Source organism: Actinomadura sp. NPDC049382 (genome assembly GCF_040677125.1).
Lineage (GTDB): Bacteria > Actinomycetota > Actinomycetes > Streptosporangiales > Streptosporangiaceae > Spirillospora > Spirillospora geliboluensis.
On sequence record NZ_JBFARO010000015.1, the window covers coordinates 1 to 115,343 of the forward strand.

The window sequence follows — 115,343 nt, forward strand, 5'->3', positions numbered from 1 at the left end:
GGAACCAACTGCGAGAACCTCCCCGAAACCCACGCCTACCTCAAACGCGTCCGCGCCGAAGTCGACCGCCTCTACCCCGACCGCGTCCTGCTCGCCGAGGCCAACCAATGGCCCGCCGACGTCGTGGAGTACTTCGGCGACCCCGCCGCCGGCGGCGACGAATGCCACATGGCCTTCCACTTCCCCGTCATGCCCCGCATCTTCATGGCCGTCCGCCGCGAGCAGCGCTACCCCATCTCCGAGATCATGGCCCAGACCCCCAAAATCCCCGAATCCTGCCAATGGGGAATCTTCCTGCGCAACCACGACGAACTCACCCTGGAGATGGTCACCGACGAAGAACGCGACTACATGTACACCGAATACGCCAAAGACCCCCGCATGAAAGCCAACATCGGCATCCGCCGCCGCCTGGCCCCCCTCCTGGACAACGACCGCAACCAACTCGAACTCTTCACCGCCCTGCTGCTCTCCCTCCCCGGCTCCCCCGTCCTGTACTACGGCGACGAGATCGGCATGGGCGACAACATCTGGCTCGGCGACCGCGACGCCGTCCGCACCCCCATGCAATGGACCCCCGACCGCAATGCCGGCTTCTCCCACTGCGACCCCGCCCGCCTCTACCTGCCCGTCATCATGGACCCCATCTACGGCTACCAGGCCGTCAACGTCGAAGCACAGGCCAACAACCCCGGCTCACTGCTGCACTGGACCCGCAAAATGATCGAGATCCGGCAGCGCCACCCCGTCTTCGGCGTCGGCTCCTACGTCGAACTCTCCGCCTCCAACCCCTCCGTCCTCGCCTTCACCCGCGAGATCACCGAGGACGAGAGCCCGTGGGGCGAGATGGACACGGTCCTGTGCGTCAGCAACCTGTCCCGCTTCCCGCAGCCGGTCGAACTGGACATGCGGCGCTTCGAGGGCTACTCCCCCGTCGAGTGCATGGGCGGCGTCCAGTTCCCCGCCATCGGGGAGCTCCCGTACCTGCTGACACTCCCCGGGCACGGCTTCTACTGGTTCCAGCTGCTCCCGCCGGACGACGCCGGCCAGGACCGGATCGTGGGCGCGGGAAGGACCGTCTGACATGCTGCCACCCCGAGCGGAGCTGACCCGGGACCTCGCGGAGTGGCTGCCCAGGCAGCGCTGGTTCGGCGGCAAGGACGGCCCCATCGACGAGCTGTCCATCGGCACCGCCACCGAACTGCGCACCGGCGACCCCGCCCTGCACCACCTCGTCCTCGACGTCCGCCAGAACGGCACCACCGACCACTACCAGCTCCTCCTCGGCGTCCGCCGCGAACTCCCCGACCGGCTCCGCCACGTGGAGATCGGACGGGACGCCGGCGGCACGGGCGGCACGCGGGCGCGCACGTACGACGCCGCCCACGACCCGGACCTGACCCGGACGCTGCTGGCCGCGCTGGCGGACGGGGCGTCGATCGGGCCGCTGCGCTTCCACCACGCCGGCGGCGCCCGCATCCGGACGGACCTGGCGAGCCTGCCCATCACCGCCGAGCAGAGCAACACCTCGCTGCTGTTCGGGGACGCCTACATCTGCAAGCTGTTCCGCCGGCTCAGCCAGGGCGTGAACCTCGACCTGGAGGTCAACCTCGCGCTCACCCGCCAGGGCTGCGCGCACGTCCCGGCCGTGCACGGCTGGATCGAGCTGGACGCCGGCGAGCCCGGCGAGGAACCGGTCACGCTCGCGCTGCTGTCGGACTACCTGCACACCGGCGCGGACGGCTGGAGCCTGGCGATCGCGAGCGTCCGCGACTGGTTCGCCTACCCGCTGCCGTCCGGCGACGAGTGGGCGGAGCTGGACGCCGCCGTCGCGGGCGGCGACTTCGCGGCCGAGGCCGAGCGGCTCGGCGCGGCCACGGCGCAGGTGCACCGGGCGCTCGCCGACGCGTTCGGCGTGACGACCGTCCCCGCCGCCGAGGTGCGCGCGCTGGCCGCCCGGATGAACGCCGAGCTGACCGCCACGTGCCGGGCGGTGCCCAACCTCGCGCCGCACGCCAAGGCGCTCACCGGGGCGTTCCTGGACCTGGCCGCGCGGACGGCGCCGCTGACCGTCCAGCGGGTGCACGGCGACTACCACCTCGGCCAGGTGCTGCGCACCGAGTCGGGCTGGGCGCTGCTGGACTTCGAGGGCGAGCCGGCCCGCACGCAGAGCGAGCGGCGGGCCCTCGCGCACCCGCTGCGCGACGTCGCCGGGATGCTGCGCTCCTTCGAGTACGCGGCGCGGTTCCTCATCACCAAGGCCGGCACGGTGCCGACCGAGTCGGGGCCGCACCTGGAGACCCGGGCGCACGCGTGGGCGGCGCGCAACCGCGCCGCGTTCTGCCGCGGCTACGCGGCGGCCGGCGGCGCCGACCCGGCCGCGCATTCGGTGCTGATGCACGCGTTCGAATTCGAGAAGGCCGTCTACGAGGTGCGCTATGAGGCGCGGAACCGGCCGGCCTGGCTGCCCGTTCCGCTGACCTCGCTCGCCCATCTGACCGCTTGATCAAAGACACTGAAGAACGCAGCTAATTCCGCACCATGATCATGTAAAATCGGCCGCTTCGCTCAATTCCCCGGCGATCAACGGGTACCCGAACTCTCGGCAGGATGGTGATCACCTGCCGACGCGATACCCGGCAATGGGGAACGGAGAGAACAGCGATGTCCATCGCACGCCATTCACATGATGACGCGGCCGGAAGCGGAGCATTCGGCGGCCATACCGGCGGCACCCGGCCGGCGGCCGGCCGAAAACGGGGGACGCTCCGGGCGGCCGTCGTCGCGACGGTGACCGGAGCCGCGCTGGCGGTACCGCTGAGCGCGCCCGCGCCGGCGGCGATCAACCCGGCGGTGCTGCGGAGCCTGCACCTGGACTCCGCCACGCTGGCGAAGGTGAAGGCGTACGACCGGTACCGGACGCGCGTGGCGTCCCAGCGGTCCAAGGCCGGGAAGGCGCTCCGGTTCGCCCGCAAGCAGATCGGCAAGCCCTACCGGTGGGGCGCCGACGGGCCCGGCGGCTATGACTGCTCCGGTCTCGCGATGGCGGCGTGGCGCAAGGCGGGCGTGAAGATCCCGCGCGTCACCTACGCCCAGTACCGCCAGGTCGACCGCAAGGTGAAGTACGGCGACCTCGAGCCGGGCGACCTCATCTTCTTCCACGGCCGCAGCCATGTCGGCCTCTTCGTCGGACGCGGCAGGTTCCTGCACGCGCCGCACTCCGGCGCGCGGGTCCGCATCGACAAGATCGGCAAGCGGCGCAAGGGGCAGTTCGCCGGCGCGGTCCGGCCGGGCGCCCCGGCCTACAAGGAGTTCCCGGCCTCGGTGCGGGAGCTGGTCGAGAAGATCGACCGGATGAGCGCGGAGAAGCGCGCGGATCAGCCGCCAGATAAGGGGCGGACCCCCCAAATTCCGCCACCATCCGACACAGTTCCTAATTCACCCAAGAATCCCCCGCTCACCGCCCCCGGACACACCCCGGCGGACAAGGCCGCTCCACCCGGCCGCCCCGCACAGAAGCCGGACGATCCCGCGGCACAGGCTCCGCGAAGCGACACACCGTCGGACAAGACAAAGCCTGAACCGAGGCCGCGCATACAACCGGCCTCCACCGCGCCCGCAAAGCGGCACCCCTTCTACCAGCACCGCGTCTGGGCGAAGTACACGGGTCCCTACGACTATCTGCCGGCCGTGTCCGGCAGACCGCTCTGACCGAACGCACGACCGGCACCGCCGCAGCGGACGCCGCGGCGGCGGTGCCGGACCTGAAGCGGCCCCTCCGAGAGGCGACGGGGCCGCCCTCCTCGCCCAGCGCGAGACGCGGCCCGATGTAGCGCCGCAAGTGCAGGTCGAACGCGACCGCCGCGCCGTACTCGGCGGCGAGATCCGCGAGCCCTGCCCCACTCCCGCCAGAAGGGCGATGTCACCCGCGCTCACGCCGGGGTCTCCGCTCATGCCGTCACCTGCTCGACGCAGGTGACGTTGCCATTCCCCCGTCCCGTTCACAGGCTCGGCCGGACCATCGTGCGGTCCGGCGAACGCGGCAGGTCATGCTAAGTTGCACTGAAAACCGTTTTCATTCTCGGGAGCCTCTCATGACCTCTCTCCTGCGTGCCCGCGTCACCGGGGCGGGCGCCCTCCTCACCGTCTCGGCGCTGCTGGCGGCCGGCTGCGGATCGTCGCCGGACGCCGGGGCGACCGAGGAGAAGGACGCCGCGGTGCCCGTCGTGGCCTCGACGAACGTCTACGGCGACATCGCCCGGCAGATCGGCGGCGACAAGGTGTCGGTGACGTCGTTCATCACCGACCCCGCGCAGGACCCGCACTCCTTCGAGGCCGGGACGCGCACCCGGCTCGCCCTGTCCAAGGCCGGGGTCGTCATCGAGAACGGCGGCGGCTACGACGACTTCATGGACACGCTGCTCAAGGGCGCGGCGTCCAAGGCGACCGTGCTCAACGCCGTGGAGGTCTCCGGGCGGACCGCGCCGGCGGGCGAGGAGCTGAACGAGCACGTCTGGTACGACCTGCCGTCCGTCGGCCGGCTCGCCGACCGGCTCTCCGCCGCGCTCGCCAAGGCCGACCCGGACGGCGCGAAGACGTACACGGCGAACGCCGACGCCTTCAAGGCCAAGCTGAAGACGCTCGAAGAGAAGGTGGCCGCGCTCAAGGCCGCGCACGCGGGCGACGGCGTCGCCATCACCGAGCCCGTCCCCGTCTACCTGCTGGAGGCGGCCGGGCTGGAGAACCGGACGCCCGAGGAGTTCAGCGAGGCGGTCGAGGAGGAGGGCGACGTCCCGCCCCGCGCCATGCGCGACATCCTCGCGCTGCTCACCGGCAAGAAGGTGAAGGCGCTCGTCTACAACTCCCAGACCAGCGGGCCGCAGACCGAGCAGGTCGAGAAGACCGCCGAGGAGAGCGGCGTGCCCGTCGTGCCGGTCACCGAGACGCTGCCCGAGGGCACCGACTACATCACCTGGATGGACGGCAACATCGCCGCGCTGGGGAAGGCGCTGTCGTGATCGCCATGCGCGGCGCCGCCCTCTCCTACGGGGAGCGGACGGTGTGGAAGGGACTGGACCTCGACGTGGCGGAGGGCGAGTTCCTCGTCGTCCTCGGGCACAACGGGTCGGGCAAGACCAGCCTGCTGCGGGTGCTGCTCGGGCTGCAGCGGCTGACGGCGGGGACGGTCACCGTGCGGGGCCGCCCGCCGCGCCGGGGCAGCGACCTCGTCGGCTACGTCCCGCAGCACCGGGCCGTCCCGCCGCACACCCCGCTGCGGGCCCGCGACCTGGTGCGGTTCGGCATCGACGGGCACACGTGGGGGCCACGGCGCCGCCCCCGGGAGACGCGCCGCCGGGTCGAGGACGCCCTGCGCGACGTGGGCGCCGCGGCCTACGCGGACGTCCCGCTCGACCTGCTGTCGGGCGGCGAGCTGCAGCGGGTCCGGATCGCGCAGGCGCTGGCGACCGGCCCGCGCATCCTGCTGTGCGACGAGCCCCTCGCGTCGCTGGACGCCGAGCACCAGCGGATCGTCGCCGAGCTGGTCGAGCGGCGGCGGCGCGAGCACGGCACGGCGGTCGTGTTCGTCACGCACGAGGTCGAGCCCGTCGCGCCGTTCGCCGACCGGGTGCTGGAGCTGGGTGAGGCGGCGTGAGCTGGCACGAGATCTGGCACGAGATCTTCAACTTCGAGGACTACGGGGCGCTGCTCGGGCTCGTCCGCAACTCGCTCATCGCGGGCGCCGTGCTCGGGCTCGTCGGCGGGCTCGCCGGGACGTTCGTCATCATGCGCGACCTCCCGTTCGCCGTGCACGGCATCAGCGAGCTGTCGTTCGCGGGGGCGGCGGGCGCGCTGCTGCTCGGCCTCAGCGTCGCGGGCGGCTCGGTCGTCGGCGCGCTGGCCGCGGCCGCGCTGATCGGGCTGCTCGGCGCGAAGGCGCGCGACCGCGGCTCGGTGATCGGCGTGCTGATGCCGTTCGGGCTGGGGCTCGGCGTGCTCTTCCTCTCCTTGTACAAGGGCCGGTCGGCCAACAAGTTCGGCCTGCTCACCGGGCAGATCGTCGCGATCGACACGCCGCACCTGTCGTGGCTGCTCGGCACGTCGGCGGTGGTGCTGGTGTGCCTCGCCCTCATGTGGCGGCCGCTGGCGTTCGCCAGCCTCGACCCGGACGTGGCGGCGGCGCGGGGCGTCCCGGTGCGGGCGCTCGCGCTGGCGTTCACGCTCGTGCTCGGGCTCGCGGTCGCGGTGTCCGTGCAGGTGGTCGGGGCGCTGCTGGTGCTCGCGCTGCTCTGCACCCCGGCCGCCGCGGCGGTGCGGGTCACCGCGTCGCCGGTGCTCGTGCCGGTGCTGAGCACGGTGTTCGCGACCGTGTCGGTGGTGGGCGGGATCCTGCTGTCGATCGGCTCCAGCATCCCCGTCAGCCCGTACGTGACGACGATCTCGTTCGCGCTGTACGCGGTCTGCCGCGCGGCCGGGGCGGTCCGCGCGCGGCGCGGCTGGACGGCGCGGCGCGCCGCGCCCCGCCCGGACGCGGTGCCCGCCTGATCGTTCCCACCTGATCGTTCCCACAGGAACTCTTGGTGCCCGCCCGGCGCCGCGCGCCGGACGGGCACCGCGCCGCGTCCGACGTTCCGGACATGCCGGATCGGTGATCACCGGGTCGTTGCGATTCGCTTACCCGCCCGTGGGCATCGCCGCAGGTCGCAAGGGCATCAACAAGACTCTTGCGACTTTCGGGGCGATTGGGAGGGACGCGATGTGGGACTTCGCGGGCCGTGACACCGCTATCGACCTGGGCAGCGACACCGTGCGCATGCACGTGCGGGACCGCGGCGTGGTGTGCCGCGAGCCGTCCGTGCTCGCCCGGTCCCGGGACACCGGGCACATCCTCGCGCTGGGACGGCCCGCGCGGGAGATGGCCGGGCGCAACCCCGACGTCACGCTCGTCCGGCCCATCCGGGCGGGCGCGCCGACCGAGACCGACGAGGCCGAGTACCTGATGCGGCACCTCGTCCGCCGGCACCACCGCCGCCACTACACCGCCCGCCCCCGGCTCGTCGTCACGGTGCCGAGCGGGATGACCTCCGTGCACTACCGGGCCCTGCAGTTCTCCGCCTACCAGGCCGGCGCGCGGCGCCTCACGCTCGTGCCGACGCCCATCGCCGCCGCGATCGGGATGGGCATGACCTCGTCCACGCGGCCCGAGATCGCCGTCATCGCCTGCGTCGGCGCGGACGTCACCGACACCGGCGTCATCGCCTTCGGCGGCCTCGTCACCTCGCACACCGCCCGCGTCGGCGGCTCCTCGCTGGACCGCGCGATCGTCGCGATGGTCCGGCGCGAGCACGGCGTGGCGCTGTCGGAGTCCGCCGCCGAGCGGGCGAAGCTGGAGGTCGGGGCGGTGCCGCCGCTCGGCCGCCGGCCGGTCCGGCAGACGGTCGTGACCGGCCGCGACATCACCACCGGGATGCCGCGCGAGGTCGTCCTCACCACGCTGGACATCGGCCGCGCGATCAGCGGGCCGGTGACGGAGATCGTGGACGCGATCCGGGCCGGCCTCATCGGCTGCTCCCCCGAGATCTCCGGCGACCTGGTGAGCGTCGGCATCACGCTCACCGGCGGCTGCGCGCGGCTGCCCGGCCTGGAGCGGATGATCCGGGAGCGGACCGGGCTGGAGGCGCGGCTCGGCGACGACACCGGCGACGCGGCGGTGCTCGGCGCCGGGGAGGTGCTGCGCTCGGCCGGCAGCGGCGAGCCGTCGGCGCGCAAGTCCTCGCCGCGCCCGCACGTGCTCACCACGCTGCCCGAGTACTGACGGGGGCCGCCCGAGTACCGACCGGCGGGCGCGTCGCCCAGGCCGGCGCCCGGTTAGACTGCGCCGACATGAGCGACGCGCCCGGCCTCGACGGCCCCGGAAGCCCCCGCCTGCAGGAGGTCTCGGACGGGATCTTCGCCTACGTCCAGCCCGACGGCACCTGGTGGATCAACAACACCGGCTTCCTCGCCGGGGCGCGCGGGGTCGTCAGCGTCGACTCGTGCTCGACCGAGCGCCGCACCCGCGCCTACCTGGAGGCGATCCGGTCGGTGTCGGACCGGCCCGTCCGGACGCTGGTCAACACCCACCACCACGGCGACCACACGTTCGGCAACTACCTGTTCCCCGGAGCCACCGTCGTCGGCCACGAGCGGACGCGGGAGGGCGCGCTCGCCTGGGGCAAGCCGTTCGACGAGCCGTTCTGGACGAAGGTCGACTGGGGCGACGTCGAGATCGAGCCGCCGTTCCTCACCTACACCGACGGCGTGACGCTGTGGGTGGACGACCTGCGCTGCGAGGTCCGGCACGTGGGGACGCCCGCGCACACCACCAACGACTCCATCGTCTGGATCCCGGACCGCCGCGTCCTGTTCTGCGGCGACCTGCTGTTCAACGGCGGCACCCCGTTCCTGATGCAGGGGTCGGTCGCGGGCGCGATCCGGGTGCTGGAGGAGGTCGTCGCCCCGCTCGGCGCGGAGACGATCGTCCCCGGGCACGGCCCGGTCGGCGGCCCCGAGCTGATCGACCGCGTCGTCGCCTACGCGCGGTTCGTGCAGGCGACGGCCGCCGCGGCGAAGCCGGCCGGGCTGTCGCCGTTGGAGGCCGCGCGGGAGGCCGACCTCGGCCCGTTCGCGGAGCTGACCGACGCCGAGCGGCTCGTCGGCAACCTGCACCGCGCCTACGCCGAGCTGGACGGCCTCGAACCGGGCGGCGAGATCGACCTGGCCGCCGCCCTCGGCGACATGATCACCTACAACGGCGGCCGCCCCCTCACCTGCCGCGCCTGATCCGGCCGGCCCGCCGCGGCACGAGCCGCCGCAGGAGGCGCGGCGGCCGGACCGCGCCCGGCGGCGCGGGCACGTCGTACCGGACGGCGCCGCCCCGCACCGCCGCCCGCGCCTCGGCCGCGTCCACGCCGGCGAACACCAGCACGTCCACGGCCGCCATGCGCAGCGCGGCGGCCGCGTCCCGGCCCGAGGCGACGCTCTCCAGGTCCGGGTCGCCGGCCCGCGCCGCCAGCGCGACCGCCCCGTCGGCGGCGCGGCGGCGGACGGCGTGGCCGCCGGGGTCGGCGGCCAGGTCGCGCAGGATCGCGGCGAGGTCCGCGACGGCCGGGACGAGCGCGCGGCGCTGCTCCGGGCCGGCCGTGAGCGCGGTGCGCGCCACCAGGACGGCGCTCCCGCCGAGGAGGTCGAGCCGGGCGGCGGCCGCGCTCTCCCGCACCGTCACCGCGCGCCGCGTCCGCCACACCAGCGAGTACCGCGGCACGGACGTGCTGGCCTCGGCCATGCGGGCGAGGTCGGCGAGCCGGTCGCGCTGCTCCCGCAGCCGGGACAGCGCCTCCTCGCGCAGCGGGTCGTCGTCCTCGCGCAGCGCCCGGACGGCCCGGTCGAGCCCGTCGGCCATGCCGTCCAGGGCGGCGCTCTCGGCGCGCCGCAGCAGCGCGAGGGGCTCGGGGGTGAACAGCAGCTGGCTGAACACGAGCGCGACACCCGCGCCGATCAGCGCGTCCACGATCCGGAACGGGCCCGCCTGCCCGCCCGCGGCGGTGACGGTGAGGATCGCGGACGCGGCGGACTGCGCGACCACCAGCCCGGACTCGGTGACCGCGCGGGCCAGCACCATCGAACCGAACACGGCGAGGGCCAGGGTGCCGTAGCCGCCGCCGAGCGCGAGCACGGTCAGCTCGCCGAAGCCGATGCCCATCACGACGCCGGCCAGCAGCTGCACGGCGTTCACCCCGCGCCGGCCGCGCGCGGTGTTCAGCGCGACGACCGCGGCGATCGGCGCGAAGAACGGGTCGCCGTGCGGGCCGAACAGTTTCGCGATGACCCAGGCGAGGGTCGCGGCGGCGGTCTGCTGCGCGATCGGCCACGCCCCGGACCGCACCCGCCGCCAGGCGCCCGCGCAGCCCGCCCGCAGCCGCGCCCGGCCCGGCCTCATCCAGGGACGGCGCCGTCCCGCCGGCGGCCGAAGCGGCGCAGCAGGTCGGCGTCCACCTCGGCGAACTCGCGCCCCCGCGTCTCCGGGACGAACCGCGCCGTGAACAGCAGCCCCGCCAGCGAGATCGCCGCGAAGATCCAGAACGTCTCGCCCTCGCCGAGCGCCTTGGCGACCGGCAGGAACACCAGGCTCACCACGAAGTTCGAGGCCCAGTTCACCGCGGTGGACGCGCCGGAGCCGGTCGCGCGGGCGGGCCCGGGGAAGATCTCACCGATGATCGCCCAGAAGACGGGGCCCATCCCGACGGCGAACCCGGCGATGTAGAGGACCATGAACACCAGCGACGGCCCGGACGGCCAGCCGGCCACGAACGCCAGCCCGAGCAGCACCATCGTGACCGTCATCGCCCCGAGCGAGAACAGCAGCAGGGCCCGGCGCCCGGCCCGCTCGATGAGCCGGATCGCCACCACCGTCATCAGCAGGTTGATGACGCCGATGGCGATGGAGTAGTAGATCGAGTTGGCGGCGCTGAGCCCGGTCCGCTCGATGATCGTCGGCGCGTAGTAGATGATCGTGTTGATCCCGCCGAACTGCTGGACGGCGGCGAGCACGACGCCGACGGTCAGCGCGGGACGGACCCGGGCCGACAGCAGGGTGCGCCACCCCGGGCGCCCGCCGCCGTCGCGGGCCTGCTTCCGCGCCGCCGCGAGGCGCCGTTCGATGAGCCGGTCGGCGGTGTCCTCGTCGGTGACCGAGGCGATCAGCCGGCGGGCCCGCGCCCGGCCGCGGCGGCCGCCGGCGGCGAGCAGCCACGCCGGGGACTCCGGAAGCCACCAGAGCGCCGCGGCGACCATCACCAGGGCGGGCACGGCGCCGCAGGCGATCATCGCGCGCCAGTCGCCGGGGCCGGCGAACGCGACGTTGACCATGTAGGCGACGAGGATGCCGACCGTGATGAGCAGCTGGTTCAGGGTCAGCAGGCTGCCCCGGATGGCGGGCGGCGCGATCTCGGAGAGGTAGACCGGGACGGTCGCGGAGGCCGCGCCGACGGCCAGCCCGAGGATCAGCCGGCCGCCGAGCAGCATCGGCAGCCCGGTCGACAGGGCGGCGACCGCCGTCCCGGCGAGGAAGACGAGCCCTTCGGCGCCGAGCGCCCGGCGCCGGCCGATCCGGTCGGCGAGGCGGCCGGAGAGCAGCGCGCCGATCATGGCGCCGAGCACGAGGATGCTGACGACGCTGCCCTGCTCGAAGGAGTTCAGGGAGAAGTCGGTCCGGATGAACAGCAGCGCTCCGGAGATCACGCCGGTGTCGAAGCCGAACAGGAAGCCCCCGACGGCGATCAGGACCGCCCATCTCCAGATCCTGCGCAGCCCTTCGGGCGTGACCTCGTCGAGCGGTCCCTCGTGTACCCGCGCCCGCGAAAAACCCTGCATGATCGCCCCCTACCGCGCATTACCCAGCGTCCTCGCATCGATACACGCGGTGGCGGGGCGATCAGCGGAGTTCGGCGGTCGTCAGCAGGCGGACGTGGGCGGCGGCCCACGCGCGGACGGTGCGGTGCGGGTCGTCGGCGGTGAGCGCCGCGGCGAGGTCCGCGACGGACGCGGCGGCGGCGCGGAGCCCGGCGCGGTCCAGTTCCCGCCCGGTGCGGGCGATCCGCTCCCGCAGGCCGGGCGTGGTGTGCAGGAGCCCGCGGTGCGCGGCCTCGGCGGAGGCGTCGAGGGCCTCCGCCAAGGCGTGCGTCAGCGGGTCGCGGGCGGCGGCGGCCGGGGCGTCGAGCGCCGCGGTGCCGTCGCCGGGCATCAGGTCGGGGACGACGGCGCCGTCCGCGGTCATGACGGCGAACGGGTCGATGACGATGCCGCCGCGGTCCCTGCGGACGGCGCCGGTCACCAGCCGGGGGCCGCCCTCCAGCGCGGCGGCGAGCGCGTCGAGCGCGGCGGGGCGGTGCGGGCTGTAGTCGGCGGACACGACGGCGGCGGTCCCGGCCGCGTCCGCGACCACGGCCTCCAGACGCTGCGCGCCGGGGTGGTAGCCGATGTCGCGGACCTCGGCGACCGCGACGGCGCGGACCAGTTCCGCCGCGACGCGGGGGCGGACGAGGCGGGGCGGCAGCGCGTCCAGCGCGCGGGCCTCGGCCGCGAGGTCGCGGACGAGCAGCGCGGCCGGCAGGCTCTCCCAGGCGTCGCCGAGCGGCGTGACCGTGGTCTTCGCGACCCGGCCGGCGGTGACGCGGACGATCCGGCCGGCGCTGCGGGACGCGCTCTCCGACACGACGTTCGAGGCGGCGAGCGACCGCAGCGGCACCCCGAGGATGCGGCGCCCGGCGAGGTCGGCGCCGGTGAGGCGCTCGCCGTCCGGGACGTCCCAGCGGCGTTTCAGGACGAGCGCCACGCCGGTGCCGGCGTGCGCGAGGTAGATGTCGGCGGTGCGGTGCGCGCCGGTCCCCGCGACGCGGCAGCCGAGCCCGACCAGCCGGACGCGGCGCAGCGGCGTCTCGGCGCGCTCGTCGGTGCCGAGCGCCTGGGTGCGGTCCGGTCCGGCGGCGGCGCGGTGCCGGGCGTGGACCTCGGCGAGCAGTTCCGCGACCCGCGCGGGGTCGTGGTCGGCGCGGCGCTCGTGGTGGGCGGTGAGCTGGGCGGCCAGGTCCTCCAGCGCGGCGGCGGGCCAATGCATGCCGCGTGCCGCCAGGTCGGCGGCGGTGCGGCCGAGCGCGGCGGCCGGCACCGGGCCCGCGTTCGCGGCGCCCTCCAGCAGGAGCTGGCCGGCGAGGTCGAGGGCGGCGTCGAGCGCGGCGCCGCCGTCGCCGCGCGCCGCGCCCGGCGCGCCGCCCACGTCGAGGCGGACCTCGGCGCCGGTGAGGCCGCGCTCGTCGGCGGCGCGGAACGCCCAGGCGGCGAGCACGGTGACCTCGCCGCGCACCGCCGCGACGGCGTCGGTGTCGACGTAGCCGAGCTCGCCCGGCACGAGGAACCGGACGGTGCAGGACGGCAGCTCGGCATGGGCCACCGGGTCCTGCGCGGTGGGGCGGCGGAGCCTCGCCGAGTACCCGGCGCGGAAGGCGCGGCGGGCCGCGGTGAGGGCGCGCTGCCCGAGGACGCGGGCGAGCGCGTCGTCGTCGAACGTCCCGGGCGACCAGGACGCGTCCGCCCGCTCGGGCTCGGCGGCGGGTTCGCCGGCGGGTTCGGCGGCGGGTTCGGCGGCCGGTCCGGCGTCCGCGGTCCGCTGGTAGGCGAGGACGAGGCAGATCCGGTGGCGGCACGTCCCGGTGGCGGCGCACGAGCAGGTCGCGGCCTCCAGCCCGGCGCCGGCGGGCAGGGACGTCTTGGTCCCGTCCGGGAAGGCGCCGTCGACGCCGCCGTCCGGGGACACGGCGATCTCGGGGCCGTTCCCGGCGTCCAGGTCCTTCGCGGCGCGCTTGACGAGCCCCCGGTTGGCGAGGGCGGCGAGCGCGTCGGGGGTGAGCGCGAGCAGGTCGGCGCGGAGCACGGGGCGGGTCACCGGCCGATCCGCTCGGCGACGAACTCGGCGAGCCGGCCGGGCGTCATGGCGCCGACGTGCGCGCCCTCGGCGGCGAGCCGGCCCGCCATCGCGCGGTCGTAGTCGGGGTTCGCGTCCTCGTCGAGCGCGGCGAGCCCGAGCACGTGCGTCCCCTGCTGGACGAGCCTGCGGACCTCCCGGACGAGCCGGTGCGGGTCGCCGCCCTCGTAGAAGTCGGTGACGAGCGCGACGATCGCGCGGCGCGGGTTCTCCACCAGTCCGGCGCCGTAGCCGACGGCCCGCGCGATGTCGGTGCCGCCGCCGAGCTGCACCTTCATCAGCAGCTCGACCGGGTCGGTGACGTCGGCGGTGAGGTCGACCACGGAGGTGTCGAACGCGACGAGGTGCGTCTTCAGGCCGGGCAGCCCCCACAGGCACGCCGCGGTGACGGCGGAGTGCACGACGGACCCGGCCATCGACCCGGACTGGTCGACGAGCAGGATCAGCTGCCACTGCTCGACGTGCCGCCGCGTCCGGGACACGAACCGCGGGTTCTCGATGTAGAGGCGGCGCTCGTCCGGCCGGTAGTGCGCCAGGTTCGCGCGGATCGTCCCGTGGAAGTCGAAGTTGCGGGAGTTCTTGATGCGGCTCGGGCGCCGCGACCGGGTGCCGTGGAACGCCTGCCGGACCTCGGTGGCGAGCCGCTCCATCAGCTGCCGGACGACGGCCTCCACGATCCGCCGGGCCAGCGCCAGCACCTCGGCGTTCATCAGGTGCTTGGTGCGCAGGACGGCGCGCAGCAGCGTCGCGTCCGGCTCGATGCGCTCCAGCACCTCGGGGTTCGTGACGATCTCGTGGATCTCGTACCGCTCGACGGCGTCGCGTTCGAGCCGCTCGATCGTCTCCTTGGGGAACAGCCGGTGCACGGCGTCCAGCCAGTCGACGGTGGTGAGCTGGGACGGCCCGTCGCCGCCGGTGCGGTCGCCGCCGGGCGCGGCCGTCCCGCCGCCGGGCCCGCGCCGCACGCCGCGCCGGCCGAGGTCGGGGTCGCGGCCGTAGAGCCAGTCGAGGGCGGCGTCCCGTTCGGCGGCCGCGCCGGACAGCGCCCCCGTGCACCCCTCGGCGGGGGCGCCGAGGACGAGCCGCCAGCGTTCCAGATCGGGCGGGATCACGATTCTCCTTCAAGAAGTCCGGCGGCCGCCAAGGCCCGGTCGACGCGCTCTTCCAGGGCGCGGGCCTCCGCGAGGAGGAGGGGGTCGTCCGGTGCGCGCAGCAGGGTGCGGGCCGGAGCGTTGAGGCCGCGCCGCTCCAGCAGGCCCTCGGCGATCGCCTCGCGCTCGCGCGGCGGGAAGAACCCGAACGCCTGCCGCAGGGCGGGCAGCGCCACCTGGAAGTCGCCGTCGGTGAGGTCGCCGAGCAGCTCGTCGAGGACGCCGAGGACGGTCCCGTCCGGGTCGAGCACCTCCTGCCGGGCCAGGGCGAACAGCCCGGCGAGCCAGTCGCCGAGCACGTCGGGGCCGGCGGCGCCGCGCACCGCGCGGGCCGGGTCGGCGGTGTCGCCGAGCGCCCGGCCGAGCCCGAACGCGGCGCCGCGCAGGTCGGGCGGGACGTCGGGCCCGGCGGCGACGCGGCGGGCGACGCCGAGCGCGGCGTCGCGGTCCAGGGCGAGCGTCCCGGACGCGTGCAGCAGCGCGTCGCGGACCGCGGCGACGGCGCGCAGCCGGTCGAGGTCGGCGGGCGCGGGCCCGCCGCGGATCCCCTCGGCGAGCCACAGGATCCGGGCGGCGCACTCCTCGACGACCGTCCCGAACAGCGGGCTCCGGGCCGTACCGAGGACCCGGTCGTGCCGCCACAGCCCGAGGACCGTGCCGAGCGCGGCGCCGAGCCCGGCGAGATCGGACGAGCCGGCGATCCCGGCCGCGATCGCCTCGGCGATCCGGTCGGAGCGGTCGGCGCAGCCGCACAGCGCCGCGTCGAACAGCGCGGCGGCGAGCCGCTCCATGTCGGCACCGGCGGCGTGCACGCGCTCGTCCAGGGCGGCGCCCGCCGCGTCGGCGAGCGTCGGCCCGTAGGCGCCGGCCTCGATCAGCGCGGAGCGGCGGTGCCCGGCGGGGTCGGCGGCGGTCAGCTCCCACCGCTCCTCCAGCACCGGGTCGGCGCCCGTCTCGGGGCCCGACTCGCGCCGCGCGCCGGGGACGCCCAGCACCCGCAGGCGGTGCAGGGCCCGGCTGCGCTCCAGCCCGCGCGGCGACGCCAGCTTCAGGACGACCTGCCCGTCCCGGTCGAGGCCGAGGCGCTCCAGTTCGGCCTCGGCGTCGTGGACGAGCGGCGGCGCGGGCGTCCTGGGGTGCAGCCGCCCGGTCCGGTCCCCGCTCAGCGCGGCGACCATCTCCACCACGGCCGGGTGGGCGCCGGGCGCGAGCGGACCCCGCGACGTCCACGGCAGCCGCTGGTCGAGGTCGTCGTTCACCAGGGCGGACACCAGGCCGTCCAGCAGGTCGGTGCGGGCGGGGGCGCGGTGGCCGCGCAGCCGGGTGAGGCCGTCGGTGAGGGTGCGGGCGGCGATCAGGTCGGCGGTCGACACGACCTGCCCGCGCCCGCGCAGCCGCGTCGCGACGCGCTCGATGAGCGCGCCCGCCGCCGCGCCGGGGCCGTCCTCCCAGAGCCGCTGGTAGTACTCGGGCGACGGCATGCCCGACTGGTAGCCGGTGAAGGCGTCCAGGCGCTTGAACGAGTACGGGACGAGGAAGCCGCCGCCGATCGCGCCCTCGGGCGGCTCCGGCACGTCCGGCCACCCGGTGGAGCCGGTCGCGGTGAGCGCTTCGAGGGCGGGCTTGTGGAACCCGCCGGTGACCACGACGACGGGACGGTCGCCGGCGTCGGCCACGGCCGCCCGCACCCATGCCGCCATGTACGCCTCGCGGGCCGTGTCGTCGGCCCTGGCCTCCGCCTCGCCGCGCAGCAGCGCGAAGTACGCGTCGAGCCGCTCCCCGACGCCCTCGGGATCGATCTCGAAGAGGTGGTCCCAGAGGATGTCGGTGTTGTCGACGGCGAACTCGCGGCAGAGCCGCTCGGTGACCTCGGCGTAGCGGCGCTCGGCGTCGGCGTACCGGTTGCTGCGCTCGGCGAACGCGGGATGCCAGGCGGGCAGGTCGATGAACCGCAACTCGGCGCCCACGGCGCGGCCCTCGCGGAGCGCGACCCATTCCGGCGAGTACCCGCAGAACGGCGACCAGGAGGCGTGCACCCGCTCCGCGTCCCGGTAGTAGCTGAAGACCGCGACGGGCGGGGTGTGGCCGAGCAGCAGCTCGTCCATCCTCGGGCCGAAGTCGGCGGGCCCCTCGACCAGCACGTACGCGGGCCGCAGCCGCCGGATCGCGTCCCGGACGAGCCGCGCGCACGCCGGGCTGTGGTGCCGGACCCCGAGGAACGTGGCGGCCATCAGCCGGGCAGCAGGTGCCGGGCGGCGTGCAGCGCCTTCCACTGCGCGCCGTCGCGGCGGGCCGCCTGCTGCTCCAGGTAGCGGCGCAGCCGGGTGAGGTCGTCGGGGCTGTCCTTGGCGGCGGTGCCGGCGAGGCACTCGACGATGTCGGCGGCGGTGCCGGGCTCGCCGCGCAGGAACCAGCCCCGCACGCCGATCTGGTGCGCGACCGACACGGCCTCGGCGGTGCTCATCACCGCCGACAGCCGGTCCATGGCCCGGCCGTCCTCGGTGGCGGCGCCGCGCAGCTCCCGGAACGCGGTGACGAGGACCTCCAGGACGTCGCGGCGCGGCGGCGCCTCGACGCCGCTGTGCTCCAGCAGCCGCCGCGCCTCCTGCTCGACCAGGTCCAGCTCGGTGCCGAAGTCGGCGATCGGGAACACGGTCTCGAAGTTGAACCGCCGCTTGAGCGCCGCGCTCATCTCGTTGACGCCCCGGTCGCGGGTGTTGGCGGTCGCGATGACGTTGAAGCCGTCCCGCGCGAACACCATCGCGTCCGCGCCGGTCAGTTCGGGGATGGCGAGGACGCGGTCCGACAGCGGGGACAGCAGCGCGTCCTGCACCTCCAGCGGGCACCGGGTGATCTCCTCGAACCGGACGACCTTGCCCTCCGCCATGCCGGTGAGCAGCGGCGCCGGCACCAGCGACCGCGTGGACGGCCCCTCCGCGACGAGCAGCGCGTAGTTCCACGAGTACTTGATCTGGTCCTCGGTGGTGGCCGCGCCGCCCTGGATCGTCAGCGTGGACGTCCCGCTGACGGCCGCCGCGATCAGCTCCGACAGCAGCGACTTCGCCGTGCCGGGCTCCCCGACCAGCATCAGCCCGCGGCTCGTCGCGAGGGTGACGAGCGCGCGGTCGATGAGCGCGGTGTCGCCGACGAACTTGCGGCCGATGCCGAGCGCCTCGTCCCCGGTGATGAACCGCCGCGCCGCCGTCAGGCTCAGCGCCCAGCCGGGCGGGCGGGGGCCGGTGTCGTCCTCCCGGAGCCGGTCGAGTTCCCCGGCGAACCGGACCTCGGCCGGGGGCCGCTGGTAGTCGGTCTTGTCGTCGCTCATGCTTGCGCGGCCTCCGCGAGAGTGGTCAGGTCGGCGAGGATCTCGGACGCGGTGACGGCGTCCAGCTCGCCGAAGGTGAGAGGGGTCCCCTTGCTGGGCCAGAAGTCGCCCGGCTCCGTCGCGAACCACACGTAGTCGAGGACCTGGTGGTCGCCGGTGGCGTCCACGGCGCCGACCGAGATGCCGGGATCGAGGTCGATCACCACGTACCGGTCGCCGGCGACGCGGCGGGAGATCCACCGCTCGCCGCCCGCGTCCTGCGGCTCGCCGCGCTCCCAGCCGAGCTTGACGAGGCCGAGGACCTTCCCGAACGGGACCTTCAGGCCCTCGAACCGCTCCAGCCGGCCGCTCTCCCGCTCGGCCTCGGTCAGGACGTGGACGGGACGGCCGAGCTGCGGGAACGGCTGGAGGATCTCGTAGTCGGCGAACACCTCGGCCCACGCCTCGACGTCCGTGCCGGGGCGCGCCGGATGCATGAGCCCCACCTGGGCGGACGCGGGGAGGTCGAACGCGTCGTCTTCGGCGTCGGCGAACGTGCCGTCCTCGGCGACGCGGAACGCGGTCGCCGCGGCGGCGTCCCCTTCCCCGCCGGATTCAGGGTCGTAGGCGACCCAGAGCAGGCGGCGCGCGATGTGCCGGACGAGCGGGTGCCGGACGATGAACGCACTGAAGTCGTCGGGGGCCCAGCGGCGCTGCGTCACCATCGCCCGCTCCAGGCGGCGGATCTGGTCGGCGGCGGCGGTCCGCACGTCCTTCTTGAGGTCGGTGAACGCCTTGTAGGCGGCGGGCGCGAGCTCGGGGTCGTCCTTGGCGCCGGGTTTCGGGAGGGCCTTGCGGCGCTTGCCGTCCTCGTCGGTGACGAACGGCTTGAGCTGCTCGTCGAACCCGACGGTGAAGCGGCGCGGCCCGTAGTCGAGGACCATGCCGCCGTTCGCGTCGAGCCCGAAGCCGGGGACGAGCCGGTCGCCGAGCTCCTCGGTGGTGAGGCCGAGCCGGTCGGCGACCTGCCGGATCCGCGCCTGCGCCTCCACCTGCAGGCCCTTGAACTTCACCTTCTGCGCGATGCCGTGCAGGTGCATCAGCGCGACGTCCGTCCCGATCTCGCCGAGGACGCCGAGGCCGGTGACGGCGTTCTTGTGCCCGCCCTCGCCCGGCCACGCGCGGATGACCGGGGTCAGCCGCCGGACGGTCCCGTCGTCGCCGGTGCGGCCGAGCTGCCGCAGCGCCCACCCGTCCTTGGACGGCTTGCCCGCGTCGAGCCACTGCTGGAACAGCGCCCACCCGAACTCGGCCACCGAGCCCGGCTCGCACGCCGCCGCCAGCTCGTCCATCCCGTGCGGGGCGTCCAGGGTGAGCAGTTCGATGAGGGCGCGGACGGCGTCCGGGGGCAGGGCGCGGTCGCGTCCGCGCAGCAGGACCTGCGGGAGCGGCGCCGGGTCCACCCAGATGCCGGTCTTCACCGGCTGGGCGAGGCCGGTCTCGGTCGGCGCCAGGGACAGCAGCTCCTCGACCGCGTCCGCCGCCTCGTCGCCGTGGGCCGCGCGGGCGGCGTCCACGACGGCGGGAAGGCCGTGCGCGGCGAGGACGTGGCGCAGGGCGGTCTCGGCGCCGCGCCAGTCCTTGGCCTTCGCGGCGAGCGCCGCCGGGACGAGCAGCGGGACGGCGGCGAGCCCGTGCCGGTCGAACCAGCGGCGGGCGGGCCGCAGCCGGTTGCCGCGCTTGACCAGGCCCTCCGCCATCAGCAGCGCGACGTCCGCGTCCAGGTACGGCATCAGCGGGTCGGCGCAGGTCTCCGGGTTCGGCCGGGCCGTGCGGAGCGCGGCGGGCAGCGCGTCCAGTTCGTAGCGGGCCGCGAGCGGCCGCATCCACACGTGGGCGAACCGGCGGATCAGCCCTTCGTAGCCGGGGAGCAGCGGCCGGACCACGTCCTCGGGGCCGTAGCACATCAGCTGCAGCGGCGCGATCTTGTGGTCGCCCGCCTCGTAGCCCTCGGCGATCGCCTCCCAGTCGGGGTCGGCGGGCCTCCCGACGTGCCGCTCCAGGTCCGTCTCCAGCCATTCCCGCCGTTCGCCGTCGCGCCAGGCGAGCCGCGGCGCGGGCGGCGTCAGGCCGGTCAGGACGGGCCGCCGGGGGTCGCGCCACGGCGGGGCGGCGAGCACGGTGGGCAGCTCGTCCGGCGCGGCGTCGGGGACGCGCGCCGACGCGGCGGTGACGCGCTCGACGGCCGCGGCGACGTCGTCCGGCAGGCCGGGCAGCACGGCGGCGACCAGCTCGGCGTGGGCCGCGGCATGGCCCGCGAGCAGGTCGTCGGCGCCCGCCCTGGCCAGCAGGCGCAGCGCCCGCACCGGGAACCGTCGGGCGGCCTCGATGACCGCCACGCGCGCGTGCTTGCGGTCGAGCCGGTCGAGCAGCGCCTGGAACGCCTCGTCGGTCGGCAGGACGGCGATCGTCTCCAGGACGGTCTTGCGGTCGTCGGAGGGCAGCCGGCCGCCGTCGACCGCGTCGAGCAGCAGCGGGAGGACGCCGGGGCCGACCCCGTCGACCAGCGTGGCGAGCAGCGCCCGGTTCGCCCGCCCGTAGGGCAGGCCGCGCGCCAGCGGCGGGGCCGCGAGCTGGTCGGCCGAGCCGAGAGAGGACAGCGCGAGCACGGTCAGGTCGACGCCACGGCGCGGCGGCAGGGGTGCGGCGCAGCATTCGTCCACCCAGTCCTGCCGGGTCGGGACCAGGTACGACACGAGCCACCGCGCGCCCCACCCCGTCCGGTGCGCGGCCAGCCGTTCGACCGCGCCGGCGTAGTCGGCCTCAGGGGCCGCGGCCAGCAGCCCGCGGACGCGCCGCGCGTCGTCCAGGGAGACCGCTACGGTGGCCTCGTCCGCGATGCGGGCGGCACCGACCGAGGTGCCCCGCCACGAGCCGCCGCCCTTGCGGGTCGCCTCCGTGCGGCTCAGCTCGACCAGCGCGCAGGCCGCGAACGCGAGGCCGTGCTCGGCGGTCCAGGCGTCGATGTACGCCCGGTGCACTTTGCCGCGCACGTACGGGCCTCCGGCGCCCATCACGGTGACCGCCGCGACCGCCGCCGCCCCCGCCGGGTCGGCCGCGCCGTCCAGGTGCCGGCGCGCCGCCTCGGCGAGCGCCGCGTCGCCGGCCCCTCCTTCGAGCAGCGCCTCGACCGCCCCGCCGGTCTCCTCGGCAAGGCTCCGCACCGCGCGGGGTGCCGCCGGGTCGACCTTGATCTTCGGACCGGGGGCGCCGCCGCGGCGGGCGTGCAGCGCCCGCCGCCACACGTCGGGGATGGTCAGGACGTCCTCGCCGGGGGGCTGATCTTCCATGGCGCCCAACGGTAGAGGAGCGGGCCGACAGATCCGTAGGATTCCCCCATGACCGAGGCGACCTGGCGGCCCGGCGATGTCGTGCTCGATCTCTACGAGGTGCGCGACGTGGTGGCCACCGGCGGCATGGGCCTGGTCTACCGGGTGCGGCACCGCGGCTGGGACGCCGAGCTCGCGATGAAGGTGCCCCGTCCCGAGCTGGTCGGCTCCGAGGACGCGCTGCGGAGCTTCGAGGACGAGGCCGAGACGTGGGTCGGGCTCGGCCTGCACCCGCACATCGTGAACTGCGCCTACGTGCGCCGGCTCGGCCCGCTGCCCGGCGTGTTCGCCGAGTGGGTCGGCGGCGGCAGCCTCGCCGACGCGATCAAGGACGGGCGGCTGCGCGGCCCGGACCCGCGCCGCACCGCGGGCCGGTTCGTCGACGTCGCGATCCAGTTCGCCTGGGGACTGGACCACGCGCACCGCAACGGGCTCGTCCACCAGGACGTGAAGCCCGCGAACGTGATGCTCACCTCGGACGGGACGGTCAAGGTCACCGATTTCGGGCTGGCGAAGGCGCGGATCCGGGCGGGCGAGGACGGCGTCCCGCGCCCCGACGCCGACCCCCTGGTCAGCTTCGCGGGCCTGACCCCGGCGTACTGCTCCCCCGAGCAGGCGCGGGCGGCGGCGGGCGACCGGGCGCCGCTGACCCGCGCGACGGACGTGTGGTCGTGGGCGCTCAGCGTGCTGGCGATGTTCACCGGCGGCCCGCCGGTGTGGTCCGGCGCGGACGGCGGCCGGGCGTTCGAGGAGTTCGCCGTGCGGGCGGCCGGCGTCCTGCCGCCCGGCCTCGCGGACCTGCTGCGCGCGTGCTTCCGCCCGGACCCGTCGTCGCGCCCGGACCGGATGGACGAGCTGGCCGAGGCGCTCGCCACCGTGTACGCGCAGGTCACCGGCACCCCCTACCCCCGGGAGCGGCCCGCGCCCGCGACGCTGCTCGCGGACGGGCTGTCGAACCAGGCGCTGTCCATGCTGGACCTCGGCCACCCAGAAGAGGCGGAGGCGCTGTGGGAGCGGGCTGTCCGGGCCGACCCGCACCATCCGCACGCCGTCTTCAACCGGGGCCTGCGCCTGTGGCGCACCGGGCGGATGACGGACGCGCAGCTCATCGGCGAGCTGGAGCAGGTCCGCGCGACGCACGAGGACGACTGGATCGGCGATCACCTGCTCGGCCTCGTCCATCTGGAGCGCGGCGCCGCGGCCGAGGCGGTGGCGCTGCTGGAGGCCGCCGCCCGGCGGGCGCCGGACGCCCCCGAGCCGGCCGCGGCGCTGGCGAGCGCCCGGCGGCTGCCCGCCGCGCCGCCGCCCGCCGTCCTGGAGGGCCACGCCAACCCGGTCAGCGCGGTCGCGCTCGGCGCCGGCGCCGGGCTCGCGGTCAGCGGCGGCCGGGACGCCTCGAACCCGCCCCCGCCCGGTGCGGAGGGCGGCACGGTGCGGATCTGGGATCTGGCGGCCGGGCGCTGCGTCCATGTGCTGGCCGCGCATTCCGCCGGGCTCGCGGGCGGGGTGAGCGCGGTCGCGCTGAGCCCCTGCGGCCGGTCAGCGGCCTCCGGTGGTGCGGACGGCGCCGTGCTCGTCTGGGACGTCCGGTCCGGGCTCGTGCTGCACCGCCTCGAAGGCCATGCCGGGCGGGTCGATTCGCTCGCGTTCGCTTCGGACGGCTCGCTCCTGGTGACGGCCACTGAAGGCGGCGTCGTCCGGCTCTGGGACACCGGCGACGGCCACTGCGTCCGCACTCTGCAGCAGGAACAGGATCTCCCGCGCGCGCTCGGCGGAGCTGTCGCGATGACCGGTGACGGGCATGTCGTCAGGTGGGAGCCCACCACCATGCGCCTGCGGGTGTGGAGCGCGGCCAAGGGCATGCTCGTCCGGACGACGTCGCTCCCCCGGGCCCGTGTCGCGCTCAGCGCGGGAGGACGCGCCGCGCTCGCCGCGACCGAGACGGAACTGCGCGTCTGGGACACCGTGGCGGGCCGTCCGCTGCGCGCCCTGGAGCGGCGCGTCAACCCCGACACCCGGTTCGCCGTCAGCGACGACGGCGCGCGGGCCCTGTCGACCGGCCCGGACGGCCTGCAGCTGTGGGACCTCGGCGAAGAACGCGGCGTCCGCACCCTGCCGGGCCGAGGAGCCCTCGGCGGGACGGTGGCGCTGAGCGACGACGGCCGGTACGCGCTCACCGCACCGGGCGCTCCGGCCGTCCACGCGTGGCACCTGGCAGATCCCGGGCCGCGCGCCCCCTGGAGCCACGCGCGCCCGCGCACGGCGGCGGAACTGGCCCGCGAGGCCGACGCGGCGGGCCTCGCGCTCTCCCGCGCCCGCAGGCACGCGGACGCCGGGGACTGGGCGCGGGCCGGGGCGGAACTACGCGCTGCCCGGAACGTCCCGGGCCACGAGCGGAGCCGCGACCTGCTCCGCCTGTGGCGCGAGGCCGGGCGGCACGGCCGCCGGACGGACCTGCTGGGCGCCTGGCAAGGGCCCGAACTTCCCGGCACCGACCGCAGGTCGGTGAGCGCGAGCGCGCTGAGCGCCGGCGGCGTCCTCGCGGTGACGTTCGGCGGCTGGCCGATCGTGTGGCTCGTGGACACCGCGTCCGGGGAACACCTGCACACGCTCCAGGTGAGCGGCATGTCCGTCGCGTGCGTCGCCTTCACCCCGGACGGCCACCGGCTGCTGACCGGGGCGAGCGACGGGAAGGTCCGCATGTGGGAGGTGGCGTCCGGCGAGTGCGTGCGCGTCCTCGGCGGCCACAAGGCCGACGTCAGGTCGCTGGCGGTGAGCCCGGACGGGCGGCTCGCCGCGTCCGGCGACGAAGACGGCACCGTCCGCGTCTGGGATCTCGCCAAGGGCAGGCGCAGGCACGCCCTCAAGGGCCACAGCGGGGTCGTCCTCTCCCTGCGCTTCGGGCCCGACGCCGGGACCCTCCTGGCGTGGGACATGCGCCGGGTGGTGACGCACTGGCGGCTCCAAGGGCGGCGGTCGCGCGTCCTGCCGGGCCAGTCGCCGGCCGCGATGAGCGCCGACGGCCGCACGGTCGTGACGTGCGGGCACACGGTGGGCGCCCTCTGGATCTCGGACGGGACGACCGGCGAAGGCACCGGCTACATCCGGGGCCCGGCGGAGGAACTCGCGTCCATCCACGTGGACGCCTCCGGCTCCCTCGCCGCCACCGTCGGCCCTGACAGCGCGCTGCGCGTCTGGGACCTGCGCGCCGAACGCCTCCTGCACCGCCTGCCGGAGCCGGTCACCTGCCTGGCGCGGAGCACCGACGACCGGTTCGCGGTCTCCGGCGGGCCCGACGGGAACCTGCGCGTCTGGGACGTTCCCTCCGGACGCTGCCTGCACACCCTCAAGGCCCACACGGCCGCGGTCACCTGGGTCGGCCTCAGCGCCGACGCCCACCTCGCGGTCTCCCGCGACCGGGACCATGTGCTGCGGGCCTGGGAACTCGACTGGGACCACACGTTCGACGACGGACCACACGTTCGATGACGGAAGGGCACCCCCATGATCCTCGCCTGCTCCGGCTGGGCCTGCACGCGCCTCATCTCGGTGTCGAAGGTGCCGGGCGGCAACCCGGTCGCCCGCAACGACCCCGAGGGCTTCGCGATCGAGTTCATGATCTGCGGCGACTGCGGCAAGAACTTCTGCGACCGCTGCCACGCCCCGGGCTCGGTCTTCCGCGCGCCCCGCTGCGCGCACTGCGGCGGGAAGCTCGTGCCGGGCCGCAGGCTGGAGCAGCTCAGCGGCCGCCCCCGCCCCGCCGAGGTCGAGCACCACGACCGGGCGGTCAGCGCGATCGGGTCCGGCCGGTTCGAGGACGCCCTGCGCGACCTGGACGAGGCCATCAGGCTCCGCCCCGCGTACGCGACCGCGCACCACTGGCGCGGCATCGCCCTCACCGACTCCGGGCGTCCCGCCGAGGCGCTCGCCGCGTTCGAGGAGGCGATCCGGCTCAACCCGTCCGACGTGCCGTCCCGCTTCGAGAAGGCCCGCGCGCTCTCCCTCCTGGAGCGGGACGCCGAGGCGCTCGCCGCGTACGAGGAGACCGTCGCCGTCGAGCCCCGCTACCCCGCGCCGCAGGTCAACCGGGCGGTCCTGCTGATGGACGCCGGCCGGGACGCGGAGGCCCTCGCCGCCATCGACCAGGCCATCGCCCTGCTCACCTCCGGAACCGCCGTGGGCGCCGGCCAGTACGACCTCGCGAGCGCGCATAGCGTCAAGGGCGCGGCGCTGGTCAAGCTGGACCGCTGCGAGGAGGCCCTGCCCGTCATCGACTACGCCATCGACAACGGCCCCGACTCCTGGAACGACCACTACAACAAGTCGGTCGCCCTCGAAGCCCTCGGCCGCATCGAGGAGTCCGAGATCGCGCGGAACATCGCCGACTCCCTCCGCGACGCCTAGAGGCGCCCCACGGGGAGCCGTCCCCGGCCCCGCGCGGCCGTCCGTCCAGGTCAGGCGTCCCGCAGGATGTCGCGGAGCCGGGCGGCGTAGGCGCGCGGGTGGGTGGTGTTGCCGTTGTGGCCGCCGGGGAGTTCGGCGATCCCGGTGCCGAGCAGGGCGGCCAGTTCCTCGGCGCAGCGGTAGTCGAAGACGGTTCGCGGGGTGGTGCGGCCCGCGGCGGGGATGATGCGCGTCCGGGTGCCCGCCAGCTCGGCGACCGGGAGGGTGTCGTCGATGACGGCGGTGAAGTCGCGCTCGATGAAGAACCCGAAGTTGGCGATGCGCCGCGGGGTCATGGGTTGGGGAGTCAGGCCGGGTTCGGCGCCGGGGGCGGCGGGGTCGATGCCCAGCACCTCGGTGATCGTCCTCAGCGCGGGGCCCAGGCCGTCTCGACGGTAGAGCCGCTGGATGCCGGCCAGTTCCGCTTCGTGGTGCGCGCGTTCGGCGGCGGGCAGCAGGCGCGGCGCGACCGGCTCGTGCGCGATGAGCGTGCCGACCTGGCCGGGGTGGCGGACGGCCAGGTGCAGGCCGATGACAGCGCCCAGGCTGCAGCCGAGCATCGCCGCGGGCTCGTCGGTGAGCGCCGCGAGCAGGTGGTGCGCGTCGTCGGCGTGCTCGGCCAGCGTCACTCCCCGGCCGGGGTCGTCCGGAGTACTGCGCGATAGGCCGCGCCGGTCGTAGGTGACGACGGTGTAGTCGGCGGTGAGCCGGTCGACCAGGTCGGTGCTGCGTCCGGCGTCGCCTTCGCCGCTCTGGGAGATCAGCAGCACCGGGCCGGTGCCGCGCACCTCGTAGTAGAGGGTCGCGTCCTGGACGGACAGATGGCCTGCCCTCGCGGTGCTCACAGCGGTCATCTCGGGTTCCCTTCTCACCGGCGGCTCCGGGCGCCGCCGTCGTGGATCACCGTAAAGCATCAAACTTGATACATCAAGACTGATACATCTTTTCTGATGTATCTTGGCGGGGTGAACGGAGTCGAGCTGTTCCTGCTGGGCCGCACGCTGATGAAGATCGGTGAGGAGGCGCTGCCCACCGAAGGGCTGGGCGACCAGCCGACCGGCGTCCGGACCGTGCTGATCGTGGTCAGCGACGTGCGCGCGCACCCCGGCGGCGCGATCGGCGAGATCGCCGCCCGCACCGGCCTGCCGCAGAGCGCCGTGTCGGCCGCGGTGGCCCGCCTCCGCGAGGCCGGCGCCGTGGTCGCCGAACCCGACGCCCGGGACCGCCGCCGGCTCCTCATCCGGCCCGCGCCCGGCGTCTCCGACCGGGTGGAGCAGGTCCGCGCGACCTCCATCGACGCCGCGCTGGCCAAAGCCCTGGACACCACCGACTCCGAGCGGATCGCCCAGGTCAGTGCCCTCCTGGAGCAACTCGCCGAGCACCTGACCCCGCAGACGCTCACCCGCCTCCGCGACTGACCGCCGGCAGGGGCCGCTCCGTGCGCCTCTCCTCCGCCGCCAGGACGGGGCCGCGGCCCAGTGGTGGAAACGGACCGGCGTACCGTGGTTCACGGTCCGTGCACGGGCGATGGGCCGAGGGCTTGAGGAGGCGCGGGTGACGATCGGGGACGGGACGCTGGCGGTGGGGGCCGGGCGGCCGGAGGCGGAGAACTTCGCGCCGGGGCTGCCGGGGCCGGTGTTCGCGGCGCATTACCACCTCGCCGGCGAGACGGGCGGGCCCTACACGTACGGGCGCGACTCCAATCCGACGTGGACGCTGCTGGAACGGGCGATCAGCGAACTCGAAGGCGGCGCCGAGGTCGTGTCGTTCTCGTCGGGAATGGCCGCCGTGGCGGCCGTGCTGCTGTCGCAGGCGCGGGCGGGCGATGTCGTCGTGCTGCCGAATGACTGCTACATGGCGACGCGCGAGTTGAAAGAGCGGCTGGAGTCGTACGGGGCGGTCGTGCGAATGGCGCCCACCGGCGGGGACGCGCAGATCGCACTGCTGGACGGAGCGCGCCTGGTATGGCTGGAGACGCCGTCCAATCCGCGGTTGGACGTGTGCGATATCGCGCGGATCACCGAGGCCGCGCACGCGGCGGGCGCGCTGGTGGCGGTGGACAATACCCTGGCCACGCCGCTGGGCCAGCGGCCTTTGGAGCTGGGCGCCGATTTCTCCGTCGCCAGTGACACCAAGGCGTTGAGCGGGCACGGGGATCTGCTGCTCGGGCATGTCGCGACGCGGAATCCGGAATTGGCCGAGGGCGTCCGGTTGTGGCGGAAGACGGTGGGCGCCATTCCCGGGCCGATGGAGGCGTGGCTGGCGCACCGGTCGCTCGCCACGCTGGAGCTGCGGCTGGAGCGGCAGGCCGCCAACGCGATGGCGCTGGCGGAGGCGCTGCGGGGGCGGGTCGACGGGCTCCGGTATCCGGGGCTGCCGGACGATCCGTCGCACGAGGTCGCGGCCCGGCAGATGCGCCGGTTCGGGTGCGTGGTGTCGTTCACGCTGCCCGGCGAGGCCGCGGCCGAACGGTTCCTGGGGTCGTTGCGGCTGGTCATGCAGGCCACCAGTTTCGGCAGCGTGCACAGTTCCGCGGAACGGCGCGGGCGCTGGGGCGGCGACGCCGTGGAGCCGGGGTTCGTTCGTTTCTCGGTCGGCGTCGAGAACACCGAGGATCTCGTGGCGGACGTTCTCCAGGCGCTGGAGAAAACGGTGTGAATGAACGGGGCGGGCCGCTGTAACGTGGCCCGCCATGAGCGACGCGCGTGCACTTCTGGAAAGCGGCGACATCCCCGGGCTGATCCGGCACCTGCGGTTCAACGCCGGCGGCATGGAACTGGGCGAGATCGCGCGGCTCATGGAGGGCGCGGCCGAGCTGTCCGGGTTCGACGACCTGCGGGACGCCGCGCGGGCGATGGCCAGCGAGCAGGGGCCGCAGCAGCTCTACGACTTCGGTTACGCGTGCATCGAGCGCGGAATCCCCTTCCTCGCGATCCCCCCGCTGCGGCGCGCGGTGGAACTGCTGCCCGGCGAGCCCGTGCTGGTCATGGAGCTCGCTGCCGCGCTGGAGCGGGAGAACCGGCACGCCGAGGCGGTCGCCGTGCTGGAGCCCCGGGTGGATTCGCTCGATCCGTGGCCCGCGCGGTACCTGCTCGCCTACAACGCGCTGTTCTCCGGGGACGTCGACCGGGCCGGGCGGGAGGCGGGGCGGCTGCCCGCGCCCGAGGACGAGCAGTGGCTGCCCGCCCGCGACCGGCTCGCCCGGATGATCGCGCGGGCGGCGGCGGTGCGGGCCGTCGCCCCGCTGGACGCACGCGACCTGCGCGGCTGGCACTTCGCGCTCACCGGGAGCCTCCTCGCCACGATCTCGCCGTACGGGTTCGAGGACGGCATGACGGGCCGGTTCGCCTACATGTCCGACGGTTTCGGGATGTGCCGGCGGAGCCTCGACCGGCTGCGGCTGGTCCTGGACGCGGCGGGCCGGCGGCCGGCGTCGGTCGGGCTGCTCCCCGACCGGTCGAGCACGGTCCTGGGGCTGGCGGCGGCGCGGCTGTTCGGGCTGCCCGCCGAGCCGTTCGCGCCCGGTCGCCCCGATGCGCTCGTCGTCGCCTACGACCTGAACGAGACCGAGGTCGAGGGGCTGCGGGAGCGGGCCGAGGGGCAGGTGCTGTTCGAGCACGCGTCCTGCTGGACCGACCCGCCGGTGGTGAGCGCCGACGTCACCGGTTTCCTGCACCAGGTCGTGAAGTCGCCGTGGGGCGAGCGGCTGCGCATGACGCCGGGCGGTGAGCCCGAGACCGTGCCGCCGGACGAGCGCCCCGTGGAGGAACTGGCCGCCGAGATCGTCCAGGCGGCCCCGGAGGCGGTCGACGACGACGGCGCGCCGCCGGACCCCGACGCGGTGCTCGCCCGGCTGGCCGGCGCCGTCCGCGGCCACTGGCTGGCCGGGCCGAGGGACGCGGTGCGCTCCCCCGGCCCGGTGCCGAGCAGCCGCTTCGCCTAGTCAGCCGCTTCGCCTAGTCAGCCGCTTCGCCTAGGCCGTCAGGGACGTCAGGTCGGCGAGGAGTTCGGAGACGAAGACCGGGTCGAGGTCCGCGAAGCCGTTCTCGATGACGCGGGACGGCGCGTAGTCGCCCGCCCACTTCCCGATCCAGACGTGCTCGATCGTCTGCTCGGGGTTCAGGTCGGTGTAGCCGACGGCGATGCCGGGCCTCAGGTCGAGCACCACGGCCGCGTTCGGGGCGAGCGTCCAGGACATCCAGCGCTCGATGCCGTTGTCCTGCGGCGCGCCCCGGCTCCACGCGGACCGGGTGAGGCCGAGGAGCCTGCCGGTCGGGACGGTCAGGCCCTCGAACCGGGCGAGCCGGCCGTCCGCGCCCTCCCCCTCGGCGAGGGTGTGGACGGGCCGGCCGAGCTGCGGGAACGGCTGCAGGATCTCGTAGTCGCCGAACACCTCCGACCACGCGTCCAGGGTGTCGCCCAGCTCCAGCGGATGCGCGATCTGGACCGCCGCGCCCTCCGGCAGTTCCACCGCGTCGTCGTTCAGGTCGGCGAACGTCAGGTCCTCGGCGACGCGGAAGGCCCGGTCACCGCTGAGCCAGACCAGGCGCCGCGCGAGATGCCTCATCAGCGGGTGGCCGACGACGTACTCGCCGAACTCGGCGGCCGTCCACTCCCGGCCCATGACCATGGCCGTCTCCAGCCGGGCGACCTGGACGGACGCCACAGCGCGCAGCTCCTTCTTCAGCTCCGCGAACCGCTGGTAGGCGGCGGGTGCCAGGTCGGGGTCGTCCTTGGCGCCCGGCTTGGGCAGCGACTTGCGGGCCCTGCCGTTCTCGTCCGCGACGACGGGCTTGAGCTGCTCGTCGAACCCGACGGTGAACCGGCGCGGCCCGTAGTCGAGGGTGAGGGCGCCGCCGCCGTCCAGGCCGAAGCTCGGGACGAGGCGGTCGGCGAGCTGGTCGCGGGTCAGGCCGCGCTGCTTCGCCGCGAACGCCAGCCGGCGCCGCGCCTCCTCCTTCAGCCCCTTGTACTTCACCTTCTGCGCGATGCCGTCGAGCTGCGTGAGCGCGGTGTCGCCGCCGATCTCGACGAGGACGCCGAGCCCGTGCACGGCGCGGCCGTGCCCGCCGGGCTGGCCCGGCCACTTCTTGATGTGCGGGGTCAGGCGGCGCACGGTCTCCTCGTCGCCGAACCGTCCGAGCAGGGACAGCACGAACCCGCTGCGGCCGGGGAAGCGGGCCGCCTCCCACGCCTCGAACAGCGCCCACGAGAACGCGGTGAGCGCCTCCGGCTCGCACACCTCGGCGGCCCCGTCCACGACCGGGGCGACGTCGATGCCCCGGCCGTCCGGCACGGCCATCGCGAGCAGGAGCGTGCGGAGCGCCTCGGGCGGCAGTTCCCCGCCGCCCTTCAGCGCCGGGGCGGGCAGCGCGCCCAGGTCGAGCCAGGCGGGGAGGGGCGGCGGCTTGTACGGGGGCTGGGCGGGCGCGGCGGCGGGCGGTGCGGCGGCCAGGAGCGCGGCGACCGCCTCGGCGGCCTCGTCGCCGTGGACGCGGGCGGCCTCGGCGACGTCGCCCTTGATGGTCCGCAGCGCCTTGACCGCGTTGCGGCGCGGGCCGACGCGCTTGCCGAGCGCGTCCGGCACCAGGTAGGGGACGGCGTCCAGGCCGTGCCGGGCGAACCAGTCGGCGGCGAGGTGCTGCACCGACTTGAGCCGGTACAGCCAGTCCGCCACCAGGCGGGCCACGTCGGCGGACAGGAACGGCTCCAGCACCGGGCCCGTCCCGTACGGGTTCTGCTTGGCGAGCCGGAACGACACGTCCCAGGCGTCGGTCTCGAAGCGCGCGACGATCGGCCGGAGCGAGTGGGCGAAGTCCCACGTCACCTCCGGCTGCCAGCCGGCCAGCAGCGGGCGGGCCAGATGCTCGGGCGCCGCCGCGAGGAACCCGGCCCGGGTGGGCTCGTAGCCCATCCGGCCGTCCCGGAACTTCTCGGCGGCCTCCTCCCATTCGCCGTCCCGCCAGGACCCGTAGGGCTCCCTCGCGGCCCATTCCTCGCGTTCGCCCGGCGCCCAGCGGATCGTGCGGCCGCCCGGCGGTTCGAGGCCCGCGACGAGCACCGGCTCGTCGCCCGGCGGGGTCGCGGCGGACTTGCGCGCCGCCCACGGCGGTTCCAGCAGCGCCTTCGGCAGTTCCATGGCTCTCTCTCGGGTCGGCAGGTCGGGCTAAGCGGGTCAGGAGGTCAGGAGGTGAGGGTCGCGAGGTCGGCGAGGATCTCCGACGCGGTCGCCGGGTCGAGGTCGGCGAACGTCCCCGTCGGGTTCTCGGTGCTGAGCCAGAACTGCTCGGGACGGGCGGCCAGGCCGACCGTCACCAGCGTCTGGTCGGGGAACTCGTCGGGGATCCCGACGGCGATGCCGGGGTCGAGGGCGATCGTGAGGTACCGTCCGCCGGGGAGCCGCCGGGAGATCCAGCACTCGACGCCCGCGTCCTGCGGCTCGCCGCGCTGCCAGCCGCGCGACGTCAGCCCGAGGAGCTTGCCGAACGGCACCGTCCGGCCCTCGAACTCCGCCAGCCGGCCGGACGCGCGCTGCTCGTCCGCCAGCCGGTGGACGGGCCGTCCGAGCTGCGGGAACGGCTGCAGGATCTCGTAGTCGGCGAACACCTCGGCCCACGGCTCGACGTCGAGGTCGACGGGGTGCGCGATGCCGACGGACGCCGAGTCGGCGAGGATAAGGACGTCGTCGTCCACGTCGGCGAACGTGCCGTCCTCGGCGACGCGGAACGCGGTCGTCTTGCCGCCGTCCCCGTCGCCGTCCCCGCCCCCGTCGAAGGCGAGCCAGACCAGGCGCCGGACGATGTGCCGGACGAGCGGGTGCCCGGCCAGCAGCTCGGTGAACTCGGCCACCGGCCAGCGGCGGCGCGTCACCATGCACGCTTCGAGGCGGCGGATCTGGTCGGCGGCGGCGGTCCGCACGTCCTTCTTGAGCGTGGAGAACGCCTTGTAGGCCGCGGGGGCGAGCTCGGGGTCGTCCTTGGCGCCCGGCTTGGGGAGGGCCTTGCGGCGCTTGCCGTCCTCGTCCATGACGAAGGGCTTGAGCTGCTCGTCGAACCCGACGGTGAAGCGGCGCGGACCGTAGTCGAGGACCATGCCGCCGTCGGCGTCGAGCCCGAAGTCGGGGACGAGCCGGTCGGCGAGCTGCTCGGCTGTCAGGCCGAGCCCGGCGGCGACCTCCTCGATCTTCTCCTGCGCCTTGCCCTTCAGGCCCTTGAACTTCACGCGCTGCGCGATGCCGTGCAGGTGCATCAGGGCGACGTCGGTGCCGATGGCGGCGAGCACGTCGAGGCCGGTGACGGCCTTGGCGTGGCCGCCGCCGCCCGGCCAGGCCCGGATCAGCGGGGTCAGTCCGCGGACCGTGGTGTCGTCGCCGGTCAGGCCGAGCTGCGTCAGCGCCCACCCGTCCTTGGGCGGCGCCCCCTGCGCCTCCCACGCGCGGAACAGCGCCCAGCCGAACCCGGCGAGCGACTCGGGGTCGCACAGCTCGCGGACGGCGCCCACCCCCGCGTACTCCGCGCCGGGCTTGGACATCGCGAGCATCGTGACCACGTGCTGCGCGGCGGCGGCCGGGAGGGCGTGCGCGCGGTCGCGGAGCAGGAGCTGCGGGAGCAGGCGCGCGTCGGACCACCCCCCGGTGGCCGGCATCTTCGCGGGCAGGACGTCGAGCGGGTCGGCGGACAGCAGCGCCTCGACCGCCCCGGCGGCCTTGTCTCCGTGGACGCGGGCCGCCGCCACGACGCCCTCGGCCCCGTGCCGCTCGGCGATGGCGCGCAGCGCGCCCTCGGCGGCGCGGCGGGCGGCGCCGGCCTTGCCGAGCGCGTCCGGCAGCAGCGCGGGGACGGCCGCGTGACCGTGCCGCCCGAACCAGGCGCGCGCCGTCTTCCCCGCCTGCTTGAGCCGGGCGAGCCAGTCGGCCATCAGCCGCGCGACGTCGTCGCTCAGGTAGGGCAGCAGGATGTGGCCGCAGTGCGTCGGGTCCAGCCGCGCCAGGCGGACGGCGCCGTCCAGCGCGTCCAGCTCGTAGCGGGCCACGATGACGGGGCCCGCCTCGTCCATCCCCCACGCCTCGGTTGGATGCCAGTCGACGAGCAGCGGGCGCACCAGTTCATCGGGCGCCTCCACGAGGAACGTGATCTCCTGGAAGGCGGGCAGCTCTCCCTTCTGGAACTTCGCGGCCTGGACGTTCCAGTCCAGGCGCTTCGCCCAGCGCCAGCGGTGGTGGAGGTCGGCATCCCAGGCGTCGCGCTCCCCCGGCTCCCAGGCGATCGAGCGCGTGCCGGGCGACGGAACGTCCTTGATGACGACGGGCTTGGCCTTCGTCCGGGGACGGGTCCACGGCGGGGCGGTGAGCAGCGGCGGCAGCGCCTCGGGCGCCGCCTCCGGGACCCGGGCGCCGGTGTCGCGGAGTCGCTCGATCGCCGCCCGGGACTCCTCCGGCAGCTCCGGCAGCATCTCCTCCAGCAGTTCCGGGTGGGTGAGGACGTGCTGCCGCAGGACCGTTTCCACTTCCGGCTTCCCGGCCGACGCGGCCAGCGACCGCATCGCCCGTGCGGGGAAGGACCCGGCGGCGGCCAGCAGCACGGGCGGGACGTGGCGGTCGCCGACCCGGTCGACCAGGGCCTGGAACGCCCCGTCGACGGGCAGCACGGCGAGGACGCCCAGGATGGTCCGCTTGGCGTCGGTCCCGAGGTACTCGCCGTCCAGCGCGCCCGTCAGCAGCGGAACCGCGCCGGCGGGCCCGATGCCGTCGATGAGGGTCGCGAGGATGCTCAGGGCGCGGTCGCGGTAGCCGAGCGGGAGGCGGTCGGCGTCGACCTGCTGCGGGTCGCCGAGCGAGCAGAACAGCATCCAGCGCAGGTCGTTGTGGACGGGGATGGCCTCGATCTCGGGGTCCGCGCACACCTCGTCCACCCAGTCCCGCCGGGTCGGCACCAGGTAGGAGACGACCAGCCGCTGCAGGGACGTCCGCCGGCGGGCCGCCAGCGACTCGACCGCCTCGGCGTAGACGTCGTCGTCGGCGGCGGCCAGCAGCGCGCGCAGATGCCGGGCCTCCCCCTCCCGCGCCCACCAGCCCCCGATGTAGTCGGAGGCCGTCGAGTCGCGGACGCCCGCCCATGTCCGCTGGATCCCGGCCTGGACGTAGTCGACCGTGATCGCGGGCTGTTCCGCGTAGGCGCAGGCGGCGAACGGCAGGCCGTGCTCGGCGGTCCAGGCGTCCAGGAGCGGGGACTTGCCGCCGAGTTCGACCAGCCCGCCCTCGGACACCGCGACGGCGGCGGCCACCGCCGCGCCGAGCGGGTCGGGCGCGCCGCCCAGGTAGGCGCGGGCGTGCTCGGCCAGCGCGGGCGTCGTGCCGGGCAGGGCCAGGATCTCCTCGACGCGGCCGCGCACGGCGTCCAGCAGCGCCCGCGCCTGGCGGAGCGCGGCGTCGTCGGACCGCACCGCCGGGCGGCGCGGGGACCGGTCGCGGCGCGGATGGATCAGCCCCCGCCACGCGGCCGGCGTCTCCCAGGTGTTCTCGTCGGCCGTCCTCGGCCCCGTCGTGCTCATGGCGCCACACGTTAAGGGAGAACACCGACAAAGCGATCAGGAAACCGGTCAGCACCCGGCGCGCATGTCCGCCTCGACCGCGTCGGCGGCCTTGCGGGCGGCGACCAGCACCGGGTCCCAGACGGGCGCGAACGGCGGCGCGTAGCCGAGGTCGAGGCCGGTCATCTCCTCGACCGTCATCCGGTTCCACAGCGCGATGGCGAGGCCGTCGATGCGCTTGGCGGCGTTCTCCCGCCCGACGATCTGCGCGCCGAGCAGCCGGCCCGACCGGCGCTCGGCGACCAGCTTCGTCTTCATCTCGGTGGCGCCCGGGTGGTAGCCGGCGCGGGTGGTGGACTCGACGGTCGCGGTCACCGCCGCGAACCCGGCGGCGGCCGCCTCCCGCTCGTTCAGCCCGGTCCGCGCCACCTCCCAGTCGCAGATCTTGGACACGGCGGTGCCGAGGACGCCGGGGAAGGTGGCGTAGCCGCCGCCGAGGTTGATGCCGGCGACCCGGCCCTGCTTGTTGGCGTGCGTGCCGAGCGGGATCGCGGCCGGACCGCCGGACACCAGGTGGCGGCTCTCGACGCAGTCCCCCGCCGCCCACACCCGTTCGGTCCGGGTCCGCATCCGCCGGTCGGTGACGACGCCGCCGGTCGGGCCGGTCGCGATCCCCGCCGCGCGGGCGAGCCCCGTCTCCGGCTTCACGCCGAGGCCGAGGACGACGAGGTCCGCCGGGAGCGTGCGGCTCCCGGTGCGGACGGCGGTGACGTACCCGTCCGGCCCGGTGTCGAAGCCCTCGACCGGCTCCCCCAAGTACAGCTTCACGCCGAGGCCGCGCATCGCGTCCGCGACGGTCGCGCCCATGTCCGGGTCGAGCGTGCCCATCGGCTGCTCCGCGGCGTCCACCAGGGACACCTCCAGGCCGCGCATCACCATCGCCTCGGCCATCTCCAGGCCGACGTAGCCGCCGCCGACCACGACGGCGCGGCGCGCCTCGCGCTCTTCGAGGCCCTCGACGATCGCGACCCCGTCGTCCAGGATCTGGACGCCGTGCACGCCCTTCGCGTCCACGCCCGGCAGCGGCGGCCGGACGGGCACGGCGCCCGTCGCGATCATCAGGTCGTCGTAGGACTCCCAGCGCTCGCCGCCGCCGTCGACGTCGCGGAGCCGGACCCGGCCGCCGTCCGGGTCGATCTCCACCGCCTCGGTGCGCATCCGCAGGTCGATGCCCCGCTCGGCGAACTCGGCCGGGGTGCGGGCGATGAGCTGGTCCAGGTCGCCGACCACGCCGCCGACGAAGTACGGGATCCCGCACGCCGAGTAGGACGCGTAGTGCCCCCGCTCGACGGCGATGATCTCCAGTTCGTCCGGGCCGCGCCGCCGGCGGGCCTGGGACGCGGCGCTCATCCCGGCGGCGTCGCCCCCGATGACGAGCAGGCGTGCACGTGCGGCCATGCCGGTTCCTCCCAGAAGATCGCGTTCATCACCGACCATAGACGCGGCGGGCGTTGCCCGACGCGACCAGCCCCGCGACGCGTTCGGCGTCCGCGGCCGCCCACGCGCCGTCCTCCACCCCGCCCGCGAGGAACCCGGCGAGGCCGCGCCGGAACAGCAGCGCGCCCAGGTGGTACAGCTCGGCGAGCCCGAACGCGTCCGAGGAGTACAGCACCTTCCCGAACGGCGCCAGCTCCAGCAGCTCGGCGATCAGCGCGGGCGAGCGGTGCCCGAGGTTGTGCGTCGCGAGCCCCGCGTCGACGTACACGTTCGGGAGCACCTGGGCGAGGTAGCCCGCGTGCCGGTGGAACGGGTAGTTGTGCAGCAGCATCGCGGGGACGGGGTCCATGGCGCGCAGCAGCCCGATCAGCAGCAGCGGGTCGCCGCGGCGCAGGTCGGCGTCCGCGTCCCCGTACCCGACGTGGAACTGGACGGGCAGCCCGGCGTCGACCGCGCACCAGACGAGGAACCGGTGCAGGACCTCGTCGCACACGCGCGGCGCCGTCCCCGCCTCCTCCGCCGCGCGCATCAGCCGCCCGGCCGCCTCCGCCGCCTCCGCGTCGGACGGCCGCTCCCCGGACAGCTCCAGCCCGGCCCGGTAGGCGGCGATCGACTTCGCGCCGGCGGGGCCGCCCGCGTCGATGCGGGCGTCGAGCCGGGCGCGGACCTCGTCGGCGAACCGCGCGGCCTCCACCCCGTCCGCCGCGACCTGCTCGGCGACGGTCTCCAGCCGGACGATCTCGTGGGCGGCGGCCCCGGCGAGCCGGCCGAGCTCGGGCGGGTCGAGGATCGCCTCCGGGCTGTAGCCGGTGTCGACGTACAGCGCGTCCAGGCCGGCCGCGGCGAGGAACCGCCGGTTGACCTCGGCGGCGCCGAGCTCGGCCCGCCGGGCGAGGTAGTCGCCCGGCTCGGCGTGCGCGTCCAGGTCCAGGACGGGCGGACACCAGCGCCGCAGCGCGAACCCCACCTGCGTGTCGAACATGCTCACGCCGGGCGGTCCCGACGTCTCCGCCTCGGTGAGCGACTCCTCGAACTCCGTCCGGTCGAGGTCGCGGCCGAGGACGCCGTGGCAGTGGTGGTCGACCAGCGGCAGCGACTCCAGGTACTCCAGCACGGCGCCCGCCTCCCTGAAACAAGCCGGTGTTCTCCCTACGATGCCCTTACGGGCCCTTACAGGCCGTGCCCGCCTCCTCCGCCGCCACTCCGACCGGGAGCCAGCACCGTGGAACAGACCTCCGAGACCGCGCCCGGCGACCCGGGCCCCGACGCGTACGCGCTCGACGGGCGCGAACGGGCGCGGCTCGGCGGGCGGGCCGCCGAGGCCGCCCGCCGGCTGTCCGGGCAGGGCATCGCGGCGGTCGCGCTGACCTGGGTGGACGTCAGCGGCATCACCCGCACCAAGACCGTCCCGGTGGGCCGGCTGGAGCACGCCGCCGCGTGGGGCGTCGGGATGTCGCCGGTGTTCGACGTGTTCCTGCTGGACGACTCGATCGTCTCCGGCCGGTACATCGGCGGGCCCACCGGCGACCTGCGGCTGCATCCCGTCCTGGAGCGGCTCGTGCCGATGGCGGCGCTGCCCGGCTGGGCGCACGCGCCCGCGCTCCGGTACGCGCAGGACGGCACCCCGCACCCGCTGGACGCGCGGGCCCTGCTGCGCCGCGAGACCGACCGGCTCGCCGCGCGGGGCTGGTCGGTGAAGGCCGCGTTCGAGATCGAGTGGGCGGTGTCGAAGGGCGAGGGGGACGCGTTCGTCCCCGCGTGCAAGGGCCCGGCCTACGGCATGACGCGGGTCACCGAGCTGGCCGGCTACCTGCGGGACGTCCTGCACGCGCTGAAGGAAACGGGCGTCACCGTCGTGCAGCTACACCCTGAGTATGCGGCCGGGCAGTACGAGGTGTCGGTGGCTGCCGAGGACCCGCTCGGCGCGGCCGACACCGCCGTGCTCGTCCGGGAGACGGTCCGGGCCGTCTCGATGGAGCACGGCCTGGCCGCGTCGTTCTCCCCCAAGGTCGACGCCGACTCGGTCGGCAACGGCTGCCACGTGCATCTCAGCCTGTGGCGGCAGGGCGGGTCGGACGGCCCCGCGAACGCGATGGCGGGCGGCTCCGGCCCGTACGGGATGACGGCCGCCGGGGAGTCGTTCGCGGCGGGGATCCTGCACCGGCTCCCGGCGCTGCTGGCGGTCGGCGCGCCGACGGTGGCGAGCTACCTGCGGCTGATCCCGTCGCACTGGGCGAGCGCGTTCGCGTGCTGGGGGCTGGAGAACCGGGAGGCGGCGCTGCGGTTCATCACCGGCGCCGACGGCGAGCGGGCGACGGCGGCGAACCTGGAGGTCAAGTGCCTGGACGCCGCCGCGAACCCGTACCTGCTGCTGGCGGCGCTGCTCGCGGCGGGGCGGGACGGCCTCGGCGCCGACCGGCGGCTGCCCGAGCCGGTGGAGACCGACCCCGCGGGCCTGGCGGAGGAGGAGCGCGCGGCCCGGGGCATCACGCCGCTGCCGGCCTCGCTCGCGGCGGCGGTCGCGGCGTTCGAGGCGGACGCCGCGCTGCGGGACGCGCTCGGCGAGGCGGTCGTCGACACGGTCGCGACCGTCCGGCGCGGGGAGATCGACCTGCTGGACGGCGCGACCCCGGAGGAGATCGCCGCCGCCACCCGCTGGCGCCACTGAGGGAGGTGCGGTGCGGTCTGTGACGGTCCGGTCAGGGACGGTCCGGTTGGAAGAGGGCCGGTCAGAGGCGGTCCGGCGGCGCGCCGGCGGCGCGGCCGGCGGCCACGACGGGGCCCGCGTCGAACCGCTGCACGCGCATCTGCAGCCGGCCGCACGCGCAGCGGGTGTAGGTCACCACGCCCTCGGAGGTCAGGTGCCGCGACAGCACCTCGTACACATCGGACTCGGGCCAGCCACAGCGCGGGCATTCCACGGCGCATCCCCAGGGACGTCTGTAAGGGTTGTACCCAAGATAACATTTACAGACGTCAGGGTGAACCGGAGGCAGGGGTAATGGGCGTCACGGGCTACAAGAGCCACGGGGTATCGGCGGCCGCCGCGCTGGTCAACGCCGTGACCAGCGCGGGCGGGGACGCCTCGGCGGACGCGCTGCGCCGCATCCTGCGCGAGAACGAGTTCTTCTGGCGCGAGTTCGAGGACGCCGACGCCGAGGACTTCCGCGCCTGGGGCCGCATCCTGCGGCCGTTCTTCGAGGCCGAGCGGCTGCAGGACGCGACGGCGCTGCTCAACCGGCTGATGCTGGAGATCCCCATGCATCCGCACCTGTCCGACCACGAGCCGCACGGCCTGCACATGCACTACGCACCGCCCTCGTCCCGGCTCACCCACCGGTTCCGGGCGACCACGCTGATGAACCTCGCCGAGCTGATCGTCGAGCACGGCCTCGGCCGCACCGGGGTCTGCGCCGCCGACGGCTGCGACCGGGTGTACGCCGACACGTCCCGCGCGGGGCGGCGCCGGTTCTGCTCGGAGGCGTGCGCGAACCGGACGAACGTCGCCGCGTTCCGGGCCCGCCGGCGGACGTGATCTGACCCGCATTCTGGGACTTTGCCGCAATATTGCCGGCGTGCGGGAAGGACTCCCGGCATGTCGCTCCCGTTCCAGCGCCGCCGCTCCCGTGCGGGCGACCGCGCATCCGGTGACGGCCGCCGCGCCCGCCGCCCGCCGCTCCGCGTCGCGACGGAGGTGCAGTCCACCGCCTACAAGATCGCCCGGCTGACGCTCACCGCCGTGCTGGCGTTCGTGCTGGCCACGGCCGTGCTGCCGGCGGGCGGGCCGCAGCCGCTGCTGTCCCCGCTGACCGCGCTGCTCGTCGTGCAGTTCTCCGTCGTCGGGACGATCAAGGCGAGCATCCTGCGGGTCGCCGCGGTCACCTCCGGGGTGCTGGTCGCGGTGATGGCCGCGAGCACCATCGGGTTCTCCTGGTGGACGCTCGGCCTCACCATCCTCGCCGCGCTGGTCATCGGGCACGTCCTGCGGCTCGGCGAACACGTGCTGGAGGTGCCGATCTCCGCGATGCTGATCTTCGCGCTGGGCGCGGCCAGCGAGGCGGGCGCGGCCGAGCGGGTGCTGGAGACGCTGATCGGCGCCGCCACCGGGCTGGCCGCGACGCTGCTGGTCCCCTCGGTGCGGGTCCGCCCGGCGGAGGAGGCCGTCGAGGACATCTCGGGCAAGCTGCGGACGCTGATCGAGGAGATCGCCGAGGGGCTGCGCGGCGACCGGACCGCGGGCGAGGCCGCCCGCTGGCAGGAGGAGGCCGAGCGGCTCGCCCGCGAGATCGGCCGGACCGACCGCGACCTCGGCGCCGCCGAGGAGAGCGTCCGGCTCAACCCGCGGGCGCGGCGGCTCGTGGACGCCGGCGTCGCGCTGCGCAACGCCATGGAGACCATGGAGCACTGCATGCTCTCGCTGCGCGGGCTGACCCGGTCGCTGGCCGACGACGAGCGGTTCGGCGAGCGGGGCCGGCTGATGACCGACCCGCTGCTGCGCCGCGAACTCGGCGACGCCCTCGCCGGGATCGCCGCGAGCATCGCCGCCTACGGCCGCCTCGCCCGCTCCGACCTCGCCCGCGACGCCCGCCCGTTCCACGCCGAGCACGACCTGGAGGTGCGGGTGGACGTGGCCCGCGAGCGCCGCGCCCGGCTCCGCCGGGAGCTGCACGGGCGGGCCGCGGCCGGGGACCTGTGGCCGCTGTACGGGGAGGTGTCGATGGACGTCGACCGCCTCATCGAGAACCTGCGCGTCGAGCACCGGGCCCGCGCCCGGGAGCACTGGCGGCGGCACCGCGGCGCGGAGCGGCACCTGCCCGCCCGGCCGGCCCAGGTCGTCCAGCAGGCCGGGCACCAGCTGCGCCGGGCCGCCGGGTCCGCCGTCCAGGCCGCCGAGCGCACCGCCCGCCACCCCGGCGACAAGCGCTCACACGACGGGCGCTGACACGACGGGACCCATACGAGCGGCCTTGATACAGACCGGCGCTGTGACGGCGAAGGCCCGCCCCTGGCCGGGGCGGGCCTTCGAGTGCCGCGGTGTCAGCGGAAGGTCGGCTCCAGGACGTCGACGCCGCGCGTGTTGTCGGCGACGTAGACGTACTTGCCGTGCCAGTAGGGCTGCCAGGACGCGGCGTCCGCCGGCCGGTAGTAGGCGACCTGCCGGGGGTTCGTCGGGTCGCGGACGTCCAGGAACCGCGTGCCCTGCGAGTAGAACGACTGGACGATCACGCCGTCGCGGACGTCGAAGTAGTGGGCGGAGCAGTCCGTGCTGGTGGGGTCGCTGCCCTCCTTGCCCGCCACGCCCCACGTCCCGACGGTGTGCAGGCGGAACTTGTTCTCCGGCGTGGACCGCCAGCCCTCACCGCCGTAGGAGCCCTCCAGCGACGCGATGACGAGCAGCCCGTCGTTGGCGCAGCCGTCGTTGAAGGTCTCCTCGGTGATGTACAGCAGCTTGCCGTTGCCCCACCTGCGCGGGTCGGCGGCCTGGTTCCGCGTGCCGCCGACCGCCCGGTAGCTGTTGTGCATGAAGGTGGAGTTGGTGGTGGCCTCGTCGAGGCCACCGCCCGCGAACGGGACGGGGTCGACGGCCGTGGCCTTCCGCCACTTCTTCGCCACCGGGTCGTAGTGGCGGCCGGTGGTGTAGTACCCGCGCACGCCGCCGCGCCCGGACGCCCACGCGACCCCGTTGGAGTCGACCTGGATGTCGTGGGTGTAGTCGGTCTTGCCGTCGTTGCGGCCGGTGTCGATCGGGTCCTGGTGGACCTTCGGCTTGGCCGGGTTCCGGACGTCGGTCACCCAGACCGGGCGGCCGCCCCAGTCGGCGGGCATCCAGTCGGCCTTGGCGGGACCGCCCGTCCACAGGTACTTGCAGTCGTTCACGCACGTCGTGGTGTGCCCGGCCGGGACCTTGACGTAGGTGATCTGGCGCAGGCTCTCCGGCTTGGACGCGTCCACGACGTAGATGCCCGACTCGCCGGTCCGGGTGTTGCCGCCGAACGCGCGCGGGTCCCGGGACAGGTAGATGATCTTGCGCTTGGGGTCGAAGTCGGTGTCCTCGGTCTCCCACATGCCGGGCATGTTCAGCTGCCCGACCAGCTTGGGGACCTTGGGGTCGGCGGTGATGTCGTAGGCCTTCAGCCCGAAGTCGCCGGTCGCGTACATGATCGTGCGCTTGTGCCGGCCGTGGCCGTAGTCCATGAACATCAGGGAGATGGCGCCCTTGGCGTCGGTCACGCCGCCGACGCGCCGCACGCCCTTGACCGCCTCGGACTTCTCGGTCGCCGCGGCGTCCGCCCGGTGGAAGTGCCCGGCGTGGCCGCCGGTCCCCTCCGCCTGGGCGGCCTGCCCCGCGGCCTGGGTGGTCTGGTTCTCGGGCTCGGGCGGGCATGCCCAGGCGCTGCCGGCCAGCAGCGCCACGGACGCCGCGACCGCCACGCCGCCCTGGATCAGGCGCCCGGCGGGGATGGATGTGCGGGGGAGCATCGCGCCTCCACGGAAGAGGATCATCGCAAGCGCCAGTGTGACCGCGGCCACGTGCTTGATCAACAGGCGGCCGGTCACGAAATGGACTCAGGACCGTAAGGACTGGTGGGACCTGTCCGGCTGCTCTACGCTCGCGGCGTCGGCCGGCTCCGGCTCCCAGGAGAGGCATGAAGAGTTCCACGCGTACCGCGGCCCTGGTCACCGGGGCGGTGGTGGTGCTGCTGGCCCCCGTCGCGGCCCTGCGGGCGTGGAGCGAGCCCGCCGACCCGCGGATCGCGGTCGGCGCCGCCGCCCCGGCGACGCTGCTGCCGGGCGACGTCCGCGACACGTCCGGGCGCATGATCGCGAACGCGGTGTGGACGGGCCTCGTCTCCTACGACCCGGAGACCGGCGCGCCCGCGAACGCCGCCGCCGCGTCGGTCACCAGCCCGGACCGGCGGGTGTGGACGGTCCGGCTGCGGCCCGGCGCGACGTTCCAGGACGGCTCGCCCGTCACGTCCCGCTCGTTCACCGGCGCCTGGACGGCCGCCCTGCGCGAGGGCTGGGCGGGCGCGCGCCTGTTCACCGACGTCGCGCACGTCAAGGGCGCCCGGCGGGGCGCGGAGAGCGTGGCCGGGCTCACGGTGAAGGACGACCTGGCCTTCGAGGTGACGCTCGACCGTCCGCTGAGCGGATTCCCCGCCCTCCTCGGCGACCCCGCGTTCTTCCCGCTCCCGGACAGCGTCCTCACATCGCGCGACTGGGCGTCCTATGGGCGGAGACCGGTCGGGAACGGCCCGTTCACGGTGGCGTCGCGGAGCGCGCGGGAGATCGTCCTGCGGCCCCGGTCGGGCAAGGGCCGCTCGGTGGCCGTGAAAGTGATGCCGGACGCGAAGGCGCAGTACAGCGCCACGGCCACGGGCGAACTGGACGTCGCCACGCAGGTGCCGCCCGACCGGCACGAGTCGATGGAGGCCGACTTCGGGGACCGGCACCGCGCCGTCCCCGGCCGGGACGTGACGTACCTGGCGTTCCCGGCGTGGGCGGAGCGGCTGGCGTCCCCCACGGTCCGGTCGGCGCTGTCGATGGCGATCGACCGGTCCGCGGTGACCGAGGGGGCGCTCGGGCACCAGTACTCCCCCGCCGACTCCCTCATGGCGCCGGGCATCCTCCCCGGCCGCCGCGAGGGGCAGTGCCGGCTGTGCGTGCACGACTCGAAGGCCGCCGTCGCCGCGCTCTCCGACGCGGGCGGGCTGACGGGGCCGCTGAACATCTGGTACGAGGCGGACCGGGGCGACGACGCCTGGGTCAGGGCGGTCGCCGGCCAGCTCCGCAAGGAACTCGAGCTCGACGCGCGCCCCCGCCCGGTCACCGGCCTGCGCGAGGCCGTGGCCGGCCGCGAGGTGGACGGCCCCTTCGTCGTCCACACCACGGCCGCCTACCCCGCGCCCGTCGCCGCGCTCACCCCGCTGCTGGCCGCCGGGACCGGGTTCGACGACGCCTACACGACCGGCCTCGTCGCCGACGCCGAGAAGGCCGCCACCGCCGACGACGGGGTGATCCCCGCGCGCCTCGCGGAGAGCGCGATGCTGCGGGACATGCCCGCGATGCCGCTGTGGTCCGCCCACGATCACCTGGTCTGGTCGGAGCGGGTGCGCGGCGTGACCGCGGGCGCCTTCACCGGCCTGCGCCTCGACCGGCTGGCGCTCAGGAGGTAGAGGGCCGGAAGCGCGCCGGCCAGGGCCAGCGCCGCCGCGGTGAGCAGCATCCCGCCGACCCCGGCCAGGCCGTAGGGGACGCCGAGGACCGCGACGCCCACCGCGATGCCGAGCTGCTTGGCGGTGTTCGTGATCCCGGCGGCGACGCCCGCGCGCTCGGCCGGGGCCGCCTCCAGGGCGACCTGGCTGGACACCAGGTTGCCGATCGCCGCGAGCCCGCCGAGGGCGAATCCCGGCACCATCGCGGGCCACGAGCCCGTCCGGTACGTCGCGGCGAGCAGCAGCGTCGACAGCACGGTCAGCAGCGGCCCGGCCGCCACGAGCGCGGCGGACGGGACGCGGTGCGCGACCCGCGCGAGCAGCAGCGGCGCGGCCAGCGCCGGCGCGCTGTAGGTGAGGAACCAGAGGCCCGCCTGCGCCGGCGGGGTGCCCATCGGGCCCTGCACGTAGAGCGAGAAGTAGGCCAGGGACCCGGTGCCGGCGGCGTGCGAGAACAGCGCTGCGGACGCGTTCGCCGTGTACAGGCCGTCCCGCAGCAGCGACAGGTCGATCATGGGTTCGGGGACGCGGCGCCGTACGAGGACGGTGAGCGCGGCGGCGCCCGCCGCAGCCGGGAGCAGGACGCCGGGCGCGTGCCAGCCCAGCCGGGGGATCTCGATGAGCGCCCACAGCAGCCCGCCGAGGCCCGCCGTCAGGAGCACGGCGGCGGCCGGGTCGAGCGGGCGGGGCCGCGGGTCCCGCGACTCGGGCACGGTCAGGGCGGCGACGGCGAACGCGGCGGCGCCGACCGGCACGTTGAGGAAGAAGATCGCCCGCCAGCCGAGCAGCCCGGTGAGCGCGCCGCCGACCAGCGGGCCGGTCGCGATGGCGGCGCCCGCCGCGGCGGCGTACACCCCGAGCGCCCGGTTGCGGCCGCGGCCCGCCGGATACGCCGCCGCGAGCAGCGGCGACGCCGTCCCGTAGAGCACGGCCGCGCCGATCCCCTGCACGGCGCGGAAGGCGTCCAGCACGGGCGCCGACGGCGCGAGCCCGCAGGCCAGGGACGCGCCCGTGAAGGCGGCGAGCCCGCCGAGCAGCATGCGGCGGCGGCCCAGCCGGTCGGCCAGCGCGCCCGCCGTGAGCAGCAGCCCGGCGAGCGCGAGCGCGTAGGCGTCGACCGCCCACTGCACCTCCGCGAGGCCGGCGCCGAGGCCGCGGCGCATGTCGGGGAGCGCGATGTTCACCCCGACGAGGTCGAGGACGAGCAGGTACCCGGCGGCCGAGGCGACCGCGAGGGTCCAGGCCGGGCGCCGGCGAGGGGGCTGGCGAGGGGGCATGGGTCCGGACCTCTCGTTAATATACGGCGTAGATATACGGCGTATATTAACCGCTAGACTGCCGGTCATGAAGACCCCCGCGCCGCGCGGTCGCGGCACCCGCGGCCTCACCCGCGAGGAGGTGCTGGACGCGACCCTGGACCTCGCCGAGGAGCGCGGCCTCGACGCGGTGAGCATGCGCGGCGTCGCCGACCGGCTCGGCGTGACGCCGATGGCGCTCTACCGGTACGTCGGCGACAAGCAGGGCCTCCTGGACGGCCTGGTCGAGCGCCTCATCCGGGAACTGCCGGACGACGACCCCGCGCTGCCCTGGCAGGACCGGCTCCGCGCGTTCGGCGCCGGGGTGCGCGAGGTCGCGCGGCGCCATCCGGCGGTGTTCCTGCTGCTGTTCACGCGGCCGACCGTGACCGGGGAGGCCCGGCGGGCCCGCGACGCGGTGCAGGCGATGCTGCGCAGCGCCGGGGTGCCGGAGGACGTCGTCCCGCCGCTGCAGCGGCTGCTGGACACGATCGGGCTGGGGCTCGCGGCGTCCGAGGCCAACGGCCGGTTCACCGGCACCGCCGAGGACGTCGACCGGGTCTACGACCTCGCGGAGGACCTGCTCATCGCCGCCGTCGAGCGCTACGCGCGGCAGTGATCTGCGTCTCCGCGCGGGTACCGGCTTTCGGAGCCGCCGCCGAGATCCTTATGCTTCCAGCATGCAGCAGGAGGACGAACCCGGCCGGGTGACCCTGGCCCAAGTGGCGGATCAGGCCGGCGTCTCCATTTCGACAGTTTCGAAAGTGCTCAACGGCCGCGAGGACGTCGCCCGCAAGACCCGCCTCCGGGTGGAGCGCCTGCTGGAGCACCACGGCTACCGGCGCGGCTCCCGGTCGGGCCCCGACGCGCCGCTCATCGAGATCGTCCTCCACGAGATCGAGAGCCTGTGGACCATGGAGCTGATCCGCGGGGTGGAGAGCGTCGCCAAGGCCAACGGCGCGAGCCTGGTGCTGACCGAGAGCGGCACCCGGCACTCCCCCGGCCCCGAGTGGATCAGCGGGGTGCTGCGCCGCCGCCCGCTCGGCGTCGTGCTGCTGTTCTCCAGCATGCCGCCGGAGTACAAGAAGCGGCTGCGGTCCCGCTCGATCCCGTTCGTCATCATCGACCCCGCCGGGGACCCCGAGCCCGACGTCCCGTCGGTCGGCTCGGCCAACTGGTCCGGCGGCCTCGCGGCGACCCGGCACCTCATCGACCAGGGGCACCGGCGCATCGCGATCATCACCGGGCCCGCGGACATGCTGTGCTCGGTCGCGCGGCTGGACGGCTTCCGCTCCGCGATGAGCATGGCCGGGCTGGACGTCGAGCCGTCGTACGTCTCCTACGGCGACTTCCACGTGGACGGCGGCTTCGAGCGGGCGATGGAGCTGCTCGGCCGGCCCGACCGGCCGACCGCGATCTTCGCCGGGAGCGACCTGCAGGCGCTCGGCGTGCTGGAGGCCGCGCGGGTGCACGGGCTGCGCGTCCCGGACGACCTGTCGGTGGTCGGCTACGACGACGTCGCGGTGGCGCCCTGGGCGAGCCCCGCGCTCACGACCGTCCACCAGCCGCTGCGGCAGATGGCGGAGTCCGCCGCGCAGATCATCCTCGGCATCCGCAACGGGGAGCCGGTCGCGACGCGGCTGGAGCTGTCGACCAGCCTCGTCGTCCGCAAGAGCACCGCGCCGCCGCCTCCCGAGCAGGGCTGACGGCGGCGCACCTCCCCACGGCCGGGGCGGGGTCACCGGGAAGGCGCCCCGGGGTGGGCCCGTTCAGCCGGTCCGGCAGGAGACGTCGGGCCAGGTCCAGTTGCCGTTGTGCTGGATCGTGAAACCGAAGGTGTTGCCGCCGCCGTTCGGCCGCATCGTCATCACGGTGCCGGTGGCGTCCCACGTCGGCGAGCCGTTCCAGGTCGCGATGATCTTCTGCGGGCTGTGCACGGTCACGGTGGCGATCCAGTTGGTCGCGCCGGAGATGGTGACCGACAGGTTGAACCGGTCGCTCCACTGCTGGCCCTGGGTGATCTGCGCGGTGCAGGAGCCGCCGCCGGGCGGCGGAGTGCTCCCGCCGCCGTCGGGGGCGACGGCGCGTCCGGTGGACGGCGAGATCATGCCGGGGCACAGGTTGCGGCTCTTGAGGTTCGCGACGATCTGCGGGATGGCCTGGATCGTCGTGCCGTACCCGTCGTGCATGAGGATGACCTGGCCGTTCTGGAGCTGGCTCGCCCGCTGCACGATCTGGGCGGTGGACGCGCCGTTCCAGTCCTGCGAGTCGACGTCCCAGATGACCTCGGTCAGTCCGAGCTGCTGCTCGACCGCCCGCAGCGTCGAGTTGGTCTCCCCGTAAGGCGGCCGGAACAGCCGGGGCACGGTGCCGGTCTGCTGCTGGATCACCTGCTGCGTCCGCTGCAGCTCCGAGAGCATCTGCGACTGCGACATCTGGGTGAGGTGCGGATGCGTCCAGCTGTGGTTGCCGATCCACATGCCGGCGTTCTTCTCCGCGCTGACCAGCGACGGGTTGTTCTGGGCGTTCTGCCCGATGTTGAACAGCGTGGCGCGGACGCCGTTCTGCTGCAGGGTGGACAGCAGAGTCGACGTGAAGCCGGACGTGGGCCCGTCGTCGTAGGTCAGGCCGACGTAGCCGGCGCTGCAGTCGTCGGCGGCGAGCGGCGCGGCGGCGGGTGCGCGCTGGGCCGCCAGTCCGGCCGCGGCCGGCAGGCCCACCAGTAAGGCGGCCGCCAGGGTCAGGACGGCGGTGAGGATCAGCGGGCGGCGGGCGCCGGAGGGTCTTCTCCCGGACGCGCCGGGCAGGGGAGCGTGCTGGGTCATTCCGTGTTCCTCCAGGGGCGGGGGACCTCATTGTGGAAACGCCCTCGAAATGTGTCAATACATCGAAAGGAACTTTCGGTCGTCAAATTCTTCTGAGATCTCGATCATTGCTTGCGAAATGGGAATACGCTGTCGAAACATTTCGAGAAGCGTCGGGTGAGCACTTGGACTTTGTAGACCGGTCTGTCTAGTCTGTCGGGCATGGCACCGCGCGGAGAGACGAGAGAGCGGGTCCTGCGGACGGCCGCGGACCTGTTCCAGCGGCAGGGGTACCACGGCACCGGGGTGAACCAGGTGCTCGGGGAGAGCGGCGCGCCGAAGGGCTCGCTGTACTTCCACTTCCCGGACGGCAAGGAGCAGCTCGCGGCCGAGTCGGTGGCGCTGTCCGGCCGGACGGTCGCCGAGGCGCTCACCGCGGCCGTCCTCGCCGCGCCGGACGGGCGGGCCGGCCTCGCGGCCATCGGCGAGCACTTCGCCCGGAGCCTTCTGGAGTCGGACTTCGGCAAGGGCTGCCCCATCGCGACCGTGGCCCTGGAGACGGCCGGCGCGAGCGAGGCCCTCCGCGCCGCCTGCGACACCGCCTACGGGGAGTGGCTGGACGGCCTCCGCGCCGCGCTGCGGGGCTGGGGGGTGCCGGAGGAGCGGGTCGGCCCGCTGGCCGCGCTGGTCCTGTCGTCCCTGCAGGGCGCCATCATGCTCGCCCGCGTCCAGCGGGACGTGACCGTCATCCACGAGGTCACCCGCCAGCTCGCCGACCATCTGTGAGGAGTCCCATGCGCGTTCACCACCTCGACTGCGCCCCCATGCGGGAGATCGAGCCCGCCGACGGGCCGGAGAGCCCGCTGCGGCCGGCGCGGGCCGCCGGTCATGTGCTGCTGGTCGAGACGGACTCGTCCGGCCTGCTCCTCGTGGACGCCGGGATCGGCCTCGGCGACGTCGAGCGCCCGTCCGAGCGGCTGCTCGACGACTGGGTGGAGATGGCCGGGCCGACGCTGGACCCGGCCGCGACCGCCGTCCGGCAGGTCGAGGCGCTCGGCTACTCCCCCGCCGACGTCCGGCACATCGTCCCGACGCACCTGCACCGCGACCACGCGGGCGGGCTGAGCGACTTCCCGGACGCGGCCGTGCACGTCTTCGAGGCGGAGCGGGCGGACGGCGGCAAGACCCCGGCGCAACTCGCCCACGGCCCGGAATGGGTGGCCTACGCGGACGGCGAGGGCGAGACCTGGCACGGGTTCGACGGCGTCCGGGCCCTGGACGGCGTGGCCGGGGAGATCCTGCTCGTCCCGATCGGCGGGCACACGCCGGGCCACGCGGGCGTCGCGGTGCGGGACGGGGACCGCTGGCTCCTGCACGCCGGGGACGCGTACATGTACCACGGGGAGGTCGACCGCCCCGAGCCGGTGACGCATCCGCTGATGGAGCTCGTCCAGGCGGGCGGCGAGGTGGACCGGGAGCTGCGGCTCGCGAACGTCGCCCGGCTGCGGGAGCTGGCGCGCGGCGGCGAGGTCGAGGTGTTCTGCGCCCACGACCCCTGGGAGCTGGCCCGCTACCGCTGAGCCGGCCACCACGGGACAGGCCCTACCGCTGGGACAGGCCCTATCGCTGGGACAGCCGGTGGGCGAGGGCGGTGTGGCGGCGGCCCGCGCCCGCGGTGCGGACGGCGGCGGCGAGGGCGCGCCGCGAGCCGACCAGCACCACCAGCTTCTTCGCCCGCGTGATGCCGGTGTAGAGCAGGTTGCGGCGCAGCATCATCCACGCGCCGGTGGTGAGCGGGACGACGACCGCCGGGTACTCGCTGCCCTGCGAGCGGTGGATCGTGATCGCGTAGGCGTGGGCCAGCTCGTCCAGCTCGTCGAAGGCGTAGCCGATGCTCTCGTCCTCGTCGGTGAGGACGGTGAGCGACTGCTCCTCCAGGTCGACCTTCGTGACGACGCCGACCGTGCCGTTGAAGACGCCCGCCTCGCCCTTGTCGTAGTTGTTGCGGAGCTGGGTGACCTTGTCGCCGACGCGGAAGACGCGGCCGCCGTAGCGGCGCTCGGGGCGGGCGTCGTCGTGCGGGGTCAGCGCCTCCTGCAGGAGCGCGTTCAGCGAGCCCGCCCCGGCGGTGCCCCGGTGCATGGGCGCGAGGACCTGGACGTCGCGCCGCGGGTCGAGCCCGAACTTGCGCGGGATGCGGTTGGCGACGACGTCCACGGTCAGCTCGGCGGCCTCGTCCTGCTCCTCGCACGGGAACAGGAAGAAGTCGGCGTAGCCGCGGGTGTGCGGGTGCTCGCCGGCGTTGACGCGGTGCGCGTTGACGACGATGCCGGACTCCTGCGCCTGCCGGAAGATCTTCGTGAGCCGGACGCGCGGGATGACCTCGGCGCCGAGCAGGTCGGCGAGGACCTCGCCCGCGCCGACGGACGGAAGCTGGTCGACGTCCCCGACGAGCAGCAGGTGCGCGCCGCGCGGGATCGCCTTCACCAGCTTGTTCGCCAGGATCAGGTCGACCATGGAGCTCTCGTCGACCACGACGAGGTCGGCGTCGAGCGGGGTGTCCTGGTCGTACTTGGGGTCGCCGCCCGGCTGGAGCTGGAGCAGCCGGTGCACGGTGGCGGCCTCGTGCCCGGTCAGCTCGGCGAGCCGCTTGGCGGCCCGCCCGGTCGGCGCCACCAGGACGATCTTGGCATGCTTCGCGGCGGCCAGTTCCACGACCGAGCGGACGGTGAAGCTCTTGCCGCAGCCGGGGCCGCCTGTCAGCACCGACACCTTGGACGTCAGCGCGAGCCTGACGGCCTCCTCCTGCTCGGCGGCGAGGGCCTGGCCGGTGCGCCGCCGCAGCCACGGGAGGGCCTTGTCCCAGTCGACGTCGGCGAACGCCTTGAGCCGGTCGGTAGGGGCGTCGAGGAGGTCGAGGAGGCCGCGGGCGAGCGAGCGCTCGGCCCGGTGGAACGGCACGAGGTAGACGGCGGGGATGGTGGCGGCGTCGTCGCCGTCCCCCGGGATCGGCTCCCGGACGACGCCCTCGTCGCGGGCCAGCTCGTCCAGCGCCGGGACGATCAGCTCCTTCGGCACGCCGAGGATCTTCTCCGCCGCGGTGACGAGGTTCGGCTCGGGCAGGAAGCAGTGCCCGTCGTCGGCGGCCTCCGACAGCGTGTACTGGAGGCCCGCCTTGATCCGCTCGGGGCTGTCGTGCGGGATGCCGACGGCCTGCGCGATCGTGTCGGCCGTCTTGAACCCGATGCCCCACACGTCGGAGGCGAGCTGGTACGGCCGCTTGCGCACCGTGTCGATCGACTGGTCGCCGTACTGCTTGTAGATGCGGACGGCGAGGGACGTGGAGACGCCGACGCCCTGCAGGAAGACCATCACCTCCTTGATGGCCTTCTGCTCCTCCCACGCGTCCCCGATCCGCTTGCTGCGCTTCGGGCCGAGGCCGCGGACCTCCACGAGCCGCTTCGGCTCCTCCTCGATGACGCGGAGGATGTCGGTGCCGAAGTGCTCGACCATCCGGTCGGCCATCACCGGCCCGATCCCCTTGATCATGCCGGAGCCGAGGTAGCGGCGGATGCCCTGGATCGTCGCCGGCAGCACGGTCGTGTACGAGTCGACCTCGAACTGCTTCCCGTACTTGGGGTGCGAGCGCCACCGGCCGGTCAGCCGCAGGCTCTCCCCCACCTGCGCGCCGAGCAGCGCGCCGACCACGGTGAGCAGGTCGCTCCCGCTCTTGGCGGTCGCGACGCGCGCGACGGTGTACCCGGTGTCCTCGTTGGCGTAGGTGATCCGTTCCAAGACCGCGTCAAGCTCCGCCGGTCGCGGCGCGGCGCTGGGGTCGGGGCTCGGGGAGGTCGGCACGATCACCATGATGGACGATCCGGCCGGCGGGATGGCCGGATCCGGCAGGCGCACTGGATCTCCGCATGATCGGGACGTACGTTCCGGGCGCACCCGTACCGCACCTTCAGCAGGCGTACTGGGAGGTAACGCTGGTGTTCCGCTCCCGAACCCGGGCACTGGCGGCGCTGAGCGCCCCCGCCCTCGCACTCACCATGGCCGCCGTCCCCGCCGCGGCCTCGTCCCCCGCCCCGCCCGGCTCGATCGCGGGCTTCACCGACGCGCACGCGACGTGGCAGCGGCAGTACGAGCGGCTGTTCAGCACCGTGCCGTCCGCGCGGACCGCCCGCGCCCTGGACGCCGAACTGGCGCGCGAACCGGGGCTGACCACGACGACCGGCGACTGGCACCGCGTCCAGCGGATCGTCCGGCATTTCCGGTCGTACGGACTGAAACCCGAGATCCGGACGTACTACGCGTACCTGTCGATGCCGCAGCGCGTGAAGATCGACATGACCGCGCCCCGGCACCGGGCGCTGCCGGTCAAGGAGAAGAAGCGGCCCTGGCAGGAGTACTACGACCAGGTCATCCCCGGGCACAACGGCTTCTCGCCGTCCGGGGACGTCCGGGGCGAGGTCGTGTACGCCAACTACGGGCGGCCGGAGGACTTCGACCTCCTCGCGAAGAAGGGCGTCTCGGTCAAGGGCAAGATCGTCCTCGTCCGGTACGGGGCGGTGTTCCGCGGGATCAAGCCGCGCGAGGCCGCCAAGCGCGGCGCCAAGGGCGTGCTCATCTACTCCGACCCCGCCGACGACGGCTACGCGAAGGGCGCGGTGTACCCGGACGGGCCGTGGCGCGCCCCGGACGGCATCCAGCGCGGCAGCATCGCGCAGATCCAGCTCGCCGCCGGCGACCCGCAGACCCCCGGCTGGGCCTCGGTGAAGGGGGCGCACCGCGTCCCGCCGTCGCAGGCCCCGATGCTGAAGGGGCTCATCCCGACCGCGCCGATCTCCTACGGCGCCGCCGAGCCGCTGCTGCGCGCGCTCAAGGGCGAGCAGGCCCCGAAGGACTGGCAGGGCGGCCTGCCGTTCCCCTACCGGCTCGGGCCGGGCGGCACGAAGGTCCACCTCGATCTGCGGAACAAGTACCAGGTGCGTCCGCTGTGGGACGTCACCGTGCGCATCCCCGGCAGCGAGCACCCCGAGCAGGAGGTCATCCTCGGCGCGCACCACGACGCGTGGACGTACGGCAGCAGCGACAACCTGTCCGCCACGGAGAACGTGCTCCAGGTGGGGCGCGCTCTGGGCAAGCTCCTCAAGGAGGGCTGGCGGCCCAAGCGCACCGTCGTCCTGGCCACCTGGGACGGTGAGGAGTACGGGCTCTTCGGCTCCACCGAGTACGCGGAGGAGCGGGCGGAGCAGCTCCGCAACGCCGTCGCCTACGTGAACATGGACGGCGCCGCGGGCTCGCACTTCGGCGCGTCGGCGACCCCGGCGCTGGACCAGTCGGTCATCGACGCGTCCAAGGAGGTGTCCTGGCCCGGCACGGACGGGACGCTGCACGAGGCGTGGAAGGCGCAGAACGACGGGAAGACGCCGATCGACCGCATCGGCGGCGGCTCGGACTTCCAGGCGTTCTTCCAGCGGTACGGCGTGCCCGCGATGGACGTCGGCGCCGCGTCGCCGGGCAGCGCCGGGAACTACCACTGCGCGTGCGACGACTACTACTGGATGTCGCACTTCGGCGACCCGACCTGGGAGTACCACGCGGCGATGTCGCGGCTGGCCGGCATCGCGACGCTGCGGCTCGCGAACGCCGACGTCGTCCCGATGGGCTACCGACCGTACGCGGCGGAGACGGTGCGGTACCTGGAGGCGTTCGCCGCCGAGCAGCGCGAGCGGCTCGGGTCCGTCGCCGTGGACGTCTCCCGCGACATCGCGCAGGCCAAGGCGTGGCAGCGCGCCGCCGAGGCGCTGCAGGCGCGCGCGGGCGAGGCGCTCCGCGCGGGCGACGCCACCGCGTTCCGCCGCCTCAACGCCAAGATCATGCAGACCGAGCGGGACCTGCTGACGGCGGCGGGGCTTCCGGGCCGCCCCTGGTACCGGCACCAGATCTACGCGCCGGGCATCGACACCGGGTACGCCACGCAGCGGCTCCCCGCGCTCAACGACGCCCTGTTCGTCGACCGCGACGTCCGCACCGCCAAGGCGTACGAGGCGCGGCTGTACGAGAGCCTGCGCGCCGCCACCCGCACCCTCACGCCCTGAACCGGGCGGGGGTGGTGCCCGCCGACACCTCCAGCACGCCCGTCTCGGTGACCAGCGCGGTCACGAGGCGGGCGGGGGTGACGTCGAACGCGGGGTTGAAGGCGTCCACGCCCTCGGGGGCGGTGCGGGCTCCGCCCCAGGCCAGCACCTCGTCGGCGGGGCGCTCCTCGATCGGGATCCCGGTGCCGTCCGGGAGCGCCGGGTCGACGGTGCTCCACGGGGCGGCGACGACGAGCGGGATCCCCGCCTCCCGGCAGGCGAGCGCCACGCCCACCGAGCCGATCTTGTTGGCGGTGTCGCCGTTGGCGGCGATCCGGTCGGCGCCGATGACGGCGACGTCGACCAGTCCGCGCAGGATCGTGCTCGGCGCGGCCCCGTCCGCCTGGACGACGCACGGGATGCCGGCCCGGTCGAGTTCCCACGCGGTGAGCCGCGCGCCCTGCAGCAGCGGGCGGGTCTCGTCGGCGTAGACCATCTCGACGCGGCCGCGCTCGTGCAGGTTCCGGACCACGCCGAGCGCCGTCCCCCAGCCGGCGGTGGCGAGCGCGCCCGCGTTGCAGTGCGTGAGGACGCGCAGGGGCCGGTCGCCCACCCGGCGCAGGATCCAGTCGGCGCCGAACGCGCCGATCGCGCGGTTGCCGCGCACGTCCTCGTCCAGCAGCGCCTGCGCCTCGGCCGCCACCGCGTCGGCGCCCTTGGCGACGAACGGCAGCACGCGGTCGACCCCCGCCGCGAGGTTGACCGCCGTCGGCCGGGCCTCGCGCACCTCCGCGATCGCGGCGTCGCGGGCGGCGTCGTCCCATCCCTCGCGGGCCGCCTGGAGGACGGCGACGGCGACGCCGAACGCGCCCGCGACGCCCAGCGCGGGCGCGCCGCGCACGACCAGGCGGCGGATCGCGTCCACGAGCGTCCCGACGTCGCGGGCCACGACGTACTCCACCCGCCCGGGCAGGACGGTCTGGTCCAGCAGGCGCAGCCCGTCGCCGGTCCACTCCAGGGTTCGCACGTCGTTCGTCATACCGCCCATGATGCCCGCAAAATACCGCGAACCCCGACGCCACCGGGCTTTCCCCCCTCCGCGACTCCGCTGCGTGACCTGCGATAACTTGACAGAGGTCGAACCTGTGTTCGAAATTGTGCGGGGACGGATGTGAGAGGAGGGCGACGGTGGCGGAGGCCGCGCTGCGGGACCTGTCGGCGGTGCTGGAGACGGCGCGCCCTCCCGCGCGGCACGGCGGCGAGACGGTGCCCGTGCTGCCCGCGCTGCGGCCCGTGCTGCCCGGCGGCGGGCTGCGGCCCGGCTCGGTCGTCGGGCTCGGCGGGTCCGGCGCCGCGTCCCTCGGCCTCGCGCTCGTCGCCGGCGTCTCCCGGCACGGCGGCGCGGACGGCGCCGGCGGCTGGTGCGGCGTCGTCGGCGTCCCCGACTTCGGCGTCCTCGCCGCCGCCGGGATGGGCGCCGCGCCCGAGCGGCTGCTGCTCGCCGACGACCCGGGCGACCGCTGGCCCGACGTGGTCGCCGCGCTGGCCGAGGCCGTCGACCTGGTGCTGCTGCGCCCGCCCGAGCGGCCGGGCGCCGCCGCCGTCCGGCGGCTGTCCGCGCTGGCCCGCAGGCACGGCTGCGTGCTGGCGCTGACCGGCCCGTTCGCCGGCGACTGGGCGGGCGTCCGGCTCCGCCTCCGGCTGGACGAGGCGGCCTGGGAGGGCCTCGGCGACGGCCACGGCCGGCTGACCGGCCGCCGCGTCCGGGTCACCGCCGAAGGCCGCGACGCGCCGGGCGCCGGCCGCAGCGCCCGCCTCTGGCTCCCCGCCCCCGACGGCACGGTCACACCGGACGAGACCGCCCGGCCGCCGCTCGAACTCGTCCCCGGCGCCGTTTCGGCGGGCGCGCGGGTCCACACGCCCCGGCCGCTGCCGCCGCGTTCACCGAGGGCGGCCGGCGGCGCGCAGGAACCGGTGGGCGCCGGCGCGGCCGCGCACGGCCCCGGAGAGGGGGCCGCGTGACGCGGGTGCTGGTGGTGTGGTGCCCCGACTGGCCGCTCACCGCGGTCGGGATCGAGGCGGCCACGGCCGGCGCGGTCGTGGTCCAGGGGCGCGTGGCCGCGTGCTCGGCGGCGGCGCGCGCCGAAGGGGTGCGGCGCGGGCAGCGGCTCCGGGACGCGCAGCGCCGCTGCCCCGAACTGGTCGTCCGCGAGCGCGACACCGACGCCGAGGGGCGGCGGTTCGAGGAGGTCGTGGCCGCCGTCGCGGAGCTGGCGCCGCGCGTGGAGGTGGTGCGGCCGGGGCTGTGCGCGATCGCGGCGCGGGGCCCGGCGCGCTTCTACGGCGGCGAGGAGGCGCTGCGCGTCCTCGTGCAGGACACGGTCGTCGAGGCCGGGCACGACTGCGGCTCCGGCGTCGCGGACGGGCTGTTCGCGGCCGAGCTGGCGGCGCGCGCCGGGGAGGGCGGCGTCGTGGTCCCGGACGGCGGCGCGGCGGCGTTCCTCGCCCCCTACCCGCTGTCGGTGCTGGACCGTCCCGAGCTGGCCGACCTGCTGCGCCGGCTCGGGATCCGGACGCTCGGCGACTTCGCGGCGCTGCCGTCCGGGCACGTCGCGGGCCGGTTCGGGGCCGACGGGGCGCTCGCCCACCGGCTGGCGCGCGGCGAGGAGCCGCGCCCGCTCGCGCCCGCCCACGCCGCGGCCGACCTGTCGGTGCGGGCGGGCTTCGACCCGCCCGCCGAGCGCGCCGAGCAGGTGGTGTTCGCGGCCAAGCGGCTCGCGGGCGACCTGCACGCCGGGCTCGCGGCGGGCGGGCTGGCGTGCGTCCGGCTGGAGGTCGCGGTCGGGTTCGCGGACGGCGACGTGCAGCGGCGGCTGTGGCGGCACGACGGCCTGTCGGCGCTGGCCGTCGCCGAGCGGGTGCGGTGGCAGCTCTCGGCCTGGCAGGGCGCCTCCGCCGACGCCGTGTGGGGCGGCGTGACGTGGGTCGAGCTGGCCCCCGACCAGATCGTCCCGGACGAGGGCCGCCAGGAGTCGCTGTGGGGCCGGACGGCCGTCACCGAGCGGATCACGCGTGCCGCCGACCGCGTCCAGGCGCTGCTCGGCCACCACGGGATCACCCGGCCGGTGCTCGCGGGCGGCCGGGGGCCGGGCGAGCGGGTGGTGCGGGTGCCGGTCGGCGACCTTCCGCCGCAGGGGGCGCCCGGCGGGCCGTGGCCGGGACGCGTGACGGGCCCCGCGCCGGCGGTCGTCCCCGCGGCGCCGCCCTCGGCGGAGCTGGTCGACGCGTCCGGCGGGCCGGTGGTGGTGTCGGCGCGGTGCGAGGTCTCCGCGCCGCCGGCGGCGCTGGTGTTCCGGGGGCAGCGCTCCGCCGTCACCGGGTGGACGGGCCCGTGGCCCGCCGACGAGCACTGGTGGGACCCCGGCGCCGCCCGCCGCCGGGCCAGGTTCCAGGTCACCACCGACGACGGCACCGCGTACCTGCTCGCCGTCGAGGGCGGCCGCTGGCACATCGAGGCCGTCTATGACTAGGCGCCGCACATGACCGGCTGGCACAACCCCCCGATCTCGTGGCGGGAGTTCGAGGAGCGGCTGTCGTGGCGGCCCGGCACGACCGAGCCGCCGGCAGCGGAGATCCCGAGGGCTCCGGAGGTTCCGCGGCGCACCGAGGCGGAGGTGCCCTGGGCGGAGCTGCACGTCCACTCGTCGTTCAGCTTCCTGGACGGCGCCAGCGACCCCGCCTCGCTCGTCGCGGAGGCGGCGCGGCTCGGCGTGGAGGCGATGGCGGTCACCGACCACGACGGCATGTACGGGGCGGTGCAGTTCGCGCAGGCCGCGCAGGACGCCGGGATCGGCACGGTGTTCGGCGCGGAGCTGAGCCTCGGCCTGCCGGGGCCGCAGACCGGGGAGCCCGACCCGGCCGGCCGGCACCTGCTCGTCCTCGCGCGCGGCGCCGCCGGCTACGCGCGGCTCTGCTCGGCGATCACGTCGGCGCAGCTCGCGGGCGGCCGCAAGGGCCGTCCCGTCTACGACCCGGACGCCCTCGCCGGGGCGCACGGCGGCCACTGGGCGGTGCTGACCGGGTGCCGGAAGGGCCCGGTCCCGGCGGCGCTGGAGGCGGGCGGCCCCGGCGCGGCCGAGCGGGAGCTGCGGAACCTGATCGGCATGTTCGGCCGGGAGAACGTGTTCGTCGAGCTGATCGACCACGACCAGCCCGACGACGACCTCCGCAACGACGCGCTGTTCGCGCTGGCGGGCCGCGTCGGCGTGGACGTCGTCGCGTCCAACAACGTGCACTTCGCCGCGCCGGGCGCGGACGCGCGGCTGGCGCAGGCGCTGGCTGCCGTCCGGGCCCGCCGCAGCCTGGACGACATGGCCGGCTGGCTGCCCGCGGCGGGCACCGCGCACCTGCGGTCCGGTGCGGAGATGGCGCGGCGGCTCGCGCGGTTCCCCGGCGTCCGGGAGCGGACGGTCGCGCTGGCCCGCGAGTGCCGGTTCGGCTTCGAGGTGATGGCGCCCCGGCTGCCGGACTGGCCCGTCCCGGACGGGCACACCGAGGCGAGCTGGCTGCGGCACCTGGTGGCGGAGGGCGCGGTCCGGCGGTACGGGCCGCCCGAGCGGGAGCGGCAGCCGGGCGCGTACGCGCAGATCGCCAAGGAGCTGGACGTCATCGAGCAGCTCGGCTTCCCCGGCTACTTCCTGATCGTGCACGACATCGTGGAGTTCTGCCGGAGCAGGGGCATCCTGTGCCAGGGGCGCGGGTCGGCGGCGAACTCGGCGGTCTGCTACGCGCTCGGCATCACGGGCGTGGACGCCGTCCGGCACGGCCTGCTGTTCGAGCGGTTCCTGTCCCCCGGGCGCGACGGCCCGCCCGACATCGACCTCGACATCGAGCACCGCCGCCGCGAGGAGGCCATCCAGTACGTCTACGGCAAGTACGGGCGCGAGTGCACGGCGCAGGTCGCGAACGTCATCAGCTACCGGCCGCGCATGGCGGTGCGGGACGCGGCCCGCGCACTCGGGCACTCCCCCGGCCAGCAGGACGCCTGGTCGAAGGGCATCGACCCGCGCGACCCGGTCGGCTCCGAGAACGACGTCCCGGCGCCGGTGATGGAGCTGGCGGGCCGGATGCTGGCGCTGCCGCGCCACCTCGGCATCCACTCCGGCGGCATGGTCATCGCGGACCGGCCGGTCGGGGAGATCTGCCCCATCGAGTGGGCGGCGATGGAGGGCCGCAGCGTCCTGCAGTGGGACAAGGACGACTGCGCGACGGCCGGGCTCGTGAAGTTCGACCTGCTCGGCCTCGGGATGCTCGCCGCGCTGCACGACTGCTTCGACCTGGTGGAGGAGCACCACGGGCGCCGCTACGACCTGCAGTCCGTCCCCCCGGAGGACCCCCTGGTCTACGACATGCTGTGCGACGCCGACACGGTCGGGGTGTTCCAGGTGGAGTCGCGGGCGCAGATGGCGACGCTGCCGCGGCTGCGGCCCCGGAAGTTCTACGACCTGGTCGTGGAGGTGGCGCTGATCCGGCCGGGGCCGATCCAGGGCGGGTCCGTCCACCCGTACCTGCGGCGCCGGAAGGGCCTGGAGCCGGCCGAGTGCCCGCACCCGCTGATGGAGCCGGCGCTCGGCCGGACGCTCGGCGTGCCGCTGTTCCAGGAGCAGATGATGCAGCTCGCCGTCGACTGCGCCGGCTTCACCCCGGCCGAGTCCGACCAGCTCCGGCAGGCGATGGGCGCCAAGCGCGCCCCCGAACGGGTGGAGCGGCTGCGGCGCCGGCTGCTGGACGGGATGGCCGAGCGCGGCATCCCGTCCGAGATCGCCGAGAGCGTCTACGAGAAGATCCTCGGCTTCACCGGGTTCGGGTTCCCCGAGTCGCACGCGCAGAGCTTCGCGCACCTGGTGTACGCGAGCGCCTGGCTGAAGCGGCACCACCCGGCCGCGTTCACGGCCGCGCTGGTGCGGAACCAGCCGATGGGGTTCTACAGCCCGCAGAGCCTCATCGCCGACGCCAGGCACCACGGGGTCGTGGTCCGGGGCGTGGACGTCAACGCCAGCGCCGTCCACCCGACGCTGGAGGAGCCCGTGGAGGTCGAATCCGACCATCCGCACGCGCCGGGCGAGCCGCAGCCGGCGATCCGGCTCGGCCTGTACGGGGTCCGGAACCTGGGCGAGGACGCGGCGGAGGCCATCGCGGCGGGGCGCCCCTACACGAGCATGGAGGACCTCGCCCGGCGGGTGCCGCTGTCGGCCGGGGCGCTGGAGGCGCTCGCCACGGCGGGCGCCTTCGACGGGCTCGGCCTGTCGCGGCGGGAGGCGCTGTGGGCCGCCGGGGCGCTGGCCGGTTCCGGTCCCGGGCGGCTGGAGGGCGTGACGCCGGGCGCGGCGGCGCCCGCGCTGCCCGCGATGACGCCGATCGAGGAGACCCTCGCCGACCTGTGGGCGACCGGGGTGTCCCGCGTGCACCCGGTCGCGCACGTCCGGGAGGCCCTGGACGAGCTCGGCGCCCTCCCGGCGGCGCGGCTGGCCGGGACGCCCGGCGAGACCAACGTCGTCGTCGCCGGGCTCGTCACCCACCGGCAGCGCCCGCCGACCGCGGGCGGCATCGTGTTCATGACGCTGGAGGACGAGACCGGCATCATCAACGTGGTGTGCCCGCCGCCGGTGTTCGAGCGGTACCGGGGCCTCGCGGTCGACGCGCAGGCGCTGCTGGTCGGCGGGCGGCTGGAGCGCGCCGACGGGGTGGTGAACATCCGCGCGACCCGGCTGCGCCGGCTGCCCGTGCCCGGCCGGGTCAAGGCGCGCAACTTCCACTGAGCCGCGGCCGGCGGCAGGACGCTAGAACCTCGGGCCGCCCTCTGTCATCGTAGGGAAGCGTCGGGGCCGCGTGCCGCCGTGGGGCGGCCGCCAAGACGCGGCTCGCGGGGAAAAGGTGATCTCCATGGACGGGCCGAAGGCGCCCTCCCTGCGCGAGCTGCGGCCGGACGACCCCACCCGGATCGGCCGGTACCGGATCGAGGCCAAGATCGGCGAGGGCGGCATGGGCGCCGTCTACCTCGGCCGCGACGAGGCGGGCCGCGCCGTCGCGGTGAAGGTGGTGCGCGCGGAGCTGGCCGGCGACCGGACGTTCCTCGCCCGCTTCCACGACGAGGCCGCCAACGCGCAGCGGGTCGCCTCGTTCTGCACCGCGCAGGTCCTGGAGCACGGCGAGGACCTCGGCCTCGCCTACCTGGTCACCGAGTACATCGACGGGCCGTCGCTGCTGGAGCACGTCGCCGAGAAGGGCGCGCTGTCGCCGGGGTTGCTGCACGGCGTCGCGGTCGGCGTCGCCGCCGCGCTCGTCGCGATCCACAGCGCGGGGCTGGTGCACCGCGACCTGAAGCCGAGCAACGTGCTGCTGTCCATCTCCGGCCCCCGCGTGATCGACTTCGGCATCGCGCGGGCGCTGGACATGGCGTCCGCCCACACCCGGACCGGGCAGGTCGTCGGCACGCCCGGCTGGATCGCGCCCGAGCAGATCACGACGCAGCAGGTCACCCCGGCGGTGGACGTGTTCGCGTGGGGCTGCCTCGTCGCCTACGCGGCGAGCGGCCGCAACCCGTTCGGGCAGGGCTCGTTCCAGCTCCTCGCGGCCCGCGCCGTGCACGCCGACCCCGAGGTCGGCGACCTGCCGCCGGCGCTCGCCGGGCTCGTCCGGGCGGCGCTGGCCAAGGACCCGGGCGCCCGGCCGACGGCGCGCGACCTGCTGCTCGCGCTGGTCGGCGGCGCCGGCGAGGCCGCGGTGACGACGGAGCTGGGCGAGTCGTGGACGCCCCCGGCCGCCGGGAACCCCGGTGCCACCTCGCGCGACACCCCCGCCCCCGCGCCTGCTCCCGTCCCCGCTCCCCCGCCGCCCGTTCCGCAGCCGCCCGTGCCGGAGCCGCGCACGGCGCGCGAGTACGAGGTGCCGCCGCCCGTCCTGCCCACGACCGTGGCGCCGAGCGGCGGCCCCGGGCGCTCCAGGCGGCGTCCCGTGCTCATCGCCTCCACCGCGGCGGGCGTGCTGCTCGCCGCGGTCGTGGCGGGCGGCGTCTACTACCTGACCCGGCCGTCCGGCGGCACGGGCGGGACGGAGGCGGCGGCGTTCCCGAAGGGGTCGATGCTGGTCCGCATCGACACCGAACCGGGCTGGCCGAAGACGTGCCACGGCGACATCGGGCTGTTCACGCCCGGCGACGGGTCCGTGCGGGCGCTCGTCAAGGACCCGAGCTGCGACATCCTGCCCGAGCGGTCACCGGACGGGAAGCGCGTCGCGTTCACCCGGATGGACGCCCGCGGCGGCGAGGCGTGGGTGATGAACGCCGACGGGTCCGGCGCCCGCAAGGTTGCCGGGATCGTGCGCGGCACCCGGGTGACGTGGTCGCCCGACGGCACCCGCCTGGCCTACATGGGCGAGCGGGACGGCGTCCGGCAGATCTTCGCGATCGCGCTCGAGGGCGGCGCGGTCGCCCAGCTGACCACCGACGACTCGGCGAAGGACGACCCGATGTGGTCGTCCACGAACCGGATCGTGTTCTGGAGCAAGCGCGACGGCGGCGCGGAGCAGCTCTACACCATGGACGCGGACCGTCCCGGCGGCTCCTGGACGCGGCTGACCGCCGACGGGGTGCGCGCGGTGGACCCGGAATGGTCCCCCGACGGCTCCAAGATCGCCTACGTGCGGGGCCCGGGCACCGGGAGCGACATCTGGGTGATGAACGCCGACGGGTCCGGCGCGCACGCGCTGACGTCCGGGACCGTCCGCGACATGGACCCGGCGTGGTCGCGCGACGGCCGCTGGCTCTGCTACGTGCGCGGCGCCGTCAGCGACCCGGTGATCCACGCGGTGCGCGCCGACGGCACCGGCGACCGCGTCCTCACCCCCGCGGGCCGCGTCCTCGGCCACCCGAACTGGTAGCCGGCCGGCTCAGCCGGTGATCATGTCGAGCCGGCGCAGGATGACGCCCTCGCGCAGCGCCCACGGGCAGATCTCCAGCTCGGCCAGCCCGAACAGGTCCATCGCGGCGTCCGCGACGACCGCGCCCGCGAGCAGCTGCTCGGCGCGGCTCTCCGACACGCCGGGCAGCTCGGCGCGCTCGGCGGACGGCATCGGCGCGAGCTTCTCCGCCCAGTCGGTCACGTCGGCGTCCGACAGGGTGCGGCGCTGGAAGGGCCCGTCGGCGGACGGCGCGGCCCCGGCGATCCGGGCGAGCTGCTTGAACGTCTTGGACGTGGCCACCGCGTGGTCGGCGGGCCCGTACCGGGCGACGTCGCCGACCCGCCGGGCGATCTCCGCCCGCACGTGCCGGCGCAGCTCGCGGATCTCCTCGGCGGGCGGCGGGTCGGCGGTGAACCGGTCGCGGGTGAGCCGGCCCGCGCCGAGCGGCAGCGAGATCGCCACGTCAGGCTCCTCGTCGATGCCGGACGCGATCTCCAGCGAGCCGCCGCCGATGTCCACCACCAGCAGCCGCCCCGACGACCAGCCGAACCAGCGCCGGACGGCGAGGAACGTCAGCCGCGCCTCCTCCTCGCCGGACAGCGCGCGGATGTCGATCTCCCGGCCGGCCCGGATGCGGGCCAGCACGTCCTCGCCGTTGGCGGCGTCGCGGACGGCGGAGGTCGCGAACGCCACCAGGTCCTCGACGCCCTTGTCCTCGGCGACCCGCAGCGCCTCGTCGACGAAGTCGCGCAGCAGCGCCTCGCCCTCCTCCGACAGGCGGTCGGCGTCGTCCAGATGGGCGGCGAGCCGCAGTTCGGCCTTGTGGGAGTACGCGGGCAGGGGCCGCGCCCCCCGGTGGGCGTCGACCACCAGCAGGTGCACGGTGTTCGATCCCACGTCCAGCACGCCGAGTCGCATGGTTGCGACGCTACCGGACGGGCCGGGGCCGGTCCGGTGCCGGGAGCGGCTACGGTGTCGGGCATGGAAGCGGGATCACGGCGCAGATGGCGGGTACCTCCTGGTCACGTGGCGGTGAAGTGCGCCGCCGCGGCGGCCGTCACGGCGCTCATCGTCCTCTACAGCCATGACCCGCAGTTCCTGTTCCTCGCGGCCGCCGCGGCGATCGGGCTGAACGGGCTCGCGCTGCGCGACCTGGTCGCGCCGGTCCGGCTCGCCGCCGACGGGGACGGCCTCACCGTCGTCACCGGCTACGCGGGGCACCGCCACATCCGGTGGGACGAGGTCACCGCGATCCGGGTCGACGAGCGGCGCCGGCTGCTGCTGCACACCCGGATGCTGGAGATCGAGACCGCCGACGACCTGCACCTGCTCAGCGCGTTCGACCTCGGCTCCGACGTCCACGACGTCGCCGACGAGCTGTACCGGCTGCGGGCCCGCACGAGCCGCTAGGGCGCGGGCAGCTCCGCCGGGGTCGGGAAGGAGCTCTGCGCGCCGCGCCGGCGGACGGCGGCGGCGCCCGCGCGGGCCGCGTACCGGGCGGCGTCGCGCAGCGCGTCGCCCCTGGCGAGGCGCAGGCAGAGCGCGGCGGTGAAGGCGTCGCCGGCGCCGGTGGTGTCGACGGCGTCGGCCGCCGGCGCCGGGATCGCGGTGACGCCGTCGCCGTCGGCGACCACGGCGCCGTCCGCGCCGAGCGTGACGACGGCCGAGCGCGGCCCGGAGCGGGCGAGCGCGGCGGCGGCGTCCCGGGGGTCGCCGGGCTCGCCGTCGAGCAGGTACGCGGCCTCGTGCTCGTTGACGACGAGCGGGTCGCAGCGGGCGAGCAGCCCGGCGGGGACGGGCGCGGGCGGCGACAGGTTGAGCACGACGCGCCCGCCGGCGACGCCGGCGGCGGCCTCCACGGCGGGCAGCGGCACCTCCAGCTGGAACGACACGACGGACGCGGCGGCGATCAGGTCGCGGGCGGCGGCGACGTCGGCGGGCCCGAGCCGGGCGTTGGCGCCGGGCGAGACGATGATGCTGTTGTCGCCGTCCGGCCCGACGGTGATCAGCGCGACGCCGGTCGGCACCCCGGGCGTGGTCGCCAGATGGTCCAGGCCCACGCCGGCCGCGGCGAGCGCGCCGCGCAGCAGTGCGCCGTGCCCGTCGTCGCCGACCCGCCCGACGAGCGCGGCCCGGCCGCCGAGCCGCGCCGCCGCGACCGCCTGATTGGCGCCCTTGCCACCCGGATGGACGGCGAGGTCGGAGCCGAGGACGGTCTCCCCCGGCGCGGGCCGCCGCTCGACGCCGACCACGAGGTCCGCGTTGACCGATCCGACGACGACGACGTCCCAGCGCTCATCCACGGGACAATGCCCTACACGCGCGGCGGCGGCCCGCGCAACCCCCGGCCGCCCCGCTCAGCGTCCGCACGGGCGCAGCTCGGCCAGGTCGACGACCTCGGCGAGTTCGTCGACCGACGGGTAGTAGCCGCGGCCGACCAGCTCGCCGCCGCGCGTCACCAGGAACGCGCTCTCCCCGTGTACGCCCGCGTACTCCGCCAGCACCCGGTGCGCGCCCGTCAGCGGCACCGCCGTGACGCGCAGCCCGCCGGGACCCGTCCAGCTCCCCCGCTCGTCCCCCATGCACGGAACGTTACGCTCCGTGACGGTCCGTGACGGATACCGGGGTCGCGGTGGGGCCGGCGGCGCCGGGGTCAGGCCGACTCGAAGGTCGCCGGGTCGGGGCCGACGCGGATGCCCTTGTCCAGTTCGCCGATCGCGCTCAGGTCGTCGGGGGTCAGCTCGAACCCGAACACGTCGATGTTCTCGGCGATCCGGGACGGCGTGACCGACTTGGGGATGACGATGTTGCCGATGTCGAGGTGCCAGCGCAGCACGATCTGCGCCGGGGTGCGGCCGTGGGCCTCGGCGATGCGGGCGAGCGCCGGGTCGTCCAGCAGGCCGTGCCCCTGCCCGAGCGGCGCCCACGCCTCGGTGTGGATGCCGTGGTCGCGGTGGAACGCGCGCAACCCGTCCTGCTGGAAGTACGGGTGCAGCTCGATCTGGTTGACCGCCGGGACGACGTCGGCCTCGTCGATGACCCGTCGCAGCGCCTCCACCGTGAAGTTGGACACCCCGATCGAGCGGACCCGCCCGTCGGCCTTGAGCTTCTCCAGCGCCCGCCAGGTCTCCAGGTACAGCCCGCGGCCCGGCATGGGCCAGTGGATCAGGTAGAGGTCCAGCCGGTCCAGGCCGAGGCGGGACAGGCTCGCCTCGCAGGCGCGCAGGGCGTTGTCGTGGCCCTGTTCGCTGTTCCATAGCTTGGTCGTGACGAACAGCTCGTCGCGGGGCAGGCCCGAGGCGCGCAGCGCGCGCCCGACGCCCTCCTCGTTCTGGTATGCGCTGGCCGTGTCGATGCTGCGGTAGCCGTTCTCCAGCGCCGTCGCGACCGCCCGCTCGGCCTCGTCGTCGCCGACCTGGAACACCCCGAAGCCGAGCTGCGGCATCGCGGCCCCGTCGATGAGGTCGACCTTCGGTACCGTCACGGTGACCGTCCCCCCTCGCTGATGGTGTGTGCCGAGCCGATCGTGCCCACGAGACCGGCCGCCGAACATCACCCCTCGCCTCGCTCCCGCCAGTCGCTCTGGTCGCGGACGATCCGCTGGAAGGCGTCCTTGAAGGCGGTGAACGCCGCGTCGCCGAGGGCGCGCCGGTGCCGGTCCTCGATGTCGGCGAGGATGGCGCGGGCCTTGGCGATCTCGTCGAGGCCGTGCTCGGTGGGCACGATCCGCTTCGCGCGCCGGTCGGCCGGGTCGGGTTCGCGGCGGACGTAGCCGAGCGCGGTCAGCTCGTCCACGATCGTGCCGACGATCTGCTTGTGCTGGCCCGACCGGGCCGACAGCTCGGTGGCGCGCATCCCCTCGGCGTCGAGGAAGGCGAGCACGGTGCCGTGCCGGGGCCGGACGTCCGGGTGGCCCTGCTCGGCCAGCCGCTGGAACAGCTCGTCCTGCAGGACCCGCATCAGCCGTCCCGCGAGCATGCCCAGGTCGGGCGCCCGGCGCCCGGCGCTCTCCTCACTTTTAGTCACTATGCCTGACTATCAACTTTCCTGACCGCGAGCAAGCCGGCGACCTCGGCACGGTCGGCGCCCCGGCGCGGTCGGCAGGCACGGCGCGGTCAGCGGGCGCGGACCACCGCCTCCCCGTAGGGGACGAGGCGGACCGGGCCGATCAGCCCGTAGTTCTGGCGGGACGCGCCGCCGTACACGCCGGGGTCGGCGACGCGGAGCCGGTTGTTCAGCGTCGTGGCGACCTCCACCTCGATCGTGTTGGCGCCGCGCCGCAGGTACGGGCCGACGTCCACGGACGGGTAGAGCACGGAGACCGGCGGGAGGCGGCGGCCGTTGACCGTGACCCGGCAGGTGTCGAAGACCTCGCCGAGGTCCAGCACCGCGCCGCCGCCGCTCCAGGTGACCGTGGCGATGTAGGTGCCGATGCCGGAGACGTCCGCGAGTTCGGGGATGTCCGGCCACGGCTTCAGCGCGTCCAGCGCCAGGTCGTGGTGCTTCACCCCGTCCGGGGTCATGTCCTCGACGCGCAGCCGCCAGGACGTGAGGGCCACGGGCGCGGGCACGGCGCCGATCGCCGTCCGGACCGTGCGGCCCCCGGGCAGGGTCGTGGCGTAGGTGCCGGCGGCGGTGGCGCGGGCGACCAGGCGCTGCCCGTCGACCCGCAGCTCCGCCTCGGACGCCGTGGCGGACGGTGCGTGCCCGCCGCGCGCCAGCATGATCACGGTGGCCTCGGACGGCTGGAGCGCCACCCGGAGGGTGACGGTGTCGCCGTCCTCGCGGTACACGGCGATCCGCTCGGTCTCGCCCGTCCACAGGTCCAGCCGGTACGGGACGGCCTTGCGGTCCGAGCGGGTGAAGGCGACCTCGTGGTCGATCGCGGCCACGGGCGGCTTCACCGTCTCGGCGTGCTTGCCGTTGCACAGGTAGAAGTAGTCGGTGCGGCCGTCCCGGCGGTGGGCGGTGAGCAGCGTGGACGCCTGCGCGTACCTGACGGTGGGGCGCAGGCCGAGGTCCTCCAGCGCGGCGGGGACGTCCGCCTCTTCGGTGACGTTGCGGACGCGCGGCTGGGCGAGCAGTTCCTCGACGACGGCGCGCAGCCGCTCGTTCTCGCCGTCGCGGGCCAGGCCTGGGACGGTCGGCGCCGACCAGTCGCCGAGGAACACCAGCGGGAGGCCGGCCTTCGCCAGCTTGAGCATGGTGCGGGCCGTGCCGAGCGGCAGCGTGCACTCCTTGCCGGAGTACCGGTCGCCCTCGACGAACAGCACCTTGTAGGCGGGGCCGTCGGGGGCGAGCCGCCCGCCGGACACGGTCGCGGACGGGAGGTCGAGCAGCGGCGCGCTGATGAGCTGGTGCGTCCAGCCCAGCGGGACGCCGTCCTTGGTGAACCATCCGGCCCCGATGCCGGTCTTGGTGTAGCCCTTCTGCCGGAACACGGCGACGTCGATGCGGCTCTTGCCGGCCTGCATGGTCTGGTGGATGCGCGACATGTACCCGGCGATGTCGGGGACGTGCCGCCACGTCGGCTGGCGCGGCCCCCACGACTCGGAGAACCCGATGCCTCCGCTGTAGGGGGTGAACCCGGCGAACCCGGGCCAGGCCGCGCCCGGTGCGGTCGCGTAGGAGAAGCCGTGCAGGACGGTCTGGTTCAGCCCTGCCGCGTAGGCGCCGCCCATGGTGCGCAGCAGCTTGTCCCAGGTGGTGTTGTAGGCGCCGCCCTGGTAGGCCCCTGCCTCGCAGGAGAGGACCTTCCGTCCGCCCATGTCGCGGCCGCCGGCGAGGGCGCGGTAGTCGTCGAGGTTCTTGAACCCGAGCGACTCGCCTTCGGGGACGTCCAGGATCGCGGCCGTGTGGATCGCGTCCGTCTCCAGCCCGTACGGCTGCGCCCGGTACTCCAGGCCGATCGAGTGCGCCCACTTGGCGAGCGCCTCGAAGTGGTACTCGTTGAAGAGGTCGGAGACCGTCAGCCAGAAGTCGTGCCGCACGTGGGAGGTGGTCGCCGCGTCGTAGGCGAACATGGTGTTCTCCTTGAGGCGGACGATGACCGGCAGGTACGGCATCAGGTCGTAGCCGCGCCGCCGCCGGAACTCGGCGGGCAGGTCCGGCGTCCAGTTGAGCGCGTGCGTCTCCAGCTCGATCGAGTCCTCGAACAGCGTCGCGCCCGCCCGCTTGATCAGCTTGCGGATGTCGCGGGTGAGCAGCCGCGCCTCCCAGAACGCGGTGACGGCGCGGGTGCCGGCCCGGCTGAAGTGGTCGACGACGCAGGCGTCCGGCGCCGAGTGCGGGCCGGACTCGGGGCGCTGCCCGCTGCCGCGCCGCCAGTAGGCGAACAGCAGCCAGTCGCCGCCGGCCGGGGCCGTCCAGGTGATCCGCTCCCCCGCGACCCGCCCGGTCAGGTCGGTGAAGGACGCCGGGTCGAGGCCGGTCTCCTTGCGGGTGGCGTTCGCCGGGTCGGTCCTGACGGCGTGCACCGCGACGAGGTGCCGCTTCGTGACGCCGTCCTCCGGCGCGGCGACCGGTTCGGGGAGCGGGCCGTCGTGGGTGGCGCCGCCCGCGACGGCGGCCGTCCCGTAGGCGAGCTCCTGCACGGCGGCCTCGTCGTCCGGCGTGATCGTCGGGACGGCGGCGGGCCAGGCGGGGCCGATCGTGAGGTCGACGGTGACGCCGCGCCGGGCCGCCTGGTCGAGGGCGGCCTCGACGCCGGCGTTCCAGGCCGGGGTGCCCCAGCCGTGGCCCGCCGGGTCCAGCACGGACTTGTCGCGGATGCTGTGGTGCACGGCGACGATCTCCGCGCCGCCGAACCCGGCGGCGGCGATCTGGTCGATCTCGCGCCGGATCTCGGCGGGGTCGACCAGCCCGTCCGGCCACCACCAGCGGAACCGCGGCCGTACCGCGGCGCCGGGCCGGGCGAACCCGCCCGCCCCCGGTCCGGCCGCCGGGCGCGGCGCGGCCTGCGCGGCCGGCGCGCCCCCGAGGACGGGGGCCGCGCCCGCCGCGACGGCGGCGGCGGTGCCGAGCTGCAGCGCGCGCCTGCGCGAGATCCCCTGTCCGTTGCGGTCGTTCACTTACTTCCTCCTGATGAGTGTCGTGCGGCCGGAGCCGACCGGGCCGATGGTGAGGAGCCGGCCGGTGGCGTCGCGGCCCGTGGCGCGGGGGGCGCGGGCGTGGGGTCCGGTGACGTGGAAGGCGCGCGGGTCGTCGTCGCCGAGCTCGACGACGACGCGGGCGGTGGTGTTGGGCGGCACGTCCACGTCGAGCCGGTACCGCCGCTCCCGGTCGAGGGCGACGGAGACGGGGCCGCGGATCGTGGGGACGCGCCCGGAGATCCGGGCCAGGCCGCCGGGGCGGGGCCGGACCTCGATCTCGGCGGCGCCCGGCGCGGTGATCCGCACGCCGAGGACGTGGCGCGGGATCGCGTTCGCCGGCGCCGAGCCCCAGGCGTGCGAGAACGTCATGTTGGGCTTCAGGGACGGGTCCCACGCCTCGGCGACGATGGTGGCGCCGAGGTCGTCCATCATGTGCAGCCAGGAGCTGAGGCCCTTGGCGGTCATGAGGCCGATCGCGGCGTCGGCCTGCCCGGTGGCGAACAGGGCGTCCAGCAGGAACTGGGCGCCGTAGACGCTGACCTTCATACCGCCGTCCGCCAGGGTCTTGCCCAGGGCGCGGACGACGGGGTCGGGCACCGTGCCGGGTCCCGCGACGCCGAGCGCGACGGGGAACGCGGTGGCGTGCTGCGCGCTGTGGGCGGTGCCGATGCCGTCGGTGAAGCGTCCGGCGGACGCGTCGAGGAGCTTCTCGCGCATCCCCGCCGCCAGCCTGTCGGCGTGCCCCTGCCACGTCGTCGCGTCGGCGGCCTTGCCGAGGACAGCGGCGATCTTCGCCATGGCGGCGAACGCGGCGTACTGGCAGGCGTTCACGACGGTGTTGACGTCGGTGAACACGTACCCGTCCCGGTTGGAGGCCGGCCAGTCGACCAGGTCGCCGAGGTCGCGGCTGGACGACCCGGGGTCCTTGTGCACGAGACCGTCCGCGCCGAGGTAGGCGGTGAGGTGCTTGGCGGTGAGGAGGGCGTAGTCGGCGGCGAGCTGCTCGGGGTCGCCGGTGTGCAGGTAGTCCTCCCAGGCCGACATGACGTTCATCAGCCGGTACTCGGTCGGCCAGGTGTGGTTGCGCGCCAGGTACGCGTCGGACGCGCGGGCCAGCGCGAACGACCGCTGCACCGCGTACTCGGACGCCTGGTTGATGAGCGCGTCGCCCTCGTAGGGCCCGCGCTCGCGCGTCGGGGTGTCGACGTAGAGGTCGCCGCGCGTCGCCTCGATCGAGTACCGGCACATCTCGTACACGCGGTCGAGGTCGCGGCTGGAGCTGGAGAACGCGGCGTCGGAGTCGCGCCAGGCCGCGCGCCAGGCGCGTCCCGTGACCGCGCCGGCGAGGTCGAGGTCGTCGTCGCAGACGAGCTGCGCGTAGCGGAAGCCCCGGTAGCCCCAGTGCTCGATGGTCTGGCGGCCGTCGCGGAGGGTCCAGGTCTCCCGGTAGGTGACGCCGGCGCGCAGCGCGTACCGGACCGTCCCGTCGCCGTTCAGCTCCTCGCCGAGCCGGACCTCGACGGTCTGCCCGGCCCTGCCGCGCACCTCCAGCCGCAGGCCGCCCGCGATCTCCCGGCCGAGGTCGACCAGCCAGGTGCCGGGCGCGGTCCTGCGCACGGACGCGGGCCGGACGTCGTGCAGCCCGACCGGTTCGACCAGCGCGGGCCGCAGGCCGGCGATGGCGGGCTTGACCAGCGCCGGGTCCCAGCCGGAGTCGTCGAAGCCGGGGCTCGTCCAGCCGGCCGGCTCGTGCCGCATGTCCCAGTACTCCTGGCGGCCGATGTAGTAGCCGGTGCCGATCGTCCCGGCGTCGGGCAGCAGCCCCGCCTGGCGGCGCGCCTTCCAGCCGCCGCCGCTGCCGTGCACCGACGCCGTCCCGTCGGCGTAGGTGACGACGAGCTGCGCCAGGAACCGCTTGTCCTGGGTGGTGAAGGCGAGCGCTGCGAGCGCGTTGCGCCGTCCCGGCCGCAGCGCGCGCGTCACGTCGAACGAGTGGTAGCGCGGCTCGCCCGCACCGCTGGGCATGGACGCGAAGCCCGCCACCTCGCCGTTCACCCACACCTTCGCCGGGTACTGGCGGATCAGCGTGGGCGACTGGGCGGCGACGTGCAGCACGGCGGCGGCGATCGGCTTGGCGTGCGGGGTGAACTCGGTGCGGAGCAGCGCCCAGTCGTCGTCGGGCGAGCCCGCCGACGACAGCGTCGACTGGCCCTTGGCGAGGGTCAGCGCGCCGTCCGCGACCGTCCCGGCGCCGAACGTGCCCCGGCCCTCGGTGAAGTCCTCGTCGATGATCACCGTGCCGCCGGGGGCGGTGAAGGTGACGCGGTCCCACACGTTCGCCTCGGTGGAGCCGTTGCGCATCCCGACGGTGCCCGTCCGGTACGTGGCGTCGGTGGTGGTGTCGACCTCCGTGCCGTCGAGGGACGTCCGGAACGTGTCGCCCGCCATCTCGACGGCCACCTCGTACCAGCGGCCCGTCTCGACGGGGACCGCGAGCCGCTTCTCCTCCAGCACCCGGTAGGAGCCGTCGACGCACACGTGCTTCTTCAGCACGCCGGGTGTTCCGGCGCGCAGCTGCCACAGGTGGTTCGCGCTCGTCCCGGACGCCCGGAACCACAGGCTCGCCGCGACGGAGGTGATCTGCACCCGGGCGGTGAGGACGCCGTCGCCGGGCGCCTGCGCGGCCGGTGCCCAGATCGGGTCGGCGGTCCACTCGTCCACGCCCGTGGCCAGCAGCGCGGGCTCGGACCAGCGGGACGCCCGGGGGCCGTCGAACGTCCGGACGCGCCACCAGTACGCCGTCCCCGGCGCCAGCGGCGGACCGGCGTAGGGCACGGCCACGGACGCTGCGGACGCGACGCGGCCGCTGTCCCAGTGGCGCGGCCCCTGCTCCAGCCGGGCCGGAGTGGTGGCGAACTGGGTCTGGTAGTGCGTCTGCTTCGTGCCAGGGCCGAGGTCGGCGACCTGCCAGCTCAGCCGGGGCTTCGCCGCCGTGACACCGAGCCCGTCCGGTAGCAGCGACGTCAGCAGCCCGGACGGCGTGCGGGCCGCCCGCGGCGCCGCCGCGGCCGTGGCGGCCGGGCCGAGGACGACGGCGCCCGCCGCCCCGGCCGCCGTTGCCCCGAGGAAGTGCCGTCTGCTCATCCCGCTCATGAGGTGCGCCCTTCGAACGTCCAGTCGCCGGAGCCGATCTCGAAGACGGCGCGGCCGTTCTCCACGCCGATCCAGCGTGCGTCCCGGGGCGCCGTGGGCCTGGCGGCCCCGGCGGGCACCGGGATCTCCACGCGCGCACCGGTGCCGGGCGGGACGGTGACGTCCAGGCGGAGCTTCCTGCCGGTGCGGCGCCAGGACGCCGCGGCGTGCCCGCGCGGTGTCTCGTAGGTGGCGGCGGCGCGCGTGACGTCGCCGACGACGGCCGGCCGGACGAGCAGCGTCTCGAACGCGATCGAGTCGTCGGTCTGGCCGAGGCCGGCGAGCCCCGCGTGGAACCACTCGTCGATGGCGCCGAGCATGAAGTGGTTCTGGGAGTTCCCGGAGGTGGGCCCGTCCCAGTTCTCGGTCAGCGAGGTGGCGCCGTGCACGACCTGGTAGCCGTAGCTCGGGTTGCCGGTCTGCGTCGCGAACGCGTGGATGACGTCGTCGCGTCCGGCCGCCGACAGGACGTGGAACACCGACGGCAGCGCGATCTCGCCGACGGTGAGGTGGTAGCCCTTCGCCTCGATGCCGTTCACCAGGTGGGCGAGGACGGCGTCCTTCTTTCCGTCGGGGACGACGCCCATGTCGAGGGCGAGCGCGTCGCAGGCCTGGCTGCCGGAGCCGTAGGTGTCGCCGGTCGCGTACTTGGCGTTGAACGCCGACCCGATCTGCCCGGCGAGAGCCTCGTACTTGGCCGCGTCGGCGTCCTTGCCGATGACCTTCGCGATGCGGGCGAGGGCGGACACGGCGCGGTGGTAGCCGAACGTGGCGGTGACGCCCTTGGGCGTGCTGTTGTCGAAGGTGATCCAGTCGCCCAGGCCGTAGTCGAGCAGGTGCCCGTCCGCCTTGCCGGACAGGTAGTCGACGTAGCGCACCATGTTCGGGTAGTAGGTGCGGAGCGTCGCCGTGTCCCCGTAGGCGCGGTACATCTGCCAGGGCGCGAAGACGATGACGTTGCCCCAGTTGGGGTCGTCCCTGAACCCGCCGGAGAACACCGTGAACTCGGGCGCGATGTCGGGGACGAGGCCGTCCGCCGTCTGCGCCTCGGCGATGTCGCGGACGATCGCGCCGTAGTAGGCGGCGACGTCGTAGTTGCGGGCGACGGCGGGGAACACCAGGTTGGCCTGCTCCAGCCAGCCGAGCTTCTCCCGGTGCGGGCAGTCGGTGAGGACGGAGTACATGTTGCTCTGCACCGCCCGGTCGATGATCCGGTGGATGTCGTTGAGCAGGCCGTGCGAGCTGGTGAACGAGCCCGCGCCCGCGTTGCCGGCGCGCAGCACGATCCCGGTGACCGTGCCCTCGTCCGGCGCGGACGGCAGCCCTTCGAGCTGCAGGTAGCGGAAGCCGTGGTAGACGAACCGCGGATGCCACGTCTCGGTGCCCTCGCCGGACAGGGTGTAGGTGTCCCAGATGGGCGAGCCGGTGGTGTGCTGGCTGACGGTCCCATCGGCGTTGAGCAGCTCGCCGGGGCGCATGGTGACCTTCGTCCCGGCCGGTCCGCTGACGCGCAGCTTCGGCCAGCCTGCGAAGTTGGTGCCGAGGTCGACGACGTACACGCCGTCCTTCGGCTGCGTGATCTTCGTGGTGCGGAAGGTGCCGACCGGGACGATCGGCGGCGCGGTGCGGGCGGCGAGCCGGGCCGTGGGCGCGGCGACCCGCACCGCGTCCGACCAGTCGCTCGGGGTGCGGCGCGCGTCGTGGTCCTCGCCGCCGTACCAGTTCGTGAAGGTGGTCGCGCCGAGGGCGGTGCGCCAGGACGCGCCGGAGGCGATGACCTCGCGCGACCCGTCGGTGTAGGTGATCTCCAGCTGGCCGAGGAACGCGGGCTTGCCGTCCGACCGGGTGAGCTTCTCGTAGCGGCCGGGCGTGGGCGGGACGTGCGCCATGCCGGTGCCGAGCTCCACCTGCACGCGGTTGCCGCCGCGGTGGAGCAGCCTCGTCACGTCGTAGGTGGAGTAGACGATCCGCTCCTTGTACGCGCTGTACGGCGGTTCGAGGACGGCGTCGCTGACGGGCCGCCCGTTCACCGTGATGTCCAGGACGCCGAGGGCCGTCGCGTAGAGGCGTGCCGAGCGGACGCGCTTGCCGACCGTGAACTCTCGCCTGAAGACGGGGAGCGCCTCGGGCTGCCGGTGCAGCGGCGGCGGCGCCTCCTGCCCCTCCACCGCGGCGGCCGTGTCGAACGCCGTGCCGTCGCCAGAGGTCCGGACGGTGAAGTCCTCCGGGAAGTTGGCCGTCCTCCCGTCGTCGGTCGTCACGTCGGTGCGCGGGTAGAGCAGGACGCGGTCGAACGCCTTCTCCTCGCCGAGGTCGAGCTGGATCCAGACGGGCTCGGCGAGGTCCTGCTCACGCCGCTCCATGCTCGTGTAGCCGAAGGGGGCGGTGTCGCTGGTGAGCGAGCCGTCCGTGACGGCCTTCGGCTCCCACTGGCCGCCGACCGTGTAGCTCTCGGACGCGGTCACGGCCGCCCCGGCCGCCAGGTTCGCGCCGGACGCCCCGTCCAGCACCTGGATCTCGGCGAGCTGGAGCCGCGACACCTTGTACGGCCAGCCCTCCTTGATCGGCAGGCCGAGCCGCGTCACGTCCAGCCGGACGTAGCGGGCCGTCCGCGCCGGGAACGTGATCACCGCGGGCGACGGCTCGGGGTCGGCGGACCACGCCGCGTTCCCGATCCACTGGGCCGTCCAGTCCGCGGCGGCGAGCAGGCCCATCTCGAAGTGGGACGGCTCGCTCCACGCGGACGCGCGGCCGTCCCCGTCCCACACCCGGACCTGCCAAATCGCCCGCTCGCGGGACTTCAGCGCCCGTCCGGCGTAGACGGCCGACACGGCGGCGCCGCCGACCTTGCCCGAGTCCCACAGGTCGGGGCGATCGAGGCGGTCCCGCGACGTGGCGACCCGCACCTGGTACGCCGACTGGACGGCGTTGCGCGGCCCGGCGGTGAACCGCCAGCTCAGCGTCGGCCGCTCGGCGTCGATCCCGAGCGGCGACGGCAGGTGGCCGACCTGCAGATCGGCGGGACGCAGCGTCCGGGCCTTCCCCGGGGCCGGCGCCGCCGACGCGGGCAGAGCGACCGCGCCGCCCGCCGTGACCGCCGCCGTGGCGACGCCGCCCGCCTGCACGAACCTTCTTCTGGACAACTCGTTCATCTGAGGCTCCTCAGCCGTCGTTCGAACGGGGGGTGGGTGACTGGAGCGGGAATTGGTAAGAGATATTGACCGTCAAGATTCGTGACTATATGGTGGGACGCACGGAACGCACCACCGCCTCGAAGGGACCCACGTCATGGGCAGCGAGATCGACACCTATGCCGCGACCAAGCTCGACCCCGAGTACGCCGAGATCCTCGCGAAGCTGCGGGCGCTGATGGCCGAGGAGGCGCCGGACGCCGCCGAGTGCCTCACCTACGGCTCCCCCGCCTGGCGCGGGACGAAGGTCCTCGCGGTGATCAGCCAGAGCAAGACCCACCTGACCTTCGCCTTCGAGCGCGGCGCCGAGTTCGAGGACGCGCACGGGCTGCTGCAGGGCGTCGGGAAGAAGACCCGCCACGTCAAGATCAAGACGCTCGACCGAATCGACGAGACGGCGCTGCGCGACTACATCGGCCAGGCCGTCCGGCTGGACCGGGCCTGACGCGGGCCTTCCTCCCGGCTGCTCGCTCATCCGGGCGCCTCAGCGGTGGTCCGAGTGCAGGACCAGGTGGCCGGAGCCGACGGTGAAGACGGCGTAGCCGTCCTTCATGCCGGTGAAGCGGGCGGCGCCCGGCCCGGAGACCCGCACGTCGGCGGCCGACCGCGCCGGGACGTGGATCTCGGCGCGGACGTTCACCGGGACGTCCACGGCCAGCGAGAACCCGCCGCCGTTCCGCTTCCAGGTGACGCGGACGTCGCCGCGCTGGACCGGGACCGTGCCGGACGCCCGGTCCAGCCCGGTCAGCGGCGGCCTGACCCGGACGGCCGCCGACGCCGGGGTGGTGACGGTCACGCCGAGCAGGGTCCGCTGGATCTCCACGAGCGAGGTGGCGCCCCACGGGTGGGACAGGCTCTGCCCGGTCTCGCGGGCGTCCCACGACTCCCAGGTGAACGTGCCGCCGCGCGCCAGGATGTCGCCCCAGCCCGGCCCTTCGGTGTCGGTGAGGCGGGTGACGACGTCGCCGGGGCGTCCGGCGAGCGCCTCCAGGAGCCGGTGCGCGGTCATCGGCCCCATCCGCAGGCCGAGCCCGGCGATGTACGACTCGACCGCGCCGCGCGACTCGGCGGGGGCGACGCCGTAGGCCAGCGCGTAGGCGTTGGCGATCTGCGAGGCGTGCGCGCTCTGGGCGCCGTCGGCCTTGAGCCCGTCGATGTAGACGCCGTCCGGCCGGCGGAGCCTGGCGTTGATGCTGCCGGTGAGGGTTCCGGCGTCGGCGCGGAACGCGGCGGCGTCGCCGGCCTTGCCGAGCGCCTCGGCGGCGCGGGCGGTGGCGTTCAGGACGTCCACGCCGAGGACGTTGATGACCGTGCGGGCCGCGGTGTCCATGTCGTGGCCGTAGCGCATGGTCGCGGGCCAGTCGATGATGCCGTACCTGTACTGCCCGGACCCTCCCTCCAGGTTCGTGACCAGGCCCGTCCCGTCCGCGATGTAGCGGCGGACGTATCCGGCGACCGCGCTCATCACCGGGTACGCCTCGGCCAGGGTGGCGGCGTCGCCGGACTGCTCGTAGTACTCCCACACCCAGCCGGGGAACATCTCGGTGTAGTCGGGGATGTCGCGCTTGCCGTCGCCGTTGGGGTAGACGGCGTTGAGGCGGCCGTCCGGCCAGTACCGCGCCTGCGAGGCGATGAACTCGCGGATCGCCTGCCGCGTCAGCCGCCGCTCCCCGTAGGCGCCCATCATCGCGGTCGACACGTCCACCGAGTCGCCGAGGAACTGGCCCTTCTCCCGGGTCGGCGTGTCGACGAACTGCGTCTGCGACCCGTACAGCGCCGACCGCGCCATCAGGTCGTAGGCGGCGTCCACCCCCGCGTTGGACGTGCGCAGGTCGCCCTTGCGCGTCACCTCGTCGTGCTGGACGACCGCCGAGATGCCGTCCGGCTCCGCGCCGGAGCCCGGCGCGATCTCCAGGTACCGGAACCCGACGTAGGTCAGCGGCCGGAACGTCTGGTCGCCGTCGCGCTGGGTGTAGCCGAAGCCGAGGTCGGTGTCCTGGTTGTCGTCCTTGGAGCGGGAGACGGTGCCGTCGGCGTTGAGGATGTACGAGGCGTGCATATCGACGTGCCGTCCCGCCTCGCCGTCGCGGAAGCGGACGACGGGCACGGCCGGGATCACCGTGCCGAAGTCGGCGACCAGCGCCCCCGACTCCAGCCGGGTCACCTTCACCGGCCGCACCGCGCGGTGCGCGAGCGCGGTCTCCTGCGCCTTGAGGTGCGTGAAGCCCGACGCCGGGTGGACGCCGACGACCTGCGGGGCCTGCCAGGCGGAGGCGTCGAAGCCGGGCGCGTCCCAGCCGAGCGGCGCGGCGGTCCCGTCGATGTCCTCGACGTAGTCGCCGGCGTCGCCGTTGCGCTTGGGCGCCTTCTTCCACGGGCCGCGCGCCACCTGCCACGTCCCGTCGGTGACGACGGTCTGCCGCGTCCCGTCGGCGTGGTCGATGACGAGCCGGACCAGCAGCCCCGGCTCGCCCTTCGGCCGCCCCTGCCCGGAGCCGTACCAGTGGTAGAGCGCGCCGATGGTCGCGGCCTGGCCCGCCTTCAGCTTCGCGGTGACGTCGACCGTCCGGTAGTAGCCGTCGTCGGGGTACTCGAACGCGGGCCCGTGGTCGACGGTCTCGCCGTTGAGGTGCAGGGCGTACTGCTGGCCCGCGGCGATGTGCACGCGGGCCCGGACGACCTTCGACTTTCCGACGGTGAAGTCCTTGCGGGCGAGGGTGTAGTCGTCGGCCTCGCCGGTGGTGCGGCGGATCCAGGCGGCCCGCCATTCGCCGTCGGCGAGGCCGGTGTCGAACGCGGCGGGCCGCGCCCAGGGAGAGCGCTTTCCGGTCCTGTCCCAGGTCCGGACCGTCCAGGTGTAGGACGCCTCCGAGGCGAGCGCCGGCCCGGCGTACCTCACGTACTCCTGGGCGCCGGAGCGGACCCGCCCGCTGTCCCAGACGGTCGTGCCGGACGCGTCCCGGACGGCGATCTCGTAGGCGGTCTGGACCTCGCCGGGGTCGCGGTCGCGGGGCGTCCAGCCGAACAGCGGCGCCCCCTCCACGTTGAGCGGGCGGGCCTGGTCGCCGACGGTGAGCCGGGCGGGGGCCTGCGGGGCGTGCCCGGCGCCGACGGCGGCCTGCGCCGTGCCGGGCAGCGCCACCGCGGCGGCGGCCGCACCGGTCAGCGCGGCCAGTCGAAAGGTCGTGGAGCGGAGAGGCTTGGTGCGAAAGGTCGTGGTGCGAAAGGTCGTGGAGCGGGACGTCGGGGAACCGGTCATGGCGTCCTCTCTGAACTGCGCGGGGGTGGGCGAGGGGGCGTCGTCCGCTTCCGGGCATGCCGAGCGGGACCCGCGGCCGGCCGGGGCCGGTCGCGGGCCTGCGCCCGTCATCGCCGTGGGGCGGATCCCCCGATCACGCCGTCAGAGGTGGTCGGTCAGGGATTCACATGGACGAGTTCGATCTCCAGGAGGTCGGCGAGCGCCGTCAGGTCGGCGACCATGTGGCCGGTGCCGAGGGCCCAGTGGTGGGAGATGCCGGAGGCGGACCACGCGTCGGTCCACTCGCCGGGGTCGCAGCCGAAGTCGACGCGGGACGTGGTGTTGCCGATCTGCAGCAGCGGCCCGTCCACGGTCTCGCCCTCGGACGCGACGAGCGCGAACCGGCCGTCGCGGCGCTGCACGATCCCGAACGCGGTGACGGGGCCGTGCTTGACGTCGAACTCCACCGACACGCCGTAGCCGCGCTTGCCGTGGTAGACGCCGAGGCCGCGCAGCAGCGGCCGGCGGGCGCTGATCGCCAGGTGCGCGGGCCCGTCGTGGCCCATCTCGACGTGGCCGCGGTGGAAGTCCAGCGCCTGCAGCTCGGTGAACGAGCCGCCCGCGCCGAGCCGGTCGGCGATCAGCATGGCGAGGGACGTGCGCAGCTCGTACTCCCCCGCCGCCGGGACGCCGCGCGCGGTGAGCAGCGACGCGCCGAGGATCATCCCGGCGCCGAGCCGCTCGTGGATCTCGCCGTCCAGGCCCCGGTGGTAGTAGGCGAGGCTGTCCAGCGCGAAGTCGGCGGTGAGCCGGTCGAGCCCGACCGCGACGCGGGCCGCCCACGTCAGGTCCTCGTCGTTGACGGACGCGTCCAGCTCGAAGACCTTCTCCGCCTCGGCCTTCTTCGCCGCGGTCTCGGCGTCGGTGACCTTCTCCACCCGCACCCGCAGGTCGTCGAACTCCAGCACCTCGACGTGGCCGCCGAAGTTGGCGCTGACGAGGGTCAGGTCGGTGGAGACGTCCAGCATCCCCGGGTACAGGTGGCCCATCAGGCCGTGCCGGCCGCGGCGCAGCGCCGCGCGGACCCCGGCGGCCCGCACCCAGCGGCCGATCTTCGCCCAGGCCCGCTCGTCCTCCAGGTAGCCGGACACGGAGCGGAACGGGACGCCGCAGCGCTCGAACGCGTTCGCCATCTCCGGCAGCGGGCAGGCGCCGCAGTAGGCGAGCCACTGGCCGGTGTCGAACGTGGCGTGGTCCATCGACTCGGTCGGCTGCAGGTTGATCAGCAGCACCGGCGCGTCCGCCCGCTGCGCGACCGGGACCAGCATCGACGCGGTCATGTAGGTGGTGAGGAAGCCGACGATGATGTCGCAGCCGGCCGCGCGGAGCCGCTCGGCCGCCGCCGCGCCCTCCTGCGCGTCGGAGATGAAGCCGACGTCGACGACCTCCGCGCCGAGCCCGCGCATCCGCTCCGAGACGCGCTCGGCGGACCGCTTCAGCTGCGGCAGCAGGTCGGGGAACTGCGGCCAGTAGGCGCCGAGCCCCCCGGCGACGAGGCCGACCTTGACGGGCGGCGGCGCTGTGATGTCTGCCATTCCTCTCCTTTTCTCGGACTAACGGGCCGTGAGAATGTGGCGCCCGGCGGACGCTCCGTCCACGTAGACGTACCTGCCGTCGCCGGACACGCCGCGCGCGGTCGCCTTGCCCCCGGCCCAGACCGTCCGGCCGTCGAGGGTGACGCGGCGGGTGGACGGGCCGACCGGGACGGCCAGGCGGCCCTCGGTGCCGCGCGGCGCGGTGACCTTGAGCTGGAAGCCGTTGCCGGTCCTGCGCCAGGACGCGGCGATGTCGCCGTGCGGGGTCGGAACGGTGCCCTCGGCCCACGCCAGGTCCCCGGTGAACGGCACCACGGCCCAGGAGGCGTACCCGGGGGCGGCGGGCCGCACGCCGAGGACCTTCGTGCTGAGCGTGACGGTCGGCTGCGCCGCCCAGCCGTGCGCGAGGCTGGAGAACTGCTTCAGGTTGGGGGTGCCGTCCGGCTGCATGTGCTCCCAGAACGTCGACCCCGGGTCCTGCCGGAGCTGGTGGCCCCAGTAGTTGCGGATCAGCTCCAGGCCGGACGCGTCGCCGGTCTCCAGGCGCGCGTCGGCTTCGAACCCGCTCGGCAGCGGCGCGTAGAACGGCGGGAGGCTCGGGTTGGGGGTGGACTGCGAGACCGTCAGCGATCCGATGTCCGTCCAGTTGTTGGCGCGCAGGTAGGCCAGTGCCCGCTCGGCGCGGTCGCCGCCGGCGATGCCGGTGAGGACGGCGGTGACGTTGCCGTCCTGCGGGTAGGCGCCGGGGATCTCGCGGGACAGCCGGTAGGCGCCGGCCTTGTCGTCCCACAGCTGGTCGTTGACGGCCTTCTTCACCTCGGCGGACCGGGCGGCGTAGGTCCGGGCGGCGGACGCGTCGCCGCGCGCCTTCGCCATCGCCGCCATCTGCTGCAGGTTGCGGGCGTAGAGGGCGTTGACGTAGGTCTCGTGGCCGCAGTTGGAGTAGCCGTAGTGGCCGCAGGAGCCGGACTCCTGGAAGGCGATCAGGCCCTTGTCGTCGCCGGCGCGCACCGACTCCAGCCAGGCGGTCGCCTTGGTGAGCTGCGGCCACCACTTGTCGAGGTAGGCGCGGTCGCCGGTGTACCACCAGTGGTCGTACATGTTGGTCACGAACCAGGTCACGTACTCGCCGTAGGTGCGCAGCTCGTTCTGGTTGTGCTGGCCGACGAGGCTGGCGGCGGGCACGTAGCCGTCCGGGAGCTGCTGGGCGGCGAGCGAGGACAGCGAGTTGTCGACCGCGCCCATGTCGTAGGTGCTGACGTAGGCGACGGGCGCCTGGACGGCGAGGTCGCCCTGCCAGACGATCCGGTCGCGCTTGCCGCCGTCGTAGATGACGGAGGTGTTCGGGTCGGCGTGCGGGACGGGGGCGTCGGCGTGGTCGCCCTCGCCCGGCGCGTACGGCCACTTCTTCGCCGTGTTCGGCGCGCCGGTGTTGATCTGCACGGTGTAGGCGCCCGCGTACCAGACCTTGTTGAGCAGGTCGTCGCTGGAGAGGAAGTGGCCGCGGTAGCCGTCCAGGTCGCGCTGGTCGGGCGCGGCGGTGAAGTCCAGCGAGACGGCGTCGATGTCGACGCTGCCGGGGCCGTCGAGGAAGAGGGTCGCGTAGCGGAACCCGCCGCGCAGCGCCCCGTCGCGGACGGTGCCGGGCAGCGCGACGCCGTCCAGCGGGAGGGCGTGGCTGTCGGTGTCCTCGGTGTAGGGCTGGCCGGGGAAGCCGTTCCAGATGTTGGCGGTGTCGCAACCGGGGGCGATCTTGCCCTGGCCGCCGTTGGCGTCGGGGGCCAGCGCCATGTACTGCACCGATTCGGAGAAGCAGGCGCGCAGCTTCGGGTTCCCGGTCGCGCCCTTCACGCGGACCTTCAGGTGCCCGGCGACCTCCTTGCCGAAGTCGACGATCAGCAGCGGGGAGCCCGCCCGGTCGGCGGCACCGGTGAGCCGGACCGACGCCCCGCCCTTCTTCAGCGCCCCCTCCGGGGAGCCTTCGATGCCGCCCTGCCGCGGGTCGGCTTTGAACACCTTGACGGGCTTGACGTCGCGGCCGGCCGGGGCGAGGACGTAGGGCCGCCACTGGCCGGGGCGCGGGGTGTAGGAGTCGTCCTGCCAGGGGCCCTTCGGGTGCGGCGCGGCGACGGCGGGGAGCGCGAGCGAGGCGGTGCTGGTGACCGTGAGGGCGGCGGCCACGGCGGCGCGGACGAGGGAACGGCGGACGGTCTTGGGGGGAACCATCATCACTCCAGGTCAGCGGGAGGCGGTCAGGATGGACGTGCCGGTCAGTCCGGGGACTTGCACGAGACCGTCGCGGACGGTGACGCCCGGCTTCACCGAGCGCCCGTCGCGCCACACGACCTTTCCGTTGACGCGGACTTCGGCGGCGCCCTGCGCGGGGACTCCGGCGGTGGCGGTGGAGCCGGAGGGCGCGGCGACGCGGAGCGTGAACGTCCCGCCGTGCCGCTTCCACGCGGCGGTGATGTCGCCGCGCGGTGTGGGGACGCGTCCCTCGGCCCAGCGCAGGCCGTTCACCGGGTGCGGCAGGACGGTGAACGTCCCGAAGCCGCCCGACGTCGGGGCGACGCCGAGGACCTGGTTGGTCAGGAACGACGTCGGCGCGGCGGCCCACCCGTGCGACAGGCTCGTGTAGGAGCCGAGCTGCGGCGCGCCCGCCGGGCTGACGTTCTCCCAGAGCGTGCCGGGCTGCGCCTTGCCGAGCATCGGGTACCAGGTGCGGCGCAGCAGCGACATCGCGCCCGCCATGTCCTGCTCGGCGGAGTGCGCGAGCAGCGACTGGGAGGACACGAACGGGCTGATGTACTGCGGGACGACGCCGCCGGGCTTGTCGACGGTCAGGTCGCCGTGCGGGTTGGCGAGGCCGTCGCCGAAGAACTTCAGCACCGCCTGGGCGCGGTCGCCGGTGGCGACGCCCGCCACGACGGCCATGGCGTTGCCGTCCTGCGGGTGGTTGCCGTCTGACTTGCTGACCTTGTAGGCGCCGGCGGCCGGGTCCCAGAGGTGGTCGTTGATCGCCTTGGCGGTGCGGGCCGCGTGCTCGCGGTAGGTCTTGGCGAGCTCGGGCTCGCCCTTGGCCTCGGCGGCCCGCGCCGCCTGCCCGAGCACCTTGACGTACAGGGACGAGACGTACGTGCCGCCGGCGTCGTTGCCGTAGCCCCAGGTCCCGCCCGCGCCCTTCATGGTGAGGAGCCCGTCGTCGCCGGCGTTCGACTCCAGCCACGCGACGTTCCTCTTCATCGCGCCGTACCACGTGGTGAGGAAGTCGCCGTCGCCGGTGTAGAGGTAGTGCGTCCAGTAGTTGTCGACCCACCAGGCCGCGTACTCGCCCCAGTTCATGTTGTAGCCGAACTCTTCGGTGAGGTAGAGCCCGGGGATCTGGCCGTTGGCCGCCTGCCCCTTCGCCATGAACGCGACGGCGTTGGCGGACGGCGCCGACTGCCCGGTGGTCAGGTACGACACCGCGTCGGCGACGGCGTTGTCGCCGCCCCAGATCATCCGGTCGCGCTTGGCGCCGTCGCTGATGATGCTGTCGCCGTCGCCGACGATCGCGTCGTTGCGGACCGGTCCCTCCTTGCCGGGGTAGGGGCGCCCGGTCGTCGGGTCGATCGTCGCCATCTGCACGGTGTAGGCGCCCGCGTACCAGAGCCGGTTCAGGGTGTCGTCGCTGGACAGGAACGCGCCCTTGTAGCCGTCCAGGTCGGGGTTGGCGGGGTCGGCGGTGAACTTGAGCCGCAGGTCGGACAGCTTCACCTCGCCGGGGCCGTCCAGGAAGACCATGAGGTAGCGGAACCCGCCCCGGATCACCGGGTCGGTCATGGCGGTGCGTCCGGCCTCGGTGTCGAGGTAGTGGGTCTCGGTGGCGAGGCCGACCGGGTCCTGGCTGTAGTCGGACGCGGTGGTGAGGTACTGCGCGCTCTCGCTGAACGCCAGGCCGAGCCTGGGCGTGCCCTTGCGGACGTCGGCCGTGACCTGGATCTGCCCGCCGACCTCCTTGCCGAAGTCGTAGATGACGTAGGGGCGGCCGTACTCGTTGGAGGTGAGCGTGGTGCCGCCTTGGCGAAACGCGCCGGATGGGTTCTGGACCGTCCCGCCGTAGGGAGCCGCCGGGGCGCGGCCGCCCTGCTGCAGCGTCCAGACGGCGTGGATGCGGGCGCCCGGCCCAGGGTTCGCGGTGTTGCGGAAGGTGACCCTGATGTCGCCGGCGGAGCGGACGAGTCTCGCCGGGACCGCGACGTCGTAGTGGACGAGGCCCGCCTTGTCGCCGCTCCACACGCCGGCCTGCGCCGGGTCGGGCTTGCGCTCGTGGACGACCTCGCCGTTCACCAGCACCTCGTAGTGGGCGGTGGCGCTGCCCGCCTCCTCTACCCGGAGGGTGACGGGGCCGTGCCCGGGCGCGACGCGCATGCGGTAACCGAAGCCGGCCCCCGCCTTGGCACCCGTCTGGCGGGTCATGACGCCGTCGGCCTTGGCGGTGGTGGACGTTCCGGCGTCCAGGTCATGCCCTTCCTTCTCCGATGTCTCGGAGGCGGCGGTCACGTGGTCGGCGTTCAGCCCGTACGACTCGGCGGCCTTCACCGGGCGGACCGTCCGGCCGGAGGGGGCGAGGATGTAGCGGTCGGCGCTCGACAGGGACGGCAGTCCGAGGGGGTCGCGGGGCGCCGCCGCGGCGGCGCCGGCCGGTACCGCGACGAGGGCGGCGGCCCCCAGGCTCAGGGAAGTGATGACGGATACGCGGGATCGGGCGAACCTTTTCGCTGGTGACATCGTTATCCTTCCGGGTTCCTCTTGGTAGAGCGGGCCCGACGGGACGGCCGGTGGCTCGGACGGGTGGTACCGCCGCGGTGGTGACAGCACCGCGGCGGTGTGGTCCGGGCCATCGGCCGGCCCTTTGCGGCGGTGATCAGCGCAGGAAGGCGGCGGCGACGCCGGCGTCCACGGGGATGTGCAGTCCGGTGGTGTGGGTCAGGTCCCCGCCGGTGAGGGCGAAGACGGCGGCCGCGACGTGCTCGGGCAGCACCTCGCGCTTCAGCAGCGTCCGCTGGGCGTAGAACTCGCCGAGCTTCTCCTCCTCCACTCCGTAGACGGCGGCGCGCTTGGCGCCCCAGCCGCCGGCGAAGATGCCGGAGCCGCGCACCACCCCGTCGGGGTTGACGCCGTTGACGCGGATGCCGTGCTCGCCGAGCTCGGCGGCCAGCAGCCGCACCTGGTGCGCCTGGTCGGCCTTGGTGGCGCCGTAGGCGATGTTGTTCGGCCCGGCGAACACGCCGTTCTTGGACGCGATGTAGACGATGTCGCCGCCCATGCCCTGCTCGACCATCACGCGGGCGGTCTCGCGGGACATCAGGAACGAGCCGCGCGCCATGACGTCGTGCTGCAGGTCCCAGTCGGCGGCGGTCGTGTCCAGCAGCGGCTTGGAGATCGACAGGCCGGCGTTGTTGACGACGAGGTCCACCCCGCCGAACGCCAGGACCGCTGCGCGGACGGCGGCGGCGATCTCCTCCTCGGAGGTCACGTCGACCGCGACGGCGATGGCGGCGTCCGACGCGTGCAGGGCGCCGGCGCCGAGCTCCGCCGCGACCTTCTCGGCGGCGGCGAGGTCCCGGTCGGCGACGACGACGCAGGCGCCCTCGGCGGCGAGGCGGCGGGCGGTGGCGGCGCCGATGCCCGAGCCGCCGCCGGTGACGACCGCGACGCGGGTGGCGAGCGGCTTCGGCTTCGGCATCCGGCGGAGCTTGGCCTCCTCCAGCTCCCAGTACTCGATGCGGAACTTCTCCGCCTCATCGATCGGCGCGTACGACGACAGCGCCTCCGCGCCCCGCATCACGTTGATCGCGTTGACGTAGAACTCGCCGGCGACCCGCGCGGTCTGCTTGTTCGCGCCGAAGGAGAACATCCCGACGCCGGGCACCAGCACGATCGCCGGGTCCGCGCCGCGCATCGCCGGGGAGCCGGCGGTGGCGTGCCGCGCGTAGTACGCCGCGTACTCCTCGCGGTAGGCGGCGTGCAGCTCCCTCAGCCGGGCCTTGGCCTCGTCGAGCGGGGCGTCCGGCGGCAGGTCCAGGACCATCGGCGCGACCTTGGTGCGCAGGAAGTGGTCCGGGCAGGACGTGCCGAGCGCCGCGAGCCGCGGGTGCTCGGCGCGGGAGACGAAGTCGAGGACGGCCTCGCCGTCGGTGTAGTGCCCGACCTGCGGCCGGTCCGTGGACGCCAGGCCGCGGATCAGCGGGAACAGTTCGGCGGCGCGCGCGTGCCGCTCGTCCTCCGGCAGCGTCGGGTGGATCACCTCGCCGAACGGGTCGGCCTTGCCGTGCTCGGCGATGTACGCCTCGGCGGTGCGGATGATGTCGAGCGAGTTGGCCTTGCACTCCTCGCTCGTGTCGCCCCACGCGGTGATGCCGTGCCCGCCGAGGATCACCCCGATCGCCTGCGGGTTGGCGCGCCTGATCTCGGCGATGTCCAGGCCCAGCTGGAAGCCGGGCCGCCGCCACGGCACCCACGCCACCCGGTCGCCGAAGATCCGCCGGGTCAGCTCCTCCCCGTCGGCGGCGGTCGCGATCGCGATGCCGGAGTCGGGGTGCAGGTGGTCGACGTGCGCGGCCTCGACCAGGCCGTGCATGGCGGTGTCGATGGACGGCGCCGCGCCGCCCTTGCCGTGCAGGCAGTAGTCGAACGCGGCGACCATCTCGTCCTCGCGCTCGACGCCCGGGTAGACGTCCACGAGGGCGCGCATCCGGTCCAGCCGCAGCACGGCCAGGCCCTTCTCGGTGAGGGTGCCGAGGTCGCCGCCGGAGCCCTTCACCCACATCAGCTCGACGTCGCGGGCCGTCACCGGGTCGGTGACCGTGCCCTTCGCGGACGCGTTGCCGCCCGCGTAGTTGGTGTTGCGGGGATCCGCACCGAGGGTGTTGGCGCGGTCCAGCAGCTGCTCCACCTCGGGCGGGGTGGAAGTCATCGGTTCGGTCTCCTTCACCTGTTCAGGCGCCCCAGCCGGCGGCGTGGCCGTCCTTGCGCTCGGCGACGACGCGCTCGTAGTAACCGGACGCCTTGTAGGCGGCGACCGGGTCCGGGTGCAGGCCCATCTCCTCGCGCAGCTCGGCGAGCAGCGGGCGGACGTCGGTGTTGTAGGCGTCCATGAACACCGCGTTCGCCTCAAGGACGTCACCGGCCTCCTGCGCGGCGCGCAGCGCATCGGCGTCCACCAGCAGCGCCTTCGCGGTGGCCTCCTGCACGTTCATCACCGAGCGGATCTGGCCCTGGATCTTCGGCTCGATGTTGTGGCACTGGTCGAGCATGAACGCCACGCCGGTCGCGGCGTCGTAGCCGCCGCCGCGCACCACCTCGTACATGATCCGGAACAGCTGGAACGGGTCGGCGGCGCCCACCATCAGGTCGTCGTCGGCGTAGAAGCGGGAGTTGAAGTCGAACCCGCCGAGCTTCCCTTCGCGCAGCAGGAACGCCACGATGAACTCGATGTTGGTGCCGGGCGCGTGGTGCCCGGTGTCCACCACGACCTGCGCCTTCGGGCCGAGCTTCACGCAGTGCGCGTAGGAGGCACCCCAGTCCGGCAGGTCGGTCATGTAGAACGCCGGCTCGAACAGCTTGTACTCCAGCAGGAACCGCTGGTCGTCGCCGAGCCGCTCGTACACTGCGGCCAGGGCCTCGGCCATCCGGTCCTGGCGGGCGCGGATGTCGTCCTGCCCCGGGTAGTTGGTGCCGTCGGAGAACCACAGCTTCAGGTCGCGCGACCCGGTCTGGTCCATGATGTCGACCGCTTCGAGCAGGTGGTCCAGGGCCTTGCGGCGGACGGCCGGGTCGGGGTTGGTGACGCTGCCGAGCATGTAGTCGTCGTCCTGGAACACGTTGGTGTTCACCGCGCCGATCCGCACGCCGCGCTCCTCGGCGTGCGCGGCCAGCGCGGCGTAGTCGTCCACCCTGTCCCAGGGAATGTGGACGGCCACGCTGGGCGCGACGCCGGTGAACCGGTGCACCTGCGCGGCGTCGTCGATCTTCTCCTGCGGGGTGCGCGGCACGCCCCGCTGGGCGAAGACCTTGAACCGGGTCCCCGAGTTCCCGTACGCCCACGAGGGAGTCTCGATCTGCTGGCGGCGCAAGGCGTCCTTGACCGCGCGGGTGTCTGTCACGAGTTACCTCTCAATCCAAGTGGAAGACCTCGTCGAGCGGCCGCATGCCCTCATCGGGGCGGCCGTCGAGGTCCTCGAAGTACTGCGCCATCTCCGCCTGCCACCGGGCGTTCACCTCGGTGCGGGCCATCGCCTCCTGGGCGGCCTCGAAGTCGTCGGTCTCCAGGTAGCCGACGAGGAGGCCGTCCTTCCGCAGGAACAGCGAGTAGTTGTGCCAGCCGGAGTCGCGCAGGGCGGTGAGCATGTCGGGCCAGACCGCCTGGTGGCGCAGCTTGTACTCCTCCAGGCGGTCCTGCCTGACCTTCAGCAGGAAGCAGACGCGCTTCATGCGTTCGGACATGCGATCAGTCCCTCTGTGGGGGGGACGACCCCCCACACCCCCCGGTTCGCTCCGCTCATCAGAAGTGGTACTGGTCGATGTTCTTGGCGTCGAACACCGTGGGCGGGCCGAGGATCACCTCGCCGTTGGCGCCGATCGTGCGCTCGCCGAGCTTGCCGGCCGTGAACTTCTCGCCCTGCGCGCCGGTGATCTGGCCGGACGCCAGCGCCGCCGCCGCGTAGGAGGACAGGTAGCCGAGGTTCTTGGGGTCCCAGAGCTCGAACTCCTTGACCGTGCCGTCCTTGACGAACTTGCGCATCTGGTCGGGGGTGCCGAGGCCGGTCAGCGCGACCTTGCCCTTGTACTTGGAGCCGGAGATGTAGCGGGCCGCGGCGGCGATGCCGACCGTGGTCGGCGAGATGATGCCCTTGAGGTTCGGGTACGCCTGCAGCAGGCCCTGGGTCTGCTGGAACGACTTCTGGTCGTCGTCGTCGCCGTAGGCGATCTTGACGAGCTTCATCTTGGCGTACTCGGGCTTCTTCAGCTCGTCCTGCATGAACTTGATCCAGGTGTTCTGGTTCGTGGCGTTCGCCGTCGCCGACAGGATCGCGATCTCGCCCTCGTGGCCGATCTGCTCGGCGAGCAGCTTGACCTCGCTGCGGCCGATCTCCTCCGAGCTCGCCTGGTTGATGAACACGTCCCGGCACTCGGGGTTGGTGTCGGAGTCGTAGGCGACGATCTTGATGTTCTTGGCCATGGCCTGCTTGAGCGGGCCGCACACCGCGTTCTCGTCGTTGGCGGCGATCAGGATCGCGTCGTGGCGCTGCTGGACGAGCGTGTTGATGTAGGAGACCTGGGAGGACGCGGACGCGTCGGACGGGCCGACCTCCTTGGCCTCGCCGCCGAACTCCTTGGCCGCCTCGATGCCGGCCTTGTCGACGATCGTCTCGTACGGGTTGTTGACCTGCTTGGGCAGGAACGCCAGCTTCAGGCCCTTCTTCAGGGGCGCGTTCGGGTTCGCGGTGGCGTTGCCGCCGGCCGCCTTGGCGTCCCCGGAGTCGGAGTCGTTCTTGGTGGTGCCGCCACAGGCGGCCATGCTGAGGGCCAGGACGCTCGCCGTGGCGACGGCCGCCAGCCGGCGCGGGACGCGCGGACGAATGGTCATCACGATGCCTTTCGGGGGTGCGGTGGGACGCGGCGGGGGGACGTGTCTCATGGAGGGTCAGGGGGCGGCGGCGGGAGCCGCGGGTCGCGCGCCCCGCCGCCTGCCTCGGGTCTCGCGGACCACGGCGATCAGCCGCGGCGTGAGGACGCTGATGATGAGCAGCAGCCCGGTGACGATCGACTGGACCTCGGTGGGGACGTCGTTGAGCATCAGCAGGTTGCGGAGCAGGCCGATGAGCAGCACGGCCGCGATGACGCCGCCGAGGGTGCCCTTGCCGCCGTCGAAGTCGATGCCGCCGAGCAGCACCGCCGCGATGACGGTGAGCTCCAGGCCGAGCCCGTTGTCGGCGCGGGCGCTGCCGTAGCGGAGCGTGTAGACGATGCCGGCGAACCCGGCGACCAGCCCGGACACCACGAACAGCAGCAGCTTGATGCGCTTGACGCGGATGCCGGCGAAGTAGGCGGCGTCCTCCTGCGCGCCGATCGCGAACAGCGACCGCCCGATGCCGGTCGCGTGCAGGACGACGCCGGTGACGACGGCGAGCACGACGAACAGCGCGATCGGGTACGGGATCGGCGTGCCCGGGATCGAGGACGTCGCCAGGTCGGTGTACGCGGCCGGGAACTCGGAGATCGCGCCGGTGCCGAGCGTGACGTAGGCGAGGCCCCGGTAGAGGGTCATCGTGCCGATCGTCACGGCCAGGGACGGCAGCCCGAGCTTCGTCACCAGCAGCCCGTTGACGAGGCCGCAGACCAGGCCGACGGCGAGCACGATCGGAATGATCGTCTCGATGGCCATGCCGCCGTCCCACATCTTGCCGGTGAGCGCGCTGCACAGGCCGAGGATCGAGGCGACCGACAGGTCCACCTGCCCGCACACGACCAGCAGCGTCATCGGCAGCGCGATCAGCGCGATCTCCGACAGGTCGTCCAGCGCGAACGACAGGTTGTCGTTGTTCGCGAAGTCGGGCGAGAACCCGGCGCCGCTCGCGAACACCAGGACCAGCAGGGCGGTGACGGCGGTCTCCCACCGCACCAGCCCTCCGAGGCGGCTCATGACCGTCCCTCCTTCTCCGCCGGGGCGGCCGCGGCCGGCTCGGCCGGGGCGGCGACGTCGCGGTGCGCGGACGATTCGAGCGACCGCTGTTTCAGCGCCCGGGTGACGCGCAGCGCCAGCAGCCGGTCGACGCTGATGGCCAGCAGCAGCAGGACGCCGGTGATCGCGTCCTGCCAGAACGAGTTGACCTTGAGCACCACCAGCACGCTGCCGATGGTGGTGAGCAGCAGCCCGCCGAGCGCCGCGCCCCACACGGTGCCGACGCCGCCGGTGATGGCGACGCCGCCGACGACGACCGCGGCGACGACCTTCAGCTCCCAGCCGTTCGCGGCGTCCGCGACGACGGTGCCGAAGCGGGCGAGCCACAGCACCCCGGCGAGGCCGGCGAGCGCGCCGCTGACGAGGTAGGCGGTGAGGACGCGGCGGCGGATCGGCACGCCGGCCAGGCGCGCGGCCTCCGGGCTGGACCCGATCGCGTAGAACTCGCGGCCGGCGGAGTAGGACCGCAGGTAGTACCCGGCCGCCAGCATCACCGCGACGGTGATGATCGGCAGGTAGGGGACGCCGAGGATCCCGTCGTTGCCGAGGCTCAGCACCGAGGCGGGCAGGTCGGCGGCGCCGATCTGCTCGCCGTGTGCGATGCGGTAGTCCAGGCCCTGGATCACGTACAAGGTGCCGAGGGTGACGACGAGGGAGGGGACCCGCAGGAAGCTGACGAGCAGGCCGTTGACCAGCCCGCAGACCAGCCCGATCGCGACGCCGAACACCAGGACGAGCACGACGTGGCGGTCGCCGCCGGCGGCGAACTTGCCGGCGCTGAACGCGACGAGCCCCACCAGGGAGCCGACCGACAGGTCGATGTTGCGGGTGACGACGACGAGCGTCTGCCCGACGGCGAGCAGCACCAGGATGGAGGCGTTGAGGAAGATGTCCTTGACGCCCTGCCCGGACAGGAACCGCGGGTTCGCGATCGTCGTGGCGACGACGAGCACGACGAGGGCGCCGAGGATGCTCATCTCGCGGGCGCGCAGCACCAGCTCGACCAGCCGCCGGCCGCCGCCGGCGGAGCCGCCCGCCCCGCCCGGCCGCGCCGGACTCTCCGTGAGCACGGTCATCAGGCCGCCTTCCCCGTCCCCGCACGCCCGGTCGCGGCGGCCATCACGTTCTCCTCGGTCGCGTCCGCGCGGGCGATCTCGGCGGTGAGCCGGCCCTCGTGCATGACGAGGATCCGGTCGGCCATGCCGAGCACCTCCGGCAGGTCGGAGGAGATCATCAGCACCGCGAGGTCCTGCGCGGCCAGCTCCGACAGCAGCCGGTGCACCTCGGCCTTGGTGCCGACGTCGATGCCGCGGGTCGGCTCGTCCACGATCAGCACGGTGGGCTCGGTGGCGAGCCACTTGGCGAGCACGACCTTCTGCTGGTTGCCGCCGGACAGGACGCCGACGGCGTCGCTGAGGCGGGCGTACTTGAGCTGGAGCCGCAGCGCCCAGTCGGCGGCGCGGTCCCGCTCGACCCTGCGGGAGATGAGCCCGCCGCGCCCGGTGGCGCGGCGCAGCGTCCTCAGCTGGGTGAGGCCCATGTTCCGCTCGATGGACATGTCCATGACGAGGCCCTGCTGGCGGCGGTCCTCGGGGACGAGCGCGAGCCCCGCCGACATCGCGGCGGTGGGGCTGCCGGCCGGCAGCGCGCGGCCCGCGACCTCGACGGCGCCGGCGTCCCAGCGGTCCACCCCGAAGATCGCGCGGGCGACCTCGCTGCGGCCGGCGCCGACCAGCCCGGCCAGCGCGACGATCTCGCCGCGGCGGACCTCGAAGGAGACGTCGGTGAAGGCGCCCTCGCGGGTGAGGCGGCGCACCGTCAGCGCGACCTCGCCGGGCGTCACGTCCTGCTTGGGGTAGAGCGCGTCGAGGTCGCGGCCGACCATCCGGCGGACGAGGTCGTCGGGGGTGAGGTCGGCGACCATGTCGGTGCCGACGTAGGCGCCGTCGCGCAGGGTGGTGACGCGCTGGCACAGCTCGAAGATCTCCTCGAGCCGGTGCGAGATGAACAGCACCGCGCAGCCCTGCTCGCGCAGCGTGCGGGTCACCGCGAACAGGCGGGCGACCTCCTGGCCGGTGAGCGCGGCGGTGGGCTCGTCCATGATGAGCACGCGCGCGTCCCGGGAGATGGCCTTGGCGATCTCGACGACCTGCTGGTCGGCGATCGACAGGCCGCGGGCGGGCTGCTGCGGGTCCAGCGCGACGCCGAGCCGCTCGAACAGCTGCGCCGTCCGCGCGTGCATGGCGCGGCGGTCGATGCGGCCGAGCGCGGCGCGCGGCTGGCGGCCCATGAAGATGTTCTCGGCGACCGACAGGTCGGGGAACAGCGTGGGCTCCTGGTAGATGACGGCGACGCCCGCGGCCTGCGCGTCGGCGGGGCCGTGGAAGGCCGCCGGCTCCCCGTCCACCCGCACCTCGCCCGTGTCGGGGCGGTGCACCCCTGCGAACGTTTTTACGACCGTGGACTTGCCGGCGCCGTTCTCGCCGGCGAGCGCGTGCACCTCGCCCGCGTGCAGCTCCAGCGTGACGCCCTGCAGGGCGCGCACGGCGCCGAACGATTTGCTGACGTTGACCAGGGCCAATGTCGGCGGTGCCGACCGGCCGGGTGCACTCATGTCGGCCCTCCTCGCGGGGGACGTCGGTTTCCGGGGGATGAAAAACGTTTTAACTTGATGTTGCGGAGGACGCTAGATGTGAGCCGGGACACCCGTCAAGAGGGAAGCTTGCGGCCGGCCCCGCCCGAGGCTGCGAAAACCCCGTCCGGGCAAGGGCCCGCACGTTTTTCGAAGTCACCTCCGGCCGGGACCGGCCAGCGAGGTTTGCCCGTCCACCGGGCCCGATCCGGGGTTGACACGTTTTAATGACATGTCCCAGAGTGAGCGGCGACACAGGCGGCGGACCGGACCGGGGGCACACGGATTGAGCACAGACGACACCGGCCGTCCCGAGCCGCTGAGCAGGACGGTCGGCATCAAGCAGGTCGCGGCGCGCGCCGGGGTCTCCCCGGGCACCGTGTCCAACGTGCTCAACCGGCCCGAGCGGGTGGCGGCGGCGACCCGCGCCCGCGTCGAGCAGGCGATCCGCGAGCTCGGCTTCGTCCGCAACGGCTCGGCGTCCACGCTGCGCGCCGGGCACAGCAGCACGATCGGGCTGATGGTCCTCGACCTCGCCAACCCGTTCTTCACCGACGTGGCGCGCGGCGTGGAGGAGGCCGCCAGCGAGCGCGGCTACGCGGTCATCCTGTCCTCCTCGGGCGAGTCGGACGAGCGGGAGCAGCGCAACCTGCGGGTGTTCGCCGAGCAGCGGGTCCGCGGCGTGCTGCTGACCCCGGTCGGCGACGACGGCGAGACCGCCGACCGGCTGCGCGACCGCGGCGTCCCGGTGGTGCTGCTCGACCACCCGACCCCGCGCGCCAACCAGTGCTCGGTCGCCGTCGACGACGTCGCGGGCGGGGAGCTGGCCGCCGGCGAGCTGCTGGACGCCGGCGCCCGCACGCTGGCGTTCGTCACCGGGCCGACGGTGCTGCGCCAGTGCGCCGACCGCCGCAAGGGCGCGCTGCGGGCGCTGCGCGCCGCCGGGCTCGGCCGCGACGCGCTGCGCGAGGTCGCGGTCGGCGCGATGAACGCGCGGGGCGGGCAGGAGGCGGCGCGGCGGCTGCTGGAGGCGGGCCCGCCGCTGCCGGACGCGATCTTCTGCGCCAACGACCTGCTCGCGCTCGGCGTGCTGCGCGTGCTGCTGCAGGCCGGGATCAAGGTGCCGGGTGACGTGGCGCTGATCGGGTACGACGACATCGAGTTCTCGGCCGCGGCCGCCGTCCCGCTCAGCTCGGTGCGGCAGCCCACCTACCAGCTCGGCCGCATCGCGACCGAGCTGCTGCTGGAGGAGTGCGACGAGTCGGGCGGGCACGCCCACCAGCAGGTCATGTTCCAGCCCGAGCTGGTGGTCCGCGAGTCCAGCCGGTCGGCCCTTGGAGGCTCCCCGTGAAAGTCGCGCTGTTCCTCACCTGCGTCAACGACACGATGTTCCCGGGGACCGGCAAGGCGATGGTGCGGCTGCTGCGGCGCCTCGGCCACGACGTCGAGTTCCCCGAGTCGCAGACGTGCTGCGGGCAGATGCACCTCAACACCGGGTACCGGCGGCAGGCGCTGCCCCTGGTGAAGGGGTTCGCCGAGACCTTCGAGCCCTACGACGCGGTCGTGACGCCGTCGGCGTCGTGCGGCGCGATGATCCGCGACTGGCACCCGCGGCTCGCGCCCCGCACGGCCGGGGTCGCCTCGCGGGTGTACGAGCTGTCGGAGTTCCTGGTCGACGTCCTCGGCGTCACCGACGTCGGCGCCTACTTCCCGCACCGCGTCACCTACCACCCGACGTGCCACTCCCTGCGGATGCTGCACGTCGGCGACCGCCCGCTGCGGCTGCTGCGCGAGGTGCGCGGCATCGACCTGGTCGACCTGCCGGACGCCGCCGAGTGCTGCGGGTTCGGCGGGACGTTCGCGCTGAAGAACGCCGAGGTGTCGGCGGCGATGTGCGCCGACAAGGTCACCGCCGTGCGGGAGACGAGGGCCGAGGCGCTGTGCGCGGCCGACAACTCCTGCCTGATGCACATCGGCGGGGCGCTCACCCGCACCCGCGCCGGGGTGCGGACGGTGCACCTCGCCGAGATCCTCGCGTCCACCGAGGAGGACCCGTCATGAGTTCGTCCGCCATGCCGACCTACGTCGGAATGCCGTCGTTCCCCGACGCCGCCCGCCGGGCGGTGGCCGACGCGCGGCTGCGCGGCAACCTCGCGCACGCGACCACCACGATCCGGGAGCGGCGCGCCGGCGCCGTCGCGGAACTGGCCGACTGGCCCGCGCTGCGCGAGGCGGGCAAGCAGATCAAGGACCACGTCCTGGCGAACCTCGGCCACTACCTGCCGCTGCTGGAGGAGAAGGTCACCGCGGCCGGCGGCACCGTGCACTGGGCGCGGGACGCCGCCGAGGCCAACCGGATCGTCGCCGACCTCGTGAAGGCGACCGGCGAGACCGAGGTCGTCAAGGTCAAGTCGATGGCGACGCAGGAGATCGGCCTCAACGAGTTCCTCGCCGAGGAGGGCATCACCGCCTACGAGACCGACCTCGCCGAGCTGATCGTGCAGCTCGGCGACGACCGGCCGTCGCACCTCCTCGTCCCGGCCATCCACCGGAACCGGTCCGACATCCGCGACATCTTCCTGCGCGCGATGGAGGACGCCCCCGCCGGCCTGACCGACTCCCCCGCCGCGCTCGCGGAGGCGGCGCGGCGGCACCTGCGCGCCAAGTTCCTGTCGGCGAAGGTCGGGGTGTCGGGCGTGAACTTCGCCGTCGCCGACACCGGCACCCTCGTCGTGCTGGAGTCGGAGGGCAACGGGCGGATGTGCCTGACGCTCCCCGAGACGCTGATCTCGGTGATGGGCGTGGAGAAGATCGTGCCGAGCTGGCAGGACCTGGAGGTGTTCCTGCAGCTGCTGCCGCGCTCGTCCACGGCCGAGCGGATGAACCCCTACACCTCCACCTGGACGGGCGTGGCGCCCGGCGACGGCCCGCGCGACTTCCACCTCGTCCTGCTGGACAACGGCCGCACCGACACCCTCGCCGACGAGGTGGGCCGGCAGGCGCTGCGCTGCATCCGCTGCTCGGCGTGCCTGAACGTGTGCCCGGTCTACCAGCGCGCGGGCGGCCACGCCTACGGGTCGCCGTACCCGGGGCCGATCGGCGCGATCCTGTCCCCGCAGATCCGCGGCATCGGCTCGGACGTGGACGCGTCCCTGCCGTACGCGTCGTCGCTGTGCGGCGCGTGCTTCGAGGCGTGCCCGGTCGCGATCGACATCCCGGAGGTGCTGGTGCACCTGCGGGCCCGCGCCGTGGAGAAGGGCCCGCGCCATCCGCTGGAGCAGGTGGCGATGACGGCGGCCGGGTGGACGCTGCGCTCCCCCACCCGGCTCGGGCTCGCGCAGCGCGCCGCGTCCGCGAGCCGCAGGGTCGTGGCGCGCGGCGGCCGGATCCGGCGGCTGCCGGGGCCGCTGAACGCCTGGACCGAGACGCGGGACGCGCCCGCGCCGCCGCCGGAGTCGTTCCGCGCCTGGGGGGCCCGGACCGACGGCGGCCGCACGGAGGAGGACGAGTGAACGCGCGCGAGGAGATCCTGCGCCGCATCGAGGGGATCACGCCCACCCGGCCGGCCGCCGAGGTCGCGGCGTCCTACGCCCGGATCGACCGCGGCTACCTGCGCCGCCACCACGAGGACGGCGTCCTCGACCTGTTCGCCGAGCGCGTCGCCGACTACCGCGCGACGGTGCTGCGGGCGCCGGCGTCCGAGGCCGCCGCGGCGGTCGCGGAGCGGCTCGCGGCCCGGCCCGGCTCCTACGGCGCTCCCGCCGACCTGCCCGCCGAGTGGACGTCGGAGGTGGCGGCGCCGCTCGTCCGCGACTTCTCCGTCGCGTCCCTGGACGGGCTCGCTGGCGCGGTCACCGGCTGCGCCGCCGCGATCGCCGAGACCGGCACGATCGTCCTGGACCACGGCGCGGGGCAGGGGCCGCGCGCGCTGTCGCTCGTGCCCGACTACCACCTGATCGTCGTCCGCGCCGAGCAGGTCGCCCCGGACGTGCCGGAGGCGCTCGAACGGCTCGACCCGTCCCGCCCGCTGACGTTCGTGTCGGGGCCGTCGGCGACGAGCGACATCGAGCTGTCCCGGGTCGAGGGCGTGCACGGGCCCCGCACGCTGGAGGTACTGGTCATCACATGAGCGAGGAGACTTTCGCGGCCGTCGACCTCGGCGCGTCGAGCGGCCGGGTGATGGCCGGGCGCGTCGGGCCCGGCGTGCTGGACCTGGCGGAGGTCCGCCGCTTCCCGAACCGGCCGGTCCGCGCCGGCGGCACCCTGTACTGGGACATCCTCGGCCTGTACGGCAACGTCCTGGACGGGCTGCGCGCCGCGCCCGCCGGGCTCGCGTCGGTCGGCATCGACTCGTGGGCGGTCGACTACGGCCTGCTCGACGCGGAGGGGCGGCTGCTCGGCAACCCCGTCCACTACCGCGACGCCCGCACCGACGGCGTGATGGACCGGGTCCGCGCCGACCTCGGCGACGACCTGCTGTACCGGACGTCCGGGCTGCAGTTCCTGCCGTTCAACACGATCTACCAGCTGGCGGCCGACGACCTGTCGCGGGCGGCCACGCTGCTGCTCGTCCCGGACCTGCTGGCCTACTGGCTGACGGGCGATACCGGCGCCGAGCGCACCAACGCCTCGACGACGGGGCTGCTGGACGTCCGCGACGGCACCTGGTCGCAGGACCTGCTGGACCGGCTCGACCTGCCCGCGAAGATCCTCCCGCCGCTGCGCGACCCCGGCGAGGCCATCGGGACGCTCCGCCCGGACGTGGTGGCCGAGACCGGCCACGCCGGCCTCCAGGTCACGGCCGTCGGCTCGCACGACACCGCGTCCGCGGTCGCCGCCGTGCCCGCCGCCACCGGCCGGTTCGGCTACATCTCCTGCGGCACCTGGTCCCTGGTCGGCGTCGAGCTGGACGCGCCCGTCCTGTCCGAGGAGAGCCGCGCCGCGAACTTCACCAACGAGGGCGGCGTCGACGGGACCGTCCGCTACCTGCGCAACGTGATGGGCCTGTGGCTGCTGCAGGAGTCGCTGCGGACCTGGGGGAACCCGGACCTGCCCGCCCTGCTCGCCGAGGCGGCGCGGCTGCCGGGGCTGCGCTCCCTCATCGATCCCGACGACCCGGAGTTCCTGCCGCCCGGCGACATGCCCGCCCGCATCGCGGCGCACTGCCGCCGCCGCGGGTTCCCCGTCCCGGAGACGCGCGCCGAGACCGTCCGCTGCGTCATGGACAGCCTCGCCCTCGCGCACCGCGCCACCCTGCGCGCGGCGGCCCGGCTGTCGGGGCGCGAGATCGAGGTCGTGCACCTGGTCGGCGGCGGCAGCCGCAACGACCTGCTGTGCCGGCTGACCGCCGACGCCAGCGGCCTGCCGGTGGTGGCGGGGCCGGTCGAAGCGACGGCCCTCGGCAACGTCCTGGCGCAGGCCCGTGCCCGCGGAGTGGTCGGTGACCTGGCCGAAGCCCGCGCGCTGGTCGCCGCCACGCAGGACCTCCGCCGCTACGCCCCGTCCGGCGACGAGACCCGCTGGCGGGAGGCCGCCGTCCGCCTCGGCCTGGAGTCCTGACCCGCGCGGCGCGATGTCACGGTCACGGGACGGTTTACCCACCCGAGGTTGACATGGGGCCTGGGAGGGACGTTCATAGCTATGTACATACGGTCACGAAGGAGGCCGGGCCGAGCGGGTAAGACGCAGGCCGGGGCGTGTTGTCCCACCTTATTGACGTTTTACCCGATAGGGTGAATCCCGCCAATTCTCAGGACCGCAACAAAGAAGCATCGTCACGGCGTATCGGCCGCCTGTCGCTGTTGGGGTGTGGACATGGAGGGTCGTGCGGCCCGCGACGCCGGGGGCTCCGGCAACGCTCCGCTCGTGGGGCGACGGGACGCGCTGCGGGAGATCGACCGCGCGCTCGACGCGGCCGAGGGCGGCTACGGCTTCGTCGCGCTGGTGGGCGAGCCCGGCGCCGGCAAGACCCGGCTGCTGAACGAGCTGGCCGACGGCGCGATCGCCCGCAAGCTGCCCTTCGTGGCCGGCCGCGCGGCCGAGTTCGAGCAGGAGATGCCGTTCGGCGCCGTGGTCGACGCGCTCGACGACCGCCTCGAGGAGCACTCCCTCGACCTGCCGCCCGCCGCGCTGCGGCTGCTCGGCACCGTGTTCCCCGCGCTCGCCGACCTGTCCGGCGACCCGCCCGCCGCCTCCCCCGAGTCGCACGTGGCGCGGTACCAGCTGCACCGCACGGTCCGGCACCTCCTGGAGGCGCTGGCCGAGCCGTCCGGGCTGGTCCTGATCCTGGACGACCTGCACTGGGCCGACGACGCGACGATCGAGCTGCTCGACCACCTCGTCCGGCACCCGCCGCGCGCCCGGGTGCTGGTCGCGGTCGCCTACCGGCCCGCGCAGGCGTCGCCGCGGCTGGCGGCGCTCGTGGACGCGGCCGGCCCGCAGGGCGCGCGGGTCGCGGTCTCCCCGCTCACCCAGAGCGAGGTCCGCGAGTTCCTCGGCCCGGACGTCGGCCACGCCCGGTGCGAGGCGCTGTTCAAGGCCAGCGGCGGCAACCCGTTCTACCTGGAGGCCCTGGCCAAGATGGCCGACGGGGCCGCGCCCGCGGCGGGCGGCGGCCTCGACCGGCACTGGGAGAAGGGCGTCGCGAACCTGACCGAGGTGCCGCCGGCGGTGCGGGCGGCGTTGCAGGTCGAGCTGAGCGCGCTGCCGCCGCAGGCGCTGCTGATGGCGCGCGGCGCCGCGGTCGCCGCGGACGTGTTCGAGCCCGCGCTCGCGGCGGTCGCCGCGGAGATGGAGCAGCACGCCGCGCTCACCGCCCTGGACGTGCTGACCGGCCACGACGTGGTGCGGCCCGCGCCGGGCGGCCGGTTCCGGTTCCGCCACCCCCTCGTCCGGCACGTCGCCTACGCCTCGACGGCCGCGGGCTGGCGGATCGCCGCGCACTCGCGGGTGTCGGAGCGGCTGGCCGAGCTCGGCGCCCCGGCGGCCGTGCGCGCCCACCACGTGGTGCGGTCCGCGCGGTTCGGCGACGCCGCGGCGATCTGGACGCTGGTGGAGGCCGCCCGCGCCGTCGGGCGGCAGGCGCCCGCCACCGCCGCGTACTGGCTGCAGGCCGCGCTCGACCTGATGCCCGGCGCCGCCGACGAGTCCTACCCCGACCGGGTGGAGCTGCTGGTCGAGCTGGCCCAGGTGCAGGCCCTCAGCGGCCACGCCGAGGAGGGCCGGGAGACCGCGCGCACCCTGCTCGGGCTGCTGCCGCCCGACGACACCGTCCGCCGCGCCCGCACCGTGCACATGTGCGCGATCATGGAGCGGCAGCTCGGCCGCATCCACGAGGCCCGCGCCCTGGTGCTGGACGAGCTGCGCCGCATCACCGACCGGCAGACCCCCGAGGCGGTGCTGCTGCGCATCCGGCTCGTCGCCGACCGGATCCAGCGCATCGACACCCGCGGCTCGCACGCCATCCTGGAGACCATCCCCGAGACCGCCCCCGGCTGGGGTCCCGGCCTCACCGCGGCCGTCGCGGCGATGCGCCCGATGGTCGCCTACGGGCGCGGCGAGGTCGGCGAGGCGATCGCCTACGCGCAGACCGCCGACCAGCTGTTCTCCGCCGCGTCCGACAACGAGTTCGCCGACTGCCTGGACTGCTTCGCCTGGCTGGTGTTCGCCGAGTCGTTCCTCGGCATGTACGACGAGGCGCTGCGGCACGCCGAGCGGCTGGTGTCGATCACCCGCACGACGGGGCAGACGTTCGTGCTCGGCTACATGCTGTCGGGCCAGTCCCGCATCCTCGCCCAGCTGGGCCGGCTGGAGGAGGCCGCCGCCGTCGCCGACGAGGCCACCGCGGTCGGCCGCGACCTGCGCTCGCAGGAGGTGCTGGCCTACGGGCTGATCCAGCAGTGCCTGACCGCGTCCTGGACGGGCGACCACGAGCGGGCGCTGCGGGCCGGGGACGAGGCCGTCGCCAACGACACCGGCTCGGGCGAGTGGTGGACGCACATGGCGCACGTCGCCCGCGCCCTCGCGGTGATCAACGAGGGCCGGCTGGAGGAGGGCGCGACCGCGCTGATCGCCGCGTGCGGGGACGGCACCGCCGGCCTGGACTTCAGCACCCTGCTGATCTGCGCGGAGGCGCTGGCCGCCGTCCGCGCCGCGCAGGACGACGCCGCCGACGCCGCGAAGTGGGCGGACATCGCCGAGGCGATCACCGACCCGCTGCTGACCGGCGACACCGGCCTGGCCCGGCTCACCCGCGCGCACGCGCTGCGCGCCGCCGACCCGGCCGCGTCCGCCGCGCTGGCCGCGGAGGCCGCCGACCTGCTCGCCAAGGCCGGGCGGCGGCCGGAGGCGGGCCGCGCCGAACTGGCCGCCGGGCTCGCGCACGCCGCCGCCGGCGACCGCTCCCGCGCCCGCGACCGGCTGCGCGCCGCCGCCGAGGTCTTCGAGGCGTGCGGGATGAAGGGGCTGCTGGCGCAGGTCGCCCGCGAGCAGCGCCGGCTCGGCGTCCGGGTCCCCGCCGCCGGGTCCGCCGCCGGCAAGGGCGCCAAGGGCCGCAAGGACCTGCCGTTCGGGCTGTCCCCGCGCGAGCACGAGATCGCGCTGCTGGTCGCCGAGGGCAACAGCAACCAGCAGATCGCCGAGCGGCTCTACCTCAGCGTCCGGACGGTCGAGACCCATCTGTCCCGCGTCTTCGCCAAGATCGGCGTCTCCTCTCGGGTGGGCGTCGCGACCGCGATGAACCGTTCCGAGTAGATCAGACTCTTAGTTCACGTACGTCCCGTACGTCCAGCGGGTGAGCACGCACCCGTAAGTACGGGTTCTCCACGATGCCGCGCCGATATCCGCGTTTGGCAGGGTTGGAGCGTCAGGAAGCGGAGGAGAAGGACATGGATCAGCAGCGGATCGCGCGCTTCACGCACGCGGGCGTCGCCGACGCCGAGGTGTCCGTGCACCCCTTCGCGACCGGCGACGGCCTCGGCCTGAACCTGACCCGGTTCCGCCGGAACGACTGCGACGACGTCGTCCTGCTGGTGCACGGGCTGACGACCTCCAGCGACATGTTCATCATGCCGGAGCACGCCAACCTCGTGAACCACCTGCACGACGCCGGGTTCGGCGACGTGTGGGCGCTGGACTTCCGGATCAGCGGCCGGTTCCCCTACAACTCCGAGACCGCGCGCCACAACCTCGACGTCATCGCGCTCCACGACCACCCGGGGGCGCTCGCCGAACTGCGGCGGCACATCGGGGACCGCCGGGTCCACGTGATCTCCCACTGCGTCGGCGCGATCTCGTTCTCGATGGCGCTGTTCGCCGGCACCGTCACCGGCGTCACCAGCCTGGTCTGCAACAGCGTCTCCCTCACCCCGCGCACGCCGCGCTGGTCGAGGATCAAGCTCGGCTACGGCCCGGCCCTGATGGAGTACGTGCTCGGGCCCTGCCACCTGGACCCGAGGTACGGGAACGCTCCAGTGCTCACGCGCGGCTGGATGCTCGCCAAGGCCGTCGCGCCGTTCCACCGCGACTGCGACGAGCCCGCCTGCCACATGCTCAGCTTCATGTGGGGCGGCGGCAAGCCGATCTACACGCACGAGAAGATGTCGCCGGTCACGCACGGCCGGCTGCCCGACCTGTTCGGGGCCTGCAACGTCAACTACTACCGGCACCTGCACGCGATGGTGAAGGCCGGCCGCGCGATCAAGCACCGCCCGCGCGACCCCCGCCTCGCGGCCCTGCCGGACGACTACCTGTCGCGCGCCGCCACGGTCACGACGCCGATCCTGTTCCTCACCGGAGACCGCAACCACGTGTTCACCGACTCCAACATCGTCTGCCACCGGACGCTCGAGAAGTCCGCGCCCGGCCTGCACGAGCTGGCCGTCCTGCCCGGCTACGGCCACCAGGACCCGTTCATGGGCGCCGCCTCCGACACCGAGGTGTTCCCGCAGGTCGTCGACTTCCTCAAGCGGAAGGCGGGCTGAGGGATGAGCGGAGCGGAGCACGCCGACGCCGTCGTGGTCGGGTCCGGGTTCGGCGGGTCCGTCGCGGCGTACCGGCTGGCGGAGGCCGGGCAGTCGGTCGTCCTGCTGGAGCGCGGGCAGCCGTACCCGCCGGGGAGCTTCCCCCGCTCGCCCGCCGAGATGGGCCGCGCGTTCTGGGACCCGGCCGCGGGCCTGTACGGGATGTTCGACGTCTGGAGCTTCAAGGGCTGCGACTCGGTGGTGTCGTCCGGGCTCGGCGGCGGGTCGCTGATCTACGCGAACGTGCTGCTGCGCAAGGACGAGCGCTGGTTCGTCACCGACCTGCCCGGCGGCGGCCACCACCCGTGGCCGGTCACCCGCGCCGACCTCGACCCGCACTACGACGCGGTCGAGGCGATGCTCGGCGCGACGCCGTACCCGCTGGAGCAGGTCCCGTTCGACGACACCCCGAAGACGCACGCCATGCAGGACGCGGCGGCCGAGCTCGGCCTGCAGATCACGCTGCCGCCGCTCGCGGTCAGCTTCGCGGCCCGGCCCGGCGGCACGCCGGGGCTGAGCCTGCCGATCGCCGACGCCGGCTACGGCAACATCCACGGCGCCGGGCGGCGGACGTGCAAGCTGTGCGGCGAGTGCGACATCGGCTGCAACGAGGGCGCCAAGAACAGCCTCGACCACACCTACCTGTCGGCGGCGGCGCACCACGGCGCCGACATCCGCACCTCCCGCGAGGTGAAGGCGATCCGGCCGCGCGACGGCGGCGGGTACGAGGTCGACTACGTCCACCACGCCGACCTGGCGGCGAAGAAGAGCCGCCCGCCCGTCCAGACGATCACCTGCGACCGGCTGGTCCTCGGCGCCGGCACCTACGGCACGGCGTTCCTGCTGCTGAAGTCGCGGGACGCCTTTCCGGGCCTGTCGGAGGCGCTCGGCACCCGGTTCAGCGGCAACGGCGACCTGCTGACGTTCCTGCTGCGCGCCAAGGACCGCAACCGGGTCCGGCCGCTGAACGCCAGCCGCGGGCCGGTGATCACCACCGCGATCCGGCTGCCGGACGAGCTGGACGGCGTGCCCAGCGCGGGCCGCGGCGCCTACATCGAGGACGGCGGCTACCCGGGGTTCACCGACTGGATCGTCGACAGCCTCGACCTCGGCAACGACTTCGAGCGGGCCGTGAAGTTCCTGTGGAACCGGTTCACCGAGTTCTTCAAGGACGCGCCCGACACGAACCTGTCCAAGGAGCTGTCCGACCTGATCGGCGACGGCGCCCTGACGGTCAGCTCGCTGCCGCTGCTCGGCATGGGCCGCGACACCGCGGACGGGCGGCTGCACCTGAGGGGCGGCCGACTCGCCGCCGACTGGACGGCCGAGACCAGCGAGGCGCTGTTCAACCGCGTCCGCAAGACGATGCGGGGGATCGCGGACGTGCTCGGCGCCGACTACGCCGACAACCCGATGTGGTTCCGCAAGCGCATCATCACCGTCCATCCGCTGGGCGGCGCCCCGATGGGGGGCCACCCGGGCGAAGGCGTCTGCGACGCCTTCGGCGAGGTGTTCGGGTTCCCGGGCCTCTACATCGCCGACGGGGCGGCGATGCCGGGACCGGTGGGCCCGAACCCCTCGCTCACGATCGCCGCGCACGCCGACCGGATGGCGACGCGGCTGCTCGACGGGGCGTCCGCACAGCGTCGTGCGGCGGCCCCGACCGCCACCGTCCCGTCTGCCACGGGGGCCGAGCCGGCCGGGGGAGCCGGCTCGCTGGACGGGGCGGGGAACGGCTCGGCGTACGGCCCGGGGCGGGGGGAGTGGGGGGTCGCCCCCCCACAGGAGCCCCGCCCGGGGCGGGGGGAATCCCGCCCGGTCTCGGGGGACCACGGCGGCACACGGGGACCGTCCACCGTGGTCGCGGGCCGTACGTCGCTGTCGTTCACCGAGGAGATGAAGGGGTTCGTCACCTACGGGGAGACCGACGCGCGGATCGGCGAGCTGGCGGAGGGGCGCATGCCCCTGTCGTTCCGGCTGACGATCACCGCGGCGGACACCGACCGGTTCCTCGCCGACCCCGAGCACGAGGCGAAGGCCGAGGGGTGGGTGGACGCCGGCGGGCACGGGGGCCGCTGCCCGGTCGAGCGGGGCACGTTCAACCTGTTCGTCGCGGACGGCCCGGACGACCGGCGGCTGATGAAGTACCGGCTGTTCTACACCGACGGTGAGGAGCGGCCGCGCACGCTGAGCGGGTTCAAGGACGTCCTGCACGGTCCGCCGACGCGGATCTGGCCGGACACCTCCACGCTCTACGTGCGGCTGCTGGACGGCCATGTCGACGCGGACGAGGAGGACGGCGCGGACGTCGTCGCGGCGGGGGTGCTGCACATCCGGCTGACGGACTTCGCGCGGCAGCTCACGACGTTCCGCACGGCCGGCCCGGACGGGGCGGGCAAGCTGCTCGACTTCGGCCGGTTCTTCGCCGGGGAGCTGTGGGAGGTGTACGGCCCGGATCCGGTCTGACCGGATCCGAAACGGGGGGCCAGGTTCGTGCAGGCCGAGGGAACTGCGGGGTGCTCTCGGCCTGCACCTTTTCGCCGGAGGCCGCGCGGGGGGTCGCGCGGTCTCCGGCCCGTTCGTGCGCGGGCCGGCTCGCGGCGGTCAGATCGCGGCGGTCAGATCGCGGCGCGGCGGGCGGGGCAGTCGGCCGGGCAGTGCTCCAGGTGCGCGGGCAGCCAGCGGGTGAACGCCTTCAGCATGAGCCGCAGCAGCGGCGCGATCAGCGGGCGGGTGCCGGGGACCAGCGGCTCGAACACCGCCTCCCAGCGGATGGCGGTGCCGCCGTCGCGGGCCTCCAGGTGCACGTCGGAGCGGTAGCGGCGCAGCGGCAGCCCGGCCAGGGCGATGTAGCCGAAGTGCGTGTACGGCTCGTAGGCGACGGTCTGCTCGCTGGCGGGCCAGATCTTCTTGACCGTCCCGACGCCGTAGGTGGTGGTGTCGCCCTTGCGCGTCTGCTTGGCCGGCGTGGGGAACCGGCCCCAGGCGCCCCACGCCTCGGGGACGGCCAGGTGCCGGAACACCTCTTCGGGCGCGGCGCTGGTGGTGGCGGTGGCCTGGATCATCACCGCACCGTAGCCACCCGCGCTCCGCCCGCACAAGGCCGCCCCGGCCCCGCCCGGCGACCGGCCGGGGCCGCCCGTTTGAATCCGCCCGTTCAGACCGGCCCGTTCAGACCCGCCTGTTCAGACCGGCCCGTTCAGACCCGCCGGGTCAGACCTGCCCGTACAGCCGTTCGACGTGGAGGCGGACGACGAGTCGGCGGTCCTCGACCATGGCGCGGCGGTAGTCGTCCCAGTCGGGGTGCTCCTCGCCGCGGACGTCGCGGTACACCTCGATGAGCTCCTCCACCGCCGCGTCGTGCGGGTCGGCGGCGACGGCGGACAGCTCGGCGGTGCCCTCGGCGACGACCCAGGACCAGCCGTCGGGGGCGCTGACGTGCAGGCTGGCGCGCGGGTCGCGGGCCAGGTTGCGGGCCTTGGCGCGGTCGGCGGTGACCGAGACGCGGACGAGCCGGCGGGCCTCGTCGAAGTGGTAGTTGACGTTGGACAGCTGCGGCCGCCCGTCCCGCTTCAGCGTGGCCAGCACGCCGAGGTCGCGCTCGGTGAGCAGCTTCGCCAGCGCCGCGTCGTCCGCCATCGTCCGCCTCCTGGATGAGATCCGTTTCCGGGGTCAACCCCCGGCCGCCCCGTTCCCTTCCCCGTTACCGCGCCGCGAGCCGCGGGAGGGTCAGGACGCGCCCCTCGGGCGCCTCGGGGGCGGGCCGGGAGGCCGGCCCGCCCCGCGCCCCGGCGGTGCCCGGGGCCCGGCCGGCGGCGCGGCCGGTGTGGATGTGGCCGCGGAACACCGCGCCCTTCGCCGACACCTTGACCGCCTGGAACTCGCGCGGCGGCAGCGTGCAGAACCCGGTGCGGACGACGTCGTCGAACAGCGAGTCCGACACGACGTAGGCCAGGTCGCGGCCGGTGTCGCCGGACAGCAGCCGGCGCAGCGGCGTCGCGTCCAGCAGCCGCTGGACGGTGATGGGCGCGTCGCCGGCGGGCCCGAACGGCCCGGCGGTCAGCGTGCCGTGGTGCAGGGCCAGCCGCACCCGCAGCGGGTACCGGCCGCCGCCGGCCCCGTCGACGCCGTCGTTGACCTCGCGCAGTGCCTCGTCCAGCAGGATCACGAAGTCGCCGGCCACCGGCGCGGGGTCGGTCCCCTCCGGCAGCGTGGCGAGCTCGCCGTCCCCGCCGACCTGCTTGTCCCAGCGGGCGCGGTCGAGGCCGACGCCGCGCGCGGCGCGGTCGAGCGCGTCCGACAGCTGCCGCTGCGCGCGCAGCTGCTCGCGCGCGTCGCGCCTGCTGTAGCCCTGGATGTCCACCGCCACCAGCAGGCGGTAGCTGAGCTGCGCGTCCCCGTTTCCTTCCACTGTGCCGATCCCGCCCCTCGGTCTCTTCTGGGCAAATGGGCCCGATGCCCGCATTCGCTCCAAGCGTGGAGTGAGCGTTGCCCGCGTCCGGCGGCCGGATCGTGTCGCCGTCCCTTACGTCTCCTTGGACGCGCGCCGATGATCGTCGGCACCGAAAGGTAAGGAGAACGTCGCGAACAAGTAAGGGACGTTCCGGAAAATCCGGGGTGAACCGGGCCCAGGTTGAACCGGGCGGCGCCGGGATCGCGTACTGCCTCCCAGCGTGACACCCGACGCACGGTCACCGCGCCGTCCCGCCCCCGCACCCGCCCGGAGACCCCGATGGCCCACAGATCGCCGGCCGCCTCGGCCACCCGCGAACGCCCGCCCGGACCGTGGAGCTGGTTCCGCGGCCCGCAGCCCGCGGGCGGCGTGGACGACCAGGTGATCGTGACCGAGCTGTACCGCGTCTACGGGCGCCCGCTGCTGTCGTTCGTGCTGCGCCTGACCGGCGGCGACCGGCACTGGGCCGAGGACGTCGTGCAGGAGACCATGATCCGCGCGTGGCGCAGCGCGCACCAGCTCGACGAGAACGCGGCCTCGCTGCTGCCGTGGCTCGCGACGGTCGCGCGCCGGATCGTCATCGACGACCAGCGCCGCAAGAACGCACGGCCGCAGGAGGCGGGCGAGGGCCCGCTGGAGAACATGCGCGTGCCCGACGGGTTGGAGGATCTGCTGCGCTCCGTCGTCGTGTCCGAGGCCCTCCTCGCGCTGTCCCCCGCCCACCGCGAGGTCCTCAACGAGACCTTCTTCCGGGACCGGTCGGTCAACGAGGCCGCCAAGCACCTCGGCATCCCCGTGGGCACCGTGAAGTCCCGCGTCTACTACGCGCTCAGGGCGCTGCGCGTCGCACTGGAGGAGAGGGGCGTGACGCCTTGACCGCGGACATGCTGCACATCGACGTCGGCGCCTACGCCCTCGGGCTGCTGGAGGAGCCCGACCGCCGCGCGTTCGAGGCGCACCTGGCGTCCTGCGCGTCCTGCCACGAGGAGCTCGGCACGCTGCGCGGGGTCGCGCGGACGCTGGACGGGATCGGCCCGATCGCCGAGCCGGCGGGCGCGCCGCCCGTCCCGCCGGAGCCCGCCGTGGTCGCCGACCTGATGCGGCACCGGACCGCGCGGCAGCGCCGGCACCGGGCGGCGCGCGCGCTGGCCGCGGCCGCCGCCGGGGTGGTGCTGCTGGGCGGGGCGCTCGGCACCGGGTTCACGCTCGGCGCCGACCGCGAACCACCCCCGGCCGGGCAGGACGACGGGACGGCGGCGCTGCTGCGCGACGGGCACCGGACGTCGGCCACCGACGCGGGCACCGGCGTCACCGGGACGGTCGCCACGCAGGAGAAGGCGTGGGGCAGCCGGATCGCGATGCGGCTCGGCAAGGTCCGCGGCCCGCTGGAGTGCGAGCTGGTCGCGGTGGACCGGCGCGGCGAGGCGCACACGGTCGTCGGCTGGTCCGTCCCCGCCAAGGGCTACGGGCTGCCCGGGTCGCCGCAGCCGGCGCTGGCGCTGCAGGGCGGGACGGCGCTGCGGCCCGAGGAGATCAGCCGGTTCGAGGTCCGCACGATCGGCACGGGGCGGACGCTGCTCACCGTCCCCGCGTAGCGCGGCGCGGGGGCGCCCCGGACGGGCCGCTCCCCCGCGTCTCATAGGCTGGCGGGGTGAGTGCGAGCCGGTCTTCGACAGGCCCCGAGCTGATGCTGCCGGGGCTCCGCGAGGTGTACGCGGCCTACGTCCGGGAGGCGGACGCCCTCCCGGCGCTGCCCGGCCCGCTGCAGGCGGAGGTGTGGGCGTCGGCGCAGCTCGGCGCGCTGGAGGCCGCGGCCCCGCACGCGCAGGGGCGGCGCGCCGCGCTCGGCGACCTGATCGGCTGCCTGCGGGCGGCGGCGACGCCGGGGGCGCGGGCGTTCCTGGCCGCGATCGCCGCGATCGGCCCGGCGGAGGGCCGCAAGGCCGCGGGGCGCGCGGCCGCCGCGCTCGGCACGGTTCCGGCGGCGCCCTGGGAGGGGGCGCTCGGCGCCGTCGTGCCGGGCCAGGCGTGGCTGATCCAGGAGGGGCCGCTGGACGGCGACCGCCTGGTCTGCGAGTTCCGCTACGAGGGCGCCGGCACCGCCGGGATGCACGCCGTGGCCGTCCGGCTGTCCTACGGCGGCGCGCCCACCGAGATCGTGATCGTCGGGGACGTCCCGGCGCTGATGGGCGCGGCGCGGCAGGCGATGCAGGCCGAGCTGTGCGTCGTCCAGCCCTACGAGGCCGCAGCGGCCGGGAAGAGGCTCCGCGCCGCGCTGCCCGGCGCGGTCGCCGGGGGGCGTGGGGGGTCGTCCCCCAGCACGGCAGGCGGAGCGGAGCCCCTTCCCGAGGAGTGCTACCCGGCGCTTCCGCTGGCCCGGCACCGGGCGTCGGTGCTGCCCTAGCGGCCCATGGCGCGGTAGCGGCGCACCGACAGCGGGACGAACACCGCCGCGATCACCAGCGGCCACACCAGCGCCATCAGCAGGCTGTGCTGCGCCGCCCACGAGTCGCCGGTGACGGGTGAGCCGAACAGCTCGCGGCACGCGGTGACGGTCGCCGACATCGGGTTCCACTCGGCGATCGCACCCAGCCAGCCGGGCATGGTGTCCGGCGCGACCAGCGCGCTGGACAGGAACCCGATGGGCCACACCAGGACCTGCACGGCCGCCACCGACTCCGGCCCCTTGGCGAGGAGGCCGAGGTAGACGCCGAGCCAGATCAGCGAGAACCGCAGCAGCAGCAGGAGCCCGAACCCGGCGAGGGCCTTGGCTGCGCCGTCCTCCACGCGCCACCCGATCAGCACGCCGCACGCCGCCATCACGGCCAGCCCCGCCACCGAGTGGATCATGTCGGCGGCGGCGCGGCCGACCACGACCGCGGACGGCGACATCGGCATGGCGCGGAACCGGTCGGTCACGCCCCTGGCCGCGTCGCCCGCGACCCGCACGAACGTCTCCTCGACGCCGAACACCATGGTCAGGGCGAACATGCCGGGGACGATGAACGCGCGGTAGCTGCCGCCGCCGGGGACGTCCATCTGGCCGCCGAACAGGTAGCCCATCATCAGCACGACCATCACGGGGAACAGCAGCCCCATGGCGATCTGGCCGGGCTGGCGCGCCCAGTGGGCGAGGGCCCGGCCGGTGAGCGTCCGCCCGTCGGCGACCGCCCAGCGCATCGCTTGAACGCTCACGCGCCCACCTCCTGCTTGTCGTCGGTGAGGTGCAGGAACACCTCGTCCAGGGTCGGGCGGCGCAGCCCGATGTCGGCGACCGCGATGCCCGCGTCGTCCAGGGCGCGGACGGCCTCGGTCAGCGCGGCGGCCCGGCCGGAGACCGGGGCGCCGATCCGCAGCGCCTCGGCGTCCACGTCGACCTCCCCGGCCGCGACCCGGCCGACGATCCCGGCGGCGGCGGAGAGCGCGCCGGGGTCGTCCAGGACGACCTCGATCCGGTCGCCGCCGAGGCGCTTCTTCAACTCGTCGGGCGCGCCCTCGGCGATGACGCGGCCGCGGTCGATCACCGAGATGCCGGCCGCCAGCCGGTCGGCCTCCTCCAGGTACTGGGTGGTGAGCAGGACGGTCGTGCCGCCGTCGACCAGCGCGCGCACGGCGTCCCAGACCTCGCCCCGGCCGCGCGGGTCCAGGCCGGTGGTGGGCTCGTCCAGGAACAGCACCGGCGGCGCGAGGATCATGGAAGCGGCCAGGTCGAGGCGGCGCCGCATGCCGCCGGAGTACTCCCCCGCGGGCTTGGCGGCGGCCTCGGTGAGCCCGAAGCGCTCCAGCAGCTCGTCCGCCCGCCGCCGGGCCTCCTTGGCGCCGAGGTGGTAGAGGCGGCCGAACATGACGAGGTTCTGCCGCCCGCCGAGGACCTCGTCGACCGCCGCGTGCTGCCCGACGAGGCCGATGCTGCGCCGCACCTCCCCCGCCGCGCGGACGACGTCGTGCCCGGCGACCCGGGCGGTGCCCCCGTCCGGCCTGGCCAGCGTGGTCAGGACGCGGACGGCGGTGGTCTTGCCGGCGCCGTTCGGGCCGAGCAGCCCGTGCACGGTGCCGGCGGGCACGCGCAGGTCGAGCCCGGCGAGGGCCTCCTTGTCGCCGTAGCGCTTGCGCAGCCCCTCGGCGGCGACCGCGAGCGGTGGTCCGGCCATGCGCCCTCCAAAACTATGTACGTCGTACGGATTTACCATCGCGGCCAATATAACGTACGTCGTACAGAGTTTCATCCCTGAGAGGATCGGCGGGTGACCGAGTACAGCGGGAGCGGCGACCCCAAGCGCAGCCTGGAGCTGCTGTGGGGCGTCCAGGCGCCGCCCAGGCGCGGGCCGAAGCCGCGGCTGACCGCCGAGGAGATCGTCCGCACCGCGATCGCGCTGGCCGACGCCGAGGGCCTGGACGCGGTGTCCATGCGCCGCATCGCCGACGAGCTGGGCGTCTCGCCCATGTCGATCTACACCTACGTGCCCGGCAAGGCCGAGCTGGTCGACGTCATGGTCGACCGCGCCTTCGGCGAGCTGACCCCGCCCGCCGACGCCGCGTGGCGGGCCCGGCTGGAGCACATCGCCCGCGACAACTGGGCGCTGTTCCACCGGCACCCGTGGCTGCTGCAGATCACGATGGCGCGCCCGCCCATGGGCCCGAACACCCTCGGCAAGTACGAGTACGAGCTGCGCGCCGTGGACGACCTCGGCCTCACCGACCTGGAGATGGACTCGGTGGTCGCGCTCGTCACCGGGTTCGCCGAGAGCGCCGCCCGCGTCTCGGTCAGCGCCGCCGAGGCCGAGCGGCGCACCGGGATGAGCGACGAGCAGTGGTGGGAGTCGGTCGCCCCCGTGCTCGACACGCTCGTGGACGAGGCCGACTACCCGCTCGGGACCCGGGTCGGCACCGCGGCCGGGCAGGAGTACCGCGCCCCCGCCGCGCCGAGCCGCGCGTTCGAGTTCGGCCTCGCCCGCGTGCTGGACGGCATCGAGGTCCTGATCAGCTCCCGCTAGCCCGCTTCGTCCGCCTCGTCGGGACGGC

At 74.6% G+C, this 115,343-nt stretch carries 83 protein-coding genes (1 of these 83 running past the window's edge); 40 read left to right on the forward strand and 43 right to left on the reverse strand.

The window, feature by feature from the left end; all coding sequences use genetic code 11:
- The 8 genes from AB0K34_RS12495 to AB0K34_RS12530 all read left to right on the forward strand — a co-directional run.
- On the forward strand, positions 1–1,083 hold a 1,083-nt coding region (locus AB0K34_RS12495; protein WP_364547852.1), incomplete at its 5' end, for an alpha-glucosidase C-terminal domain-containing protein.
- A gap of 1 nt (position 1,084) precedes the next feature.
- Positions 1,085–2,506, forward strand: coding sequence for an aminoglycoside phosphotransferase (locus AB0K34_RS12500; RefSeq protein ID WP_364547855.1), 1,422 nt, complete (start codon positions 1,085–1,087; stop codon positions 2,504–2,506).
- A gap of 284 nt (positions 2,507–2,790) precedes the next feature.
- Entirely contained in the window at positions 2,791–3,711 is a 921-nt protein-coding gene (locus AB0K34_RS12505; protein WP_301178118.1) for an NlpC/P60 family protein, read from the forward strand.
- 383 nt (positions 3,712–4,094) lie between these two features.
- Positions 4,095–5,018, forward strand: coding sequence for a zinc ABC transporter substrate-binding protein (locus AB0K34_RS12510; protein ID WP_301178117.1), 924 nt, complete (start codon positions 4,095–4,097; stop codon positions 5,016–5,018).
- 5 nt (positions 5,019–5,023) lie between these two features.
- Positions 5,024–5,653: an ATP-binding cassette domain-containing protein gene (locus tag AB0K34_RS12515; RefSeq protein ID WP_138638424.1), complete on the forward strand. Its 630-nt coding sequence runs from the start codon at positions 5,024–5,026 to the stop codon at positions 5,651–5,653.
- Positions 5,650–6,543 (forward strand): metal ABC transporter permease, encoded by an 894-nt coding sequence (locus AB0K34_RS12520; protein WP_138638414.1) that lies wholly within the window; start codon positions 5,650–5,652, stop codon positions 6,541–6,543. The genes AB0K34_RS12515 and AB0K34_RS12520 overlap by 4 nt, the downstream gene beginning before the upstream one ends.
- A 211-nt stretch (positions 6,544–6,754) precedes the next feature.
- Complete coding sequence (locus AB0K34_RS12525; protein ID WP_301178116.1) at positions 6,755–7,813, forward strand: rod shape-determining protein; 1,059 nt, start codon at positions 6,755–6,757, stop codon at positions 7,811–7,813.
- A gap of 68 nt (positions 7,814–7,881) precedes the next feature.
- Positions 7,882–8,820: an MBL fold metallo-hydrolase gene (locus tag AB0K34_RS12530; RefSeq protein WP_301178115.1), complete on the forward strand. Its 939-nt coding sequence runs from the start codon at positions 7,882–7,884 to the stop codon at positions 8,818–8,820.
- Here the strand turns inward: AB0K34_RS12530 and AB0K34_RS12535 are convergent.
- The 7 genes from AB0K34_RS12535 to AB0K34_RS12565 form a co-directional block, all read right to left on the reverse strand.
- Positions 8,804–9,976: an FUSC family protein gene (locus AB0K34_RS12535; RefSeq protein WP_364547862.1), complete on the reverse strand. Its 1,173-nt coding sequence runs from the start codon at positions 9,974–9,976 to the stop codon at positions 8,804–8,806. The two genes, AB0K34_RS12530 and AB0K34_RS12535, sit on opposite strands and share 17 nt — an antisense overlap.
- On the reverse strand, positions 9,973–11,409 hold the full coding sequence (locus AB0K34_RS12540; RefSeq protein ID WP_205719400.1) for a sugar porter family MFS transporter: 1,437 nt from the start codon (positions 11,407–11,409) through the stop codon (positions 9,973–9,975). The genes AB0K34_RS12535 and AB0K34_RS12540 overlap by 4 nt, the downstream gene beginning before the upstream one ends.
- A 61-nt stretch (positions 11,410–11,470) precedes the next feature.
- Positions 11,471–13,477 carry a hypothetical protein gene (locus AB0K34_RS12545; protein WP_364547865.1) on the reverse strand — a complete coding sequence of 669 codons (2,007 nt, stop codon included), beginning with the start codon at positions 13,475–13,477 and terminating at the stop codon, positions 11,471–11,473.
- Positions 13,474–14,628, reverse strand: coding sequence for a VWA domain-containing protein (locus AB0K34_RS12550; protein WP_138638420.1), 1,155 nt, complete (start codon positions 14,626–14,628; stop codon positions 13,474–13,476). Before AB0K34_RS12550 ends, AB0K34_RS12545 begins: the two co-directional genes overlap by 4 nt.
- Positions 14,625–16,898 carry a DUF5682 family protein gene (locus AB0K34_RS12555; protein WP_138638421.1) on the reverse strand — a complete coding sequence of 758 codons (2,274 nt, stop codon included), beginning with the start codon at positions 16,896–16,898 and terminating at the stop codon, positions 14,625–14,627. The genes AB0K34_RS12550 and AB0K34_RS12555 overlap by 4 nt, the downstream gene beginning before the upstream one ends.
- The gene (locus AB0K34_RS12560; RefSeq protein ID WP_138638422.1) at positions 16,898–17,992 is read right to left on the reverse strand and encodes an AAA family ATPase; all 1,095 of its coding nucleotides are present in this window, start codon (positions 17,990–17,992) and stop codon (positions 16,898–16,900) included. Before AB0K34_RS12560 ends, AB0K34_RS12555 begins: the two co-directional genes overlap by 1 nt.
- Positions 17,989–21,321 carry a DUF4132 domain-containing protein gene (locus AB0K34_RS12565; RefSeq protein ID WP_364547870.1) on the reverse strand — a complete coding sequence of 1,111 codons (3,333 nt, stop codon included), beginning with the start codon at positions 21,319–21,321 and terminating at the stop codon, positions 17,989–17,991. The genes AB0K34_RS12560 and AB0K34_RS12565 overlap by 4 nt, the downstream gene beginning before the upstream one ends.
- Before the next feature lie 48 nt (positions 21,322–21,369).
- On the opposite strand from AB0K34_RS12565, the gene AB0K34_RS12570 reads away from it, so the two are divergent.
- Together AB0K34_RS12570 and AB0K34_RS12575 are read left to right on the forward strand one after the other, a co-directional pair.
- Positions 21,370–24,849 carry a protein kinase gene (locus AB0K34_RS12570; RefSeq protein ID WP_364547872.1) on the forward strand — a complete coding sequence of 1,160 codons (3,480 nt, stop codon included), beginning with the start codon at positions 21,370–21,372 and terminating at the stop codon, positions 24,847–24,849.
- A 15-nt stretch (positions 24,850–24,864) separates the two neighbouring features.
- Complete coding sequence (locus AB0K34_RS12575) at positions 24,865–25,764, forward strand: tetratricopeptide repeat protein (protein ID WP_301178010.1); 900 nt, start codon at positions 24,865–24,867, stop codon at positions 25,762–25,764.
- Between the two features lie 50 nt (positions 25,765–25,814).
- Here AB0K34_RS12575 and AB0K34_RS12580 read toward each other — a convergent pair whose 3' ends face one another.
- On the reverse strand, positions 25,815–26,657 hold the full coding sequence (locus AB0K34_RS12580; protein ID WP_301178011.1) for an alpha/beta hydrolase: 843 nt from the start codon (positions 26,655–26,657) through the stop codon (positions 25,815–25,817).
- A 111-nt stretch (positions 26,658–26,768) separates the two neighbouring features.
- Here AB0K34_RS12580 and AB0K34_RS12585 point away from each other — a divergent pair, with 111 nt between their 5' ends.
- From AB0K34_RS12585 to AB0K34_RS12595, 3 genes are all read left to right on the forward strand, one after another.
- The gene (locus AB0K34_RS12585) at positions 26,769–27,221 is read left to right on the forward strand and encodes a MarR family transcriptional regulator (RefSeq protein WP_240808543.1); all 453 of its coding nucleotides are present in this window, start codon (positions 26,769–26,771) and stop codon (positions 27,219–27,221) included.
- A 136-nt stretch (positions 27,222–27,357) separates the two neighbouring features.
- The gene (locus tag AB0K34_RS12590; protein ID WP_205719682.1) at positions 27,358–28,461 is read left to right on the forward strand and encodes a cystathionine gamma-lyase; all 1,104 of its coding nucleotides are present in this window, start codon (positions 27,358–27,360) and stop codon (positions 28,459–28,461) included.
- A 34-nt stretch (positions 28,462–28,495) separates the two neighbouring features.
- Entirely contained in the window at positions 28,496–29,746 is a 1,251-nt protein-coding gene (locus AB0K34_RS12595; RefSeq protein WP_138641521.1) for a hypothetical protein, read from the forward strand.
- A 30-nt stretch (positions 29,747–29,776) separates the two neighbouring features.
- Here AB0K34_RS12595 and AB0K34_RS12600 read toward each other — a convergent pair whose 3' ends face one another.
- The 4 genes from AB0K34_RS12600 to AB0K34_RS12615 are packed head-to-tail and all read right to left on the reverse strand — an operon-like array spanning position 29,777 to position 37,942.
- Positions 29,777–31,942 (reverse strand): DUF4132 domain-containing protein, encoded by a 2,166-nt coding sequence (locus tag AB0K34_RS12600; RefSeq protein ID WP_301178012.1) that lies wholly within the window; start codon positions 31,940–31,942, stop codon positions 29,777–29,779.
- 44 nt (positions 31,943–31,986) lie between these two features.
- On the reverse strand, positions 31,987–35,352 hold the full coding sequence (locus tag AB0K34_RS12605) for a DUF4132 domain-containing protein (protein WP_138637605.1): 3,366 nt from the start codon (positions 35,350–35,352) through the stop codon (positions 31,987–31,989).
- A gap of 48 nt (positions 35,353–35,400) precedes the next feature.
- Entirely contained in the window at positions 35,401–36,789 is a 1,389-nt protein-coding gene (locus tag AB0K34_RS12610) for an FAD-dependent oxidoreductase (protein WP_138637606.1), read from the reverse strand.
- 28 nt (positions 36,790–36,817) lie between these two features.
- On the reverse strand, positions 36,818–37,942 hold the full coding sequence (locus AB0K34_RS12615) for an amidohydrolase family protein (RefSeq protein ID WP_138637607.1): 1,125 nt from the start codon (positions 37,940–37,942) through the stop codon (positions 36,818–36,820).
- Positions 37,943–38,050: 108 nt separating this feature from the next.
- Here AB0K34_RS12615 and AB0K34_RS12620 point away from each other — a divergent pair, with 108 nt between their 5' ends.
- Positions 38,051–39,496, forward strand: a complete 1,446-nt coding sequence (locus AB0K34_RS12620; RefSeq protein WP_205719330.1) for a glutamine synthetase family protein — start codon at positions 38,051–38,053, stop codon at positions 39,494–39,496.
- A 61-nt stretch (positions 39,497–39,557) separates the two neighbouring features.
- Here the strand turns inward: AB0K34_RS12620 and AB0K34_RS12625 are convergent, their stop codons facing one another.
- Complete coding sequence (locus tag AB0K34_RS12625; protein ID WP_301176535.1) at positions 39,558–39,704, reverse strand: hypothetical protein; 147 nt, start codon at positions 39,702–39,704, stop codon at positions 39,558–39,560.
- Positions 39,705–39,829: 125 nt separating this feature from the next.
- Here AB0K34_RS12625 and AB0K34_RS12630 point away from each other — a divergent pair, with 125 nt between their 5' ends.
- Both AB0K34_RS12630 and AB0K34_RS12635 read left to right on the forward strand, forming a co-directional pair.
- Positions 39,830–40,363, forward strand: coding sequence for a CGNR zinc finger domain-containing protein (locus tag AB0K34_RS12630; protein ID WP_138637609.1), 534 nt, complete (start codon positions 39,830–39,832; stop codon positions 40,361–40,363).
- 60 nt (positions 40,364–40,423) lie between these two features.
- Positions 40,424–41,770, forward strand: a complete 1,347-nt coding sequence (locus tag AB0K34_RS12635; RefSeq protein ID WP_301176534.1) for an aromatic acid exporter family protein — start codon at positions 40,424–40,426, stop codon at positions 41,768–41,770.
- Positions 41,771–41,865: 95 nt separating this feature from the next.
- Here the strand turns inward: AB0K34_RS12635 and AB0K34_RS12640 are convergent, their stop codons facing one another.
- Complete coding sequence (locus tag AB0K34_RS12640; RefSeq protein WP_301176533.1) at positions 41,866–43,308, reverse strand: hypothetical protein; 1,443 nt, start codon at positions 43,306–43,308, stop codon at positions 41,866–41,868.
- Positions 43,309–43,475: 167 nt separating this feature from the next.
- On the opposite strand from AB0K34_RS12640, the gene AB0K34_RS12645 reads away from it, so the two are divergent.
- Positions 43,476–45,005: an ABC transporter substrate-binding protein gene (locus AB0K34_RS12645; protein WP_301176532.1), complete on the forward strand. Its 1,530-nt coding sequence runs from the start codon at positions 43,476–43,478 to the stop codon at positions 45,003–45,005.
- Here AB0K34_RS12645 and AB0K34_RS12650 read toward each other — a convergent pair.
- Positions 44,918–46,321: an MFS transporter gene (locus AB0K34_RS12650; protein ID WP_301176531.1), complete on the reverse strand. Its 1,404-nt coding sequence runs from the start codon at positions 46,319–46,321 to the stop codon at positions 44,918–44,920. The genes AB0K34_RS12645 and AB0K34_RS12650 overlap by 88 nt on opposite strands.
- 67 nt (positions 46,322–46,388) lie before the next feature.
- Here AB0K34_RS12650 and AB0K34_RS12655 point away from each other — a divergent pair, with 67 nt between their 5' ends.
- Both AB0K34_RS12655 and AB0K34_RS12660 read left to right on the forward strand, forming a co-directional pair.
- Positions 46,389–46,958: a TetR/AcrR family transcriptional regulator gene (locus AB0K34_RS12655; protein WP_364547885.1), complete on the forward strand. Its 570-nt coding sequence runs from the start codon at positions 46,389–46,391 to the stop codon at positions 46,956–46,958.
- Between the two features lie 61 nt (positions 46,959–47,019).
- Positions 47,020–48,045, forward strand: coding sequence for a LacI family DNA-binding transcriptional regulator (locus tag AB0K34_RS12660; protein WP_138637615.1), 1,026 nt, complete (start codon positions 47,020–47,022; stop codon positions 48,043–48,045).
- Between the two features lie 63 nt (positions 48,046–48,108).
- On the opposite strand, the gene AB0K34_RS12665 is transcribed toward AB0K34_RS12660, so the two are convergent.
- Positions 48,109–49,164, reverse strand: a complete 1,056-nt coding sequence (locus AB0K34_RS12665) for a polysaccharide deacetylase family protein (RefSeq protein ID WP_138637616.1) — start codon at positions 49,162–49,164, stop codon at positions 48,109–48,111.
- A 201-nt stretch (positions 49,165–49,365) separates the two neighbouring features.
- Here AB0K34_RS12665 and AB0K34_RS12670 point away from each other — a divergent pair, with 201 nt between their 5' ends.
- Positions 49,366–49,929: a TetR/AcrR family transcriptional regulator gene (locus AB0K34_RS12670; RefSeq protein WP_138637617.1), complete on the forward strand. Its 564-nt coding sequence runs from the start codon at positions 49,366–49,368 to the stop codon at positions 49,927–49,929.
- 8 nt (positions 49,930–49,937) lie between these two features.
- Positions 49,938–50,723, forward strand: coding sequence for an MBL fold metallo-hydrolase (locus AB0K34_RS12675; RefSeq protein WP_138637618.1), 786 nt, complete (start codon positions 49,938–49,940; stop codon positions 50,721–50,723).
- Positions 50,724–50,763: 40 nt separating this feature from the next.
- Here the strand turns inward: AB0K34_RS12675 and AB0K34_RS12680 are convergent, their stop codons facing one another.
- A complete protein-coding gene (locus AB0K34_RS12680; RefSeq protein WP_240807785.1) occupies positions 50,764–53,001 on the reverse strand; it encodes an ATP-dependent RecD-like DNA helicase in 2,238 nt (745 codons plus the stop codon).
- A 65-nt stretch (positions 53,002–53,066) separates the two neighbouring features.
- Between AB0K34_RS12680 and AB0K34_RS12685 the strand changes: the two genes are divergently transcribed.
- Positions 53,067–55,247 carry a M28 family peptidase gene (locus tag AB0K34_RS12685; protein WP_301176529.1) on the forward strand — a complete coding sequence of 727 codons (2,181 nt, stop codon included), beginning with the start codon at positions 53,067–53,069 and terminating at the stop codon, positions 55,245–55,247.
- On the opposite strand, the gene mtnA is transcribed toward AB0K34_RS12685, so the two are convergent.
- Entirely contained in the window at positions 55,237–56,265 is a 1,029-nt protein-coding gene (gene mtnA / locus AB0K34_RS12690; protein ID WP_138640533.1) for an S-methyl-5-thioribose-1-phosphate isomerase, read from the reverse strand. The two genes, AB0K34_RS12685 and mtnA, sit on opposite strands and share 11 nt — an antisense overlap.
- Positions 56,266–56,414: 149 nt before the next feature.
- Here mtnA and AB0K34_RS12695 point away from each other — a divergent pair, with 149 nt between their 5' ends.
- The 4 genes from AB0K34_RS12695 (at position 56,415) to AB0K34_RS12710 (ending at position 64,163) form a co-directional block, all read left to right on the forward strand.
- Positions 56,415–57,248 carry a hypothetical protein gene (locus tag AB0K34_RS12695; RefSeq protein ID WP_240808418.1) on the forward strand — a complete coding sequence of 278 codons (834 nt, stop codon included), beginning with the start codon at positions 56,415–56,417 and terminating at the stop codon, positions 57,246–57,248.
- Positions 57,245–58,756: a DNA polymerase Y family protein gene (locus AB0K34_RS12700; RefSeq protein WP_138640532.1), complete on the forward strand. Its 1,512-nt coding sequence runs from the start codon at positions 57,245–57,247 to the stop codon at positions 58,754–58,756. The genes AB0K34_RS12695 and AB0K34_RS12700 overlap by 4 nt, the downstream gene beginning before the upstream one ends.
- 9 nt (positions 58,757–58,765) lie before the next feature.
- Complete coding sequence (locus AB0K34_RS12705) at positions 58,766–62,044, forward strand: error-prone DNA polymerase (protein WP_138640531.1); 3,279 nt, start codon at positions 58,766–58,768, stop codon at positions 62,042–62,044.
- Positions 62,045–62,168: 124 nt separating this feature from the next.
- Positions 62,169–64,163 (forward strand): protein kinase, encoded by a 1,995-nt coding sequence (locus AB0K34_RS12710; protein WP_301176528.1) that lies wholly within the window; start codon positions 62,169–62,171, stop codon positions 64,161–64,163.
- Positions 64,164–64,172: 9 nt separating this feature from the next.
- On the opposite strand, the gene AB0K34_RS12715 is transcribed toward AB0K34_RS12710, so the two are convergent.
- Positions 64,173–65,102, reverse strand: a complete 930-nt coding sequence (locus AB0K34_RS12715; RefSeq protein ID WP_138634489.1) for a Ppx/GppA phosphatase family protein — start codon at positions 65,100–65,102, stop codon at positions 64,173–64,175.
- Between the two features lie 108 nt (positions 65,103–65,210).
- On the opposite strand from AB0K34_RS12715, the gene AB0K34_RS12720 reads away from it, so the two are divergent.
- Positions 65,211–65,594, forward strand: a complete 384-nt coding sequence (locus AB0K34_RS12720; protein ID WP_240807213.1) for a PH domain-containing protein — start codon at positions 65,211–65,213, stop codon at positions 65,592–65,594.
- Here the strand turns inward: AB0K34_RS12720 and AB0K34_RS12725 are convergent.
- From AB0K34_RS12725 to AB0K34_RS12755, 7 genes are all read right to left on the reverse strand, one after another.
- Positions 65,591–66,487, reverse strand: coding sequence for a ribokinase (locus AB0K34_RS12725; protein ID WP_138634483.1), 897 nt, complete (start codon positions 66,485–66,487; stop codon positions 65,591–65,593). The genes AB0K34_RS12720 and AB0K34_RS12725 overlap by 4 nt on opposite strands.
- Positions 66,488–66,541: 54 nt before the next feature.
- Positions 66,542–66,766 carry a hypothetical protein gene (locus AB0K34_RS12730; RefSeq protein WP_138634480.1) on the reverse strand — a complete coding sequence of 75 codons (225 nt, stop codon included), beginning with the start codon at positions 66,764–66,766 and terminating at the stop codon, positions 66,542–66,544.
- Positions 66,767–66,837: 71 nt separating this feature from the next.
- A complete protein-coding gene (locus AB0K34_RS12735; RefSeq protein ID WP_240807215.1) occupies positions 66,838–67,629 on the reverse strand; it encodes an aldo/keto reductase in 792 nt (263 codons plus the stop codon).
- 107 nt (positions 67,630–67,736) lie between these two features.
- Positions 67,737–68,210: a helix-turn-helix domain-containing protein gene (locus AB0K34_RS12740; protein ID WP_240807211.1), complete on the reverse strand. Its 474-nt coding sequence runs from the start codon at positions 68,208–68,210 to the stop codon at positions 67,737–67,739.
- 89 nt (positions 68,211–68,299) lie between these two features.
- Positions 68,300–71,254, reverse strand: coding sequence for a glycosyl hydrolase (locus AB0K34_RS12745; RefSeq protein WP_138634474.1), 2,955 nt, complete (start codon positions 71,252–71,254; stop codon positions 68,300–68,302).
- Positions 71,255–74,419, reverse strand: a complete 3,165-nt coding sequence (locus tag AB0K34_RS12750) for a family 78 glycoside hydrolase catalytic domain (protein ID WP_301176414.1) — start codon at positions 74,417–74,419, stop codon at positions 71,255–71,257. It lies immediately after the preceding gene.
- A 5-nt stretch (positions 74,420–74,424) separates the two neighbouring features.
- Complete coding sequence (locus AB0K34_RS12755; protein ID WP_364547900.1) at positions 74,425–77,619, reverse strand: family 78 glycoside hydrolase catalytic domain; 3,195 nt, start codon at positions 77,617–77,619, stop codon at positions 74,425–74,427.
- Positions 77,620–77,755: 136 nt separating this feature from the next.
- On the opposite strand from AB0K34_RS12755, the gene AB0K34_RS12760 reads away from it, so the two are divergent.
- On the forward strand, positions 77,756–78,103 hold the full coding sequence (locus tag AB0K34_RS12760; RefSeq protein WP_138634464.1) for a DUF1801 domain-containing protein: 348 nt from the start codon (positions 77,756–77,758) through the stop codon (positions 78,101–78,103).
- Between the two features lie 39 nt (positions 78,104–78,142).
- Here AB0K34_RS12760 and AB0K34_RS12765 read toward each other — a convergent pair whose 3' ends face one another.
- The 11 genes from AB0K34_RS12765 to AB0K34_RS12815 all read right to left on the reverse strand — a co-directional run bounded on the left by AB0K34_RS12765 (position 78,143) and on the right by AB0K34_RS12815 (position 95,831).
- Complete coding sequence (locus AB0K34_RS12765) at positions 78,143–80,917, reverse strand: family 78 glycoside hydrolase catalytic domain (RefSeq protein ID WP_171068854.1); 2,775 nt, start codon at positions 80,915–80,917, stop codon at positions 78,143–78,145.
- Between the two features lie 155 nt (positions 80,918–81,072).
- Positions 81,073–82,491 carry an L-fucose/L-arabinose isomerase family protein gene (locus AB0K34_RS12770; RefSeq protein ID WP_138634458.1) on the reverse strand — a complete coding sequence of 473 codons (1,419 nt, stop codon included), beginning with the start codon at positions 82,489–82,491 and terminating at the stop codon, positions 81,073–81,075.
- An 18-nt stretch (positions 82,492–82,509) separates the two neighbouring features.
- Positions 82,510–84,720, reverse strand: coding sequence for an alpha-L-rhamnosidase C-terminal domain-containing protein (locus tag AB0K34_RS12775; RefSeq protein WP_138634455.1), 2,211 nt, complete (start codon positions 84,718–84,720; stop codon positions 82,510–82,512).
- 9 nt (positions 84,721–84,729) lie between these two features.
- On the reverse strand, positions 84,730–87,261 hold the full coding sequence (locus AB0K34_RS12780) for an alpha-L-rhamnosidase C-terminal domain-containing protein (RefSeq protein ID WP_138634452.1): 2,532 nt from the start codon (positions 87,259–87,261) through the stop codon (positions 84,730–84,732).
- A gap of 136 nt (positions 87,262–87,397) precedes the next feature.
- Positions 87,398–89,449 carry a bifunctional aldolase/short-chain dehydrogenase gene (locus AB0K34_RS12785; protein ID WP_364547907.1) on the reverse strand — a complete coding sequence of 684 codons (2,052 nt, stop codon included), beginning with the start codon at positions 89,447–89,449 and terminating at the stop codon, positions 87,398–87,400.
- Between the two features lie 22 nt (positions 89,450–89,471).
- Positions 89,472–90,638 carry an L-rhamnose isomerase gene (gene rhaI, locus AB0K34_RS12790; RefSeq protein WP_364547910.1) on the reverse strand — a complete coding sequence of 389 codons (1,167 nt, stop codon included), beginning with the start codon at positions 90,636–90,638 and terminating at the stop codon, positions 89,472–89,474.
- A 10-nt stretch (positions 90,639–90,648) separates the two neighbouring features.
- Positions 90,649–90,966 (reverse strand): L-rhamnose mutarotase, encoded by a 318-nt coding sequence (locus tag AB0K34_RS12795; protein ID WP_364547943.1) that lies wholly within the window; start codon positions 90,964–90,966, stop codon positions 90,649–90,651.
- Between the two features lie 70 nt (positions 90,967–91,036).
- Positions 91,037–92,122 carry a rhamnose ABC transporter substrate-binding protein gene (gene rhaS / locus AB0K34_RS12800; RefSeq protein ID WP_138634444.1) on the reverse strand — a complete coding sequence of 362 codons (1,086 nt, stop codon included), beginning with the start codon at positions 92,120–92,122 and terminating at the stop codon, positions 91,037–91,039.
- 57 nt (positions 92,123–92,179) lie between these two features.
- The gene (locus AB0K34_RS12805) at positions 92,180–93,178 is read right to left on the reverse strand and encodes an ABC transporter permease (protein ID WP_138634441.1); all 999 of its coding nucleotides are present in this window, start codon (positions 93,176–93,178) and stop codon (positions 92,180–92,182) included.
- Complete coding sequence (locus tag AB0K34_RS12810) at positions 93,175–94,293, reverse strand: ABC transporter permease (protein WP_138634438.1); 1,119 nt, start codon at positions 94,291–94,293, stop codon at positions 93,175–93,177. Before AB0K34_RS12810 ends, AB0K34_RS12805 begins: the two co-directional genes overlap by 4 nt.
- Positions 94,293–95,831: a sugar ABC transporter ATP-binding protein gene (locus AB0K34_RS12815; RefSeq protein ID WP_138634435.1), complete on the reverse strand. Its 1,539-nt coding sequence runs from the start codon at positions 95,829–95,831 to the stop codon at positions 94,293–94,295. Before AB0K34_RS12815 ends, AB0K34_RS12810 begins: the two co-directional genes overlap by 1 nt.
- Before the next feature lie 304 nt (positions 95,832–96,135).
- On the opposite strand from AB0K34_RS12815, the gene AB0K34_RS12820 reads away from it, so the two are divergent.
- The 8 genes from AB0K34_RS12820 to AB0K34_RS12855 all read left to right on the forward strand — a co-directional run bounded on the left by AB0K34_RS12820 (position 96,136) and on the right by AB0K34_RS12855 (position 108,334).
- Positions 96,136–97,200 carry a substrate-binding domain-containing protein gene (locus AB0K34_RS12820; RefSeq protein ID WP_240807207.1) on the forward strand — a complete coding sequence of 355 codons (1,065 nt, stop codon included), beginning with the start codon at positions 96,136–96,138 and terminating at the stop codon, positions 97,198–97,200.
- A complete protein-coding gene (locus AB0K34_RS12825; RefSeq protein ID WP_138634429.1) occupies positions 97,197–97,910 on the forward strand; it encodes a (Fe-S)-binding protein in 714 nt (237 codons plus the stop codon). Before AB0K34_RS12820 ends, AB0K34_RS12825 begins: the two co-directional genes overlap by 4 nt.
- Complete coding sequence (locus AB0K34_RS12830; protein ID WP_364547917.1) at positions 97,907–99,361, forward strand: LutB/LldF family L-lactate oxidation iron-sulfur protein; 1,455 nt, start codon at positions 97,907–97,909, stop codon at positions 99,359–99,361. The genes AB0K34_RS12825 and AB0K34_RS12830 overlap by 4 nt, the downstream gene beginning before the upstream one ends.
- Positions 99,358–99,978, forward strand: coding sequence for an LUD domain-containing protein (locus AB0K34_RS12835; RefSeq protein WP_138634426.1), 621 nt, complete (start codon positions 99,358–99,360; stop codon positions 99,976–99,978). The genes AB0K34_RS12830 and AB0K34_RS12835 overlap by 4 nt, the downstream gene beginning before the upstream one ends.
- A complete protein-coding gene (locus tag AB0K34_RS12840) occupies positions 99,975–101,408 on the forward strand; it encodes a rhamnulokinase family protein (RefSeq protein ID WP_138634422.1) in 1,434 nt (477 codons plus the stop codon). The genes AB0K34_RS12835 and AB0K34_RS12840 overlap by 4 nt, the downstream gene beginning before the upstream one ends.
- Before the next feature lie 255 nt (positions 101,409–101,663).
- Positions 101,664–104,600: an AAA family ATPase gene (locus tag AB0K34_RS12845; protein WP_364547921.1), complete on the forward strand. Its 2,937-nt coding sequence runs from the start codon at positions 101,664–101,666 to the stop codon at positions 104,598–104,600.
- A gap of 134 nt (positions 104,601–104,734) precedes the next feature.
- A complete protein-coding gene (locus tag AB0K34_RS12850; protein ID WP_364547924.1) occupies positions 104,735–105,829 on the forward strand; it encodes an alpha/beta hydrolase in 1,095 nt (364 codons plus the stop codon).
- Positions 105,830–105,832: 3 nt separating this feature from the next.
- Positions 105,833–108,334: a GMC oxidoreductase gene (locus AB0K34_RS12855; RefSeq protein WP_364547927.1), complete on the forward strand. Its 2,502-nt coding sequence runs from the start codon at positions 105,833–105,835 to the stop codon at positions 108,332–108,334.
- Between the two features lie 152 nt (positions 108,335–108,486).
- On the opposite strand, the gene AB0K34_RS12860 is transcribed toward AB0K34_RS12855, so the two are convergent.
- From AB0K34_RS12860 to AB0K34_RS12870, 3 genes are all read right to left on the reverse strand, one after another.
- Positions 108,487–108,933, reverse strand: a complete 447-nt coding sequence (locus AB0K34_RS12860) for an SRPBCC family protein (RefSeq protein WP_301176419.1) — start codon at positions 108,931–108,933, stop codon at positions 108,487–108,489.
- Between the two features lie 148 nt (positions 108,934–109,081).
- Positions 109,082–109,507, reverse strand: coding sequence for a PPOX class F420-dependent oxidoreductase (locus tag AB0K34_RS12865; RefSeq protein WP_301176420.1), 426 nt, complete (start codon positions 109,505–109,507; stop codon positions 109,082–109,084).
- Positions 109,508–109,571: 64 nt separating this feature from the next.
- Positions 109,572–110,279, reverse strand: a complete 708-nt coding sequence (locus tag AB0K34_RS12870) for a hypothetical protein (RefSeq protein ID WP_301176421.1) — start codon at positions 110,277–110,279, stop codon at positions 109,572–109,574.
- Positions 110,280–110,708: 429 nt separating this feature from the next.
- On the opposite strand from AB0K34_RS12870, the gene AB0K34_RS12875 reads away from it, so the two are divergent.
- The 3 genes from AB0K34_RS12875 to AB0K34_RS12885 are packed head-to-tail and all read left to right on the forward strand — an operon-like array spanning position 110,709 to position 112,725.
- The gene (locus tag AB0K34_RS12875; protein WP_217711826.1) at positions 110,709–111,197 is read left to right on the forward strand and encodes a sigma-70 family RNA polymerase sigma factor; all 489 of its coding nucleotides are present in this window, start codon (positions 110,709–110,711) and stop codon (positions 111,195–111,197) included.
- Positions 111,194–111,916 (forward strand): zf-HC2 domain-containing protein, encoded by a 723-nt coding sequence (locus tag AB0K34_RS12880; RefSeq protein ID WP_364547933.1) that lies wholly within the window; start codon positions 111,194–111,196, stop codon positions 111,914–111,916. Before AB0K34_RS12875 ends, AB0K34_RS12880 begins: the two co-directional genes overlap by 4 nt.
- A 56-nt stretch (positions 111,917–111,972) precedes the next feature.
- Positions 111,973–112,725 (forward strand): hypothetical protein, encoded by a 753-nt coding sequence (locus tag AB0K34_RS12885; protein ID WP_301178246.1) that lies wholly within the window; start codon positions 111,973–111,975, stop codon positions 112,723–112,725.
- Here AB0K34_RS12885 and AB0K34_RS12890 read toward each other — a convergent pair.
- Positions 112,722–113,516: an ABC transporter permease gene (locus AB0K34_RS12890; protein WP_338072660.1), complete on the reverse strand. Its 795-nt coding sequence runs from the start codon at positions 113,514–113,516 to the stop codon at positions 112,722–112,724. The genes AB0K34_RS12885 and AB0K34_RS12890 overlap by 4 nt on opposite strands.
- A complete protein-coding gene (locus AB0K34_RS12895; RefSeq protein WP_301178247.1) occupies positions 113,513–114,472 on the reverse strand; it encodes an ATP-binding cassette domain-containing protein in 960 nt (319 codons plus the stop codon). Before AB0K34_RS12895 ends, AB0K34_RS12890 begins: the two co-directional genes overlap by 4 nt.
- 93 nt (positions 114,473–114,565) lie before the next feature.
- Between AB0K34_RS12895 and AB0K34_RS12900 the strand changes: the two genes are divergently transcribed.
- Positions 114,566–115,315, forward strand: coding sequence for a TetR/AcrR family transcriptional regulator (locus tag AB0K34_RS12900; RefSeq protein ID WP_301178248.1), 750 nt, complete (start codon positions 114,566–114,568; stop codon positions 115,313–115,315).
- Here the strand turns inward: AB0K34_RS12900 and AB0K34_RS12905 are convergent.
- On the reverse strand, positions 115,302–115,343 hold part of the coding region annotated (locus AB0K34_RS12905; RefSeq protein WP_364547938.1) for an ATP-dependent helicase C-terminal domain-containing protein (this coding region is incomplete at its 5' end). Its footprint extends 929 nt past the window's final position; 42 of 971 annotated nt are visible. The genes AB0K34_RS12900 and AB0K34_RS12905 overlap by 14 nt on opposite strands.

Coding starts and splice junctions, on each gene's coding strand:
- AB0K34_RS12500 (WP_364547855.1), top strand. CDS start 1,085: ATGCTGCCACCCCGAGCGGAGCTGACCCGGGACCTCGCGGAGTGGCTG.
- AB0K34_RS12510 (WP_301178117.1), top strand. CDS start 4,095: ATGACCTCTCTCCTGCGTGCCCGCGTCACCGGGGCGGGCGCCCTCCTC.
- AB0K34_RS12515 (WP_138638424.1), top strand. CDS start 5,024: ATGCGCGGCGCCGCCCTCTCCTACGGGGAGCGGACGGTGTGGAAGGGA.
- AB0K34_RS12525 (WP_301178116.1), top strand. CDS start 6,755: ATGTGGGACTTCGCGGGCCGTGACACCGCTATCGACCTGGGCAGCGAC.
- AB0K34_RS12530 (WP_301178115.1), top strand. CDS start 7,882: ATGAGCGACGCGCCCGGCCTCGACGGCCCCGGAAGCCCCCGCCTGCAG.
- AB0K34_RS12535 (WP_364547862.1), bottom strand. CDS start 9,976: ATGAGGCCGGGCCGGGCGCGGCTGCGGGCGGGCTGCGCGGGCGCCTGG.
- AB0K34_RS12540 (WP_205719400.1), bottom strand. CDS start 11,409: ATGCAGGGTTTTTCGCGGGCGCGGGTACACGAGGGACCGCTCGACGAG.
- AB0K34_RS12555 (WP_138638421.1), bottom strand. CDS start 16,898: ATGGCCGCCACGTTCCTCGGGGTCCGGCACCACAGCCCGGCGTGCGCG.
- AB0K34_RS12560 (WP_138638422.1), bottom strand. CDS start 17,992: ATGAGCGACGACAAGACCGACTACCAGCGGCCCCCGGCCGAGGTCCGG.
- AB0K34_RS12565 (WP_364547870.1), bottom strand. CDS start 21,321: ATGGAAGATCAGCCCCCCGGCGAGGACGTCCTGACCATCCCCGACGTG.
- AB0K34_RS12570 (WP_364547872.1), top strand. CDS start 21,370: ATGACCGAGGCGACCTGGCGGCCCGGCGATGTCGTGCTCGATCTCTAC.
- AB0K34_RS12575 (WP_301178010.1), top strand. CDS start 24,865: ATGATCCTCGCCTGCTCCGGCTGGGCCTGCACGCGCCTCATCTCGGTG.
- AB0K34_RS12580 (WP_301178011.1), bottom strand. CDS start 26,657: ATGACCGCTGTGAGCACCGCGAGGGCAGGCCATCTGTCCGTCCAGGAC.
- AB0K34_RS12595 (WP_138641521.1), top strand. CDS start 28,496: ATGAGCGACGCGCGTGCACTTCTGGAAAGCGGCGACATCCCCGGGCTG.
- AB0K34_RS12600 (WP_301178012.1), bottom strand. CDS start 31,942: ATGGAACTGCCGAAGGCGCTGCTGGAACCGCCGTGGGCGGCGCGCAAG.
- AB0K34_RS12605 (WP_138637605.1), bottom strand. CDS start 35,352: ATGAGCACGACGGGGCCGAGGACGGCCGACGAGAACACCTGGGAGACG.
- AB0K34_RS12610 (WP_138637606.1), bottom strand. CDS start 36,789: ATGGCCGCACGTGCACGCCTGCTCGTCATCGGGGGCGACGCCGCCGGG.
- AB0K34_RS12630 (WP_138637609.1), top strand. CDS start 39,830: ATGGGCGTCACGGGCTACAAGAGCCACGGGGTATCGGCGGCCGCCGCG.
- AB0K34_RS12635 (WP_301176534.1), top strand. CDS start 40,424: ATGTCGCTCCCGTTCCAGCGCCGCCGCTCCCGTGCGGGCGACCGCGCA.
- AB0K34_RS12640 (WP_301176533.1), bottom strand. CDS start 43,308: ATGCTCCCCCGCACATCCATCCCCGCCGGGCGCCTGATCCAGGGCGGC.
- AB0K34_RS12645 (WP_301176532.1), top strand. CDS start 43,476: ATGAAGAGTTCCACGCGTACCGCGGCCCTGGTCACCGGGGCGGTGGTG.
- AB0K34_RS12650 (WP_301176531.1), bottom strand. CDS start 46,321: ATGCCCCCTCGCCAGCCCCCTCGCCGGCGCCCGGCCTGGACCCTCGCG.
- AB0K34_RS12655 (WP_364547885.1), top strand. CDS start 46,389: ATGAAGACCCCCGCGCCGCGCGGTCGCGGCACCCGCGGCCTCACCCGC.
- AB0K34_RS12660 (WP_138637615.1), top strand. CDS start 47,020: ATGCAGCAGGAGGACGAACCCGGCCGGGTGACCCTGGCCCAAGTGGCG.
- AB0K34_RS12665 (WP_138637616.1), bottom strand. CDS start 49,164: ATGACCCAGCACGCTCCCCTGCCCGGCGCGTCCGGGAGAAGACCCTCC.
- AB0K34_RS12670 (WP_138637617.1), top strand. CDS start 49,366: ATGGCACCGCGCGGAGAGACGAGAGAGCGGGTCCTGCGGACGGCCGCG.
- AB0K34_RS12675 (WP_138637618.1), top strand. CDS start 49,938: ATGCGCGTTCACCACCTCGACTGCGCCCCCATGCGGGAGATCGAGCCC.
- AB0K34_RS12685 (WP_301176529.1), top strand. CDS start 53,067: ATGATCGGGACGTACGTTCCGGGCGCACCCGTACCGCACCTTCAGCAG.
- mtnA (WP_138640533.1), bottom strand. CDS start 56,265: ATGACGAACGACGTGCGAACCCTGGAGTGGACCGGCGACGGGCTGCGC.
- AB0K34_RS12705 (WP_138640531.1), top strand. CDS start 58,766: ATGACCGGCTGGCACAACCCCCCGATCTCGTGGCGGGAGTTCGAGGAG.
- AB0K34_RS12710 (WP_301176528.1), top strand. CDS start 62,169: ATGGACGGGCCGAAGGCGCCCTCCCTGCGCGAGCTGCGGCCGGACGAC.
- AB0K34_RS12715 (WP_138634489.1), bottom strand. CDS start 65,102: ATGCGACTCGGCGTGCTGGACGTGGGATCGAACACCGTGCACCTGCTG.
- AB0K34_RS12730 (WP_138634480.1), bottom strand. CDS start 66,766: ATGGGGGACGAGCGGGGGAGCTGGACGGGTCCCGGCGGGCTGCGCGTC.
- AB0K34_RS12735 (WP_240807215.1), bottom strand. CDS start 67,629: ATGCCGCAGCTCGGCTTCGGGGTGTTCCAGGTCGGCGACGACGAGGCC.
- AB0K34_RS12750 (WP_301176414.1), bottom strand. CDS start 74,419: ATGAGCAGACGGCACTTCCTCGGGGCAACGGCGGCCGGGGCGGCGGGC.
- AB0K34_RS12755 (WP_364547900.1), bottom strand. CDS start 77,619: ATGAACGAGTTGTCCAGAAGAAGGTTCGTGCAGGCGGGCGGCGTCGCC.
- AB0K34_RS12760 (WP_138634464.1), top strand. CDS start 77,756: ATGGGCAGCGAGATCGACACCTATGCCGCGACCAAGCTCGACCCCGAG.
- AB0K34_RS12765 (WP_171068854.1), bottom strand. CDS start 80,917: ATGACCGGTTCCCCGACGTCCCGCTCCACGACCTTTCGCACCACGACC.
- AB0K34_RS12770 (WP_138634458.1), bottom strand. CDS start 82,491: ATGGCAGACATCACAGCGCCGCCGCCCGTCAAGGTCGGCCTCGTCGCC.
- AB0K34_RS12775 (WP_138634455.1), bottom strand. CDS start 84,720: ATGATGGTTCCCCCCAAGACCGTCCGCCGTTCCCTCGTCCGCGCCGCC.
- AB0K34_RS12780 (WP_138634452.1), bottom strand. CDS start 87,261: ATGTCACCAGCGAAAAGGTTCGCCCGATCCCGCGTATCCGTCATCACT.
- AB0K34_RS12785 (WP_364547907.1), bottom strand. CDS start 89,449: ATGACTTCCACCCCGCCCGAGGTGGAGCAGCTGCTGGACCGCGCCAAC.
- AB0K34_RS12795 (WP_364547943.1), bottom strand. CDS start 90,966: ATGAAGCGCGTCTGCTTCCTGCTGAAGGTCAGGCAGGACCGCCTGGAG.
- rhaS (WP_138634444.1), bottom strand. CDS start 92,122: ATGACCATTCGTCCGCGCGTCCCGCGCCGGCTGGCGGCCGTCGCCACG.
- AB0K34_RS12805 (WP_138634441.1), bottom strand. CDS start 93,178: ATGAGCCGCCTCGGAGGGCTGGTGCGGTGGGAGACCGCCGTCACCGCC.
- AB0K34_RS12810 (WP_138634438.1), bottom strand. CDS start 94,293: ATGACCGTGCTCACGGAGAGTCCGGCGCGGCCGGGCGGGGCGGGCGGC.
- AB0K34_RS12815 (WP_138634435.1), bottom strand. CDS start 95,831: ATGAGTGCACCCGGCCGGTCGGCACCGCCGACATTGGCCCTGGTCAAC.
- AB0K34_RS12830 (WP_364547917.1), top strand. CDS start 97,907: ATGAGTTCGTCCGCCATGCCGACCTACGTCGGAATGCCGTCGTTCCCC.
- AB0K34_RS12840 (WP_138634422.1), top strand. CDS start 99,975: ATGAGCGAGGAGACTTTCGCGGCCGTCGACCTCGGCGCGTCGAGCGGC.
- AB0K34_RS12845 (WP_364547921.1), top strand. CDS start 101,664: ATGGAGGGTCGTGCGGCCCGCGACGCCGGGGGCTCCGGCAACGCTCCG.
- AB0K34_RS12850 (WP_364547924.1), top strand. CDS start 104,735: ATGGATCAGCAGCGGATCGCGCGCTTCACGCACGCGGGCGTCGCCGAC.
- AB0K34_RS12855 (WP_364547927.1), top strand. CDS start 105,833: ATGAGCGGAGCGGAGCACGCCGACGCCGTCGTGGTCGGGTCCGGGTTC.
- AB0K34_RS12860 (WP_301176419.1), bottom strand. CDS start 108,933: ATGATCCAGGCCACCGCCACCACCAGCGCCGCGCCCGAAGAGGTGTTC.
- AB0K34_RS12865 (WP_301176420.1), bottom strand. CDS start 109,507: ATGGCGGACGACGCGGCGCTGGCGAAGCTGCTCACCGAGCGCGACCTC.
- AB0K34_RS12895 (WP_301178247.1), bottom strand. CDS start 114,472: ATGGCCGGACCACCGCTCGCGGTCGCCGCCGAGGGGCTGCGCAAGCGC.